Raw genomic sequence first — 111871 nt, forward strand, 5'->3', positions numbered from 1 at the left:
GTCGACCTGCCCTTCCCGCTGCCCCTGTACGGAAAGACGTACGGCCAGGCCTGGATCGGCACCAACGGCACCGTCAGCTTCGGCGGCAACAACACCGGTGACATCAACGGGGACATCCCGAGCACGGCCACGCCCAACGCGGCCCTGTACCCGTTCTGGGACGACCTCGTCGTCGGCGCCCCGGGCAGCGGCTCCGGCGTCTTCACCGGAGTCACCGGCACCGCCCCGCACCGCAGCTACGTGATCGAGTGGCGCCAGGTGTCCCACTGGTCGGCGCAGGCCGACAAGTTCTCCTTCTCGGCCGCGATCGGCGAGGACGGCACCGTCTCCTACTCCTACAAGGGGACCGGCGGCACCGGCATCAAGGGCGGCTCCACGGCCACGATCGGCGTGGAGAACGCGGCCGGCACCGACGCCTTCAAGTACTCCTTCAACACCGCGGTCATCACGGACGGCCTCTCCATCGCCTTCCGGACAACCAAGAGCGGCGTGGTGGCGGGCCGGGTGCTCGACGCCAACGACGGCAACGGCGTCGCGGGCGCCACAGTGACCGTCGGCACGGGTGACACGGCGGTGTCGGCGACCACGGCCGCGGACGGCGGATACGTCGTCCAGAGCCCGTCGGGCGCGCGGACCGTCTCGCTGGCGGCCCCGCAGTACGAGTCCGCCACGGCGACGGTGGACGTCAAGGCCGCCGACGTCACGGCGGTGACGCAGTCCCTGCGCACCGGAAAGGTGACGGCGTCCAAGCCGTCCCTGGAGGTCGTCCTCCCGGCGAACCAGCAGCGGACCCGGACCCTGGACCTGACCAACCCGGGCCTCGGCACGGAGTTCACGGTGTCCGAGGACGCGAGCTGGCTGACCGCCACACCGGCGACCGGCACCCTCGCGACCGGCGCGAAGGTCCCGCTCACCCTTTCGGTGGACACCACCGGACTGACCCCGGGCGCGGTCCTCACCGCCGACCTGAAGATCACCTCGGCGAGCGGCCGGACCCCGGTGCTCTCCGTCCCGGTCAAGGTCGTCGTCCCGCGCTACCAGGTCGGCCTGGACGCGGGATCCGGCTACACCACCACGGACGGCCTGGGCGACGCCTGGTCCCCGGACCGCAAGTACACGCCCGGCTCCTACGGCTACCAGGGCAACAGCACCGTGGAGGCCACCGGCCGCACCATCGCCGGCACGGACGAGCAGCGGCTGTTCCGCAACGCCCGTGAGGGCATGTACGAGTACCGCTTCGACAACGTGCCGAACGGTACCTACACGGTGGAGCTCGGCTTCGCGGAGCTCTCCTCCACCAAGCCCAACAAGCGCGTCTTCGACGTCCTGGCCGAGGGCACGCAGGTCCTCCCCTCCCTCGACATCTCCCTGGAGGCGGGCACCTACAAGGCCCTGACCCGTACGTACACGGTCACGGTCACGGACGGGGTCCTCAACGTCCGCTTCGTCACGCACAGCGGATTCGGCAAGCCCCTGCTGAACACCCTGCGGGTGACCGACCGCCCGGACAAGGGCTAGTCCGGCCGGTAGGACACGGGGGCGGGGTGCCTGCGGGCGCCCCGCCCCTTCCCGCTGCGGGGGCTCGGGGCTCGGGGCTCGGGGCACGGGGGCGCGAGGGCGCGAGGCGCGGGCGCACGGGGGCATTCGGGTGGCGGGAGCGCGGACTTCGCGGCGGTCTGCCGCCAGGCCACCGCCCGGCTCGTTAACGTGGGCGAACATGACCTCCCTGTGCGACCAGGCCACCGCCGTCCGGGCCCTCGTGGAGTCCGCCGACCCCGGGGCGGTATGGGCCGTCGGCGGACCCGGGGGACTCCAGGCGGGTTCGGACGGCGGGCACCCCGCCGGCGCCGCCTTCGACGTGGACGGCCTCAGCGGCGTCCTCGCGCTCTGGCCGGTCATCGGCAGCCTCGTCGAGGAGGGCGCGCTGCGGCTGCACACCCCGCTCGCCGCCTACGGGGACGCGGCCGCCGAGGGCGTCCCCGTAGGGACCACCGCCCACCACCTCCTCACGCATCCGGGCGGGACCGCCGCCCTCACCCACCTCACCCGCCTCGCCGAGCAGTTGTCCGGCAGCCCGCTCGCCGACCTCGCGGCCACCCGCGTGTGGCACCCCCTGGGCATGACCGGCACCCGCTTCGCCGACGGCACCCTCCGCGCGCCCCTCGCCGACCTCGTCCGCTTCTTGCGCCACCTCTTGGATCCGGTGGACCCGGTGGACCCGGGGGGCATCAGCCGGGCCTGGACCACCGAGTCCCTCCGGCTCCGCACCGGCGAACTCACCCCCGCCCGGGGCCTGCTCTGGGACCCGGCACCGCACGGAGTCTGGACCCACCACGCCCCGCAGGACGGCGGCGCGGCCCTCTGGGTCTCCCCCCGCCACCACCGCTGGGCGGTCCTGCTGCCGACCGCCGGGCGAGGCGCGCCGCGCACCGCCTTCCGCGAAGCGGCCTTCGCACCAACTACCGCTGAATGACGGTCTGTTGTGTGAGATCCTGAAGGCCGTCCCCAGGAGGTCGCGGCCGTATGAAGAAGACCCGACGGCGCGACCGGGACGTACCCGGGCCGTCCTCCCCGTGGGACGAGATCGCCCCGGGCCTGTGGATGGGCGGCCACTACTGGACCGATCCGGCCGGTGAGCCGTGGCCCGTCGTCGTGGCGGACGAGTTCGACCTCGTAGTCAGCCTCTTCACCCGGACCGGCCACGGCCCGGGACCACGCGCCGAGCACGTCGTGGCGGAGATCCCGGACGACGGGCTCACCGCCGACCAGTTGCACACCGTCCAGCGTCTCGCCCGGACCGCGGGACTGGCCCTCGACTCGGGCCTCACCACACTGGTCCGCTGCCACTCGGGCTACAACAGATCCGGCCTCGTCGTCGCCCAGTGCCTCGTCGACCGGGGACTGACACCCGACGAGGCCATCGCCCGGGTGCGCCGCGGCCGCTCCCCGTGGGCCCTGAACAACGAGGCCTTCACCTCCTACCTCACCGCCGGGCTGGACATCGCGGCGCTGCTGGTCGGGCTCGACCCCTGACGTGGTCCTCGGGGCGCGGAGTGCGCAGGTGGGACGTACGGTGATGCCGTTGTCGCCGAGCGTTGTCGCACCCGCCACGGAGGTACACGGATGCGTACGGTCCAAGGGGCCGCCCTCGACGGGCTCCGAGCCCGGGTACGGGCCCTCGCCGCCCGGCGCCGCCCCGAGCGGGCCGGTCGGTCACCCCGCGGTGAGGCGCCGCTCGCGGACCGCGGGCCCGCCGTGCCGGGGCTGGGCGCGGAAGCCCCCGGCAGGCGCACGTTCGTAAAGGATTCGTCGCGGTACGCGGCCTCCGCTCCCGCCCCGGCCCCGGCCGCGGAAACCACCGCCCGGGCGGCCCTGGCCGGCTTCGGGGTCCTGCTGCGCGGCCTGGCCCGGCCCCGCCCCGGCGACGTGCGCACCTCCGCCGCCGCGCTGCGGGCCCTGCGCGCCCGCCAGGGGGACGCGCCCGCCCTGGTCCGCACCCGCTCCGGGCGGACCGTCCTCGTCCTCCTCGATCCGCAGGACCTGCGCCGCTTCTACGACGAACCCGTCAGCGTCCTCGCGGCGGCCACGCCTGACAAGTGCCCGGGCCCGAACCCCGGGGAAGCCGCCGACCCGGCCGACTCCGCCGACTCCGGCTGTTCCCGCGGCGAGCCCGGTGCGGAGCGACGCGAGGTCAGCGCCGAGGTGCTGGCCGCCGGCCGGCCCGTGCACCCGTCCCACGGGCCCTTCCTCGCGGCCCTCGCCGAGGAGGCCCGGCACCTGACCGGCTCCGCCACCGGCGCCGGCACCGTCCTCCTCGACCTCGCCCGTGCCCGGTACGCCGTGCAGCGCGCCGCCCGGCGGATCGTGCTCGGCGACGCGGCAGCCGCCGACGAGCAGCTGAGCGGATGGCTCACCCAACTGCGCGCCGAGGGCCGGGGCGTGCGCGCCGGCCGGGTGCGCGCCGCCCGCTCCGTGCACGACAGGGCACGCGCCCGCATCGCGGAGTACGCCGCCCGGGCCGACGGCGACACCCTCGTCGGGCGGGCCGGCCGCCACGCCGACCCGACCGGAACCCTCGACCCCGTCGGTCAGGCCCAGCGCTGGCTGCTGGCCATGGACGCCGTCCCGGACACGCTGCTGCGCACCCTGCTCCTGCTCGGGGCCCACCCCGCCGAGCAGGACCTGGCCGTGGCCGAGGCCGCCGCCGGGGTCGCCGCCGGGCCGGACCGGGGCGAGCTGCCCCGGCTGCGGGCCTGCGTCCGGGAGTCCCTGCGGCTGTACCCGGTGGTGCCCGACCTGATCCGCGTCACCCGTACCGAGACCGAGTGGCGGGGCGTGCGCTACCCGGCCGGCACCTCGGTTCTGGTGCCCGCCGCGTTCCATCAGCGCGACCCCGAACGGGTACCGGCCGCGCACGTGTTCGTTCCCGGCCGGTGGAAGAACCCGGGCGCGGACCAGGACATCCGGATGGCGCCCTTCAGCCACGGCGGCGGCCGCTGCCCGGGGGACCAGCTCGGCCTGATGGCCACCGCCGCGCTCTGTGCCGAGGTGCTGCGCGGCCACCGGGTCACGGGCACCCGGCCGGTGCTGGACCCGGTGGGACCGCTGCCGACGACGCTCGACCCGTACGGCATCCGGCTCACGCTCACCCGCCGCTGAGGGCGCCCCCGCCCGACCCGGAACCCGTCCGGGCCCGAAGCGGTCCGAGCGGGTCCGGCCCTGTCCGGCCCCGTCCGGCCTTGTTCGTCCCCGCCCGACCCCGTCCGTCCCCGAGCCCCTGCCGAACCCCACGAGGATCACATGCCCGACGCCGCGACCTCCGCGTCCACCGCCCCGGACATCGACCTGCTCGACGCCCCGTGCCGCGCCCTCGCCGAGGCGGCCGACGCGGTCGGTGAGGCCGCCCGCTACGCCTCCGGCCTGGCCTTCGGCGCCCGACTGCCCGCGGCCGCCCTCGCGCGGGGCGGCCGTACCCGGCTCGGCTGGCGCACCCTGCTGCGTACGCTCACCGACCCGTCGGGCCTCGGCTGGGCCCCGCGCGGCCGGGGTGTGGCCCGGGCCGGGCGGCTCGCCGGAATCCTGGCGGGCCGGGAGAGCCTCGCGATCAGCATCGCCGTCTGCGGGCTCAAGGCCCGGATCCGGGCCGCGAGCGCGGGCCGTCCCGAACTGTTCGACGATCCCGGCGCGGCTGCGGTCCTGGGCGCCGTCGGCGCGGGCCGCCAGGGCGAGGCCGTCCGGCTGTTCCGCGCCATCATGCGCGAGCGCGGCGCCGAGCACGCCTTCGCGCTGCTGGCCCCGTCCTTCGCCGACATCCTCGCCTGGCACGCGCTGACCGACGCGAACCCGTTCAACGACCACGCCGGCTGGCAGGTCGCCACCGGCCGGGCGGAGACCGCCGAACCGGCTCTCGGGCTGGGCGCCGCCTTCTGGGCCTTCTGCGACCGGGGTCCGGGGCTGCCCGAAGGGGCGGCCACGACGGGTGCCGGGACGGGTGCCACGACGGGTGCCGGAACGGGGGACGCGCCCACCCGCGGCCCGGCCCGCCGGCGGGTCACGGACCGGCCGCCCCGGCCGGCGCCGCGGCCGCCGGCCGGCGGTCTGAGCGGCCACGCCGCCGCCCTGCGCACGCACGCGGTCCGGCTGCGGATCGCGGCCATGGCGCCGGGGTGGCACGGCCGGGAGACCGAGGCACTGCGAGCCGAGGTCACCAGGCTCGCGGCGCGCTGCGCCACGGCGGCGGGCGGGCTGGCGCTGGCCGCCGCCCAGCTACAGGACCAGTGACAGCAGCAGCACGAGGCCCAGACCGACCACCGAGATGATGGTCTCCATCACCGACCAGGTCTTCAGGGTCTGACCGACGGTCATCCCGAAGTACTCCTTGACCAGCCAGAAGCCGGCGTCGTTGACATGGCTGAAGAACAGCGAGCCGGCCCCGATGGCCAGGACCAGCAGTGCGGTCCCGGTGGTGGACATGTCCGCCGCCAGCGGGGCCACCAGCCCGGCCGCCGAAATGGTGGCCACCGTCGCCGAGCCGGTGGCCAGCCGGATCGCCACGGCGATCAGCCAGGCCAGCAACAGGGTCGGTACGGCCCAGTCCTTGGAGACGTCCAGGATCATCTGGCCCACGCCGACGTCGATCAGCGTCTGCTTGAAGCCACCGCCCGCGCCCACGATCAGCAGGATGCCCGCGATCGGGGCCAAGGACCTGTCCACGGTGGCGGAGATCCGCGCCCGGGTGAAGCCGGCCGCCCGGCCGAGCGTGAACATGCCCACCAGGACGGCCGCGAGCAGCGCGATCATCGGGGATCCCGCGACGTCGGTCACGCGCTGCAGGGGGCTCGCGGGGTCGTCGACCACGATGTCGACGAGGGCCTTGACGAGCATCAGCGCCACCGGGAGCAGCACGGTGAACACCGTGGCCCCGAACCGGGGGCGGTGCGCCGGCTCGGCCGAGGGGCGCGCCGCGGTCATGTGCTCCGGCGCCGGGATGTCCACCCACCGCGCCGCGTAGCGGGAGAACAGCGGCCCGGCGATGATCACGGTCGGGACCGCCACGAGCACCCCGAGCCCGAGGGTGACCCCGAGGTCCGCGTGGAGCGCGTCGATGGCGACGAGGGGTCCGGGGTGCGGCGGGACCAGGCCGTGCATCACCGACAGGCCGGCCAGCGCCGGGATGCCGATCCGCATCAGGGAGTAGTTCCCCCGCTTGGCGACCAGCAGGACCACCGGGATCAGCAGCACGATGCCGACCTCGAAGAAGAGCGGCAGTCCGATCACCGAGGCGATCAGCACCATCGCCCACGGCATGGCCCGGCCCTTGGCCCGGGCGAGGATCGTGTCCACGATCTCGTCCGCGCCGCCCGAGTCCGCGAGCAGCTTGCCGAGGATCGCGCCGAGCGCGATCAGTACTCCGACACCCGCGACCGTGGCGCCGAGTCCGGCGGTGAAGCTGGCGATCGTCTTGGCCAAGGGTGCGCCCGCGAAGACCCCGAGGGCCAGCGAGCCGACCGTCAGGGCCAGGAAGGCGTGCAGTTTGAAGCGGGTGATGAGCAGGACGATGACGGCTATGCCCGCGAGGACGGCTATCCCCAGCTGGGTGTTCCCGGCCGAGGTGATCGGTCCGGGGGCGGCCGCTGCCAGAGTCTCGACGCTGAGACCGGTCACGGTGGGGATTCCTCAGTTCTCTTGTATGGGGAGTCGGCGCAGCGCGGCCAGCGCCCGCTCGGTGATGTCTTCCGGGGACCCGGACACGTCGACGACGACGCCCAGTTCGTCGTCCTGGAGCGGCTCCAGCGCGGCGAACTGCGAGTCCAGCAGGGTGGTGGGCATGAAGTGGCCCTTGCGTTCCGCCATGCGCCTCTCGATCAGCGGGCGCTCACCGGCGAGGTGGACGAAGACGGCCCCGGGGGCCGCGGCGCGCAGCCGGTCGCGGTAGGCGCGCTTGAGGCTGGAGGCGGCGATCACGCCGCCTCGCAGGCCGGCGCGGTTGCGGATCCAGTCGCCGATGGCGTCGAGCCACGGCCACCGGTCCGCGTCGTCCAGCGGGATGCCGGCCGACATCTTGGCGACGTTGGCCGCCGGGTGGAAGGCGTCGCCCTCCGCGTACGGAATGCCGAGGGCCTCGGCGAGCAGTTGCCCCACGGTCGTCTTGCCCGTACCGGCCACGCCCATCACCACAATGACGCGCTGGGTGCTCACGCCTACCTCGCTGTCCTCGTCGACATCGGTTCGTGTGGCACCACTGAAGCGCATTAAGTAGTACTTATTCAAGCGTCAGGTCGGAAACATCACATCTTTTGCCGCCGGAAGCGTCACCGTACGCTTACGCCATGACCACCGAAGGCAGTCCCGGCCGGGGGCACGGGCTCCATACCCACGTGCTGGACACCCTCGGCCTCGCGATCACGGCGGGGGAGTACCTTCCGGGCAGCGTCCTGCGCACCGACGAGATCGCCGAACGCTTCGACGCCTCCCGCACCGTCGTACGGGAGGTCGTCCGCGTCCTGGAGTCGATGCACCTGGTCGAGTCCCGCCGCCGGGTCGGAGTCACCGTGCGCCCCACCGACGAGTGGAACGTCTACGACCCGCGCGTGATCCGCTGGCGCCTGGCCGGCACCGACCGGCCCCGGCAGCTGCGGTCCCTCACCGTGCTGCGCTCCGCGATCGAGCCGGTCGCGGCCGGACTCGCCGCGACGCTGGCCACACCGGAGCAGTGCGCCGAACTCACCGAGGCGGCCCTCGGCATGGTCCGCACCTCGCGCGGCCACCAGCTGGAGGGATACCTGCGGCACGACATCGCCTTCCACCGCGTCGTGCTGAACGCCTCCGGGAACGAGATGTTCGCCCGGCTCGGGGACGTCGTCGCCGAGGTCCTGACCGGCCGCACCGAACATGCGGTGATGTTCCACGATCCCGACCCCGCCGCCGTCACCCTGCACGTCCAGGTCGCCGAGGCGGTCCGCGAGGGCGACGCGGCGCGCGCCGAGGCACTGACCCGCCGGATCGCGGTGGGCGCGCTGGAGGAACTGGACGTACTCGCGCCCTGAGCGCCGTGCCGCGGTCCGCACGAGGCGGCCGCGGCACGGATTCGCCACGGCCGCTTCCGGGGGCCGGGCGGCCGGGCCTCAGACGTCGAGCGCGGCGATCTCGAGCGCGCCGAGGCGTTCCGGTTCCGCCACGATGTCGATCTCGGTGATCAGGCCGTCCTCGATGGTGAAGCCCAGTACCAGGAACAGGCGTCCCAGCGGGGCCATCGCCAGACCGACCACTCCGTCGACCAGGGCCGGGGCCGTGGACCGGGCCCGCTGCACGGCGGCCATCGCGCCCGTGGCGACGGTGACGGCGCCGCGGACGAGGAGCGGGGCGGGGGTGGGGACGACGGCCTTGTCGGCGCGGAGCACCACGTCGGGGTGGAGCAGGGCGACGAGCGCGTCGAAGTCCCCGCCGCGGGTGGCGGCGAGGAAGGCGTCCACGACGCGGCGCTGGCGGGTCAGATCGGTCTCCGGCACCACCGGGGCCCCCTTGACCCGGCGGCGGGCGCGGCTGGCGAGCTGACGGGTCGCCGCCGGGGACTTCTCGATCAGCGGGGCGATTTCGTCGAACGGCACGGAGAACAGGTCGTGCAGGACGAACGCGAGCCGCTCGGCCGGGGCCAGCTGGTCGAGCACGACCAGCAGCGCCAGCCCGACCGAGTCGGCCAGCAGCGCTTCCTGCTCGGGATCGACGGAATCGACGGGATCGACGGTCCCGGTACGGCTGAGAGCGGAGTCGGAGGGATACGCCTCCATGGAGTCCTCGCGCCGCGACTCGCGCGAGCGCAGCATGTTCAGGCAGACCCGCGACACGACCGTGGTCAGCCAGCCGCCGAGGTTCTCGACATCGCTGACATCGGACCGGTCGAGGCGCAGCCAGGTCTCCTGGACGGCGTCATCGGCCTCGGCGAGCGAGCCGAGCATGCGGTAGGACACCGCTCTCAGATGAGAGCGGTGCTCTTCAAAGCGTTCCGTCAGCCGTGCTTTCTCGTCCACCGGTCCCCCGTATCGATTGCGCACACCGGATCACCAAAATAGATCACGTGCAAAAGGCCCTGGTGAGGGGGGAGTTGACACCGTCCCCGGCCGGGACCGACCGGGCCGGCCGACTGCTGGATAATGGCCCCCGAACAGCAGGAGCGAGTGGAGACGCCGGATACACAGAGTGGACCGGCAGGAGAGGGAGCCCCCGATGGACGTGCAGCACTTCGAGCGGATCACCGCATTCATCGAGGCGCGGCTCACCCCGCTGTTCGACGAGGCGACGGGCAGCGAACACGGCTTCGCCATGGACGACACCTCCCGCGCCCTGCGCGCGCTGCGCAACTCCGTCCTGGAGGCCTCCGCCATCAAGGGCCTCATCGAGAAGCGGGAATCCGCCGAGCCGGCCATGCGCCGCGTCATCGACCAGTCGGTGGAGCACAACTGGGACGTACTGCGCGGCATCGCCCGCCAGTGGGAGGACCACGCCGACTTCCGCCACGAGTTCAAGCACCACGCGTGGGAGCTCGACCACCACCACGCGGAGGCCTGAGTTCATCGCGGTGGTTCGAGGACTTCCCGCGCGGTGACGGCCGCGCGCAGGAGCCCGGCCGTGGCGGCCTGCTCCGCGGGCGACGGCGACAGGACCCCGTTCTCGGTCATCAGGGCGTGGAACTGCTGCCGCTCGTACGGAACCCCGGGCGGCAGCGCCGCGATGTGCCAGTGCAGGTGGGCGTTGCCCTGTCGGCTCCCCAGCGAGTACAGGTAGGTCCGCTCGCTGTCGAAGACGTCCTCGACGGCGAGCGCGACCTCCCGTACGACGAGCATCAGCCGCGTGTAGGCCGCGGGGTCCAGATCGCGCACGGCGTGCTCGACGTGCGCCTTGGGGGCCACCAGGACCTTTCCGGGGAGCGTGGGCCAGCGGTCGAGGAAGGCCACGTGGTGCTCGTCCTCGAAGACGGTCTCGTGCGCGTAGTCGGGATCCCCGGCGAGGAAGGTGCAGACGAAGCACGGTCCGCTGCGCGTCCGTTCGACGTAGGCCTCGAGGTCCATCGGTTCACGGTCCATCGGCATGCGCATCGGTGTCGGCATCGGTCCATCCTCCCACCGGTGCTCCGCCCGTCACAGGGCGGACGCGTGGCCCTCCGGGTGGCCGGTCACCAGCAGGCCGCCGTCCGGGGTGCGCCGGGCGCGGGCGCCGGTGCGGAAGTAGCCGTCGGGGGTGAAGGAGCGCGCGTTGCGGTCGGGCGCCCGGTAGTAGCCCCGCAGGGTGCGGGGACCGCGGGCGAGGAGCTCGCCCGATTCCCCGTCGGGCACGTCCTGGCCGTCGGCGTCCACCACGCGCAGTTCGTCGTCCGGCGAGAGCGGGCGGCCCTGCGTGGTGAGTACGGTCTCGTCCGGATCGGCGGGCCGGGTGAGGGTCAGCACCCCCTCGGCCGTGCCGAAGACCTGCTGGAGGCGGCCCAACCCGGGACCCACCCGTTCGGCGGTCGCCCGGTCCAAGGGCCCGCCGCCGATCTGCACGAGACGAAGACTGCTCGGGGCGGCCCGGACCGGGGCAAGCAGGTCGAGCCAGAGCCGGGCGGCCGCGGGCTCCAGCGATGTGACGGTGACGCGCTCACGTTCGACGGCCGAGAGACACGCGGTGGCATCCGGGTCCTCGGCCAGGACGACGGTGCCGCCGACCGAGAGGGTGCCGACGATGCCGGGGCAGCCGAAGGTGAAGTCGGACCCGGCGGGCAGGGCGGCGAGGTACACGTCGTTCCCGCTGAGCGCCACCAGCTCGGCGGCGGCCCGGACCTGGTAGGCGTAGTCGTCGTGGGTACGCGGAACGAGCGCGGGCTCCGCGCCGGCACCGCCGGAGAGCAGGAAGAACGCCACCTGGTCCGCGCTCCGCGCGAGCGGCCGCTCGGGCGGGGAGTCGAGGGAGCCCAGGGGGTAGTACTGGCAGCCCGCCGCGTCGACGCTGAAGCCGCCGTACGGGGACGACTCGCCCGGTGCCTCGAAGGTGAACACCCGCCGCAGGAAGGGCCCTTGGGCGGCGATGTCCGCGGCCATCGCCGTGAGGTCGAAACCCTGGTGGGCCGGCGGACCGACGTAGCCGACGGCCTGGCCGACCCGCACGAGGTGGGACACCTGCGACGCGCGGTGCGTCATCGGGCAGAACACGGGGACCGCGCCGGCGCGCATCAGCGCGAACACGGTGATGACGAACTCGGGCACGTTCGGGAGCTGGACGACGACCCGCTGCCCGGGCCGCAGGCCGCGCAGCCGGAACCCGGCGGCCATCCGGTCCACGCGCCGGTTCAGGAGCGCGTACGTGACGCGGGTACCGCCGTGCACGAGCGCGGTCCGCGGCCCGTACTGCAGGGCCCAGTCGCGCAGCAGGCCGTCCAGCGTGTTGCCGCGCCAGTACCCGGCCGCCCGGTACCGGTCGGCGACCTCGGCGGGCCACGGCGTGCAGCAGTCGAGCATGGATGTCATTCGTTTCCCCGGGGAGCGACCGTGCCGTCCTGACCCTGGCCAGCCAAGCCGTCAACAGCCCGGCGGACAAGGCGCTTTACCGACCAGGGTCGCGCCCCGCCCTCGGCGGAACGTCCAATCGGAGCCGGACGGCCGGCCCAGGGGGTGTCCTGCCGATCAGGCGGTGCCCGCCGACTTGCGGGGGGTGGTCTGCTGGACCGCCCAGCCGTTGCCGTCGGGGTCGGAGAAGTAGACGAAGGAGCCCCACGGCAGGTCCTGGATCTCCGTCACCTCCACCCCCCGGCCGCGCAGGTCCTCGTACGCCTCCTCGATGTCGGTGACGACGACCTGCATGTTGTCCAGCGACCCCGGGGTCATCCGGGTCAGCCCCTTGCCGATCGCGATCGAGCAGGCCGAGCCCGGCGGGGTCAGCTGGACGAAGCGGATGTCCTCGCTGACGGTCACGTCGTGGTCGGCGTTGAAGCCGAGCTTCTCGTAGAAGGCCTTGGCCCGGTCCACATCGGTGACGGGGACGGCGACGAGTTCCAGTTTGATGTCCATCACAGGATCATGCGCCCGGCACCGGTGCCTCGCCGCCCGACACGGCGAACTGGGTGCGGTACAGCTCCTCGTACCGCCCGCCCGCCGCCAGCAGCCCGGTGTGCGTGCCCCGTTCCACGATCCGGCCGTCCTCGACCACCAGAATCAGGTCCGCCGCCTGCACGGTCGACAGCCGGTGCGCGATCACCACCGCCGTCCGGCCCGCCAGGGCCTCGCCCAGGGCCTCCTGCACCGCGGCCTCCGAGGTGGAGTCCAGATGCGCCGTGGCCTCGTCGAGGATCACCACCCGCTGCCGGGCCAGCAGCAGCCGCGCGATGGTCAGCCGCTGCCGTTCCCCGCCCGAGAGCCGGTAGCCGCGCTCCCCGACCACCGTGTCCAGGCCGTCCGGCAGCGAGGCGACGAGCCCGTCCAGCCGCGAGCGCCGCAGTGCCTCCCAGATCTCCTCCTCGGAGGCGTCCGGGCGGGCCAGCAGCAGGTTGGCGCGCACCGATTCATGGAAGAGGTGCCCGTCCTGGGTGACCATGCCGAGCGTCTCGCGGATCGAGTCGGCCGTGAGGTCCCGTACGTCGATCCCGCCGAGCCGGACGGCGCCCGCGTCGGCGTCGTACAGCCGCGGCAGCAGCTGAGCGATGGTCGACTTGCCGGCGCCGGACGAGCCGACCAGGGCGATCATCTGGCCCGCCTCGGCCCGGAACGACACCTCGTGCAGGACCTGCGTACCGCCCCGGGCATCCAGGGCGGCGACCTCCTCCAGGGAGGCGAGCGAGACCTTGTCGGCGGCCGGGTAGCCGAAGGAGACCCGGTCGAACTCCACGGCCACCGGCCCCGGCGGCACCCGGCGGGCGTCCGGCTTCTGCGCGATGAGCGGCTTCAGGTCGAGGATCTCGAAGACCCGCTCGAAGCTCACCATCGCGCTCATCACCTCGACGCGGGCGCCGGCGAGTGCGGTCAGCGGGGCGTACAGCCGGGTCAGGAGGAGGGCGAGGGCCACGACGGAACCGGCGTCCAGGGAACCCCGCAGGGCGTAGAAGCCGCCGAGGCCGTAGACGAGCGCGAGGGCCAGCGCCGAGACCAGGGTGAGGGCCGTGATGAAGGCCGACTGGGCCATCGCCGTACGGATCCCGATGTCCCGCACCCGCGCTGCCCGGGCCGCGAACTCCGCGGACTCGTCGGCGGGCCGCCCGAAGAGCTTGACCAGCGTCGCGCCGGGGGCGGAGAACCGCTCGGTCATCTGGGTGCCCATCGCGGCGTTCAGCGCGGAGGCCTCCCGTTGCATCGCCGCCATCCGCGCCCCCATCCGGCGGGCCGGCAGCACGAACACCGGCAGCAGCGCCAGCGCCAGCAGGGTGATCTGCCAGGAGATGCCGAGCATGACGGTGAGGGTCAGCACCAGGGTGACGGTATTGGCGGCCACCCCCGACAGGGTGTTGCTGAAGGCCCGCTGGGCGCCGATCACATCGTTGTTGAGACGGCTGACCAGAGCCCCCGTCCGGGTCCGGGTGAAGAAGGCGACCGGCATCCGCTGCACGTGGTCGAAGACCGCCGTCCGCAGGTCCAGGATCAGCCCCTCGCCGAGGGTGGCGGAGAGTCTGCGGGTCAGCAGTCCGAGCCCGGCCTCCGCGACCGCGATCAGCGCGATGAGCAGGGCCAGCCGGGTGACCGCGGAGCTGTCGCGGCCGTCCACGATGGCCGTGACGACCCGGCTGGCGAGTACCGGGGTGGCCACCGCGAGCAGGGCGGTCACCACGCTCAGCAGAAGGAAGAGGATGAGCCCGCGGCGGTGCGGGCGGGCGAAGGCGGCGACGCGGCGCAGACCGGCCCGGGAGAGCGGGCGACGGTCCTGCTGGGCGTTGATCGCGCTGTGCAGCGACGTCCAGGCGGTGACTTCCATGTCCATGGCCCGAACGCTAGGACCTCAACCAAACTCCAGGTCAAGCATTCGGCCCGGGATCGCCCGCGCGGGGCGCCAACTCCCGCCCGGACGAGCGATTGTGACGACCCTCGTACGTTGTCGGCGCCCGGTGGCATCATCGGTCCATGACGCAGGGATCCGAGTCCGTACGCTTCGGCAAACGAACCACCGACACCGTCCTGCACCGCTTCGAGCAGTGGGCCCGGGACACCCCCGGGGCCCGCGCGCTCATCGCCGGCCCGGACAGCCTCACCTACGGGGAACTGGACGCGCGCGCCGACCGGTTGGCGCACCGTCTGCTCGGCTCCGGTCTGCCGCCCGGCGCGCTCGTCGCCGTGGGCACCGCCCGGCAGAGCGAACTCGTCGTCGCCCTCCTCGCCGTCCTCAAGGCCGGCGGGTCCTACACCGTCGTCGACGTGGAGAGCCCGCGCTCCGGCCGCCGGCAACTCGCCGCGGCAGAGCCCCTCGTCCTGCTCACCGACGCGGCCCAGCACGCCGCCCTCGACAACGGCGGCGGCCCTCGGGTGCTCCGGCTCGACGCGGAGGCCGCGGCGATCGGCGGGCCGCGCGCCGAACAGCCCGCGGACCGGCTTGGCGGGGCGGCCGCCCCGCCGCCCGGCCGCACCGCCGCGGTCCTGTTCACCGGGTCGGCCGAGCCGCGCGCGGTCCCCGTGAGCCACGCGCTGCTGCTCGCCGCCCACGAGGCATGGGCCGAGGTGGCCCGGCCGACCCCGCAGGACCGGCACCTGTTCACGGGCGGTCCGGACGTCACCGCCTTCGCCGCGGGCTGGACCCGGGCCCTGTGCTCGGGCGGCGCCCTCGTGCTCCCCCCGCGTTCCGCCTGGCAGCCCGGGGACATCCGCACGGCCGTCGGGACCGAGCGCGTCACCGTGCTGCACACCGACCCGGCCCGGGCGGCCCGGCTGCTGATCGAAGACGCCGAACAGGCAACCCTCACCCCCGCCGCCCATCTCGGCGCCGACCCGGCCTACCGGTCCCTGCGGCTGCTCGCCGTCTCGGGCGACCGGCTCTACCTCGACGAGCAGGCGACCCTGCAGATGCGGCTGCGCCCCGGCGCGCGCGTGCTCAACGTCTACGGCCCCGCGGAGTGCGCCGGCATCGGCACCTGGTTCGAACTGCCGCAGCTGCCGCACCCGTTGGACGACCCGGAACAGATCTCCCTGCTCGGCACCGCGTTCCCCGGCTTCCGGGCCGAGGTACACGGCGGGGAGATCCGCCTCGTCCCGCCGGACGGCGCCGACGCGGTCCCGACCGGCGACCTCGGCCTGCTCCGCGAGGACGGGCTGCTGGAGTACGGCGGCCGGATCCGGGACCGGATCACCCTGCCCGGCGGCCGTGTGCTCGACCCGTACCCCGTCGAATCCGCCATCCGCAGCCACGAGGGCATCGGCGCGGTCATCCTGAAGGGGGTCGACGGCCCCCGCGGCCCGCGGCGGCTCGTCGCGTACGCGGCCCCGCCACCCGGCGGACCGACCCGGCCCGGCAGGGCGGGGCTGCCGGACATCGAGGAGCTGCGCGACCACCTGGCGGGCAAGGTGCTCCGGGAGGAGTCCCCGCGCACCGTGATCCGGCTGCGCACCCTGCCCCGCACCACGGCGGGCCAGGAGGACCGGGACGCCCTGCCGCTGCCCATCCTGCCCGCGGCGGCGAAGCCTGCCGGAAGCAAGTCCGGCAAGTACGGGGCCGCCGCCGCGGGCCAGGGCGAGACCTCGGCCGGCTGCGCGGCCGGCTGCGGGGGAGTCGGACTGGGCTTCGTCGCCATGATCCTTACGAACCTCCTCTGGCCCGGATCGACCGACCTCACCGGGGTGCCGCAGCCCTGGGCCTTCCTCTTCTCCCTGCTGTACCTGTTCGAGTGCGCCGCCTTCGGCATCGGGGTGGTGTTCCTCTTCGGCGGCCGCGCCCGGATGCTGCGCCAACGCCGCGGCCCCTCCCTCACCGTGGCCGCCCATCTGGCCGTGTCCTACCTGCTGTTGTCCTGGTGGCCGCAGGACAACCTCTACCGGCTGGCCGCCAAACAGGACTGGCCGCGCCAGGCCGCGCTCGTCTACGCCTTCAACATCCCGCTGATGATCGCGGGAGTCGTCGTCGCGGCTTACGTCGTCAGCAAGCCGGCCGACCCCTTCGACTTCCACGACCCCACCGACGACTGGCCCGACCGCTGACCGGCCCGCCTGGGCCCGTGGACCCGTCGCCGTCGACCACCGGGTTGGTCCGATCGGTCAGATCTGCCGGTGGTTCGTGCCGGGAGGTTCCGGGCGCCGCCCAAGCCGAGGTTATGAATGAAATCGCATGACGGTTTCGTCATCTGACCATCCATGGGCATCGACCTCAGGAGCCACACGATGCGCCCCATCAGAGCGGTCTGTCTCGGCACGGCCACCGCGCTCGTCACCCTTCTCGCCTGCACCCCTGTCGCGGCCGCCGCCGCGGCGGACCCCGGTCCCGCCCACGGCAAGGGCAAAGAGCGGGTCATCACACTCACCGGCCGACTCGCGGAGCAGACGCGCTTCCCCGTCAACCCCGGCGGCGCCGCCGCCCAGGGCGACCGGACCGTCTTCCGCTCGAACCTCTTCGACGAGGCCGGCAACCAGGTCGGCGAGACCGGCGGCACCTGCACCACCACCCGCGTCGACAACGGCGGGGCGGAGGAGTGCGTCGTGACCTACACCCTCCCGGGCGGTCAGCTCTCCGTACAGGGGATGGTCTTCGGCAATCTCGTCCCGGGCCCTCCCCCCTCGTTCGACAACGGAATCACCGGCGGCACCGGGGAATTCGACCGGGCCCGCGGCTCGGTCCACGCCGACACGATCGCTCCGGGCACGAGGCGCTTCACGATCCACCTCAAGCACTGACCGACCCCGCCCCCACCGGGTGAGAAGGCCGGCCGGCCACGATCGGCGACCAGCCACCCGGACATGAAGATCACGACCTGCGGTCGGAGGACCGCGCCGGGCCGAACATCGCCCCGACCGCCAAGGCCTCGGCCCGCACCAGCGCCTCGGCCGCGTCCAGCACCTCCCGGCTGCGCGCGGCCACCAGCACACCCAGCCAGGGCGCCGGTTCGAAGGCCGCGGTCGGGATCGCGGGGACGAACACCGCCCCGAGCTCCGCGCAGTCCCGGGCCAGATCCGCGCACCACTCGTCCAGCTGGGCCTCGGGCAGCCGCGCGCCCAGCTCCACCCGGTCGGCGATCCGTACGAGGTGCCCCGCGCCCCGCAGTGCGTCCAGCCGGGCCGCCACCATGAAGGCGATGGACGGCCCGGTCAGCCGCAGGTTCGTCTCGGTCGGCGCGAGCCGCCCCGCCCCGTCGGCGACGAAGTCCACGTCGAACCAGCCCCGGTAGCCGGATTCCGCCAGCTCCCGGCCCACCGCCGCGCCGAAGGCGCCGAGGGATTTCTCCGCCCACGAGGGCACCACCCCGGGACCCACCGTGGCACCCCGGTAGCAGCCGTCCGCCACGTCCATCACCGCCCCGCCCACCTCGTGCGCGTGGCCCGCCTCGTCGACGAAGCCGTCGTACGTCAGGTCCCGCGGACCCTCGTCGGCTCCGGACGCCGGACCGCCGACGTACTCCTCCACCAGCAGCGGCCCGCGCGGCAGCCGCCGCAGCAGGGCCCGCGCCCCGCCCGCGGCACGGACCCGCTCGGGGGTGACCACCGTGGTGCCCGAACCCCCGACACCGTGCTCCGATTTCAGAACGGTGCTCTCGCCCGCCCTGGTCCTGGCCGCCAGCATCCGGGCCGCCGCCCACCGCCCGTCGGCCCGCCACTGCCGGGGGAGCACGATCCCGGGATGCCCGCCGTCCGCCAGGATCCGCCCGAAGAGGGCGTGCGCCGCGGACTTCGATTCGTAGCGCAGTTCCCCGGGCCGCCACGGCCGGCCCGCCAGCCGCCCGAACGGCCGGGTGCGCCCCCACGGTACGAGGGGCAGCCCGGCCCCGGTGAGCAGCGCGGCCAGCGCCGGCCGGGCCCGTACGGCATCGGCGAGGCCCGGATCCGCGTCCAGCAGGCCGTCGTACACCTCGACCCCGGTCCAGCCCAGCTGGCGGCAGACCAGCTCGGTCCAGCCCCGCGGCACCGGCCGCGGCAGCACCAGCACCGCCGGGTGGGGGCTGTAGAAGGCGGCGAGGCACGCGTAGTGGTGCGCGGGCCGCTGCTCCGGGTCCAGGGTGGCGTCGGCGAACTGCGCGTTGAACTCGCCGACATTGCCCAGGTGCACGGCCCGCCCGCCGCCGGTCCAGGCCCGCGCCCAGCCGGCGAGCGGGACGGGAGCCGCCTCGAACCGGACCAGGGCCGGACCGCCGGATTCCACGCCCGGTGCGGCATCGGCCACCGCGACCGCCCCCATCGCCCGGTAGAACCCGGCCGCGTACGGATCGGAGTCGATCACCAGCCGGCGCACCCCCAGGTCCACGGCCCGCCGCAGCGCGTCCCGGTACAGCAGCCGGCCCACGCCCTGTCCGATGGCGGACGGCTCCACGAAGAGCAGCCCGAGCGCGGCCACCGGGGGAGTCCCCTCCAGCGAGGCGACCCCGAGCACCTCTCCCCGTGCGTTCTCGGCCACGACGAGACGGCGGGCCGTCACGTCGGCGGCCCGGATCCGCAGTTCCGGCGCACACGCGGCCAGGAAGGCGGCGTCGTACCCCCAGTGCGCCTTGGACCGCATCACCAGCCCGGTCAGGTCCTCCGCCTCGGCCGGCCGCGCGACCCTGACCTTTACCATCTGCTGACCTCCCCATGGTCCGGGTCAAGGCCGTGCGATAGATTCGGCCTCCCCACGGCACATACTTTCCCACCCACGCGGAGACAGGCTTCTCAATGAGCGACATCATCAACGGACTTGGCCGCACCAGCGCCTACGGCGCCCTCGGCCTGGTGCTGCTGATCCTCGGCATCGTCCTCGTGGACGTGCTGACGCCCGGGAAGCTCCCCAAGCAGATCTGGGAGGAGCGCAACCGCAACGCGGCCCTCTTCCTCAGCTCCGCGCTCCTCGGCATCGGCGGCATCGTCTTCACCTCGATCTGGACGACGTACGCGGACTTCGGCAAGGGCCTGCTGTCCACTGCGGCCTTCGGCGTGCTCGGCCTGATCCTCATGGCGGTGGCCTTCCTCGTGCTCGACCTGGTGACGCCCGGCAAGCTCGGCGCCATCGTCGTCGACCCGGAGCCCCACCCGGCGGTCTGGGTCTCGGCCGCCTGCAACCTCGCCGTGGCCGCCATAGTCGCCGCCTCGATCGCCTGACGCGGAGCACCCGTACACGACGAGAGCGCCGCTCCCCCGAGGGAACGGCGCTCTCGCCTTGTCCGGGTCCCGCTCAGGCGAGGCCCAGCGCGAACACCGCGAACCCCGCCGCCAGCAGCCCGGCCACGGTCCGGCGCAGCGCGCCCGCCCGGCGTCCCTCCCGCGGCGGCGCCTCGAACCGCCGCGCGTAGCGGGCGATCGCGACGAACAGCGCCGCGAACACCGGCATCCACGCCAGCCGAGCCGCGATCCAGCCCAGGTTGTCCGGCGCCGTCGTGAGCCCGGCCAGTTCACCCACGAACGACCCGGGCACGGCCGCGGCCAGCATCGCCGTCTGGTGCCAGCACAGGATCGTCATCGCGGACAGGTTGATCACGACCACCGGGGCCCACAGGGCGGGCCGCGCCAGCAGCTTCGCCAGCCGGTCGCGCAGCAGGATCGCCGCGCCCGACTGCGCCGAGGCCAGCGCCAGTACCAGCAGCGACGGCGGGTGCGAGTTGGTGCGCGCCGCACCCGGTACGCCCACCATCGACGCCGGATAGTGGAAGACCGCCAGCAGCGCGGCGAACAGCAGCGTCCCGCCCGCCAGCAGCAGCCAGGCCCCGCGCCGCCCGATCCGCCGCTCGCCCCAGGAGACGCCCAGCTGGTACGCGAACAGCCAGCCCGGGAGGATGTTCACCAGGGCGAGCCACGACGGCACGGAGTCGGCGAACGGCCCGTAGCGCAGGAAGTCCACCACGGCGACCGAGCCGAGCAGCGGGGCGGCCGCCCAGCCGCCGAGGCGCCGCGCCGCCCGCACGCAGTACGGGGTCAGCGCGGTCACCACCACGTACACCCCGACGAACCACAGCGGTTGGACCACCAGCGTCGCCCCGGTCCGCAGCGACGCCTCCGGCACCCCGGCCGCGTACAGCACGGGCGCGGCCAGCGCCCACACTGCGGTCACCCCGAGCACCGGCCGCCCCAGCCGGACCACGCGGCCCTTCAGCCAGGCGCCCGTCGACCCGGTGCGGCGCCCGAAGGAGAGCGCCGAGGCGTACCCGCCGACGAGGAAGAAGATCCCCAGCATCTGGAGCACCCAGCTCGCCGGGGCCAGGCCGCCGAACGCGGACAGCGGGCTGGCGTTGTGCAGGCCGCCGTCGGAGTCGAGGGTGAAGCCGCCGAGCAGCCAGTGGCCGGTGGGTACGGCCAGCAGTGCCAGGGCGCGCAGGCCGTCGATCGCCCGGTCGCGGTGGGCGGGGGTCCGGCCGTCGATCCGGGCGGCCGCCGTCCGCAGCGGGGCCAGGGTGGCGGAGGCACTCATCGGAGCGTTCCCTTCGCGATGGCGGCGAAGGCCGCCAGGGACTGGGTGCCGGGCATGAAGTACCCGGCGTGGCCCTGTACGTCGGCCGCCGGCACCCGGCGGGCGCCGAAGGCCGCGGAGGTGGGGTCGGCGCCGTGGCCGATCCCGGCGAACTCGACGTTCGGGACGTCGGCGATCCAGTCGGAGGGGCCCCGGGCCGCCCATACGCGGGCCCCGGTGCCGAGGGCGGCCGCGGTGTCGGCGCGCATTCCGGGGGAGCCGAAGGCCACGAGGTCGGCGGCGTCGGTGTGCCGGGCCGCGAGCCCGCACACCACCGAGCCGTAGCTGTGGCAGAACAGCACCGGGTCGGGCGCGCCGACCGCGTCGAGTCCCGCCGTGAAACGGGCCAGCCGGGCCGCCCCGGCCCGGGCGAGGCGGCCGTCGGCCGCGTCCAGGCCGACGCCGACCGGGGTGGTGTAGCCGATCCACGCGACGACGGCGGTGGACCCGCCGGATCCGGTCCCGGTCCCGGTCCCGGTCCCGGTCTCGGACCCCGTCGCCTCGCGCAGGGCCCGGGCCATCCCGGCCGGGCCGGTGGAGGGTTTGCGCGGAGCGTCGTAGGTGGCGGCGTCGTTGTCCGAGCCCGGCACGATCACCGAGACGTGCTCCGCGTGCTCCAGGTCCCCGAACACCTCGGCCACCTGGCCCCGGCCACGCGGGTCGAAGGCCAGGATCTGCCGGTCCGGGGCGGCGAGGGAGGCGTACCGGGCCTCGCCCGTGGCGGCCACGGCGATCCGGTTGGCCTCGTACCGCAGGGGGAGCGGCGCCCCCTCCAGGTTGCCCACGACCAGCGGGTGCGACCGCAGCAGCTCCCGGCGCGCGGCGTCGTCCAGCCCGGCGAAGAAGGCGGCCACCTCGCGCGGCGCGGCGGTCGCCGGATCGGGCAGGGCCCGGCCGGACACCGTGTCGGCCCGCCAGGCGGCGGTGCCCGGCGGCGGTCCGGTGACCGCCGTCTGGCTGTCGCCCGAGGCCCACCCGGCGGTCCCCCCGACGAGGGTCACCGCCAGTGCGGCCGTGACCAGCGTCCTTCCGAAGCGGCGCATGCCCCTTCTCCTCTCCTCGTGACGAGGGGGAAGGTAGGCAGGGGGTGTCCGCGGCCACGTCCGACCGTGGAGCCAAGTCGGATGTCATACCCCGGTAGGGGGTGGAGGAGGCGACGCCCTCGGCCGGCCCGCCGACGTGTGTCCCCCTGACCGGCCCGGCGTTGCTCCATGGGTGCGATCCGCGTCAGCCGTCTGCCGGAGCCCGTCAGTGTGTCGGCGTCGAGGAAGCCCACGCCCCGACTAGTCATGGTGATAGTCCGACTAATTGCGGCAAAGGGAGTACAGACGATGCCCCACCGGGAACATCAGCGTGCGGCCGAGCCGGGACATCGCCCGCGCCGGGCGGGCGCCGCCGGCCTCGCCTGCGCCCTGGCCGCCGGATCCCTCGTCCTCCTCGGCACCGGGGACGTCAGCGCACGGGCGGTGACCTGCTTCGGCGTACCCGCCACCCTTGTCGTCACCACGCCCGACGCGACCACCGAAGGGACCCCGGGCAACGACGTGATCGTCGGCACGCCCGGCCCGGACACGATCCACGGCCAGGGCGGCGACGACCTGATCTGCGGGCTGGCGGGCGACGACATCCTCATCGGGGGACTCGGCAACGACCAGCTCGACGGCTCCGCGGGCGCCGACCAACTGCGCGGCGACAGCTTCAGCCCGACCGGCAACGCCACGGGCGGCGGCAACGACCGCCTCCTCGGAGGCGACGGGGACGACCAGTTCACCGGCGACAGCTACGCCCCCGCGGGCACCGCCGAGGGCGGTGGCAACGACCAGCTGATCGGCGGCCCCGGCAACGACCGGCTGACGGGGGACAGCAGAGGACTGAGCGCGGTGGGCGGCGGGGTCGACCGGATCGACGGCGGCCCCGGCGACGACGCCCTGCTCGGTGACTCCGGCGCGTTCGCCGGCAACGCCACGGGCGCCGGGAGCGACGTACTGCTCGGCGGGCCCGGGGCCGAGACCATCACCGGGGACAGCGAGGCCGCGCAGCACGCGATCGGCAGCGGCGGCAACGACCTGCTGGACCTGGGCGCCGACGGCGGGGTCTCGGCGATCGGCGACCACACCGTCACCAACCCGGCGGGGGGCCGCGCGATCGGCGCCGGGAACGACCGGATCATCGGCGGCGCCTCCGACGAGTTCCTCGTCGGCGACAGCGGCCCGGCCGACGCGCGCGGCACCGCCGCGGGCAACGACACCATCAGCGGCGGCGCCGGGAACGACCGCGTCTTCGGCGACAACGTCGACCTCACCGGCACGGCGAGCGCGGGAACGGCGGGAGGCGCCGACTTCCTCGACGGCGGCGAGGGCATCGACACCCTCAAGGCGGGCCCCGCCGGCGACTTCCTCACCGGGGGCCCGGACGGCCCGGACGCCTGCGACGGCGAAGGCGGAACCGACTTCGCCACCGGCTGCGAAACCCTGGCCGGCCTGCCCTAGGTCGTCTCTTTCGGATCTTGCCGGGCCCGCGACGCCCGGCACCGCACCTGGCCGCGTTGTCGGGGCGCCCGAGTACGTCCAGTACACGGTGCGCTCCTCCGCCTTGCCAGGCACGGCACCGGACGCCGCGGGCTCGGCCGACAAGATCCGAAGGAGACGACCTAGGAGGTACGGGCTGGTGACCGGTCCGCCCGAGGACCGGCGGGCTCAGCCGGAGTCGCCCGGCCGCACCAGCCCCGCCTCGTACGCGAAGATCACGGCCTGGGCCCGGTCCCGCAGGTCGAGCTTGGCCAGCACCCGCCCGATGTGGGTCTTCACCGTCTGCTCCGCCAGCACCAGGTGCCCCGCGATCTCCTGGTTCGACAGCCCGCGCGCGATCAGCTCCAACACCTCGGTCTCGCGCGGGGTGAGCCCCTTCAGCCGCAGCGCCGGGTCCTTGCGGGGCGCCGGGCGCTGCTGCACGAAGTCCGCGATCAGCCGTCGGGTCACCGAGGGCGCCAGCAGCGCCTCGCCCGACGCGACCACCCGGACCGCCGCGATCAGATCGGCCGGCGGGGCGTCCTTGAGCAGGAACCCGGAGGCTCCCGCGCGCAGCGCCTCGTACACGTAGTCGTCGATGTCGAACGTGGTCAGCATCAGCACCTTCGGCCGGTGCACCACCCCGGGCGGGGGATCGAGGATCTCCCGGGCGGCCGTGAGCCCGTCCATCTCTGGCATCCGCACGTCCATCAGCACCACATCGGGGTGCGTGGAGCGGGAGACCTGCACCCCCTGCCGCCCGTCGGGGGCCTCGCCCACCACGTCGATGTCGGCCTGCGCCGACAGCAGGGCGGCGAACCCGGCCCGCACCATGGCCTGGTCGTCGACGATGATCACGCGAATGGTCAACTGAGGTCCTCGGTCGGATCGTTCAAGGGCAGCCGGGCGGCGACCCGGAAGCCGCCGTCGGGCAGCGGGCCCGTGTCGAGCGTCCCGCCGGTCAACCGTACGCGCTCGCGCATCCCCACCAGACCGTGCCCCGTGCCCGAACTCTCCAACTGCACCACGGCGTCCCGCGCCGGACCGTTGACCACGAGCACCAGGACCTCGTCCTCGTCCACCGTCACCGAGACCCGGGTGGGGGCGCCGGGCGCGTGCCGCACCACATTGGCCAGGGCCTCCTGGACGATCCGGTACGCCGACAGGTCCACCGCCGGCGGCGCCGCCCCGGCCGCCCCGGCCGCCAGCGACAGCTCCACCGGCTGCCCGGCCCGTACGGTCGCCTCCACCAGCTGCTGCAGCCGGTCGATCCCGGGCTGCGGGGCCCGCTCGCCGTCGGCGCCGTCCGCCCCGCCCGTGCCGTCGCCGCGCAGCACGGTCAGCAGCCGCCGCATCTCGCCCAGCGACTCCCGTGCGCTCGCCGCGATCGCCGCGAACTCCTCCCGCACGGGCTCCGACATGCCCGGCACCCGGTACGGCGCCGAATCGGCCTGCACGGTGATCACCGACATGTGGTGGGCCACCACGTCGTGCAACTCGCGTGCGATCCGGGCCCGTTCCTCCAGCAGGGTCCGGCGGGACCGCTCCGCCTCGCTGATGCTCTCCTGCTCGGCGACCCGCTGCTGCGCGTCGCCGACCCCGCGCAGCGCGCCCGTCAGGACCAGCATGACGCCGCTGAGCACGAAGAGCAGGGCGGCGGTGTTCGTCACGCCCGCGGGCGGAGAGAAGCCCAGCACCGTACCGACGACGCCGGTCACCAGCCATACCCCGACCAGGGTCCGCACGGACTCGCGCAGCCCCAGGCAGGCCATCAGCACCAGGTAGCCGACGATGGTCATCGGCGGCCACGGCCAGGAGTGCCCGGCCACGGTGTCGGCGCCGATCAGCAGCACCGCGGCGACGGTGTCGGCGGTCAGGACGAGCACCCAGGCGTGCAGGGGCCGGGTCAGCGCGAGGAGCAGCGGCACGGTCTGCGCCACCGCCAGCGCGCCCGCCCAGCCGCCGCCCACCCCGTAGTCGTCGGACAGCACCGCGATCGTCACCGGAAGCAGGGTGACGATGAAGATGCCGACGACGACGAACGGCAGCGCCCGCTGCCACCGCCTGGGCGCCTGCGCGAACAAGGGCTGCGCCGCCCCGGCGGGGGTGCGCAGCACGACGGCGAGCCGGGCCAGTGCGCCGGGCATCCGGGCACCGGCCGCCGAGGAGGGGCGGATGCGTTCGCGGGGTTCGTCGCTCATGATCGGACCAGCCTATGCGCCGCAGGGCCGGGAGGACCCGGAGGCGGGGTGGGGCCGACAACCGTGACCGCTCACCGTTGCGGTCGCCGACCGTGCCATCGACTGCGACGACCTCGCACGTCTGCTTGACCTCCTCGGTCTGTGGCCAAGTGCTGACTTGGCCACACGGGGAACGGTCTGCAGACGGGCGAATTCCAGCTGGGCGAGGAACGGGCTGACAACGGGGCATGGATGGCAGAATTGCCACTGCCGTGAGACGGCGCAGTTCAGGGGCTTCACGCGTTATTTTGGGTGGCTCGGTCGGTAGTCGGGGCCACCCAGGACGGGCGCTCAGCGCCTCGTCTCGTACCTGGTGAGGATCACGCCGCAGGGCAGCGTCCGCGTCTCCACCAGGTTGAGGTTCACCCAGTTGTCCAGCGCGGTGAAGAACGGCGTGCCGCCGCCCACCAGGACCGGCGCGGTGGCCAGCAGGTACTCGTCGATCAGCCCGGCCCGCATGGCCGCCCCGGCGAGCGTCGCGCCGCCGATGTCCATCGGGCCGCCGTCCTCGGCCTTGAGCCGGGTGATCTCGGCGACCGCGTCGCCCGTGACCAGGCGGGTGTTCCAGTCGACCGTGTCGACCGTCGAGGAGAACACCACCTTCGACATGTCCCGCCAGCGGCGCGCGAACTCGATCTCCGCCGGGGTGGCGTTGGGCCGTTGGTCGCCGGTCGGCCAGTAGGAGCTCATCGTCTGCCACAGCTTGCGCCCGTACAGCGAGAGGTCGGTCGCCTGCAACTGGTCGGACCAAAACTGGAACAGCTCGTCGCTCGGCACGCTCCAGCCGATGTCGTCGCCGGGCGCGGCGATGTAGCCGTCCAGGGTCAGGTTCATGCCGTAGATCAGTTTCCGCATGGCGCCAGCCTTCCATGAGTCGGTCTCACGTCTGCAGACCGGCGCGGCACGGGAAACTCATCGGTGGCTCAGCCGCAGACTCACCGGGCAACAGAGAACCAGCAGGTCAGAGAAGTCGGCTCGCACTATCGGCCAACATGGACGAAAGAATATGCCAGTGGCAATATGCAACCTGACCTGCCGGTGGGAAATTTTCGTCCCTTCTCAACCTTTTGAACACTTTTGCGCGCACAAACCTCCGGGTGGGGCTTGAGTTTTTCGGCCTGTCCGGAATGCCGTTTAACCTATCCCGCCAACGCTGGCCACGGGCGGCTCCTTTTGCTATAAATCCCCTGCAAGTCCAGACAGGCACTGGCCGGTGAACGAAAGGGAGAGATGCCTGTGAGTGGATTTAGGCAAATCGCCGCCGTGGGCTCCGCTGTTGCCCTCATTGCGTGCTTGGGTGTTGGTTCGGCGCAGGCGTCTGCGCCGGTTTCGCCCGATCGACAGTTCGGCGGCTGTGGTCAATCCTTCGATCCCTGGATCTGGGGCGGCGAGGCCCACTGGGTCAACTCCTGCAAGAACGGGAAGATCACGGTTCAGGGCTGGGTGAAAGACACGGATGGCCTGGACAATGAATGTGTCTATGTCGTCGCCAAATTCGCTGCCGATATAACTGAAGTTTCCAGGGACGCGTGCGGCGGCGGAAATAAGGTTGCTTTCAAGTGGACACATGCAGGTTCGATCGCCGACGTTGAACTCCGCAAGACTCGCTAGCGGTAAATCCGTGAAAGGTTCAGGGGAGGGGAGAGCGTGCTCGGTACTGCAACACCGGCAGCCAAGCGGAGGGGCTCGGCGGCAGTGGTTGCCACCTGCCTTGTCCTGACGGGCTTCTCCGGTGTAGCGCAGGCGGCGGAATCCGGTAGAACGGGCGTCAAAGGCGAGCAGATTATTGCCTGTGACGACACGGGGCTCTGGACCGCTGTCAAGTTGCGCGGAAAGAACGCGAAGGGGCAGGATCAGACGGCTCCGCTCGCGAACCTCGATGAAGCCGGCTGTGTCAGCTTCAACGGCCTGTGGTGGAAAGGCAAGGTTACGCTCACGTGGTTGCGGGACGGTGGAAAGCGTGGAGAATCCACCTGCTACACGACGGCTGATCCGGATGGTGGAAACTGGCAGACCTGCATATATGAACCTCGCAGGTCTGTGCGGGATTCCGGCTGACGCGGCAAAGAGCTGTAGGTCTGGGTGCTCCGGAGAGTCATGTCTCTGCCTGTAGCCGGACTCCATGAGGCCCGAGCAGGTCCCGGAAGACATCCGGGGCCTGCTTTTGATTTGACATCCATTTCACGAGGCAGACTTTCCGCTCCACTTGCCCCGTTGGTCGGGATCCTTGCACCCCCTTTCTGAAGCCTGCATTTTCAGCTCATCCAGGACCAGGCGGTGAAGCCTCGCCCGCACCCTGGTTTTCGACCACTTGTCGAAGCGTCGGCGCCCTGTCGATCCGACGGCGCAAATGAGGCGTACGGCGTTTGCAGCCACGCCCACCGGGCCGGTGCCGAGGTGCGGGTCCGGTGGTCCCCGGGCAGCGGGCTCGTCCGGGACGGTGGAGCCCACCGTCCCGGGTGGTGCGGGGGCCAGTAGCGGGCCGGTCATTCATTGGGAGCCGGTGCGGGAGCCGGAGCCGGAGCCGGAGCCGGGGCCGGTGCCGGGGCGGGTGCCGGGGCCGGCTTTGGCTTGGTCGGCTCGGGCTTGTACTCGCAGTAGACCTTGCCCTTGTAGAACTTGCACCCCGGCATGTTCTTCACGTCCCTGGGCTTGCCGTTGTGCTTGCCCTTCTTCTTTTTCTTGTGGTGGTCGCTGTGGCCGCCACGGTCGCCCTTGGTGAGGTCGATATGACTCGCGGTCATCGTGGCGGACTCAGTAACCGACGAGGGCGGTGACGCAGCGAAGGCGCTGCTGGGCACCAGCACACCGGCACCGATGAACGCGGCCGAAACGGCAACCAGGGCAAAACGCTGTTTCCGGGAAGAGCGCGGCATGGGAACGCCACCACCGTCACCGTGCTGACCGCCCGGGCCTGGCTCGAGGAGCCGAGTGCCTGCCGGCGAAGTCGCGGTCGTGGGCGCCGGTGAGCGGGGCCCGCTCGAGGGCCGCGGCGTGGGCGGTGGCGAAGGAATAAGGCCTCAGGCCAAGTCCGTTCGGGGGTGGGTTGAACTTGCCGCAGGTGAGGTGCTGGGGCAGATCGGCATTGGCTGCCCGGCCAGGGACGCGATGCGCAAACGCAGCCGGAGGCCCGATCTTGTGTCACCGTTCGCAGTGGACTTCTTCGCGTACCCGCTCAGATCGGTCAACGGCGCACCCGATAGCACAGGTGAAGCACCCGGTTACCCTGAATCACCACGTCAGGATCCTCCAACAGGTGCTGCGCGTGGACCGACCCGAAGTAGCGCTTGCCGGACCCGAACACGACGGGTACGACGTCCATGCGCACCTCGTCGATCAGGCCCGCGGCAAGCACCTGGCCACCGACGTCGCCGGCCGCGACCTCGACGATGCGGTCACCCGCAAGCTCCTGCGCCTTGGCCACCGCGGCCTCGACGCCGTTGACGAAGTGAAACGGCGCCTCGGGGTCCCATCCCTCGGGCTCCGGCCGGTGCGTCACGACGACCACGTGGTCGATCCCACCCGGCGGCTTCCCGTCCCAGCCGTCCGTCAGGTCGAAGACGTGGCGGCCGACGATCGTGACCCCGATCTGGTCCCAGTACGGCCGGGTGTGGTCGTAGGACGTCTGCGACACCTTCAGCTCGCCGCTCTCGTCCAACGGGACGTCACCGCTCGACAACCATTCGAACAGCGGTCCAGGCTGGTCATTCTCGTCCGCGACGAAGCCGTCCACCGACACCGAGCTGTACATGACCACCTTGCCCACAGGGCTCTCCTCTGCTTTGAGGTGCCCCAAATTAGCGTGTCGTGAGCGGCCGGCCGTCCAGCGCGTGGCCGGGACATTCGTGCAGGAACCGCCGCCCGACTTCGACGTACCGGGTAGGCGTGAGCCCGGTTAACACCCGGAACTCGGGGCCGAAGTGGGCCTGGCCGAAGTGGCCTGTGCCACCGGCGAGGTCGCCCCGGCCGGCCGGTCCCGCGGGGTTGATCGCGAACACGGTGGCGCCGAAGCAATAGGTGTGGGCGAGCCGCTTGAGTGCTGCTGACACCGGCTGCCACACTCAGGTTGCCGATCGCCGATCGCCGATCGCCGATCGCCACCGCCCCGCAGGCCGCCGCGATGACGCTGCTCGTACGGCGGACCGGCCCCAGGCCGGCGGTCTCGCAGCTCGGCAATGGCGGGCCGGCCCCAAACCCGCTCAACAGTCACCGGCCGGTCACAAGTAGGCTGCGGTTAAAACGAGGGTGGAAGATCTTGAACTTCGACATGCCTGGCCCGGAAGCCGCCTGGCTGGAGGCGCCCATCTCAGCCTGCCCGAACCCGAACCCTGCGTGGCAGACGAGTATGTGGTGGTACGTCGCAGGCCTGTTCCGCGAAGTCGCCTGCCTTGCGCCCCCGCTGGAGGCCCTGGCGCACCGTTTGAGGCTGTCGATCGAGCACGGCTGGGAAGAGCTCTCCGAGGTCGATGTGGCGATGGTCCAGATCAGGGGGATCCACTTCGCTCTCTACCGGCTGAACACCAGCCCTTTGAAGGACACCATCGTGTCCGTCCTCAAGGACACCGAGGACGACGAAGCCGCGATCAACACCCTTCTCACCGCCCTGGGTATCGGCCCCGACGCAGTGACCTACCGGGGAAATGCAAGAAGCGGCGAGGCTCGGTGACTGCCTGCAGGACATCCGATTTCACGCAGCCTTGGGATCGGTACTGCTGTGGGCACAGCAGTACTGTTCTGGAGGTGTCCGCGTAGCGGCGGACCGGCGACTGCGCATCAGGTGGGCGAAGAACCTCTCGACGATCCACCGCTTGGGCAGCACGACGAAGCCGCGCATGTCGTCGCTGCGCTTCACGATCGCGAGGACCAGCGCGAGCGTGGCGAGGCAGCGCTCGATGAGACTGCCGGTGTATCCGCCGTCGGCCCAGATCAGCTCCAGCCGGTGATGTGCGTGGGTGACCTGTTCGAGAAGTACCCGGGCGGCAGTGCGGTCGCCGGTGTCCGCGGTGGTGACCATCACGCCGAGCACGAGGCCGAGTGTGTCGACCACGGCGTGCCGTTCGCGGCCGTTGATCAGCTTGCCGCCGTCGAATCCGCGGCTGTCCGCGCCCACGACGGCGTCCGCCTTCACCGACTGGGAGTCGATCACACCCGCGGTCGGCTCCGGGTCCCGGCACGCCTTCTTGCGGACCTTCCCGCGGAGCCGGTCGTGGAAATCGGCGGTCAGACCGTGTTCGCGTCAACGTCGGAAGAAGGCGTAGACCAGCTCCCACAGCGGGAAGTCGGCCGGTATGGCCCGCCATTTGGTTCCGTTGTCGACCAGGTAGTGGACCGCGTCCAACATCGTCCGGTGGCAGTACGCCTCCAGACGTCCACCGCGGCCCTCCAGCCAGCCCGGCACCGGCATCAGTGGACGGACCACGGCCCACTGCGTGCCCGTCATGTCGGTGGGGTAGCGCCGCTGGCGCGTCCCGTTGTCCGCGGCGTTCCCGAACCGGTGCGCGAGACAGTCACACGCGGGGTGAACGGACTGGACCCGCCCTGCACGAAGGCGTAGAACTTCGACAAGAGGGCCTCCTGGAAAACTCGTTGGCGTAGACAATTACCGAGCTACCAAGAGGCCCTGTTCTCATGCCCGAAACCCACCGCGATCACCCGAACGGGATCCCTGTTCGACCAACACCCCACAAGATTGGAACGACAGCAGCCACTTACGCGTCGGGGTGTTCCGGCAGGGCGAGCCAGTCCGACCAGGAGATCTCTCGGCCGAGGAAGCGTGGCTGCTCGAACGGCCAGTCGGCGGCGATCCACTGCGGCACCAGCTCGTCGAGGGCCTGCTCGACCTTGCTGTCCACCAGCTCGTCCACCACCCACCAGGAGATCTCGCCGTCCGCACCGGCCCTCTCCGGTGGGTCGATGTAGACGCAGCCGAGCAGAGCTGTCTCCTCTGCGTCGAACAGCGCGTAGTTGAAAGACTGGTGTGCGGCGATCTCCTTCTCGTGCCGCAACAGGTCGGCCTGGTCGGCCTCGTAGGTCATGGTGGCTGCGGGCCAGCCCCAGGCTGGGCCGTAGATGGTCCACAGCCGCTCGCGCGAACCCATCACAGCCGGATAGTCGAGCGGGGTGTCCGTCTCCCGGATTGGCCGCAGGTGATGACCACTGCCCGGCAGCGGTATCAGGACGGGATGGACGAAGTTATCGGGGAGCCAGCTCATAGCGCCCGACCGTAGCAGCGCGCGGCCGCCCGCTCCCCTGGAGTTTCCCCGTATGGTATGTAGGCCAGATGGAGAAACGGTTGTAGCCGGATTCTGGGAACGCCGGCGGGCGGCTGCTGTGGGAAGTGTTGACGAGAAGCAGGAACAGGGTTCTGCGCGTGTCGCGCGACGGCAGCCAGAGACGGTGGCTCGGTGGTCAAGTCCCCAGCCCTGAAATGATCTAGGGCCTGTCGCGAAAGTGGATCAAGGTCATGGACGACTACCGCCGGTGCGTCGTAGTCATCTGACGGATGGCCAGTGGGAGCGGTTGGAGCCGTTGCGGCCGGTAGGCAAGAAGCCGGGCCCCACCTGGAATCGGGTCTTCGAGCAGTTGCAGGCCGAGGTCGATACGAAGGGCCGCACCTGGCAAGCCGTGAGGCTTCTGATCTTGCCGGACACCCATTCCTTCCATGGCATCCCGGCTACGCTTGCCATGGTCACGGCCAAGATCGAACGAGGGGGTACACCCATGCCGTACGAGACCGGCGCGAAGGTGAAGCTGACCAGGGATGTGCAGCTGACCGCAAATGACACGGCGGCCAGGATCGGTTTCCCCGGTCCGCTGTGCCTGGCCGAGGGCTTGGAGGGCATCGTCACGGGCTTGGCGAAGGAAGCCGGCGGCCTGGCCCAGGACGGGCTCGCGGAATTCGAACGGCGGGTCCGCGGCGTCCAGTTCGATGGCCACACGGCCGGCCTGATCGACAGTCTCCGTCAGCAGATCATCCGGCACGGAGGGCTCGACGCCGGAGTCAGCGCTCAGATCAGATACCGGGTGCGCTTCGAGAACGGGTTCGTTCTGGGCGGTCTTGAGGAAGGCTGGCTGACCGAAGCCTGAGTACCTGCCACAGCTCCCCCGCCGGTCGGCGGGGGCGTCGCGGTCTCTGTAGCCGGTTCTCACCAGCCTCGCCCGAAATGGTGGACGGGGGCCGGCGAAGAAGCTTCACCGGCCACCGTGCCGGTGCGGTCCTCCTCAGCCCGGGTATGCGATCGAGCCCAGCGGCGGGCAGGGGATGAGCATGGTGCCGGCGCCGGGGCGTTCGACGAATGCCCGGGCCTCGGCGGCCCGCAGGCGCTGGGAATCCAACTCGTCGGCGTGCCAGGCGTCGCGCCTAGCGCGGTCGTAGTCCCACGAGTCGTCGATGAGGCTGAGGCTGGTATTGCCGGAGCTGCGCTGGAACTCCGACTTCAAGGCGGCCTGTTGGAGTGCGGTCTGGGTCGCCGCGAGATCGATGCGGGTGATCAGGACGCCGGGGGTGTTCGGTTCCCGGGTCGGCATGGGGGCCTGCGGAAGCGGGGACACCCCGGTATCGAGACGGCCTATGTTGTCGACGGCCGCTGTCTGGGCGTCCTGCACCATGAGCTGTGTTTCCTGGTGCAGCCAGAAGAACTCGTCGAGGTCCGCCTGGGTGATGCGCATCCGCTGGTACAGGGCCCTGAAGCGGGGATCGTCGTGCAGCGGACGTAGGGGGGCGACGTGGAGCGCCACGCAGTCGTTGTAACCGGCTGCCACCGCGGCGTCGAGATGGAAGATTCCCTGGTTCGCCTCTCCGCGTAGGACGGCCATGACGCCGAGGCTCGAGTGGCCGGCGGCGACGAGCCACGTGCCGTCGGGGCCGAGCGCCGTGGCGCGCGCGACGACGTCGTGGAAGCCCGCGGTGCCCGCCGCGGCGGGACCATTGGTCATGGCCTCCACCAGCAGTTCGTGAACACGGACGGCCAGCGAGTTGACGGTGTCGACCATGGATCTCCTCGGACCTCGGTGGTGAAGAGCGTAAAGGGTGTTGAGTCTCTGGCAACCCCCGCGGACAAGACGGGCGGACGGGGTGAGCGGTTCCAACTGGACCACCGGGTGTCGTAGTCGGCCCCTGGGCGTTCTGGTCGGCCCGAGTGAGCGGCGTAGGCGGCGGGGCATGTCAGAGCCGGCCGGCACCATGCCCGCATGGATCTCGTACACCCGCTCGATGGCCTGGATGCCCGACCCTGGCCTGCCCTTTCCCACGCGTACGGCAGCGCGGAGGATGTGCCCGATCTGCTGCGGGCCCTGACGGGCGCTGACGTGGATGCGGCGGATGAGGCGTTGTCCGAGCTGTACGGGAGCGTTCTGCACCAGGGGACGGTCTACCCCGCCAGTGCGGAGGCGGTGCCGTTCCTGGCCGGGATTGCGGCGGCCGGCCACTGCACGGCAGACGTCCTGGCGCTGCTCGGCGGCATGGCGGAGAGCGAGGACGCGTACGGCGTTGCACCGGGCGCGGTCCGGGCGGCTGTGGCGGACCGGCTCCCGCTGCTACTGCCCCTGTTGGCCTCCCCGGATCCGGAGGTCCGCCGGACCGCGGCCTGGGCGGTGTCCCACACCGGCGCGCCCGCGGTTGCGCTCCCGGCCCTCCGCGCGCGCTGGGACGAAGAACCCGAGCCCTCCGCGCGCGCGGAGGTCCTGGCCGGGATCGCACGGCTCGACCCGCAGGGCGGAGCGGCGGCGGCCGCCACCGTTCTGGATCCGTCCCAGCCGACCGAGGTGCGCATGGCCGCCGTCTTCGCCTCCCTCGACGCGGGTGCTCCGTGGACCGGGCCCCTGCACACGACGATGCTGTCCCTTCTGCCCGCCGACCCCCTGCGCTCCGATCTCGGCCTCGAACGCGGCGAGCCGCTGGCCGCCGTCGTCGAGGCACTCCTGGGCCGGGGTCGGCGGATGGCGCGCGAGGCGGCGTTCGCGCTGGTCGACGCAGCCCTGTACGACGGTCGGGCCGAGGTGCGGGCCGAAGGCCTCTGGGCGGCAGACCGCGCCTGCATGCTCTCCCGCAGTGCCCCGCGGCGACTCGTGCCGAGCCTTCGAACGGCGGCCGTCGACGAGGAGTCGGTGGTCACGATGTCGTGCCTCCTGGGCCGGCTGGGCAGCGTTGCCGCACCGGCAGTGAACGTCCTCGCCCCCCTCGCCGGACGGAACGCGGACCACGACGACGACCACGCGGACCGGGCCCTGGCCGCGCTCGCACTGGTTGCGCCCGCGCAGTCGGCGCCGCTCCTGGCCGCCGGGCTCGGGCGGCGCCCGCGGGCCCTCGCTGCCGCCGCCGGGTTCCGGAGCCCGGAGGGCCTCGCCTTCCCCTACAGCGGCGAACTCCTTGACGCCTTCCGGCAGCACCTCGCCCGGCCCGAGGCCTTGAGCGGCAGCGAACCCTGGCAGCTGACGAACCTGTTGGCGGGGTGGGGCGCCGAGGCAGCGCCGGCGTTGCCCGAGCTGTGCGCGGCACTCCCGCACTTTCCCGGCCAGGCCGCCCGGGCGATCGCCTCCGTCGCCGCCGACTGCGCCCCGGCAGACCGCGTCCGGGCCGTCACCTCGTTGCGGGCGGTGGCGGCCGAGCAGGGAGTCCTCTCCGTGGCGAAGGCCCTGTACGACCTCGACGGCGAGATCGCGCCCCTGCTGCACCGGCTCGAGCAGGACCTCCGGCGCGGCGCCGGCGAGCTCAGGGAGGCCGCCAGGGCGGCCGGTGCGCTCGGTCCCCGGGCAGCGGCGCTTGCGCCTGCCCTGCGAGAGGCGCTCAGCGGCACGGACGGCGACACCACCCCCGCGCTGGACACGACCACGGCTCTCGCCGAGGCCCTGTGGCGTGTCACGGGGGACACGGACGGGGTCGTTGCCGTTCTGGACTCGGTCTTCGCGCGCGCCGAACAGAACCCATGGTCCCGGTGGTCCGTGGTGCGGGCCGCCCGCGCGGCGGTCCTCCTCGGCCCCGCGGGACGGCCCCTCGCCGCCCGCCTGGAAGCCGCCCTCGACGATCCGGCCCGGGCACCGGCCGCGGTGCTGGCCCTCACGGCCATGGGCGAACCCGCCTCGCTGGACCGCACCGCGCTCGCCGAGGCCGCCCTGCGCTCAGCCGAATCGGACGCCGATCCGGCGGGTGCCTGCGACGCCCTGGAAGCACTCGGCCCCGACGCACTGACTGGCGGCCAAACACGCCGACTTGCCGCCCTCGCCGACGGCGACGCCCGAGTGGTCCGCTCAGGAGTCGAAGATCGCATCATCCGCCAGGACGAAACCCTCCGAAATCGCGTCCGGGCACTCCTCACCGCCTGCCCGGACCCGCAACACCCTGACCCGTCGGGCAACGTCGGCCGCCTCGACATCCGAACCAGGCGGCGGCGCCCCGCACCATTCGTCCCAGGGCGATCAGGGCTCTGACCGGGGGTTCCGTGGCGGGTACCCGCTCCTGCGTGCTCTACTCGCGGCATGGCCACCTCGAACTTGGACTACTGCGGCTCTGGATTTTGGGTCCGCGACGAGCAGGCCGAAGTGTGGCTGTATCTACTGGCGCAGGAGGCGAAGGCGGTCCCTGACGCTCCGGAGTGGTTGGCCGGTGCCTGCGACGACTGGGAGATGCAGGCCACGACCGGCTTCGTGGGGTTCGTCTCGTCCTGTCTGGACGAGCACCTCGGGACGGAACCCGCTCGGGTGGCGCTCGCGCTGCACCTCTCGGAGCGCGTCCTGCAGCAACTTCTCGCATGGACCCCCGCCATCCCGAAGGACCTCGTCAACTCCTACGGAACAGGAGGCCATGACGAAGGCTTCGACGCGGACCTGCCCGTCGAACCCATGCTGGCGTGCGGTCGCGCGTTCATAGGCCTTCTGCGTAAAGAGCTCCCGCCAGGACACGACAACTGGGCCTGCTGACCGCGGCCGCAGGGCCGTTTCCCGGTGAGCGGCGGCTCTGCCGGCGCCGAGCCGAGCACCGAGGTCGTCCATCAGGGCCAGGTATCGCGCTCGGTCACAGGGGTGCGAAGGCAGAACGAAAGGGGGCTCATCTCAGGAGGTCCGGTGCGGCCCGTCCGGTCCGTGACCTCTCGTTCGGCCCGGTCCCTTCTCTGCCCAGTGACCACCTTCCGCCGAGGTGGCTGAGGCGGTCGGTAAACCCGTGGCGCGTGCGTACCGTCCCGGGCCAGGATGCGGCTATGCGTGATATCCGGAGCGATCCCGAGTTGCAGGAGCTGGTTCGACGGTTCGTCAGGCCTGATCGGCGATACCTTCGGTTGGGCGGGAGTCTCCACCGGATGAACGCGGTCCAGCGCTCCACGTTCGTGCGGGATCTGGCGCAGGCTGCCTACGAGATCACTCCCGCGGAGCTCGGCATCCTCTTCGAGGGCGGCTGGCGCGAGCGCAAGACCGCCGCCTGGCTGGTCGCCGTGGCCCACAGGACCGAGTTCCGCGACCTCATCGGCCGGCTCCTGCTCGCCAGCGGGGGTCCGTACGCGGGCGCGGCGTACTGCGTCGCCCTCGCGAGGTTCGGCACTGCAGCGGATGCCGAACTGCTCAGCGCCTACCTTGATCACTACTTGTCGCGTCCCGACCTCGACTACGACCAGCCGACCGTCCTCGGGACACTCCTGTACCTCGATGAGATGCTCGGCTCCGACTACGCAACACGGTTCCTTTCCCCGGGCGGTCCGTGGGACCGATGGCTCGAAGTCCGGGCTGTGGCGGCCCTCGACCCGCGCAACTGCGAGCAGGCCGTGAAGCAACTCTGCGCGTTCGTCGACGAGTCGGTCGAGGTCTTCGCCTCGCCGGACTGCGGGAGCTGATCATGACCGAGCGCGACATCATCCTCAACGAACTCGCCCAGGGCCTGCGCCCGATGTCACAGGGGATCGACTGGTTCGACGCCCAGGGCCCGGAGGACCAGGACGAGGTTCTCCTGTTCCTCCGCCATCACTGCATGCAGGCCCGCGCGGTCACCGAAGACGGACCGGAGAGCATCCGCCGTGCCGGGCTGCGCCCGACGCACACGCCTGCGGTCCTGATCACCCGCGGCCCGATCGAGCAGCAACTGAGGAAGATCGCAGGCCTCACCCCCGTCGACGAACGTCGCAAGGCGTTCCGGCTGCTGGTCGCGGTACTCGCGGTCGCTGACGAACGGCGCCGCGAACGCTTCTGCTCCGGCGGATGCGGTCACTGGTGGCACAGGCTGTCCGTCACCGACGGGTGATGACGAGTCCCCGCTGTGCTACCGGCGGCTGCGGGCCCGTTCGACGGACGCCCGCAGTGCCTCCATGAGGTCCACGGCGCCGGTGGCTCTCGGCGCGGGCTCGGCCTTTCGACTGTCTGGTCGGCCCGTTTGCAGCAGAGGACCGCTGGCTCGAACCTCCCAGCCGACGGGCGCTCCCCGCCAGGCGGCTTCGCCCTCCTGCGGCTGAGCACGTCGTCAACCTTCGTTCCGTTGTCCTTCCTGGCTGGAGGGCAACTGCTCGCGGATGAAAACCGGATCTGAAAGATCCAGGAGAGGGGCGGCAGCGTCCGCACGCATGCTTTGCCGGAGCTGCCACAGAGCGGCCGCATAGCGGGCGTACGCCTGCTTGTAGGCATCGGTTTCGAGAGTCTCGCCCGAGCCGACGAGGTCACGGATGACGACCAAGCGCCTGAGGGCTGCCTCCGCCATGCCGGCTACGCCCGGCGAAACGGTGACGAGCAGACGTTCCCGCTGAGCGAATACCCCTGCTTCCCACAGCGCATCACGGCAGAGACTTCCCCGATCCGCGTTACTTGCACTGCTGCGCGCAATACGGCGGAGCTCCTCGTGAGATGCGTTGCATGCGAGCACGAACGCCACGTGCGTGTCCTGCTTCTGGACGACGTCACGTGTCTGACGGTCGCGCCGAGTACGAAGATGCTCTACCCACGACGTTCCAGCCAGCGTCGTGAAAGCACCCAGCGCAGTGCCTGCGAGTGTTGCCCACTCCATCTGCTCCCCCAACCCTCGAGTTCTCTGCCCTCCTAGACTTCCCGCTTTGGAGCTGCATGCTTGGTGGCGGTCGGTCCTTCCTCTGATCGCTGTGCCAGGCCTCAGGTACGGCCCTGGTGGGCGGCCTCGTGGAACGATCCTCACCTCTCCCTGACGCCGCAGCCGGCCGCGCCGCCCGCACCCGCGTCCCAGCTGCGGGTCTCCCCGACTTCGGCCGATGTCAGGCGCGGCCCGAATATGCCATCGACCTCGGACCGGTCGGCTTACGAGGGCGGGCCGGCCGCCCACGCGCCAAGGCACTCCGGGCGGGGCGCGCGTATGGATGGCGTCTGCGCCGCTGAACACGGGCGGAAGCGGCCTGGTGCGCTGTGCGACGGCGGCGTGCCCGCCGAGACAGTGGCCATGGGACTCGGGACCACCCGTTCCAATCCATGGCCCTGGTTCTGCCGCTCGCCGCGCAGCACAGGCAAGGCGCTCGGTTTCGGCCAGAGACGGGGCCCGCGCGGATCCGGACCGACCAGACCGCAGGGGTCGCCCCTGGTCGGATGGCGGCCCTCTACGAGGAAATCGCCACGGCCCAGGGCTGGAAACTCACTCTCGCCATGCAGCGCACCAAGACGGCGACCGCCCGCCGCCGCGTCCTGAGCCTCATCGGGTACGCGATCGTCGCCGCCCTCGGATTCGACGTGATCATCAGCCCGATCCTCGGCGTCCACCCCGAGGCTCGAACTTCTGGCCGTTGTGGGGCGGGTTCGCCCTGATGTGCCTGGCGGTTGCTCTGTTCGCCGCGCCCCTGCAGAGCCTGATCAGCCCGATCGGGACCCTGCTCACGGTCGTCGTCATGGTCTTCTTCGGCAACCCGTCCACCGGCGGTGTGAACGGCACCGCTTACCTGCCGCCGTTCTGGCGAGCATCTACGTCGTCGGCGCCGCGCTGCGCACTGTCCTCACCTACGGTCGACTGCTGTGGCGGTGCGGCGCCGGGACGTGGCGCTCCCCGATCAGCCCTGAGGAAGAGGCATCGCCACCATCCCACCCGCATGGCTCCCGGACCCGTCAGAGCGTCACAGTCAGTCCCAGCGCGGAAAGTCGGGGCTTGTCGGCTGCGCGTGAGCGTGAAGGATCCGGCCGCGCCGGGGCCGGCGGGCGAGGTGGTCCGTCAGGGCGTCGCGTACGCGGGTCCGGGCGAGGGGTGCCCGTTTCCTGGTGCGCCGAGCACGGCGGCGGGGTGGGGTCGGTGTCGGAGCGGCGCCCCGGTGGGGGGCAGGGAGGTGGTCGACTAGGCTGGTTGCCTGTCGATCATGGGGATGCGGGCATGGGTGGCGCGGCGGCGTTGGAGAAATTGGTGCCAGTGCTGCTGGCGTTCGGCGGCGGGGTACTGCTCGCCCGCCGGAAGATCGTTCCGGCCGAGGCGTCGAAGGTCTTCTCCGACTACGCCTTCCTCTTCGCCGTCCCCTGCTACCTCTTCGGCAACATCTACGCCAGCGACCTCGGAGCCCTGTTCAACTGGCGGGCGATCGGCGGCTATGCCGGGGCCGCGGCCCTCGCCGTGGTGGCGGTCGCCGCTGCGGCGATCGCCCACGGCCTGCGCGAGCCCCGCGACGTGGCGCTGCGGGTGATGGCGGGAGTCCAGGTGAACACCGCCTACTTCGCCGTCCCCGTCTTCATCACCGTGTTCGGGACGGCGGCGCCGATCTTCCCGATCCTGCTGTTCCAGGTCTGCGTACTGTCCCTGGTCGTCATCGCCCTCATGGAACTGGGCCGCGCGGGCCCGGCCGCCGGCGGTCCGGGCCGCCGCCTCTCCCGTGCCGTCGGAGCCTCGCTCGCGACCCCGCTGGTCCTCGCCTGCAACGCGGGGATCCTGCTCAACCTGCTCTCGGTACGGGTCCCGGCCGTCGTGCTGGACGGCGCCGCGTTCGTCGGGGACAGCGCCTCACCGGTGGCGCTGTTCGCCCTCGGCCTCCACCTGGGCGGCCTCGGTCTCGACCTGCGGGGCACCACCCGCGAGGAACTCGCCCTCATAGGCTTCAAGTGCCTGGCGTTCCCGCTGCTGACCTGGGCGGTGTGCGGGCTGCTCGTCGGTGTGCGGGGCGAGTGGCTCGCGTACCTCGTCCTGATCGCGGCGATGCCGACCCCGCAGAACCTGTTCATCTTCGCCCAGCGCTACGACGTAGGCGTCGACCTCTCCGCGTCGATCGTGATCAAGAGTTCGCTGGTGTCCCTCCTGCTGCTGCCCCTGTGGCTGCAGACCGTGGCGGCGTAGCCCAGCATCCTCACACAGCACCGAGGCGGCGGAATTGATGGGTGGCCAGGGGGAAGAGTGACGAGAGGATGTCCGACCGCAGCTCTCCGGTGAGGGCGGACGCGAGGAATTGCGTGCACGATACGGAGTGGTGTTCCCATCGGGGGCCTCTCACCTCGTTCACCATGACGGTCCATTCGTTCGGCTCAACGCCCGGAAGGACGAGCCAGTACAGGCATTCCCCGTTGTCCGTGGTCGCCCAGGGGATGACCACGGCCCCCTCGGTCTCCAGTTCTGCCGGCTTCTTCTCGACTGTCCACAGGTCTTCCAGGTCGTCGAACTGGTACTCGGCCCACTTGAGGAGGTCGTAGTGCCGGTTGGGGCAGTCGGGCTCCAGGACGTAGAGGTAGTCGTCCCAGTGGCTTCCCCCGTAGAGGCCGATGAGCTCTTTGTAGTCGTCGGGGAGTCCGACCGCGAGGATGCCTTCGACCTCGCCCCAATCCTTGTGGCGGGGCCGGCTCGGCGCCGGGGCGATCTCGAGGAGACGGGGAAGCGCGTTGGCCATGACTACCGGGTCTCCGTCGAGACGGGGTCGAGGAAGAAGACGCACTGGGCCGCGTTGAATTTGCCCACCTCGGCGACGAAGCGGAACTTGTCGCCCGCGCCGACGGTGTCGGGGATCTTCTTGCCGGTCAGCTTCAGGTCCGAGATGTTGACGTCCTCGTACTTGAAGGCCGGGCCGACCCCCGTGTTCGGTCCCTTGTCGCCCGGGCCCAGGAGGAGGTCGTAGCGGGTGTGCTGGTCACCGTGGGGCGCCATGTTCACGATCGACCCGTCGAACGAGATCGTCCGACCCGCGTGCCTGGTCGCGAAGTCCAGGTTCGCGCCGTCGCACGTGTCCCCCTTCAACAGCGCCGCGAACTCCGGGTCGTTCTGAGGAGTGATCACCTCAGCGGCGGCCGACACGGCAGCCGTCGGAGTCGACGCAGCGGAAGGCTTGTCGCTCGCAACGGCCGTCGACTTGTCCGACCGGTCCTTCTTCCCGCCCCCGTCCTCGAGTGCGGCGCCGGTACCGATGACGACGGCCAGGATCACGAGGACGGCGGCCGCCGTGCCGATCAGGAGCCTCGGCTGCGGCTTCTTCGGCCGACGGAATTCGAGGGTGGAGCGCAGCATGCCCTGGGCTTCCCGGTCCACGAGTTCCCAGCCGTCCTTCTGCATCTTCGAGATCACCAAGCCGTCGGTGCCGCGAACCGCCTGCACGGTCTTGTACTCGTACCTGATCTCGTCAGCCATGCGGTTCCGCGTCCCCCCCAATGGACTCTTCCCAACAGATGCCTCGCGAGCATAGGGGACTCCGCGAGGAACTCAGATGCCGGACGGGGCCGAACCGCCCGAGTTCAGCAGGGTGAAACCGAGATGGGTCACGGTATGGAGGGCCGCCTTCCGCTCCCGGGTGAGGGAGGTCAGCCCGGCGCCGCGCAGCGTGGTGGCGTGCTCGCTCGCGCTGGCCGGTGAAATGCCCGCCCGCTCGGCAAGCTGCGAAGTGGTGCACGCAGGATGGTCGGCTATCACGCACAGCACGACCGCCCTGGTACGGCCGAGGAGCGCGGACAGAGCCGGTGGCACAGGAGAGTCGACCTGGCGCGAATCGGCCGGGGGAGCCCACAGGCCGGCCGCCTCCACGGGGCTGTTCAGCGCCGGATACACCATGACGACCGTGTCGGACCGGGGGCCGGCGAACAACTGGGGGACCGGACCGCAGAACACCGATGGAGCCAGAACGAGTGGACGGCCCGCCAGGTGGAAGTCGGCTTCCGGGTGGTCCAGCGGCCGGTAGCCCGGGATCTCCAGTACGGGCGGCTTCCACACGGCCATCGGGCGCAGGCTGTCCAGCAACGCCCCCACCCCGCCCTCCACCATGAGCCGCCCCCGCCGGGCCACTTCCCCGTCCAGGTGCCGATGGATCCGTCCCCAGTACGGCGCCACCGCGACGCGGTGGCAGTCCTGCAGCGAGGAGACGAGCCTCCGCACGGCCCGCGGGTCGGCACTCATCGCTTCGGTCAGCCACGGCGCCCGCCACCCGTCCCTGGACGGAAGCACGGCGAACTCCGCGCGCAGCCGACGGCCCGGCGTACCGTTCAGCCGCTGCACCCCCTCGTCCATACAGCCTGCCGCGCCCACCAGGGTGAACAGATCCACCAGACCACCGGCGGGTCGGCTGAGGAACCGCGCCGTGTCCGGCCCGTCACTGGTGACCAGCGGGCCCGTGCGCATCCGCCAGCCGCCGAACAGCGCCTTGCGATCACGCCGCTGCAGGTTCCACAAGCTCAACTGCGTCTCCGCGAGCGGACCCAGAACAGTGACCCTGACCAGTGCCAGATCCTCCGCAGCGAAGTGAAACCGCAGCACGCCTACCTCCTCGCCCGCCCCTGCAGGAGATGCTCCCCACCGCCCTCGATTCGGGACAGACCGAAACGAGTCGACTCCTCTTCCGGCCCGGGTGGATCCTGCTCGGCAAGGGAGCCGGCCCAGGGCACCCCTGACCTTCCCGCATCCCGCACGCCCCGCCGTGCCTCGCCGGAGGCGCCTTCTCGGGCAGCAGCGAAGGACAGGATCCGGGCCATACCAGCGGAGGCGACATGTTGGCCGAGGAGTACGGGTACGCGGTATCGCCCAGACCGGCGGCACAGGTGCGGGGAGTGGCGCGCAAGGCGCAGAACGTTCTGGAGCCGGGATACGCGAGCAGGATCGCCCAGGGCTTGGCGGGCGGGATCCTGGTGACGGTGGTACTGGCCGCGATCTTCCACATGCCCTTCGTGGTGGCGGGGGGAATCGGTCTGATCGGTTTCATCGGCCTGTGGCCCACCGAGCTGGCGGCCCGCAGGAAGGACGCACTGAAGACGCTCGATCAGGAACCGTGGCAGGTGTGGCCGTGCCGGCTGGACGGGGAGGCCAGCCCGGACCACAAGGCGATGGTCGGGGCCCGGGTCCAGCTGCTGGCACCGGACCGCACCCCCGTCGCCGCGTTCCGCGGGTCGATGTCCCCCGAGGACTGGATGTCGGTGCGCGACGGGCGGGGCGTCGTCTGGTTCTGCGGGGACCTGCGGGTCGGTGGTTGGCTCGCGCTGCCCGCCCGGCCTGCGGCCTCCCTGTTCCGGGCCGTCCCGGCGCCGGACATCCTCGGCGCCGGGGCGCCGACGACCGGCACGCTGGTCGGGCTGGAGGAGACCGCCATAGCGGTGGCCACCAGCGAAACCGTGTGGGCGTGGATCAGTGAGGCGTAGCCGCTCGAAGGCCGGGGAGCCCCGGGGCGGAGGCCCCGGGCCCCCCACCGTTCCTCGGCCGGGACCGCCGTCGGCCGGGACGCCCCGTCAGCAGAAGGATCTTCCGCACCTCCTCGGAGGGAACCGGCCTCAGCCGATGGCCGCCAGGACGCGGTCCGGGGTGAGGGGGATTTCACGGATCCGGCAGCCGGTCGCGTGGTGGAAGGCGTTGCCGATGGCCGCCGCCGTGCCGACGATGCCGATCTCGCCGATGCCCTTGCCGCCCGTCGGGTTGAGGTGCTTGTCGTGCTCGTCCAGCCAGTGCACCTCGATGTCGGGCACGTCGGCGTGGGTGGGGACGTGGTAGGAGGCGAGGTCGTTCTCGGTGAAGTCGCCGAAAGCCGGGTCCATGGTGCTGTGTTCGGTGAGGGCCATGCCCAGGCCCATGACCATGCCTCCGACGAACTGGGAGCGGGCGGTGAGCGGGTTCAGGATGCGGCCCGCGGCGAAGACGCCCAGGAGCCTGCGGACCCGGACCTCGCCCGTGACGGTGTCGGCCTGCACCTCCGCGAAGTGGGCGCCGAACGCGTGCCTGGCGTACGGGGACTTCTGCTTGGCGGAGGCCGTCGTATCGGCGGGGACGGACACTCCGGTCTCCGGGATCGGGCCGGAGCGGCGGGCGAGCAGGGCGACCAGGCTCGTGCAGGCGTCGTGGACCGCCCAGCCCCAGGAGGCCGTACCGGCCGAGCCGCCGGCCACCGAGCCCTGCGGCAGCGCGGAGTGCCCGATCTCCACCGTCACCCGGTCCAGGGCGACCCGCAGCGCGTCGGCGGCGACCTGCGCCAGGACGGTGCGGGCGCCGGTGCCGAGGTCGGTGGCGTTGATCTGTACGAGGTACGTACCGTCGGGGAGGGCGTGCGCCCGCGCCGAGGAGGGGGCGACGTACACCGGGTAGGTGGCGGATGCGACCCCGGTGCCGATCAGCAGCGGGCCGTCCCGGCGCGGTGTGCGGTGCGCGGCCCAGCCGAACCGGGCGGCCCCCTCGCGCAGGCATTCCACCAGATGGCGGCTGCTGAACGGGTGGCCGCTGTCGGGTTCCGCGTCGGGTTCGTTGCGGACGCGCAGCTCGACCGGGTCGATGCCGAGGGCGCAGGCCAGCTCGTCCATGGCCGACTCCAGGGCGTACATGCCGGGACTCTCGCCGGGTGCCCGCATCCAGGAGGGGGTGGGCACGTCGAGGGGCACCACGCGGTGGGTGGTGAGGAGGGCGGGCGCGGCGTACATGACGCGGGCGGGGACGGCGGCCTGTTCGACGAACTCCCGGACGCGGGAGGTGTGGGTGGTGACCTCGTGGGCGAGGGCGGTGAGCGTGCCGTCCGTACGGGCGCCCAGGCGCACGCGGTGCAGGGTGGGCGCGCGGTGGCCGACGACGGCCGCGAGGTGGCGCCTGGGCAGGGCGATGGTGACGGGGCGGCCGGTCTGCCGTGCGGCCATCACGGCGAGGACGACGTGCGGGCGGGGAGTGCCCTTGCAGCCGAAGGCGCCGCCGACGTGTTCGGAGACCACCGTGACGCGGTCCGGGGGCAGCCCGAAGAGGGAGGCCAGGGTGGAGCGTACGAGTCCGGACCCCTGGCTGGAGTCGTACACGGTGAGGGTGCCCCCGCCCCCGTCGCCGCCCCCGTCGCCATCGGTGTCGGCGTCCCAGCGGGCGGTGGCGGCGTGCGGCTCCATGGGGTGGTTGTGCAGCGGCGGTACGGCGTACGCGCAGTCCACGCGTACCGGCGCGGCGGCGAACGCGGCGGCCGCGTCGCCCTTCTCGCGGTGGGCCGGATAGCCGCCGTTGACCACCTCGGGGGTGTAGGCGGCCGGGTGGCCGGTGTGCAGCACGGCGTCGTGGGGCTCGGCGTCGTAGCGGACGCGGACGGCCGCGGCCGCGGCCCGGGCGGCCTCCGGGGTCTCGGCTACCGCCAGGGCCACGTACCAGCCGCGGTGGGGCACGTCGGGGTCCTGCAGCACGCGGAGGGTGGGGTCGTCGCAGGGGCCCAGCCGGGGCGCGTCGTAGGGCGTGAGGACGGAGAGGACGCCGGGCAGCGCGAGCGCGCCTGCGGTGTCGACGGCGGTGACGCGTCCGCGGGCCACGGTGGCGGGCACCGGCCATGCGTACGCCCGGTCCGGCAGGGCGTGCTCGGCCGCGTAGCGGGCCCTGCCCGTGACCTTCTCCGGCCCCTCCCGGCGGGTGGCGGGGCTGCCGAGGGAGGGTGCCGGTGCGGCGGGGCTGGAGTCCATGGCGGATCCTCGCGATCGGGGCGGGGCGAAGGGGCGAAGGGAGGTCTCAGGAGCGGGAGCCGCGGGAGAGGGGGCTCCCGGAGAGGGAGTTGAGCACGTCGCAGGCGAGGTTGCGGGCGAGGAGGACCTTGAAGGCGTTGTCGCGCAGCGGCTCCGCCGAGTCGAGCTCGGCCTCGACGGCCTCCCGTACGGCGCTCTCGGTGGGGGCGGCGCCCAGCAGCCGTTCCTCGGCGGCCGTGGCGCGCCAGGGGCGGTGGGCGAGCCCGCCGAAGGCGAGCGCGACATGGCGGACGCGTCCCCCGGAGACGTCGAGCACGGCGGCGACGGAGGTGAGCGCGAAAGCGTACGAGGCGCGGTCGCGGGCCTTGCGGTAGTGGGACGGGAGGCCGGCGCGGTCCGGCGGGAGCGTGACCGCCGTGACGATCTCGCCGGGCTCCACGACGGTGTCCCGTTCGGGGTGGTCGCCCGGCAGCCGGTGGAAAGCGGTCGCGGGCACCGTACGGGCGCCGTCGGGGCCCTGGAGTTCCACGGCCGCGTCGAGCGCGACGAGTGCCACGGCCATGTCGGACGGGTGGGTGGCGATGCAGTGCGGGGAGTGGCCGAGGACGGCGTGGTCCCGGTGGACTCCGTCGCGGGCACCGCAGCCGGTGCCGGGCTCCCGCTTGTTGCAGGGCTTGGCCACGTCCTGGAAGTAGGGGCAGCGGGTGCGCTGGAGCAGGTTGCCGCCGGTGGTGGCGACATTGCGCAGCTGGGCCGAGGCGCCGGCCAGGAGCGCCTGGGACAGCGCGGGGTAGCGGGTGCGGACGAGGGGGTGGCGCGCGAGGTCGCTGCCCCGCACCCCGGAGCCGATCCGCAGGCCGCCGTCCGCGGTCTCCTCGACGGAGCCGAGCGGCAGGCCGGCCAGGTCGATGAGGGTGTCGGGGGTTTCGACCCCGAGCTTCATGAGGTCCACGAGGTTGGTGCCGCCGCCGAGGTAGCGGGAGCCGGGCCGCGCGCCGTGGGCGGCGACGGCCTCGGCGAGGCCGGTGGCGCGCACGTACGCGAACGGCTTCACGCGACCACCCGCCCGTCACCGGGAGCCTGGGCCGGGGCGGCGGCCTGCACGACCGCGGCCGCGTCCTGTACGGCGTCCACGATGCGGGGGTACGCGCCGCAGCGGCACAGGTTGCCGCTCATCGCCTCGGCGATCCCGGAGCGGCTGAGGTCCGCGGCCCCGGGGTCGGCGGCCGCCTCGGCGAGCAGGCCGGCCGCGGAACAGAGCTGGCCGGGCGTGCAGTAGCCGCACTGGAAGGCGTCACGTTCCATGAAGGCCTCCTGCAACGGGTGCAGGCCGTCCGCTCCGTCGCCGCCCAGCCCTTCCACGGTGGTGACCCGGGCGCCGTCGTGGGCGACGGCGAGCAGCAGGCAGCTGTTGGCGCGCCGGCCGCCGACCAGGACGGTGCAGGCGCCGCACTGACCGTGGTCGCAGCCCTTCTTGGCGCCGGTCAGCCCGAGGTGCTCCCGCAGCAGGTCCAGGAGGGTGACCCGGTGGTCCACGTCGAGCTCGTGGCGCCGGCCGTTCACATGCAGCCCGACGACGGAGCGGGTCTCCCGCACTGGATGCACCACTGTTGCCCCTTTGCCCAGGAATATCGGTAGACCTCCCTCGGATAACCGGCCGGGGCGGATCTCACACCTCCCGTGTGGGACAAGCGGGTGCGTGGCGGTGGACCGGGACGTGCTGCCGGTCGTCCGGCAGCGGGGGCGATCGAGAGGACCGCGCATCCGTGGTCCAAGCGGCTGACCACCGCGCTCGAGACGCACCTGGTGTGCCGATCGCCATGGTCGAACCCTACAAATTCGTGATCATGAATCGATTGATCAACCCGCTCATGAGTCTTGCCCTGGCTTGACACAGTGGAGACATAGCCAGTCCAACCGGCTGTTAGATCACTACAAGGGGGAACCGTCATGGGTACGGGCATCAACGGAGTTGTCGTCACCGGCCTGGGGGCCACCACCCCGCTCGGTGGCGACGCGGAAGCCACCTGGCAGGCGATGCTGCGCGGCGAGAACGGCATCCGCGCCATCGAGGAGGAGTGGGCCGCTTCCCTCCCCGTACGCATCGCCGGGCGGGTGCGGCAGGAGCCGGCCGAGATGCTCGACCGGGTGCAGGCGCGGCGGCTGGATCGCTGCGAACAGCTCGCGCTGGTGGCCGCCCGCGAGGCGTGGGCGGACGCGGGGCGGCCCGAGGTGGACCCGGAACGGCTCGCCGTGGTCGTCGGCACCGGGACCGGCGGGGCACTGACCCTGCTCGGGCAGGACGACATCCTGGAGTCCTCCGGCGTACGCAAGGTCTCCCCGCACACCGTTCCGATGCTGATGGCCAACGGCCCGGCGGCCTGGGTGTCCATCGAGCTCGGCGCGCGCGGCGGCGCGCACACGCCGGTCAGCGCCTGTGCCTCCGGCGGGGAAGCCCTGTCGCTCGCCCTGGACCTGATCCGGCTCGGACGGGCCGACGTGGTGGTGGCCGGCGGCACGGAGGCCTGTGTGCACCCGCTGCCACTGGCCGGGTTCGCGCAGGCCAAGGCCCACTCGACGCGCAACGACGAACCGGCGGCGGCCTCCCGCCCCTTCGACACCGGCCGCGACGGCTTCGTCATCGGCGAGGGCGCGGGGCTGGTGGTCCTGGAGCGGGCGGAGTTCGCGGCCGCGCGCGGGGCGCGGGTGTACGCGCGGCTGGCGGGGGCGGGGGTGACCTCGGACGCCCACCACATCACCGCCGCCCATGCGCCGGGACAGGTACGCGCGATACGCACCGCGCTGGCCTCGGCCGGGCTCGCCCCCGCCGACGTCGCGCTCGTGCTCGCGCATGCGACGTCGACGCAGGCGGGCGACCTGGTGGAGGCGCGGTCGATCGCCGAGGCGGTGGGCACGCACGCCGCGGTGACGGCGACCAAGTCCATGACGGGGCACCTGTTCGGGGCGGCGGGCGCGTTGGGGGCCATCGCGGCCGTGCGGGCGGTGTACGACGGGGTGGTCCCGGCGACCCGCAACCTGGAGTCCCCGGACCCGGAGATCGGCCTGGACGTGGTCGTGGGCGGCCCCCGCCGGATGCCGGTGCCCGCCGCACTGGCGAACGCCTTCGGCTTCGGCGGCCACAACTCCGCCCTCCTCTTCACCTCCGCCTGACCGTATCCCCGCCCGGCGCCCGTCGTACCGCCGCGGGGTGGGCCGGTCAGTTCCGGTTCGCCTCCAGGGTGTCCTTGGCCACGAGAACGCCGTCGGACCAGCACAGCCGGTAGAGGTCCACCTGGTCCAGCAGGTCGCGACCGGAGCGGTAGAACCGGCAGTCGGCACCCGGCGGCCGGGGTGCGGAACGGGCGTGGTCGGGCGGATACGGGAAGGCGCGGGCCGGGAGCAGATGGCCGAGCTCGGCGCGGGGTCGTCCCGGCTCCAGGGCGTCGAACCGGGACGGCGGGAGTACGCCCGTCGTCAGCTGCCAGGCCAGATAGGCGGCGGCCGGGACGAAGAACGCCGCGGCGGCGGCGGGCGCCGCGCATGCGGCAATGGTGCGGCGCCGCGCGGTGCGCCGCACCGCGGCGAGGCGTTCGGCGGATTCCGAGGCGGCGCCGTGGTCGTCGCGCCTTCCGCTCCGGGTGGCGGCCGCCTGCCGCAGGGGGCGGGCGGGGGCCTGGTGGGGGAGGACGGCGGTGACACGGAAACCGCCCTCGTGCGGCCCCGTGTGCAGGGCGCCGCCGAGGACCAGCACCCGTTCCCGAAGCCCTGTCAGTCCCCGGCCTCCGGTCGTGGGAGCCCGTTCGGCCCGCTCGTCCCGCGCGGCGGCGTTCACGACGCTCACGCGGGTGTGGTCGGCCGCGTGGTCGATCCCCACCCGGACGGCGCGTCCCGGGGCGTGTTTCACGGCGTTGGTGAGGGCTTCCTGCACCACGCGGTACATCCCGCGTTCGACCAGCGGTGGCAGGACGGGCACCGCTCCACGCCGTTCCCAGCTCACCGGCACTCCGGAAGCGGCCGCCCGGCCGAGAAGGTCGGCGACCGTGTCCTTGACGGACGGCCCGCCCGCGCCCTCCCGTGTCTCCGTTCCTTCCCGCCGCGGTTCGTGCAGGACGGCGACGGTCTGCCGCAGCTGCTCGACGGCGTCGGCGATCGTGCCGCGCAGCTCGGCGAGGTCGGCGCGGTCACCGTCGGTGAGATCCGGGGAGAGTTCCAGGGCGCCGGCGCGCAGGGCGACCAGGCTCAGGACATGCCCGAGGGAGTCGTGCATGTCGGCCGCGATGTCCGCGCGTTCGGTCAGCCGCGCCCGCTCCGCGACGAGGTGCTGGCGCTCCTCCAGGCTCTGGGCCAGCCTCCATCCGTCCCGCACCAGTTCACGCCGACCGCGCCAGTGGCGTCCCGCCAGCCACGGCAGCAGGAGCGCGGCGGGCAGCACCGTCAGGGTGTAGAACCACCACACGGCCGGCACCTGCAGCACGGCGCAGACCGCGACGTCGACACCCATGCACGCCGCGAGCACCACCAGCGGTCCCCGGGCCCGTGCGACCCGCACACCGAGCAGACAGCTCAGCGCAGCCAGCGACAGGACATGGGCGTTGGCCGGGGTCGCGGAATCGGCCAGGCCCAGCGCGCACAACCCGTTGACGACGAGCACCGCCACCGCCGGCCGGCTGCGGGACAGCGGTACGGTCACCGCCAGCACGGCCAGGGGGTGCAGCAGGTCCACCACCGGCGAGGAGGCCCCGCCCGCGTCCCGGAACCCGTATCCGGTGACGGCGGCGAGCACGGCCCACAGCGCCCCGTCGGCGAGAAGGAGCCCGGCCGGGGGAATGCGAGGGTGCCGCATGGTGCGTGGAGTCCTTTCGGTCGGGTGCCGGGACGTGCTTGCATCGATTGTCCGGGACGTGCACCTGGCGCCCGCCGGTGCCCGGTACCGCGCCGACGCGCCGTCAGGCGTCCCTGCGGCGCAGCACGTACAGGCCGGTCAGGTGCGCCGCCGCGGTCCACGCGGCCACGATGAGGACGGCGGTCGCCGAGGAGTACGGGGCATCGCCGCCGACGCGCATGAAACGGTCGCCGGCTCCGTACGGCAGGGCGTCGTTCACGGCCGCGAGCGCGTCGCCACCGAGCCCCAGGAGCACGCTCGGCAGCGCCCACAGCAGTGCGGCGAGGGCCGACAGCGCGCCGGCCGGGTGCCGCGCGGAGAAGGCCACACCGACGGTGAGTACGGCCACGAGCGCCTGGTAGACCCCGATCGCGAGGATCTGGCCGATGGTCGTGGCGGCGTCGAACGAGGCCCGCCCGTCGAATGCCACCCAGGCGACGACCGTGCCCACCACGGCGGACAGGGCACCGGTGAGGAATACGACGATGCCCGTGACCAGCGCCTTCGCCGCCTGGACCCGGTGCCGCCGTGGCACCCACAGCAGGGAGGCCCGCATGGTCCCCGTCGAGTACTCGGAGGTCACCGCGACCGTGGCGAGGACGACGGCGGCGAACTGGGTGACGACGACGGAGGCGGCCGCCGCGTTCCCGACGGGCTGGACCGCCTGTTCGTTGATGCGGGCGATCGAGGCGTAGTAGAACGTGAACACGGCCGTGACCGCGAGCCCCGCCAGAAGGCAGAGGGCGGGGGCCCGGACGGACCGGAGCTTCGTCCACTCGCATGCCAGGGCCCCGGCGAAACCACCGGATGTGCTCCGTCCCGGAACCCCGTGTTCCTCCCGTGGCAGCGCAGGGGTCCGCTTCCCGGACGATGTCGCGGTGATCACTGCCGTCCCCTCTCCTCGGTGGCGTCGGACGCGTACTCGACGCTCCGCGCGGTCAGGTCCATGTACGCCTGCTCCAGCGACACCCTCACGTCGCTCAGCGCGTGCAGCCGCACGCCGCAGTGGTGGGAGAGGTCACCGACCTCGGCGGCGCTCATGCCGTGCACGGCGAGCTCCCCCGACGCGGATGTCCCCACGCTGACGCCGTCGGCCGCCGTCAGACAACCGACCAGCGTGGACCGCCCTTCCGGGTCGGGCACCGAGGCCCGTGCCGAGGCAGGCGATGCGGCGGCCAGGAACTCCGCCAGGGAGGAGTCGCTCAGCAGCCGCCCCCGCCCGATCACGACGAGGTGATCGGCCGTCACCTGCATCTCGCTCATCAGATGGCTGGAGAGGAACACGGTGCGCCCCTCCGCCGCCCGGTCCCGCACCAGCCTGCGGATCCACCGCACACCGTCCGGGTCGAGGCCGTTCACCGGCTCGTCCAGGATCAGCACCGGGGGGTCGCCGAGCAGGGCGCCCGCCACTCCGAGCCGCCCGCTCATGCCCAGCGAGTACGTTCCGGCCGGTCTGCGGGCCGCTTTGGCCAGGCCCACCACCTCCAGCACCTCGTCCACCCGGCGTGCCGGAATGGCGTTGGCCCGGGCCTGGGCGAGCAGGTGCGCGCGACCGGAGCGGGCCGGTTTCCTGCTCAAGGCGGACGACCCCAGAGAACTCCTCAACGGGGTAAGGGCGGTCGGCGCCGGCGGTGTCTACCTCTCCCCCCGCGTCGCCGGCCGGGTCATCGCCGGAATGCGCGCCCACCGCACGGCACACCCCCACCGCTCGCTGGACCGGCTCACGCAACGGGAGCGCGACGTCCTGGCAGGGCTCGCCGCAGGGCTGTCCAACGCGGAGATAGCGAGCCGGCTGCACCTCGTCGAGGGCACCGTGAAGGCACACGTCAGCGCCGTCCTGGCGAAACTGGGTGCCCGTAACCGAGTGGAGGCGGCCGTCGCCGCCCACGAGGCCGGCCTGACACCGCCGCGCAGCGGCTGAGCAGGGCCCTCCGCGCTTGTTGAGCGCTGTGCCCCGGCGGTCGTCCGCCGGGGCACAGGTGCGTCAGCGCCGGGAACCGGTGTCAGGGAGTGCAGTTCAGGGTGCCGGCGCGCAGTGCGTGGCCACCGTCGTTGGTGTCGTCGGACCACACGACCGGCTTGTGGCCGGCGGTGCAGGCGGACTGGGGGGCGATCGCGAAGCCCTCGTTGTTGTAGTTGGGCATGCCGGTGGGCCGGTCGTGGACGGCGGTGGCGGTGAACTTGCCCTGGGCGTCGATGTCGAGGGTCGAGGTCCGGCCCTGGCAGGTGTCGTCGCAGGCCGCCCACAGGTGGCCGGTGGCGGCCTCGAACTCCAGGTCCATCACGCCGGTGAAGCCGGCGGCGATGGCGGCGACGCGGGTGTAACCGCCGCCGGACAGGTTCAGGGCGTAGGCGTAGACGGTTCCGTTGGCCTCGACTCCGGCGAAGAACAGCCCGCTGCCGTGGCCGGGGTAGGAGGCCGGGTCGTAGACGGCGCCGGTGTGCTCGTCGCGGAAGCCGTGCGCAGTCAGGAACGAGTCGGGTACCCACGAGATGGCCTCGGGCCCGGCATTGGCCGGCAGGGAGGGCAGGTCGGAGGTGAGGTTCCACTCGGCGGTCGCGTTCAGGGAGGAGGCGCCGGAGGAGGTGTCGTAGCGGAGGATCTTCGGCAGGCTCGTGGAGCCGTTGCCGTTGTCGCGTTCGGTGGCGACGAACAGGCCGTCGGGGGTGACGACCACACCCTCGGCGTCGGGGTCGCCGCTGCCGTTCGCGTAGTGCAGGGTCTTGCCCGTCGCCCAGCCGCCGGCCGGGTCGGGGCGCCATGCCGAGCCGTTGGGTACGAGCCGGTAGAGCTTGCCGGGCCCGTTGTCGACCGCCCAGAGCACGCCGGCGCTCTCGAAGGACAGGCCGCTGAGGTTCTCCCCGAACACGTTGGAGGCGTCCGCAACGGTGACCGCGGAGTCGCCGGGCCAGGGCCCGGGGGTGGGCTGGCCGCCACCGGAGGTGCCGCAGGCGTTGGCCGCGCCCTTGGTCGCGGCGGTCGTGGTGGTGAACGCGCCGCTGCCGTCCGGGCAGCGGCCGTAGGTGGTGGCCGCGTGGGCGGTCCAGGTGGCGGAGTCGACCAGGGTGGAGCCGTCCGCCGTGAACAGCCGCGCGGAGTCGGAGCTGCCCAGGCCGAACGACGACTCGACGTCCAGCGCGAGGAAGGCCCCCGGGGCCAGCGAGGTGTTCTTGGCGATCGTGTAGGCGTGGGAGTTGTCGTTGTCCTTGACGACCCACTTGGAGATGTCGACCGCGGTGGTCCCGGTGTTGACGAGCTCGATCCAGTCACCCGGGCTGCCGCCGCTCGACTCGACCTCGTTGATCCGCACCGTCGGCTGCACCTGCGCCGAGGCCGGCGCACCGGACAGGCCGACGGCCAGGGCGGTCAGGGTGACGGCGATGATGTGGGCTTCTCTACGCCAGTTCGTACGCAACGGCCGGTCCTCGTCTCATCCGGTGGGCAGGCGAGCGCGCCCGCGCTCCCGGCGAAGCGTGGGGCACCGCGGCAGCCACGGGCTGAACACGCCGCGAACACCGCGGGTAGGTCGTAGAACGGGCTCACCCCGGACGGTTTTGGCCGTCGAGGCCCCACGGCAGGCCGAGCGAGCCGGTGGACCGCCCGGTGTTCCAGGAGGTGAACGACCCGGGCCGGAAACCGCCCCCTGGCGCGTCCTCGTCCTCGAGCGTACCTACGTCAGGGTCATGACCGCGTGGATGAGCGGCTACCACGCCTGGCAGACCGAAACCCTGCGCTACCGCACCGCGCCACAGGTCGTGCCGGCAGCCGGCCCCGGCTGCCTCGACCGGATCCTGTACACCCGACACCCCGACCAGCCCGTCCCGAAGCCGCACTGACCAGCCCGCTCGGCTGACGGCCGTCGTCGACCAGGCGTTCGGCGACGAGGAAGGGCGGCGACAGGGGCCACTACCTTGCCGGGGCGTCGTCGTTGTCCGCGTGAGGGACGCGGCCGGCCGGCCGCGGCACTGTTGTCCGGCGGGGAAGGGCGTGGAGCGTTGGTGTCGGGGTCGGGTGGGCGGAGCGTGCTGGTGACGGGGGCGACGGGAGGTTTCGGCCGGGTGATCGTGTTCCGTCTGGCGGGCGCGGGCTGGGACGTGATCGCCGGTGCGCGCGATACGGACAAGGCCCGCAGCCTGGTGGCGGACGCCGCCGAGCGGGGACTGGCCCTGCGCACGGTTCAGCTGGACGTCGCGTCCGAGGCATCCTGCCGTCAGGCGCTGCTGGAGTGCGCCGAGATGACGGGTGGCGGCCCGTGGGCGCTGGTCAACAACGCCGGCATCCCGCAGGCGGGCGCGGTCGCCGACGTGGACGACGAACAGGCCCGTCGCCTGCTGGAGGTGAATCTGCTGGGGCCGGCCAGGCTGTGCCGACTCGTCCTGCCCGCCATGGCCGCCCGTGGCGGCGGCCGGATCGTCAACATCTCCTCCGGCCTGGGCCGGGTCCCCTGGCCCATGGGCGCCTGGTACAGCGCGGGCAAGCACGCCCTCTCGGCCCTCACCCACTGCCTTCGCGTAGAGGCCGCCCACCTCGGCGTCCGCGTCAGCCTGGTGGAACCCGGCGCGTTCGCCACGCCCATGCTCAGCCGTGCCCTGACCGACCTCGACACCCTCCGCGACCCCGCGAACCCCGGATATGACAACACCACACGCCTCTTCACCGCCGTGGACCGCCGGGTCCCCGGCCCCGAACCGGTGGCACGCACCGTCGAGGCATGTCTGACGGCCCGCCGGCCCCGCCCCCGCTACGTCGTCGGCCGCGACGCCCGCCTCCTCGTCCCCCTCCACACCCTGCTGCCACTGACCCTCACCGACCGCCTCAAGCACACCGTCACCGGACTGCCCCGCACCCCCGCACCCGCCACACCACCCGAAGGGTCCGGGCGGCGCGTGAAGGAGACGGCGTGAACCCCTACAGCCGCATCACCCACGCCGCGGTCCACCTGCCCGCGCGACGCCAGCACGTCACCGAGATCGAACGACTTCTCCGCCGGCACAGCCCCGCCCTCAACCTCCCCGCCGGCCTCCTCCAGCGCACCTTCGGCCTCCACGAACGCGCCGTCGCCGACCCCGGCGATCTGCCCTCCGACCTCGCCGCCCGTGCCGCCGCCCGCCTCCTGCGCACCGCCCGCCTGGTCCCGGCCGACATCGACCTGCTGCTGTTCGCCGCCGTCAGCGCGGACGTCCGCGAACCCGCCAACGCCCACATCGTCGCGGCGAAGACGGGCGTGACCTGCCAGGCCTTCGACATCGGCGACGCCTGCAACGGCGTCATCGACGCCCTCCAGGTCGCCGACGCCCTCATCCGCACCGGCCGGCACCGCCGCGTCCTGATCACCTGCGGGGAGACCCTCACCCGCCTCTCCCGCTGGCACCTCACCCGCGACCAGCTGCGCACCGGACTGACCTCCCTGACCGGCGCCGACCTGGGTGCCGCCCTCCTCGTGGAGGCCTCACCCGTGCCGGGCATCACCGGCTCGGTATTCCTCGCCAACTCCGCGGGATGGCCAGCCGCCACCCTCTACGACCCCCACCACGCCCCCGACCACCCCCAGGGTCTTCACGTCGACTCCGAGGCCCTGCTGGGCTCCTTCGTCGACCTCGACGTCCAGGCGGCCCAGTGGCTCAAGGAACAACACGTCGACGTCCGCGAGCTCGACCTCGTCTGCGTCCACCAGCCTTCCGTGCCCTTCATGGACACCTTCCGCACCCGCATGGGCATCGACACCGCGCAGATCGTCCCCACCTTCCCGCACACCGGGAACGCCGCCGCCGCGACCCTGCCCCTCCAACTCGCCCACGCCGTCGGCCACAACCGGCTGGCCCCGGGCGACCAGGTCGCGCTCTTCGGACTCGCCAGCGGCGCCAGCGGCGCGGTGATACTGCTCCGCTGGTGACACCGACCGGCGCGCCGTTGACGCCCGCGCCCGCCCCGCCGGGAGCCGGGTCCGCATCCGGTGCACCCGTCCTCCGGGCCGAAGTCGGCCGCCGCCGCGCGGGTCTGCCAGGCAGACTGTTCCCGAGTGATCGAGATCGAGGGGGAGCGGTGCAGCGGAAGGTCTGGTTGTGGGCGGGGACGGCCTGGTTGGCGCTCGTGTTATCAGGCGGTGCGTTCACTCTCTACCTGGACGAATCCGAGGATCCTGGTTCGGGGCCGGCCCACTGGGAGCGGGCTCCCGTTCCGAGCGGCACGCCTTCGAGCTGTCCCGACCCGACCGCTGTGGCCAGGGGCGTCCCACACTCCTGCGCCTACTGGGAACGCGGTTGAGCGGCCACGATGTCACCGGGTGACGGGTCCCCGAGCAGGCAGTTGCAGGGCGAAGCGGCGGACGGCATCCGTGAAGGCGTCCGGATCGTCGAAGTTCGCGAGGTGTCTCGCCCGCGGGATCAGTTCGATGCGGGCGTGCGGATGGGCCCGGACGAAGGCCCTCTCGCCGGACCGGAAGACGGGGTCCTTCTCGCCGTTCAGGATGAGCACGGGAGCCGATACGCGGCGCATCGCATCCGCGTCGAAGCGGCCCAGTACCTCGCCCCAGGCGGCCGGCAGGGTGTGGAAGGCGTAGCCGGCGCGGATCGTGGCGTCCACCACCTCGGGAGAGTAGAGCCGACGCAGGAACCTGTCGTTCCAGCGGGTCAACCGGTCCGCCGGTATGCGGGGGACGAGCCCGGCGATCAACCGGTACGGCATGGCCCACGGACCACGCGTCGCGGCGCTGGCCCCCGCGAGAACCAGCCCCCGCAGCTGTTCCGGGCAGCGTCGCGCGAATTCCAGCGAGGCGTATCCGCCGAGCGAGTGCCCGACGACCAGAGCGGGTTCGCCGCCGAGTGAGTCCACCGCGGAAGAGATGATCTCCGTCGCCGCGTCCAGACTCCAGGGCTGCGCAGAGCGCGCGCCGTGGCCCGGCAGGTCGACGGCGGTCACCCGGAAGTCTTCCTGGAGCGCGGTGAGCTGTGCGCTCCATTGACCCGCGCTGAATCGTGTGCCGTGTACGAAGACGATCGGTGGTGCATCCGCAGCCGTCATGGGTCCCCCAGATCCGCGTTCTCTCCGGACCGACTCTACTGGCGGGCATCCCGCGCCGCCGAGACGTGGAAGGTGCTTGCCAGGAGGACGTTCGGACTGTCCAACTGCGTTGGGGCGCGGGAGGAGTGTGCGTCCGTCGGATCGATGACGGCGAGCGGAAGCGGCCGACGCCGCTGTCCGACGTGGCAGTTCGGGCCCACCGCCTTCACCACGTGCGCGCGGTCACCCGCCCGTACGCACCCCTGGCGGCATCGGCTCGTTGACCCGGCATGGAACTGCCGACCATCGCGGCGCCGGGCGTCGGTGAACGGGCCGACGCCGTGGCCGATGCCGCCTGCCACCTCTACGACACCATCGCCCCCTGGGGGACCGGCGCGCCCGGCGGATGGAGCCGGGCGGCCGCCGAGGACGCCGCCGAGGCGATCGAGACCACCGCGCACGCCCTCGCGTCCGTCGGCCCGGGCGCCGAGGTGGTCCTCGCGCCCGTCCACGCGGCCCTCGCCGACCTGCGCCGCCGGCTCGGCCTCGCGCCCGCCGACGCGCTGGGCGGCGACGGGATTCCGGCGACCCCGCGTACGGTCGGCAACCCGCGCCGCACCCGCTGGGCGCGGGTGCTCACCGCCGCGCCTTCGCCCCGGCAACCGCCTTCTCGTACAACTTCCTGATGTCCGCGCCGAAGTAGGAGCTGTACGAGGTGTCGGCCTTGTCCCCGCCGGTCTTCCAGCCGCCGATGACCCCCACCACGTCACCGGTCCCGGTGCGCGCGTCGTAGCCGGTCAGGAACGGACCGCCGCTGGTCCCACCGGGATAGCCGGTGCAGTCGATCCGCAGGAACGATCCCGGGATCCGGGCGTCGGCACTGGTGAACTTCGTCGTCCGGTTGACGCACACGCGCGGCCGGGCGGCGGAGGCCGGGTAGCCGATCAACGTGACCCGCGCGTGCGCGTAACCGGCGCCGGTCTTCAGCCGGTTCCCGCCGACCACGGCCTCCACCGGGAAGCCGCGGGCGTCCGGACCCACCTGGGCGAAGGCCACGTCGAGGGCGGCCGCGCGGTCGATGCCCTGGGAGCGGTAGCGCGGGTCGATCCAGATCTTGGAGCGCCCGGCCGCGTCCCGCAGGACCGGGAACATGCCGTACGGCTGCGGCTTCGCCCGCGTGTACTGCGGTACGAAGGCCACCTGCTGGGTGTCGGAGCCGAGGAGGCAGTGCGCCGCGGTGAGCACCAGGTCGCGGCCGGGGGAGGAGACCACGCTCGCGGTGCAGAAGTAGGTCCCGCCGCTCTTGACGAGGAACATCCGGCCGGCGACCGGGATGCCGTCGAAGTTCTGCCCGATGCCGGGGGTGAGGGCCGGCAGTCGCGGAACGGCCGGGCGTGCCGGAGCCGGTAGCGGAGCCGGGGCCGGGGCCGATGGCGCACGGGTCGGCGTGGCAACGGCAGTGGGTGTGGGGGTGGGAGCGGGCGTCGGTGTGGCGGCCGGGGTCGCGGACGGCACCGGGAGCCCCGTCACGACGGGGGTCGGTGTGGCGGCCGGGATCGCCTCGGCCGGGTCGGCCGAGGCGGCGGGTTCGGCAGGGTCGCCTTCGACGGGTTCGGCCGGCTCCGGCGGTTCGGGCAGCTCGGGCGGCGCGGGATCCACGAGTCCGGGCGGCACGGGCGGCAACGGGGCGGCGGAGGCCATCCGTTCGGCGGTCCAGAAGGACTGCGCCTCACGCGCCGACCAGCGGCCGACGGCCACCGGAGCGGCGGCGCTCCCGGCCCCGGCCACGGCCACGGGCAGCGGCCCTCCCGGTACCAGCAGGGCGGCCGCCACCACGGCCATCGTCAACGTACGTCGCATGCCGGACACTCCCTAAAGGGCCTGGGGGAAACGGAAGAGCCGGTCCGGGTCGTAGACACGCCGGACCTCCTGCAGCCGAGCGAGGTTCGGGCCGTAGTAGGCCTCGCGCCAGCCCGTGAGCTTCGGGTCGGTGTAGTTCTGGTACGCGCGGCCGCTCGCCCAGGGGCGCAGGTCCTGCCAGAGCCCGTCGAGCCAGCCCTGGTGCCGGGCCTCCTCGGCGGCCGTCGCGGATTCGGGCCAGTACGCGAGGTACTGGGCGAGGAAGGCGCTGTCGCGGTGTACGAAGGCGGTGGCGCCGGCCGGGACGCGGTTCACCGCACCGCCGCAGACCCCGTCGAACTGGACCACGCCCAGGCCGCCCCGGGGCACGCTCGTCCCGTACCGCCGTACTGCGTCCAGGACCGCGCCGATCGCCGCGTCCGGCAGCCCGCCGCCCGCCCAGAAGTCCGACCGTGCGGCGTAGGAGTCCCGGCCGAGCCGTCCCTGCGGGTCCCGGCCCGGCAGGGTGCCCGGCAGCCGGCACTGCGCGGGGCTCAGCTCCAGGCAGCCGGACATGGCCCGGACGGTTTCCTCGTGGCTGCGTACGGTGGTCCAGCTGTCCCGAGGTGCCCCGCCGACCAGGTCGGACAGCCGGGTCAACTGCCGCTCCAGCTCCTGGCGCCCGTCGAGGCACACGACCCGCATCGCAGGTGGCGCTCCGTCCCCGGCGCCCACCCCGACGGTGAATTCCACCTGGCTCCAGAACGGGTCCGGCAGCCCGGACAGCCAGCGCTGCCAGCCGCGCAGCACGGCCGCGGAGTCGGCGCCGGACCAGTGGAGTTCGGCGTAGGCGCACGCGCCGACCGGGTGCGTGCGGAAGCGGAACTCGGTGACCACGCCGAAGTTGCCGCCGCCACCACCGCGCAGCGCCCAGAAGAGCTCCGGATCCCGGTCGGCGGAGACCTCGCGGACGATCCCGTCGGGAGTGACCACCCGGGCTCCGGTGAGCCGGTCCGCGGTGGTCCCGTACGCCCGCGAGGCCAGGCCCAGGCCGCCGCCGAGGGTGAGTCCGGCGATCCCGACGGAGGGGCACAGCCCGGTCGGGACGGACCGGCCGTGCGGGGCGAGGACCGCGTGCACGTCACCGAGTCGGGCTCCGGCGCCGATCCGTACGCCGCCGCCCTCGCCGCCCTCGCCGCCGTCGACCGACACCGCGGCCATGGCCCCGGTGTCGACCACCAGCCCGGCGGATCGCGTGGACCAGCCGGCGTAGCTGTGCCCGCCGCCGCGCGGGACCACGGGCGCGGCCGAGCGGCGGGCGAAGTCCAGGCAGACGGCCACGTCCCCGGCGTGCGCGGGATAGGCCACCGCGGCCGGGGCGACGGCGTCGTACCGGGGCTGGAACAGCCGGCGGGCCTCCGGGTAGTCCCGGTCCCCGGGGAGCACCACGCGCCCGTCGATCCCGCGCGCCAGCGCCCCGTAGTCCGGGGTCCGGGCCCCCGCCCCGACGGTGGCGAGGACGGCCGCGGCCGCGCTGCCGAGGACCTGGCGGCGATTGAGGCTCATACCTCCTTCCTGCCACCGCCCGGGCCGATAGCGGCGCAGGCGGGTCCCACACGCACCGGGGTGCCCCCTGAACGGCGCACAGCCGAAACGGTTCCGCTCGTCCTACGGTCGCACCGCGACCCGCGCCCTCCGACCCGCGAACGGCCGCCGTACGCTACCCCCATGGCCCTGGTGGATCTCAGCGCGCACACCGACGCGTTCAACGCCGACCCGTACCCCTTCTACGCCGCGCTGCGCACCGCCGGCCCCGTCCACCGGCTGGTGCTCGGCGGCGAACGCACCTGGCTGGTCGTCGGCCACGAGGAGGCCCGGCAGGCCCTCACCCATCCGGGACTGTCGAAGGACTGGCTCGGCTCCGAGCTGTTCGCGAGCACCCTGCCCGTCCAGGCCGTCGCCACCAGCATGCTGGACACGGATCCGCCCCGTCACACCCGGCTGCGCCGCCTGGTGGCCCGGGAGTTCACCGCCCGCCGCGTGGAGTCCCTGCGCCCGCGCGTCCAGCAGATCACCGACGGGCTGCTCGATGCGATGGCGGCCCGGCCCGACCGCCGGGCCGACCTGATCGCGTCCTTCGCCGTACCGCTGCCGATGACCGTCATCTGCGAACTCCTCGGCGTCCCCGGCCTGGACCGGGAGCGCTTCCGCTCCTGGTCGGGCGAGATAGTCGCCCCGCCGGACGGCGTCGGCGCGGACCCCCGGGCCGTGGCGGAGATGACCGCGTACCTCTTCGAACTCGTCGCCGCCAAGGCCGCGGACCCCGGAGAGGACCTGCTCAGCGCGCTGATCCGCACCCGCGACGAGGACGGCGGCCGGCTTTCCCCGGACGAGCTGATCGGGATGGCCTTCCTGCTCCTGGTCGCGGGCCACGAGACCACCGTCAACCTGATCGGCAACGGCGTACGCGCCCTGCTCGCGCACCCCGGCCAGCTCGCCGAGCTGCGCGCCGACCCGGACGGGCTGATCGACGGGGCGGTGGAGGAGATGCTCCGCTACGACGGCCCGGTCCAGCACGCCACGTACCGCTTCGCCGCCACGGACCTGGAGCTGGGCGGCGTCACCATCACGGCCGGCTCCTCCGTCCTCGTGGCGCTCGCCGCGGCGGACCGCGATCCGGCCCGCTTCGCGCAGCCCGGGCCGGACGTCTTCGACATCCGCCGCACCGGCCCGGGCCACCTCGCCTTCGGTCACGGCATCCACTTCTGCCTCGGCGCCCCGCTCGCCCGGATGGAGGGACGCATCGCGCTCCGGGCCCTGCTGGAGCGTTTCCCGGACCTCGCCGGCGACCCGGAGGCGGGCCCGCCCGACTGGTTCCCGGGCACCTTGATGCGGGGCGTGACACGGCTGCCGCTGCGCTGGTGAGCGCCGGGTGGACCGGAAGTCCTAGGCGGCGCGCCGTGCCAGGTCCTTCGCGAGGACGACGCTGTCGTAGTTGGTGACGTCCCACCGCCACGCGCCGATGGGCGCGTAGCCGCGGCGCCGGTACCAGCCGACGAGTTCGGCGGCCTGCGCCGAGGTGTCGATGACGACGTGGTCCGAGCCGAGGGCGGCGATCCGCGCCTCCGCGAGTGCCAGCAGCCGGCGGCCGAGCCCGCTGCCCCGCCGGGCGGGGTCCACCGCCAGTTGCCAGAACGATCCGGCCCCTTCGGGCGCCGGGTAGCCGCTGGGCGTGGAGTGCGGGGCGGAGACGGTGACCGTGCCGACCGGCACCCCGTCCCACGTCGCGACCCAGCACTCGCCCTTGCCCAGCCGGTGGCGGGTGTCCTCGGGCGACTGGTACGAGGCGAAGAAGACCCGCCCGGCGGCGGCGTGGTCCGCGTAGGCCCGGTGGAGCAGGGCGGTCAGCTCCTCCACGGAGTCGCCGTCCCGGAACCGCCGCAGGACGAAGCCTCCCGCCCCCGGCGCCGTTTCCGCCCCTGCTCCCGATGCCACCACGTCGTCGATGTCCACGGCGGCAGTCAACAGCACCGGCGGAGCCTGTCCGAGGGCGGGTCCTCGGGGGCCTACGCCTTGCGCGCCAGCAGGAAGCCCTGCGGGGACGTCTCACCGGGGCCCGCCTCGCGGACCACCCGGGCCACCTCGGTCAGTCCGGCCCCGGCCAGCAGGCCGGCGATCAGCTCGGGCGGGGTCCGGTACACGTGGAGGTCGACCGGGTGCCCGTACGCGTGCTCCAGCCGGATCCGCTCGTCGCCGGCCTTGAAGGCGATCAGGAGATGGCCGCCCGGCGCCAGCACCCGGGTGAACTCCGCGAACAGCGCGGGAAGTCCGGAGGGCGGGGTGTGCACGGTGGAGTACCAGGCCAGCACCCCGCCGAGGACCCCGTCGGCCACGTCCAGGGCGGCCATCGACGCCACCTCGAAGCGCAGCCCCGGATACGTCCGGCGGGCCACCGCCACCATCGCCGGGGACAGGTCGACACCGAAGGCCCGTACGCCCAGACCGTCCAGATACGCCGTCACCCGGCCCGGGCCGCAGCCCAGGTCGGCCACCGCCCGGCCGCCGCCGCCCGCGTCGTCGCGCACGTACTCGGCGAAGGCCGCCAACATGGCCCGGTCCAGCGGCTTTCCGGCCAGTTCGGCGCTGAGCAGCCGCGCGTAGTCGACGGCGACGGCGTCGTAGGACGCCCGTACGGAGCTGAGGTACGAGGTCTCTGTCATGCCCCTGAACAGTAGCCTCCAGAGCCCCTCCGGGGGGAAACCGACCGAGTGCTCCCGCTCACCCCCCGACCAGCGGATTGGGCAGTTCCGCCCACTGATCGCCCGGAACCCCGGGACTCAGCCGCATCAGGGTGAGCGCCTTGGTGGGCAGCGGCCCGGTCAGGAGCGCCTCGGTGTCCGCGGTGGCCGGCAGTGCGGACACCTCCGCGAGTGCCTCGGCGAAGGCCCCGGCCGAGCCCGCCGTGGCCCCGAGCGCCCCCGTCAGCAAGGACCCGAACAGCTTGCGCCGCAGCACGGTCACGTCGTCGGTCACCAGCCTGCCCGACAGGGGCGGCACCGGCAGGCCGTGCCGCGCCAGCCGGGCCGGGCTGATCCGGATGTCGGCGAGGTCGCGGTAGACCAGCCGCAGCGGGGCGCCGGTGGGGGAGAGGACGACGAGGAGGTTCTGGCCGTGCGCCTCCAGAGCCACCCCGAGCTCCAGCACCCGCAGGCACACCGAGAGCGCGAGCCGGGCGAACTCGGCGCGCCAGGCCGCCGAACGCGCCGGGCCGAAGGACGCGAGGGCCGCCACCGGCAGCACCCGCTCACCGGCGGCGGCGTCCGCGTACACCTCCGGCGGCTCGCGCAGCACGGCCGCCAGATCCGGACTGTGCGCGGTCGTGGCGCCCAGCGTGCGGGTGATGTGCAGCCGGCCGTCGAGGCGCGCGGCCAGGCCCTGGGCGAAGGCCGAGACGGCCGCCGCCGTCTCGATGGAGTAGACGGAGATGTCCCGCACGGACGAGGTCAGCCGGGCGCTCAGCGCGGTCTTCACGTGCGCCCCGCCGTCGGCGGGGGCCAGCGTGCGCAGGGCCATCAGCGGATGCGCCGCGAAACCGGGCAGCACCCGCTCGTGCTTGAGGACGTGCGCCGCCTGCCACGGGTGCACCGGGACCAGGACCCGCCCCGCGTCCCGCAGCTCCGCCGGCCAGTCGCCGGTGACCAGGCATTCCTCGGCCCGTACGGCGACCAGCCCGAGCTCCACCACCGGCCGGTGCTCGGGCGCGTACGCCAGCTGCTCGGCCACCGAGAAGCCGGGCCGGGAACGGCAGTTCGGGTGGAAGGGATGCCCGTCGACCACCCGCTGTTCCCATTCCCAGGTGGCCCGCGGGGCGGAGTCGTCCCCGGTGGCCGGCTGACCGGCCCGGGAGAGCGCGAGGGAGGCCGTGCAGCCGTCCAGCTCGGCGGCGAACTGCTCCCCGTGCGGCACCCCGAGGGCCGTCACCAGCCGCGCGGCCTGCCGGTAGGGCCGGCCGTCGAGCAGCAGCTCGCTCACGTAGGGCCCGGTCGCGTACGGATCCGGCAGCGGGCCCTCCAGCCGGGCGCCCCCGGCCAGCAGCAGCGCCAGGCCGTCGGACCCGTGCTCGCGGCCGACGACCCAGGGCAGGGGCTCGAAGGCCAGGGCCCGCCACAGCCGGGTCAGCACGGCCGCCCGGGCACCGCCGAGCGCGGCGGCGTACGAGGGTCCGAGCGACGGGCGTACGCCGGCCAGCTCGGCGGCGACGGCCTCTTCGGCCGGGGAGGGGGAAAGGTGCATGCTGAGGCTCCGGCATCGGAATATCGCTTTACGGGATGATCAAGTAATGATTGCGGATACCGAAGATCACGACTGGTGGTTACGCCCTGCGAACCTCCGGCGCACCGGATGGACCGAATGGAATCAGTGGACCTCAACGCCGCCGCCGACGCGTACGCCGCCGCCCCGCTCCTGAACTGCCTGCTCAGAGAGGCGGCCGACCCCGCAGAGGGGAACGACGCGGCCGCGGGAACAGATGTGCGCGTCCACCGGCTGCGCGGCAGCGGACGGCTGCTCCGGGTGCGCGGCGGGCGCCGGCCCGAACGCCCCGAACTGCGCACGGCGGACGGCTGGCACCCGCTCACCCACACCGAACTGGCCAAACTCGTCTCCGACGAACTGGGCCGGTTCACCGGTGTCCCCAACGACGAGCTCCCCGTCGAGATCACCGACAGCCGCGACGCGATCGCCGCGCTGCTGGCCGCCCGGGCCACCGCCGAACCCCCGGCGGACCCGTACCTCCTCTCCGAGCAGTCCCTGGTGATGGGCCACCCCCATCACCCCGCCCCCAAGGCCCGCGGCGGGGCGCCGGCCGGGAGCTGGCTCCCGTACGCGCCCGAGGCCTACGCCCGTTTCCCGCTGGTCTTCCTCGGGCTGCGCGAGGACCAGACCACCGAGGAGGGCGGCCCGGCGGCCTCCGCAGCGATCGACGCCCTCGCCGACGCCCTCGACGGGCCGCGCGCGCCCGCCGGATACCGGCTGCTGCCCGCCCACCCCTGGCAGCTCGACCTGGTCGGCGAGAGGCCCGCGGTGCGCGAGGCCTTCGCCGACGGGCGGCTGCTGCGGCTCGGCACGACGCGGCGGCCGGCCTGGCCTACCGCCTCGATCCGGACCCTGTACGTACCGGACGCGGCGGCCGACCTCTTCGTGAAGTTCAGCCTCGACGTCCGGATCACCAACGACGTGCGCCGGCTGTGGCGCCACGACCTGCTGAAGCTGCGCCGTACCGACGCGGCCGTCGAGGCCGGTTTCGCAGCCCTGCGCCGGACCGGGGCGGCCGCGGCCTGGCTGCCCGACCGCGGCTACCGCACCGCCGCCTTCGCCTTCGAGGAGCTCGCCGTCCTGGTCCGCGACGGCCTGCACGCGCACACCGTGCCCGGGGCCACGCCGCTGCTGGCCGCCGCGCTCGCCGAGGGCTACCCCGGGAGCCCGCCGGCCGGGACCACCGACCCGGTCCGGTGGTGGCGGGCGTATCTGCGCCAGGTCGTGCCGCCGGTGCTGGAACTGTTCGCCCGGCACGGCATCGTGCTGGAGGCCCACCTCCAGAACACCCTGGTCGCCGTCGACGCGGACGGCCTGCCGGTGCAGGCCCTCTTCCGGGACGCGGAGGGGGTCAAGCTGCCGGCGGACCTGTCGCGGGCGGACGCCTGGCAGCGCCTGGTCTACTGCCTGGTCGTCAACAACCTGACGGAGATCGCGGGAGCCCTGTCCGGACGGTACCCGGACGTCTCGCCGCTCCTGTGGCCGGCCGCACGGGAGGAGTTCCTGCGCTACGACGCCACCCGCGGACTCCCCGAGATCGCGGACCTGCTCGCCTCCGCGACCCTGCCCGGCAAGACCAACCTGCTGCTGCGCTGGACCCGGGCGGACGGCGCGGACGCCCGCTACCTCCCCCTGCCGAACCCGCTGCGCTGCTAGTGCTGTGACCGCATAGGTTCACCGGGTTGGACGGCGCGGGTTGCTGGTGGGGGCGGTCGGCCGTGGCGGAGGCCGCTGACGCCGCCAACGGCACGTGGGTGACAATGAGGCCGTGGAGCCAACCAGTCGGATCATCGTTGCTTTGGATTTTGACAACCGCCGAGCGGCTGACGAAGTCGTCGACCGGCTTGGTGAGGAGTGTCGTTTCTACAAGGTCGGGATGGAGCTGCTCACGGCGGCCGGACCGGACCTGATTGAGCACCTCATAGCCAAGGGCAAGGACGTCTTCCTGGACCTGAAGCTCTTCGAGATCCCGAACTCTGTGGCCGGCGCCGTCCGCGCCGCCGGCGCTCTGGGTGTCTCTATGGTGACCGTCCACAGTATGGGCGGCACCGGCATCCTGGCCGCCGCTGTCGCCGCGGCCCGCGACTTTCCACACCTTCGCGTGCTGGCCCTGACCGTCGTCACCAGCATGACGAGCTCCGATCTCGCCGACATCGGCATCACCGGCTCAACCTCGACCGAGGAGCAGGTGCTGCGGCTGGCCCGGCTGGCGGAAGGCGCCGGTTGCCACGGCGTGATCGCATCGCCGCAGGAAGCCGGGCCACTGCGGGCTGCGCTGGGAGCCGGCACCCTGATCGTCACGCCGGGAGTCGCGCTTCCTGGCGAGGCTCCAGGTGAGCACGCCCGACCCGGCACACCGCGTGCTGCCGTTGCCGCTGGTGCGTCACATGTTGTCGTGGGCCGGACGGTCACCCGTGCCGCGGACCCGGCGGCCGCATTCCGGCTCGTCCGCGCCAGCCTGGAGCTGTGAGCGGAAACGATCACCGGACTGGATGGTCAGGCCGCTGCCGGCGAGAGCGGCCGGCCGCTCCATCGGATGCCCTTCTCGCTGCGGATGCAGGCGCGTTCTTTGCGTTGGGCGGCAGGACGTCGGGGTGGCGGGCGTTGGCGTTGCGCCAGCGTGGATAGGCGTGCAGTGTGCGGGTCTGGACGGTGTGGTTCGGGTGGTTCGAGTTCGCCAGGGTGAACTGCCGCAGCGGCCCGAAGTGCGCCTCGATCGGATTCGCCCAGGAGGCGTTCGTCGGGGTGAAGCACAGCTCGGTCTTGTTCTTCCGCGCCCACTTGCGGATCTTGATGCCCTTGTGTGCCGAGAGGTTGTCCATGGTCACGTAGATCGGGGCGCCGTCGGGGCGTGCTGCCCGCATGGATTTCAGCGCGGCCGGGGACTGGGCGGCGCCCTTGTGGCGGCGGTTGACGCCCCACAGGGTGTCGTCGCCGACCGAGTAGCAGCCGTGGAAACAGGTGACGCCGTGGGTGCGGTGGTCGGTCGCCGGGACCCGGTCGGGGCGGCCCGCCTTCGCCCAGCAGGACCCGCCGGTGGGGCGGATGCCGAGCGGTCCGAACTCGTCGAAGGCGAAGACCCGGTCGGGGAAGTGGTCCAGGACGTGCTCGATCCGGTCGAGCTTGGCGCGGTCGGGGTCGGTGGACTCCTTCCAGGTCTTGGTGCGCTGGAAGGTGATCCTGCGGCGGGTGAGCAGGCAGCGCAGGGCCTCGCGGCCGATGCGGATCACCCGGCCGTGGGTGCGTCGCAGGTAGGCGACGAGTTTGCGGAGCGACCAGCGGGTGAAGGGCTGGCCGAGCTCGGTCGGGCGGGTGGTGGCCGTCTGGATGACGAAGTCCTCGTCATCAGTGCTGAGCTGGCGGGGACGGCCTCCCGCCCACTGAGGGTCCAGGCGGGCCAGGCCGATCTCGTTGAACCGGTGGATCACGTCGCGGACTGTGTCCTCGTCGGCCTGCACCAGTTGGGCGATCACCGGTGCTCGGTTGCCGCCGGCTGAGGCCAGCAGCATCATGGCGCGCCGGTAGCGCACCGTACTGGTACTGCCCCGGCGCACGATCCGCTGTAACTGCTGGCCTTCCAGATCTGTCAGTCTCCGGACCCTGACCGGCTCCGCCACCACGCCTCCCCGCACCTTGGATGTCCGCCCACATCCAACCGGTCCGGACCGTGCCACCGCCAACCCGGTGAACCTATGCGGCCTAGGGGTGGCGGGAGGCGGATTCCGGTCGCCGACGATCACGTCTTGTGGGACGTGGGACGTGGGACCTGGGACGTCAGTCGGTGTCGGTGGCGGCCAGCACGGCCAAGCGCCGGTGCCCTGGTGCGAGGGCAGCCAGACCGATGTCCCATGCCACTTGCTCGAACCACTCCGTATCGGCTTCGAAGACGTGCCAGGTGCAGTCCCGCACACGCGCTTCGACCTCGTCGGCCGCGGCACCTTCCGGACATCCGGCCAGTGCGGCCATGGACTGCCAGGCCGCCAGGCGGCCGTAGGCTCCGTACGAGCCGGAGGTGTAGGCCCCTCCCGTGGATGCTGCGGCGAAGAGCAGCTGCCATGCATGAGCCGGAGGACGGACAGCGACCGACAGAGGGGCCTTGTCCCCGCTCCGTCCAGACACCGCAGCCCCAGTGCCAGGAGTGTGTTCGGGACCGATCCGACGTCCAGCGGCTCTGAAAGGTCGAAAACCCGCGCCTCGATGTGCCCGTTGGACCCTTCGGCCCAGTTCGCCACGGCCGTGGCCATTGCGGTGGCAGTGGCCTGTCCTGTCGTCTCCTCCACCGACGGGACACGGCCGTCGCCGATCACAGCCGGTTCGGGACTCTCCGAGGGGCCGTACGGCATGGAGTGACTGGTGCCATGGGTGCCGTAGCTCGGCAGGTCCGCACATCCCTCCACGTCGGACAGCGTCAGCGGCAGCCAGCTCAGGGGGTGATGCCGCCGATGCGGCGACGTCGCCCAGCCCGCGATCCCCGGCGTAGCCGCGACGTTCACGCCCCTGAGCACGAGTTCGTGGACCAGACAGGCCCGAAGCTCCTCCGAAGCGTGGCCGGTGAATGCGGCGCTCAGGTCCGCCGCCTTGTGGCCGGAGGCCAGCAACGAGGCCGTGTAGCGATCCAGTTCTTTGCCGGCGACCTCGGCCGAGGAGACCAGTCGCAGCGCCTGGGAGGCGTTCTCGGGACCAGGGGTGGTGGTCAGCAGCCGAAGCAGGTGCTCGAAGACGCTTCGGTACTGCCACAGTTGCCCCTCGGAGCCGTACTTCTCGGCGAGGGCGATGCCGAGGTCCGTGGGGAAGGCGGCGTCCCCCAGTGCGAACCGCTCGTCGGCCGCCGCCCACACGTCGGTGACGTTCTTCAGGTTCGGCAGCTCCGACACGATCTTCTGTATCTGCTCGTTCACGCCCCTGAGCCTACGCATCAGCCGACTCCGACTCCGTCTCCTCTCCTGGACGTCGCTGCCCATGGTCACCGCGTCGCACGGGCGGATTCCGTAGGTGAAGAACGGCAGACAGGCCAACCACTTTTCGGACTTGGCCGAATAGGGCGGCAACTACACTTCCGCACCATGACCTGCGGGGGATACCAGGGGCCCAGTGCCTGGGACATGGAGAAGGCCTATCGGCGAGCGCAGGGCGAGTTCATCCCCCCGGACGAGGGGGATTCATGCAGCAGCACGGCGTGCTGCTGCCTGTTGCCCGCAATCGCGTTCGCCCTTTTCATGGTGATCGTCACCGTAGTCGCCGTGGCCGAATTCCAAGTGGGGCGTCGGTGACGACAACCCAGCCCGGACCAGGTGACATGTTCTCGGCGGACGACTTCACCAACCGGCCGAGCCACGGCATCATTGCTTCATGGCGACCTTCGATCAGCAAGGCCAGCACGTCAACGGACCCCAGTACAACGCCGAGACCATCAACATCGACCGGATCGACCGCGAGATCCTGGCCCGGGAGCTGGCCATGGCCCTGAGCAGGGTTCAGGAACTCGGACTGGACGAACCCACGCGGCAACAGGTGTCCGGAGAACTGGAAGCGGCAGGCGCGGACATTCAGGCGGGCCGCACGAGCCTCGCCCAGGAACGCCTGGCCCGCGTGCGCGCCATGGGCGGAGCCCTGGCCGAGGTGGCCGGAGCCTTCCTCCGAGGCACGGGCGTCCTGGGTGTCTGACGGGTCGTACGGGCCGCACGATCCCGCGCCCTACTTCGACCAGCAGGGCCAGCATGTGTACGGACCTCAGTACAACGCCGAGGGCATCCACTTCAACCAGGCGGATCCGCAAGCGGTGGCGGACGCGATTGCGTGGAATCGCCAGAGATGGGTGAATGAACAGGACGAACGCAGGCGCCGATACTACGAAGACAAGAGCAAGGCCGACCGCAGGAATGTGCAAGCGGCTGTAGTGCTCGTCGCAGGCTCGATTCTCTTGTACTTTGCGACCAAGCTGGTAATCGCCGTAATGAGCAGATAGGCCCATTCCGGATCGCCTTGAGGCTGGAACTCGTCCCTCGATCACGTAACTCGCTAAGCTCTCCCTGTCCTGGAGGGGGTGGCTGAAGCAGTGATGACTCGTGAGTCGGCCGTTGCGATGGTGCAGAAGATCGTGGATGGGGACTGCGCCGATGACGCCGAGATCGACGGCGCGCTGGAGGCGCTGGACAGGGGCCTTGGCTGTCCGAGTGGCTATGTCAGCGACTTGATCTACTCGCCCGACGGGCCGGAGAGTACAGCGGCTGAGGTGGTCGAACTGGCCCTGGCCCACCGACCGTTCGCGCTGTGAGAATGACAACCGCTCGGGCGTTCTTCAGCTGGGATTCGTCCGGTTGATCATGTGACTGTCGCCCGCCTCGGTCGTCGGATCGGACATGGGGCGGGGAGATCTCACGGATGCCGAGTGGGAACGGCTGCGGCCGTTCCTGCCGGCCGGCAACAGGCGTTGTGGCCGGTGGCGGGACCACCGGCAGGTGATCGACGGGATTCTGCACCGGGTACGGACCGGAGTGCACTGGCGTGACCTGCACGAGCGGTTCGGTCCGTGGAAGACGGTCCACGAACGCCATCGGCTGTGGTCGGCCGACGGGACCTGGGAGCGTCTGCTCCAGCGGGTCCAGACGGAAGCGGACGCGGCCGGGGACATCGACGGGGACATCACCGTCGACTCCACCATCGTCCGGGCCCACCAGCACGCGGCCGGCGCCCGTACCGATCCGCCACCAGCCCTTGATCCAAAGGGGGGGGCTGGGCCGGGAGAACACCGGGACGAGACGCCGTGGCAGAGCCTTGTCGCCCGCCTGGCGGAGGTGGTGCGGGAGGCGAGGGCCTCGGCCGCTCGCGCGGCGGCCTCACCACCAAGGTCCGTCTGAGCACAGACGGCCGCTGCCGCCCACCGTCCCTCATCGTCACGCCAGGGCAGCGGGCGGACTGCACGCAGTTCGAGCCGGTGCCGGAAAAGCTCCGTGTCCTGCGGATCGGGCCGGGCAGGCCCCGCAAGGAGCCCGACAGCCTGGCCGCCGACAGGCGTACAGCAACGGGCCGTGCCGCGACTACCTGCGCAGACGCGGCATTCGGCACACGATCCCGGAGAAGACGGACAGTCGGGCCGCCCGCCGGCGCAAAGGCTCACGTGGAGGGCGGCCGCCGGGCTTCGACGAGGAGCGGTTGAAGAATCGGAACACCGTAGAACGGGCCATCAACAAGCTCAAGCACGCCAGAGCGGTCGCAACCCGATACGACAAACGCGGATACGTCTACCTCGGCACCGTCACCGCAGCCGCCCTCCTCATCTGGCTCGGCCGGTGGTCGGTCAGTGACCGGCAGGCGGCTCGAAGCAGCCGCCCTCGGGGTACGGGCCGTTGGTCTTCACCTGGTAGTTGGTCTTCTGCACGAAGGCGGTGACGCAGGCGTCGTCATGGACACGGACACCGACCAACGCGCCCTCGGGCGTGACGTAGTGGTCCGTCTCGAAACGGGAGCCCATGTCCCGTACGGTGAGCGTTCCGCCGAGCCACTCACCCTTCGGCCCGAACCGTTCCTCCTGGAACCCGAGGTCGAGCAGGGCCGCGCGCACGCTCGTCGGATCCCACGTCCCGCTCTCCCAGAGCCGCTTGAGGACGGGCTCGATGCGGTCGGCATCCTTCTGCGCGTCCTGCGCGCTCGCGGGCGACATGTCACCCGGGATGCGGAAGCCGTTGTTCTCGCGATAGTGCGAACCCGCCCCCTCCGACGCCGTATCCGCCGGGCCGGGGTGATCGCGGTCCCAGTTGTGCTGGGCGATCACCAGCAGCGCGCCCGCCAGGGAGGCGGCGAACAACTGCGACATCGCCGTCCAGCGCGCACGGAACACGAGCGCGATGACCGCGACCACGAGCACGGTCACCAGGAAGTCCTGGATCCGCGCCATGTACGCGAGGTCCGCCGCCTCGATCCGGTCCTGGTCTCCCTGAGCGGCCCAGACCTCCATGCCGTGCCCGAGCATGAAGTCCAGCGCGAGCCATCCCGCCCCGAGCAGCAACAGGGGAATACCGACGGCCAGGTCTGCGGCGAGGGGCGTCCGGCGTGACCAGGGTCGCCGGCCATGCCGGGGTCGGGGCTCGGTCAGGGAATCAGTCATGGCCGCATCATGCCGAGCCTGCGGCGGGGAGGCATGAGTACGCGTACTCACCCGCCGCCCCCTTGTGATCACCCTGTGAAATGGGCGCGGTGCTCGTGGAGGAAGGCGTCGAGGGTGCGGGGCGGGCGGCCCAGGACGTCGCTGACGGTGGTGGTGGGGGTTTCGGGACGGGTCACGGCGAGTTGCTGGATCTCCGTCACGTGGTCGGCGAGCCAGGCGGGCATGCGGGCGTGGTGGAGGAGGTTGTCGCGCAGTTCGTCCGGGGTGAGGCCGACGTAGCGGATCCGCCGGCCGGTCAGGGCGGTCAGCCGTGAGGCGAGTTCGGGGTAGGAGACGGCTTCGGGTCCGGTCAGCGTGTAGGTGCCGCCGGCGATGTCCGGCCTGGTGAGGGCGGCTGCGGCGACGTCGCCGATGTCGCGGCAGTCGATGAGGTTGCAGGGCGCGTCGCCCGTGGTGCCGAGGACGACGCCCTGGGCGACGCCCGGAGCCAGGCGCAGCAGGTTCTGCATGAACGCGTAGGGGCGCAGGACGGTGCGGGTCAGGCCACTGGCGCGCAGGTGCTCCTCGACGGCGTGGTGGCCGCGGGAGACGGCGACCGGGGAGTCGGGCTCGGCGGCGGGTGCGGAGATCTTGACGATGTGTCCGATGCCGGCGTGGGCGGCGACGTCGATGACGCGGGTTTCGAGCTCGACCTGTGCGGGGCCGTTGGCCATGGCGAGGAAGAGCTGGTCGGCGCCCTTGAACGCGGTGTGCAGCGAGTGGGGGTCGGTGGCGTCGGCGTACCGGACCTCGACGGGCGGCTGGTGCCCGCCGGTCGTACCGGGGACCGGCGTGTTCGGGGTGCGGGTCAGTGCGCGGACGGGTGTGCCGACGGCGAGGAGGCTGTGGAGCAGGGCGTTCCCGGTCGCTCCGGTGGCTCCCATGACAACGATCATTGCGTGCTCATTCCTTTTTGACGTACCGGCTGCGGGTGCGGCCGGGGTGGGTCATGCCGATGGCGCTGTGGTGGAGCCGCGCCAGCGCAGGGTGACGATGGTGGCGGCGAGGGCCGCGGAGACGGGCAGGTCCACGCGCAGGCGCTCCAGCCACGGGGTGGCGGGGACCGGGGTGTGGGCGGGCAGCCACTGGGCGGCGAACCACCCCAGCAGGGCTGCCGCGACGGCGGCGATGACGACGAGTACGGCGGCCAGGACACCGCGCGGCGTGGTGAGGGTCCACCGTCGGGGCCGTCCGCCGTGCCGCAGCCAGGTGCCCACCAGGAACGCCACCACGGCGGAGGTGCCGGCGATGGAGGTGCAGGCGGCCACGGCCAGGTCCCGCTGCCCGGTGAGGACCCCGGCCGCACCGGCCGTCAGCGCGGGCGCGGCGTAGGAGGTCAGCACCTCGCGCCACAGCGTGAACGGCCGGGACGGTCGGGGTGGCTGCGGCGGCCGGGACGGCCGGGGGGCTGTTCGGTGCGGGCTGGTGGTGTGCTCGGGGGCGGTCATGCCGGCCTCTTTCTCGCTCGGGTGAGGGAAGTGAAGGGGTGCGGTGGTGGGTCGTCGGCCTGCTCCGGCAGGGTAATTAGGTGGCTAATTATTACGGCGTGAAAAGGGCCCCGTCCCGTGGGGCGGAGCCGAAACGGCCGTGGTCGGGGTCAGTCCGCCGCGAGGGCCGCACTGCCGCGCACGACGCGGGCGAGCAGGTCCAGGAACACCGCGCGCTCCTCGACGGAAAGGTCGCCCACCATCGCCTCCAGTCGCCCGAAATGCTCGGACGCCATGTCGCGCAGGCGCTGCGCCCCCCGGGCGGTCAGGACGGCCACCGTGCCCCGGCCGTCCTCCGTGGACGGGCGGCGGGCGATCAGGCCCTCGCGTTCCAGGCCGTCCAGCAGGCCGGTGATCGTGGCCCTGGAGACGCCGAGGTCGACCGCGAGGCGCGAGGGGGACTTCTCCCCGCCGTGGTCCTCCAGGTCGGCGAGCAGGCGGTAGCGCCCCGTCGAGAGGCCGAACCGGGCGAAGTGCGCCTCGGCCGCCCGGCCGACCCGCGCGCCCGCCGAGATCAGCCGCACCGCGACCAGCACCGCCTGCGGGTCGACCTCCAGGCCGTAGTGCTCGACCTGGCGCCTGGCCTGGTCCAGCGTGGGTGCCTCGCCGTCGATGCCGTCCCTCGTCATGAAAGTAATATGGCGGCTAATCATTCGCCGTGTCAAGGGGGCGGAACGCCAGGGGATCGGCCGTGCGTGGGGGCGGAATCGGCCAATCGGGACCGCGCGACCGCTCCGCCCTCACCGACAGGTATAGACCAATGCTACGTTGGTCGAGCAGACCGCGCAGTCCTTGACCACCCGTCAGAGGAGAAGCCATGCCCTCCCCTTCGCGGGGCGGCGGCCAGGCCGCCATGCCCAAGTACCAGCGGATCGCCGCAGCGCTGCGCCGCGATCTCGACCGCGCCGCACACACCCCCGGCGGCAGACTGCCGTCCGAACGCAGCCTCGCCGCCCGCTACCAGGTCAACCGGCAGACCATCAGGGCCGCGCTCCAGTGCCTGCGCGAGGACGGGCTCGTCGTCACCGGCCGCCGCGGCACCCGCCCCGCCGTCCCCGTCCTCGCCGCCGTCTCCGTCGTCCCGGCCCCGGCGCCCTCCGCAGGCCCCTCCGTAGGCCCCTCCGCGGGGCCCGCGCCGGCCCGGAGCTGGGTCACCCTCGTCACCGTCCCGCCCTCGCTCGGCACGCTCCTCGCCATGGCCGGCGGAGACCGCACCCTGGTCCATCACCACCGCGAACGCGGCCCGGCCGGTGAGACCGTCCGCGACGCCGTCACCTACATCAGCCCCGGAGCCGTCGCGCGGAGTCCGGAGCTGGCCGCCCTCCGGAACCGGGCGGCGGCGACGGTGACCGACCGCGCGCAGGACCTGACCCCCCTGCATCGCTGGCTCGACCGTGCCGCCGCGGCCGGCCGGGTCGCAGAGACCCTCACCATGACCCGCATCACCCACCCGCAGGCCGCCGCCCCGGCTTCCGCCCCGCCCTCCGCCCAGGTCTGCGGCCTGACCGTCCGCCGCACCCTGCACGACAGCTCCGGCCGGCTGCTGGCCGTCACCGACCTGGCCTTCCCCACCTGGGACCGCCTCACCTTCCACCGGGACCGCCGCGACCGCGCGACCACCGGTTTCCGCATCACGTAACCGCCGGAACCGCACTGTGGCCTCGGCCACACCCCGTGCGGCGGCGCACCGGGCCCGGCGGCCGGTCCGGCCGCCGGGTCGCCGCCCCAACTCCTCGCCGGGGGCGGGCGTACCCGGCCACGGTCGTCCGCGACCGCCCGCCCCGGCCCGCGGCGCCGCCTACGGGGCCCGCGTACCCCGTAAGTGAGGAGGGTCACCCCGGTGTTTGCGCAGGTGAATGCCGGGCATCGGCGCTGCTGGAGCGGAACCATGTCCTCCGGCCCATCGCGGCGGAGGACACGGCGCACACGGGCAGATCCCGTCCCGCTCCACGGCCCGCCGCTCCGCCGGTGCGCGCCGTACTTGGTACGACCCGTGAGGTGTATGTGTCCACGCTCCAGGCCGAGCACGTCTACAAGGTGTTCGGGAGGCGCCCCGCCGACAGCGCTGCCGCCGTCCGCGCGCTCGAAAGCGGCGCAGACCGCGACGAGTTGCGTGCCGACGGGACCACCGCTGCCGTGATCGACGCCTCCTTCGACGTCCGTCCCGGCCAGATCTTCGTCGTCATGGGTCTGTCGGGATCGGGCAAGTCCACTCTGCTGCGCATGCTGAACGGCCTGCTGGAACCCACCGCGGGACGCATCCTCTTCGGTGGCCAGGACCTCACCGCGCTGAGCGCCGGTGAGCTGCGCCACGTACGGTCCACGAAGATCTCCATGGTCTTCCAGCACTTCGCACTGTTCCCGCACCGCAACGTGCTGGAGAACGCCGGCTACGGGCTCGAGGTGCAGGGCGTGCCCCGCCCCGAGCGCGAGCGGCGCGCCGCCGAGGCCCTGGCCCTGTGCGGCCTGGAAGGCTGGGAGAAGTCCTGGCCCGACGAGCTCTCGGGCGGCATGCAGCAGCGGGTCGGCCTCGCCCGGGCCCTGGCCACCGACGCCGAGCTCCTGCTGATGGACGAGTCCTTCAGCGCGCTGGACCCGCTGATCCGTCGCGACATGCAGGACCAGCTGCTGGAGCTCCAGCGGACCCTGAAGAAGACCATCGTCTTCATCACCCACGACCTCAACGAGGCGATGCGCCTCGGCGACGGCATCGCCGTCATGCGCGACGGCCGCATCGTCCAGCAGGGCACCGCCGAGGACATCCTCACCCGCCCCGCCGACGACTACGTCGCCTCCTTCATCCAGGACGTGGACCGCTCCCGGGTCCTGACGGCCGACGCCGTCATGGACGATCCGGAACCGGCCGCCGACGCCTGCGACTGCCCCACCGTCACCGCCGGGACCCCGCTCGCCGAGCTGTGCGCGGTCAGCGCCCGCGTCCCGCACGCGGTCGCCGTCACCGGCGCGGACGGCGCCGTCATCGGCTCCGTGCCCCAGGACCGCCTCATCGCCTTCATCGGCGACGAGCAGCGGCCCCCGATGTACTGCGCGGAGGTGGCCGCCTGATGCCCCGCCTGCACCTCGGCGCCTGGGTCGACCACGGGGTCGACTTCCTCCAGAGCCACCTCTCCTGGCTGTTCGAGGCCATCAGCGTGCTCGTCACCGGCCTCTACGACGGCATCGACGCCGTCCTCTCCGCCCCCGCACCGCTGCTCTTCGCGGGCATCCTCGCCGTCGCCGCCTGGTGGCTGCGCGGTCTGCTGGCGGGCCTGCTCGCCTTCGCGGGCTTCGCGCTGGTCGACTCCCTCGGCCTGTGGGACGACGCCATGTCCACCCTGTCCCTGGTCCTGGTCGCCACCCTCGTCACCCTGGCGTTCGCGATCCCGCTCGGCATCTGGGCGTCCAGATCCGACCGGGTCAGCGCCCTGCTGCGGCCGGTCCTGGACTTCATGCAGACCATGCCGGCCATGGTCTACCTGATCCCCGGCATCATCTTCTTCGGGGTGGGCGTGGTGCCCGGCATCATCGCGACCATCATCTTCTCGCTGCCTCCGGGCGTGCGGATGACCGAGCTCGGCATCCGCCAGGTCGACGGGGAACTGGTCGAGGCCGCCGAGGCCTTCGGCACCAGCCCGCGCGACACGCTCGTACGCGTCCAGCTCCCGCTGGCCCTGCCCACCGTCATGGCGGGCGTCAACCAGGTCATCATGCTGGGCCTGTCCATGGTCGTCATCGCCGGCATGGTCGGCGGCGGCGGACTCGGCGGCGCCGTCTACAAGGCCATCGGCAACGTCGACATCGGCCTCGGTTTCGAGGCGGGCGTCTCCATCGTCATCCTCGCCATGTACCTGGACCGGATGACCGGCGCGCTCGGCCGCCACGTCTCCCCGATCGGCCGCCGTACGCTCGCCAAGGCGCGGGCCGCCGCCACCGGCGCGGCCAAGGTGTGGAACCACCGCCCCCAGCCGGCGTACGCGATCAGCGGCGCCGTGGTCCTGGCGCTCGTAGCGGGCGGCCTGAACACCTTCGGCGGCTCCGCCGCCGAGGACGGCCCGGCCGGCGCCGCGAACATCGGCAAGGGCCGCACCCTCTCCGTCGGCTACATCCCGTGGGACGAGGGCATCGCCTCCACCTTCCTGTGGAAGGAGCTCCTGGAGCGCCGAGGCTTCAAGGTCGACGCCCGCCAGCTGGAGGCCGGGGCTCTCTACACCGGACTGGCCGGCGGCCAGCTCGACTTCCAGACCGACGCCTGGCTGCCCGTCACCCACGCCCAGTACTGGGAGAAGTACGGGAACAGGCTGGAGGACCTCGGCTCCTGGTACGGCCCCACCTCGCTGGAGCTGTCCGTGCCCTCCTACGTGAAGGACGTCCGTTCGCTCGCCGATCTCAAGGGCAAGGCGGACCGGTTCAAGGGCCGGATCATCGGCATCGAGCCGAGCGCCGGCGAGATGTCGATCCTCAAGGACAAGGTCCTGAAGGACTACGGCCTCGACGGCGAGTACCAGGTCGTCGACGGCTCCACGCCCGGCATGCTCGCCGAGCTGAAGCGGGCCTACGAGAAGAAGGAGCCCGTCGCCGTCGTGCTGTGGTCCCCGCACTGGGCGTACTCCTCCTACGAGCTGACCAAGCTCGAGGACCCGCAGGGCGCCTGGGGCAAGGGCGACGGCATCCACACCCTGGCCCGCAAGGGCTTCGCGGAGGACGAGCCGGAGGTCGCCGCATGGCTGAAGTCCTTCAAGCTCACCGAGGAGCAGCTGACCGGCCTGGAAGCGAAGATCCAGCGGACGGGGAAGGGCAAGGAACAGCAGGCGGTCCGCGCCTGGCTGCAGGACCACCCCGAGATCGACCGGCTCGCGTAGTACCGCGGTCGGCCTCGCGGCCGACGGCCGTCCCATAGCGAAGGCGCCGCCGCACGCAGGACCGTACGACGGTACGGGCCCTGCGCGCGGCGGCGCCCTTCGTGCGTCCGGGGCGGCTCAGCCGACCAGCACCCGGTCCGGGCTCCGCCGCGCGTCCGGGTCGGAGTCCTGCGTGCGGGTGCGCGGGCGCACCGGCCACCACATGGACCGGCCCAGGAGGGTCGCCAGCGCGGGCACCAGCACGATCGACAGGACGAAGGCGGAGAGCATGATCCCGAGGGCCGTCGCGAAACCGATCTGCTGGGTGGAGGGGGCGGGGGTGACGGCCAGGCTCCCGAAGGAGGCGGCCAGCACCAGGCCCGCCGTGGCGATGGCGGGTGCCGTGTGCCGTACGGCGCGCCCCACCGCGGCGCGGGCCGGACCGGGCCGGGCCATCTCCTCCCGGATCCGGTCGCTCATCAGGATGTTGTAGTCGGTGCCCAGCGCGACCACGAACAGGAACAGCACGAGCGGCAGGGTGAAGTCCACCCCGGGCCGGTCCAGCGCGTGCTGGAACACCAGGGTCGAGGCGCCGAGGGTGGCGGCGAAGCCGAGCCCGACCGAGGCCAGCAGGATCACCGGTGCCAGCAGGCTGCGCAGCAGGGCGAGCAGGATCAGCGCGATGAGTGCCGCCGCCACCGGGAAGACCACCCGCAGGTCCTTGTCCACCGCCGTCGCGATGTCGGCGAAGACCGCCGCGGTGCCGCCCACATGGACCTCCGTACCCGCGGGGGTCCGAGCCGCGGCCGTGGCCCTGACCGGGCCCGTCACCAGGTCGCGCGCCTCCTGCCGCTGCGGGTCGGAGGTGAGGAACAGGTCGATCCGCGCCGCCCGCCGGTCCGCGCTGAGCACGGTGTCCGCGACCTGGCCGACCCCGCCGACCCCGGCGAGCGCCTGGGACAGTCCGGCGAGGCGTTCGACGGTCAGGGCGGCGCCGTCGGATGCGGTGACGAAGACACTGGTCGGGTCCGACACCCCGGCCGGCAGGGCGCGGGCCACCTCGGCCGCGGTGGCCACGGCGGCGGTCCGCTCGCCGCCCCCACCGCCCTGCCCGTAGTCCATGCGCATCCCCACGACCCCGGCGGCCAGCGTGCCGAGCAGCGCCACCGAGGCCAGGACCAGTACGAACGGGCGGCGCGCCACCCGGTCGCCCATCCGTGCGGCGGACCCCGGGCGGGGCTCGCGCTTCAGGGCCCGCGAAGGCCAGAACATCTTGCGGCCCGTGACCGCCAGCAGGGCCGGCATCAGGGTCAGGCTGCCCAGCAGCATCACCAGCACGGACAGGGCGATCGCCGGTCCGAGGACCCGGAACTGGCCGAAGGAGGCGACCCCGAGCGTGGCGAAGGCGGCGACGATGGTCAGGGCCGCTGAGGTGATGGCCGTACCCACCCGTCCGGCGACGAGGGCGGCCGCCTCACGCCCGGACTGCTCGGGGTGTTCGCGCAGTTGCTCCCGGAAGCGGAAGAGGAGGAACAGGAAGTAGTCGATGCCGATGCCCATCAGCACCACACTGATCAGGCTCGGTGTGGATTCGGACAGTCCGATCCCGGTCAGCAGCGCGGCGCCGACCACCGCCCCCGCCGCGGCGCCTCCGATGACGCTGACCGCGAGCAGCGGCAGCAGGGCCGCCAGGGCGCTGCGGAAGACGAGTACGTGCAACAGGACGATGACCGCGAGCATGGCGATGCCGACGACCGTCGAGCGGGTCTTCTCCGCGTCCGTCGTGTCCACCCGGTCGGCTATCCCGCCGGTGAAGCCCGTGCGCAGGCCGTCCTCCGCCAGAGCGTCCCGCGCCGAGTCCCGGAAGGCCCGGTAGGTTTCCTGCACCCCCGGATCGGCGGGGTTCCCCGTCAGTTCGACGGACAGCAGCCGGAAGGAGCGGTCGGGCGCCGTCATGGCCGGGCTGACCCGGGGGACCTGCGAATGGTCCTGTGCGAGCGGCATCGTCTCCTCGGTCCTGGGCATGGCGACGCGCTTCTCGGACAGCCGCGCGGCCTGCGCGTCGATGTGCTGCTCGTCGGCGGCGGTCAGCGGCGCCCGGTCCGAGCGGGCCACCAGCACGGTCAGGAGGTTGGCGTCCGGCTTCGCCCCGAACCGCTCCTCGGCGATCTTCAGAGCGGCCGCCGAGTCGTACTGCGCGGGCAGGAACCCGGCGTTGCCGGTCTGGACGGCGCGGAAGACGAACGCCTGTCCCAGGACGGCCGCCGCCAATCCCAGGACCACCCACAGGGCGATCACCTTCCACGGACTTCGCGTCGAGAATCCGGTCAGGGCGCGGATCACAATTCCTCCGGTCTGTGCGGTGCCGGCCAGGAGTTCCCGGCCTGACCCCAGACCATCAGGAGCGAGCGGGCGAAACGTCGGGTCGGGGGAGGATCCGTACCCCGGGACCAGGGTCCGGCCGTCCGTGCCGACCAGGACTCCGGTCCTGGTTCGGGCCCCGACCCCGGTCGGGTGGCACGGGCGGCGGCCGGTGCCAGAATGGATCACCGGGGGACAGCAGGAGCGGCATGGGGGTGGGCATGGGTACGGGTACGCGCACGAGCACGGCTTCGGTTTCGGGCACGGATACGGCCACGGATACGGCCGCGGGTGTGGACAGGGGCGGCGAGCGGGGGCCGTGGACGCGCAACGACGCGCTCGTGGCGATAGCCGCCGGCGCCACCGACCTCGTCGGCTTCTCCCTGGGATCCCTGACCGAGGGCGGATCCCTCAGCGTGACCGCTGCGGCCCTGCTGGTCGTCTCGGCGATGACCCTGCTCGCCCGGCGCGTCCACCCGCTGCCGGTCCTCGCCGCCGTACTGGCCCTGGGCGCCCTGGTGAACATGGCGGCCCCGCTGTCCCCGCACTTCACCCTCAGCCTCACGATCGCCCTCTACTCGGTGGCCAGGGTGAGCCGCCCCGCGGTGGTCGCGGTGACGGTGGTCGCGACGGTCCCGCTCGTCTCCGCGGGCCAGCACGGCTGGCCGCTGCCCTACGGGTGGTGGGGCCTGGCCGGAAACGCGGTGGCCGCCCTCATCACCGTCACCGCGGCCGTCGTGGTCAACCACCGCCAACGGGAGGCCGAGGCCCAGCGGACGCTGCTCGCCGACCGGGCGGTGGCCGAGGAGCGCCGCCGGATCGCGCGCGAACTGCACGACATCGTCGCCCACCACATCACCACCATGCAGCTGATGGCCGGCGGGGCACGGGCCAACCTGGCGTACGACCCCGAGGTGTCCCGGGAGGCGCTGGTCACCCTGGAGGACTCCGGGCGGATGGCGCTGCGCGAGATGCGCCAACTCCTCGACGTGCTGCGCGCCGGGGAGGAACCGGAACAGACCCCGCCGGCGCCGCAGCCCGGGGCGGACGATCTCGGCCGGATCATCACCGAGTCCCGGCTGGCCGGAACGGAGACCGAGTTCACCGTGGACGGGCCGGTCCGCCCGCTCCCGCCGACCGTGGGCCTCACCGTCTTCCGGATCGTCCAGGAGGCCCTGACCAACACCCGCAAGCACGCGGGCCGGGCGCGGGCCCACGTACGGCTCACGTACCGCGGGGACGAGGTCGGCGTGGAGGTGCGCGACGACGGAGCGGGAGCGCAGGCACCGCCCGCACGCCTCACGGCGCGCTCCGGGTACGGTCTGATCGGTATGCACGAGCGGGTGGCCCTGCAGGGCGGAACCCTGGAGGCCGCCGCCCTCGCGGGCGGCGGATTCCGGGTGGCGGCCCGGATCCCTCTCCCGGTCCGAGACACCGCCTGAAGAGAGGAACCGCACGGATGATCCGTGTACTCATCGCCGACGACCAGCCGCTGGTCCGGCGCGGCCTGGCCCTGATCCTGGGCCCCGACCCGGAGTTCGAGGTCGTGGGCGAGGCCGAGGACGGGGCCCGGGCCGTGGCCCTCGCGAACGGGCTACGGCCCGACGTGGTCGTCATGGACATCCGCATGCCGGTCATGGACGGGGTCAAGGCCACCGAGGAACTGGCGCGCAGGCTCCCCGGGACCCGCGTCCTGGCCCTCAGCACCTTCGACATGGACGAGTACGTGGTCGCCGCCCTGCGCGCCGGCGCGTACGGCTTCCTGCCCAAGGACATCTCCCCGGAGGAGCTGATCGCCGCGGTCCGCATCGTCCACACCGGCGAGGCGGCCGTCGCGCCGCGGCTGCTGAGCCGGCTCCTCTCCGCCTACGTACGGACCCCTGCGCGGCCGCGGTCGTGGGCGGCCGAGACCCCCCTCGAACTCACCCCGCGCGAGCTGGAGATCTGGCGGCTCATGGCCACCGGCCGGGGCAACGCCGAGATCGCCGCGGACCTGGACATCAGCGTCTCCACGGTCAAGAACCACATCACCGGCATCTTCGGCAAGCTGGGCGTCCGCGATCGCGCCCAAGCGGTGATCGCGGCATACGAATCGGGCCTGGTGGAAGCCGGCAGCGGGAGCGGTTGATCACCAAGTGCCCCCCAAGAGGACCGGATTCCTTCTGCCGACCGCACCTCTGACCTGCCGGAACACTGGACGATCCGCCGGTGCGGATACGGGCCCGTCCGTGGCACAGTGCGATCAGCCCAACCGCACGACCAGGGAGCCTCCATGCGCGATCCGCACGCCACGCCGCTCACGGCCGCCCCCGAGTGCCTGCCGGCCCCCCGCCCGCTGCCCTGCTGCCCGGTGTGCGCGGACGCGCCGGAACGCATCTCCTGGCGCCAGCGCCCGGGGCGGCCGGTGACCCTGGTCTTCGACCCCTGCGGCCACCGCTGGTCGTCCCCGGCCCCACCGGTCCTGGCGGTCACCCCACCGCTCCCGTCGTCCTGACGGTCGTGGCAAGTCGGTTGCAAGTGCCGTGCAACCGGGCTCCCAAGACTGGTCCTCATGAACGCGAACAACCCCTCCGGTACCACCGTCCACCCCTACACCCGCGAAATGGCGATGATCCACCAGGTGTTCCGCCGCGAGTCGCGGCTCGTGGCCGAACTCGTCCAGGAGGTCCGCCCCGCCGACACCGCCCGCTCCCGGATCCTCGCCGAACACTGGCGGCTGTACTCCGTCGGCCTGCACACCCATCACACCGGCGAGGACGAGATGCTCTGGCCGGTCCTGCTGCCCCACCTGGACCTCGATGCCGAGCAGGTCCTGGCGATGGAGGCGCAGCACCACGCACTCGCCGAAGGGATCGCCGAGGTCCAGCGGCCGATGGACCGCTGGGAGGCGCAGGCCCGGACCGAAGACCGCGACGAACTCGCCGAGGCGCTGCGCACGCACCACCGGCAGCTGTGCGCCCACCTCGACGAGGAGGAGCGGGAGGTCATGCCGCTGGTCGCACTCCACGTGACCGCAGAGCAGTGGCACGCGCTGGGGGAGCGGGGCCTCGCCGAGACGCCGCGGAACCGCCTGATGATCGCCCTGGGCGCCATCCTGGAGGACAGCTCGCCCGAGGAGCGGCAGGAGTTCCTCGGCCGGCTGCCCCTCCCGGCCCGGGTGCTGTGGAAGCTCGTCGGCCGGCGCCAGTACCGCCGCGAGACCGACCGGATCCGCAGCCGGCACACGACCGCCTGACGTGCCGTCCCGCTCCGGCCGCCCGCCCCTGGGGCCCGGCCCCGAATCCCCGCCCGCCCCGCCCCACTCCGTACCGATCGAGGAACTCCCACCGATGCGCATCGGATTCTCCGTCCCCCAGTTCGGTCCGTTCGCCGACCCCGACCGCACCGTCGCGATGTGCGCGGCGCTGGAGGCACTCGGCTGTCACAGCCTCTGGGCGGCCGACCGGCTCCTGGCCCCCCTCGACCCGCCCGACGGCTATCCCGGCAGGCAGCAGATGCCCGCCCGGTACGGCACCCACCTCGACCCGCTCCTCGCCCTGGCCCTGGCGGCCACCGCCACCGAACGCGTGCGGTTGGGCAGCAGCACCCTCAACGCCCTGTGGCAGCCGCCCCTCGTACTCGCCCGGGCGCTGACGACCCTCGACCTGATCAGCCACGGGCGCCTGGACGTGGGCATCGGGCTGGGCTGGATGCGTGAGGAGTACCAGGCCGCAGGGGTGCCCTGGAAGGGCCGCGGCGCCCGGCTGGAGGAGACCCTCGACGTCCTCGATGCCGTGTGGTGCTCCGATCCGGTCACCCACACCGGCCCCTTGTGGACCATCCCCGAGTCGACCGTCCTCCCCAAACCCCTCCAGAGCCCGAGGCCGCCGATCCTGTTGGGCGGCTTCACCCCGTACGCCCTGGAGCGGGTCGGCAGGCGCGCCGACGGCTGGCTCGCGGCCTCGATGCCCCTGCCCTTCCTCCACGCGCTCTGGGCGGTGGCCGCCGAGGCTGCCGAACGGGCGGGCCGGGACCCGGCGGCGCTGCGCCGGGTGTTCCGCGTCAACCCCGAGGTCACCACGGCCGAGGCCGACCCCGCGGAGACCCACCGCCGCGGGACCGTGCGCCAGATCTGCGACCACCTCAAGCAGATGTGCGCGTCGGGGAGCGACGAGGTGCTCGTGGACCTCCAGCTGACGACGGACTCGCCCGAGGAGTTCCTGGACCTCGCGGCGGCGTTCACGGCCGAACTGTCCCAGCCGGCCTGACCGGCCGAGCCGTCCCCGCCCCGGCCGCCCCGCGGTGGCGCGCCCGAGGACCACCCCCAGGCGGGCGCCGGCGGCAGTCCGGCCAGCCCGGACCCGCGCCGCGTCCGCCCAGTGGGGGGAATCCCACGCGGCGGCCACCCGGGCGGCCTCGAGGTAGTGGCCGCGGGCCTGTTCGGGCCGTTCCAGGAACCGGGCCAGTTCGCCCAGGGTCTGGGCGACGGGCGGCCGCTACCTCCGCCTGAAAGCACTGACCGAGGCGGGCGGCCGCGGCCCCTGGACCAGCGCCGCCGAGATCACCCTCACCGGCCGGCCCGCCCCTTAGGCCGTCTCTTCCGGATCTTGGCGGGCCCGCGACGCCCGGCACCGCACCTGGCCGCGTTGTCGGGGCGCCCGAGTGCGTCCAGTACACGGGCGCTCCTCCGCCTTGCCACGCACGGCACCGGACGCCGCGGGCTCGGCCGACAAGATCCGAAAGAGACGGCCTAACCCTCCACCTCGCCGAGCACGGCCCGGCACTCCCGCCGGGCCGGCTCGCTCAGCAGTCCGCGCAACCGGGTGAACAGGGCCAGGAGTTCGGCTCCCCACGCCTCGCGGAACGCGGGGTCGATCCGCGCGAGGTCGAGCTCGTTGGCCGCGGACAGCTCGGCGAGGTCCCGCCGGAGCGCCGGGGCGGGGGAGTGGACACGGCCGGTGAACCGGTCCCGGAAGGACGCCTCCTCGAGGGCGAGCGTCGGGTACGAAGCCGCGCGGTCGCAGGCGGCGTACAGGTACACGATCTCTTCGGCCTCGTCGCCGATCACGGCGGCGAGTTCGGCCCGCCGGGCGAGCGGCAGCAGGGCGGTGGGGAAACCGTCCGTACCGTAGAACGCGTGGCACAGGCCCGCCCGTCGGAGCGCGGGCCGAGCCCCCCAGGACCCGAGGAGTCCCTGTACGCGCTCGAGGTGCGCGAGGAGGGTCCCGCCGGGGTGGGCGATCTCCTGCGCGCCGAGCGTCCGCAGCCATGCGACGGCGTGATCCGACACCGGCGTGTCCCTCCGGTCGAAGTGGTCGGGCCGGGTGGGTCGGCACCCGGCCCCGCCCGCCCCTGGGTTCCGGACCCCGTGGCGCGGGCGGGGCCGGGTTGCCGCCCGGGCCCTGCATCGATCTTGATCCCATCCAAAACCCAAGTCAATCCTCCGATTTGCTCCCTGTCTCCAAGCGATAACTTGGGGCTCATGACCCTCGATGATCTTCGTGTGTTCGTGGCCGTCTGCCGGGCCGGCAGCCTCAGCGCCGTGGCCCGCGACCTCGGCTGCACCCAGTCGGCCGTCAGCCAGCACGTCCGCCGCCTGGAGAAGCGGACCGGCACGAGCCTGCTGGAGCGCCACGCCCGCGGCGTCGTACCCACCGAGGCCGGCCGCATCCTCCAGGCGGCCGCCGCCGACGGCATCGCCGGACTCGACGGCGCCCTGCGCCGCGTGGACGAGCTCGTCCGGGGCGGCGGCGGCACCGTCCGCGTCACCACGGGCGCGACGACGGTCCGGCACTTCATGTCCGAGGCCGTCGTCACCTTCCGCCGCCGCCATCCCGAGGTGAGCCTGGAGTTCCAGACCGAGAACTCCAGCCGCAGCTGTTTCGACGCACTCGCCGCCGATGACCTCGACCTCGCCTGGATCACCATCGGCGGACCGGTCCGCGGCATCGAGCTGCGCCCCGTCATGGAACTGCCCTGGGTGCTCGCCGTCGGCGCGGACGATCCCCTCGCCGCCCGCGCCCGCATCGACCCCGCCGACCTCGCCGGCATCCGCCACATCAGGCTGCCCGAGAACTCCGCCTCCCGCGCCCACCTCGACGCCGCCTTCGCCGAATCCGGCATCCGAGTCAGCTCCGACACCAGCGTGGCCGACTGGGACACCGCCCTGCTCCTCGCCGAACTAGGCCTCGGACACGCCGTCGTGCCCGCGCTGCCGGGCTGGCGGATCCCCGGCTCCGACGGCCCGCTGCGCCTCGTGCCGATCCCCGCCCTGCCGCCGCTCGCGGTCGGCTGGGCCGTCCGCCGCTGGGCCGCCCTCGCCCCGCCCGCCCTGGTCTTCGCCGACGAGGTCGCCCGCAGCTGCCGGGCGCGCGCCGCCGGGCAGCAGTGAAGCCACCACCAGTCCTCCGGCCGTCAGCGCGGCCAGCGCCACCAGCGACGAGCCGTGCGGCCCGGCGCTCGCGGCGACCGCGATCCCGAGGGCCGGGCCGACGTTCATGGCCGTCTGCTTGAGCCCCCCGACGACCCCGGCGTATCCGGCCGGGGCCTCGCCGACCACGGCACCGGTGGCCGTGACCATGACGGTGGTGAACCCGGCCCCGAGCACCCCGAAGGCCACCGCGGACGCGGAGCCCAGCCCGGCGATCCCGGCGACGACCAGCCCCGTACCGGCCAACGCGGTCCGGCGCGCACCGAACCGGCGCAGCGCCAGGCCCGCCACCGGCGCCCCCGCCACCATCAGTGCGGTCAGCGGCAGCACCCGCACGCCGGTCGCGAGCGGATCCAGCCCTTCGACGTCCTGGAGCTGGAACGTGGCCGTGAACAGCGCCCCGAACATGCCCGCGGAGACGAGCAGCAACAGCCCGATCGAGGCCGTCACCGCCGTGGACCGGGCCACGGCGCGCGGGACGAACGGCTGCGCGGCCCGCCGCTCACGGCGTACGAACAGGGCCGCGAGCCCGGCGGCGGCCCCGAAGCCGATGACGGTCGGCGCGGCGGTCCACCCGTACCCGGGCACGCCGACCAGCGCGTGCACGAACACCGCGAGGGCGGTGGCGAGCAGGGCGGCTCCGGTGAGCGCCGGCCGCCCGCGCTCCGTCCGCGGCGGCGCGGGGGCCCGTACGGCGAGCGTCAGCGCGGCGATCACCAGGGCCACCGGCACATTGACCACGAACACCGCCCGCCAGTCCCACCGCGCGACCAGCACGCCCCCGAGCAGCGGACCGGCCGCCGCGGCCAGTCCGATCGCGCTGGTCCGCACGGCGACCGGGGTGGCGAGCCGGTCGGGCGGGTACGCGAGCCGCAGCAGCGCCAGCGTCGCGGGCTGCAGCAGTGCGCCGAACACGCCCTGCGCGGCGCGCAGGGCGATCGCCCAGCCGACGCCGGGCGCGAACACGATGCCGGCCGAGGCCGCGGCGAAGCCGAGGACGCCGACGAGGAACAGCCGGGGATGCCCGTACCGGTCGCCGAGGCGCCCGGCCACGACCAGGAACGCGGCCACGGCCAGCAGATAGGCGGTGCTGGTCCACTGGACCTGCGCCACACTCGCCCCCAGGTCGCGCCGGAGGCTCGGCTGGGCCACGGTCAGCACGGTGCCGTCCAGCGCGACGAGCATGGCCCCCGCCACGCTGACGAGGAGTGATATCCGCCGCCTCACAGCGGTTCCGGACCGAGGTGCGCGTCGACGGCGGCGCCGACGAGCCGTTCGACGCCGTCGGCGGGCGCGCCGCCGAGGGCCAGCTGCAGGCTGCCCCAGCGCCACAACTGCGCCACGCCGTGCAGGTTGGCCCACAACGCGGCGGCGGTGACGGAGGGTTCGGCCGCCCCGCACCGGCGGACGAGCGTCACGAGGAGATCGAACATCGGGAGCGTGGACTCCCGCAGCCGGGGCCCCTCGGCGGGCCCCTGGCCCGTACTGTCCAGCAGGTCGTGCCGGAACATCAGCGCGAACATCCCCGCGTGCTCCAGCGCGTAGCCGACGTACGCGCACCCGATCGTCCGCACCCGCTCCCGCGGGGACGGCTCCGGCGTGCCGACCGACGCCGCGATGCGCGCCCCGAGGTCCTCGAACCCGCGCCGGGCGATCGCCGACAGCAGCGACTGGTGGGTGGGGAAGTACCGGCGCGGCGCCCCGTGCGAGACGCCCGCCCGGCGGGCGATCTCCCGCAGCCCGAGTGCGTCGGCGCCCTCGCTCAGGACGAGCTCCACCCCTGCGTCGATCAGCCGCTCCCGGAGCGGTCTCTCCTGGTCCATAGACACTGTCTACCATGCCGAGTAGACAGTGTCTACCCACCCTGGCGCGACACGGACGCCGTCCCCGGAGGCCCTGTCCCGTGGCGCGGGGCATGATGGAGTGGCCGGGGAGGTAGGTCCCGTTCGATCCCGCGGCCCGGTGGAGGAGGTGCACGTGCCATGACGGAGCACGACGGCGGTCCGTCGGCGCGGAAGCTGGAGGAGGGCCGGCTGCTCAAGGAGCTGGAGGCCATCCACCGCACGCGCCACGAGACCCTGTTGCACGGGTCCGACGACGCCCTGGTCACCCACACGAAGCGGATGAACGAGCTGGAGCACGAGTACGTACGCCGCCACCCGCAGCGGGCCCAGACGGCGGGCCGCACCCGCTCGGGAGCCCGCGCCCGCGGCACCGGCGACTGAGAACCCGGCCGGGCTCTGCGACCAGGGCTGTCGGACGGTCAGGAGACGGGGTCGAGGAAGGCGCCGAAGGCGGTCGGCAGGCGCTTCCACGCCTCCCGCCCGGCGGCGAACTCGGCTTCGGTCAGCAGACAGGCGTCGAGGAGCTCCGCCAGCCCTTCACGGTCGAGGCCGGGCGAGGTGAAGACCAGGTGCTGGCAGCGGTCACCGTGCTCGGGATGCCAGCCCAGTGCGGCGGCCGCCCTGCGCACGGGCGGCACCATCTCCCACGCGGCGTCCGGCAGCGAGGCCAGCCAGGGGCCGCTGCTCTCCACGCGGAGCGCGCCGCCCGCGGCGTCCCAGGCCAGCAGGGTGTCGGGGCGGTCGGCGAGCCAGAAGCGGCCGCGGCTGCGGGCCGCGGCGGCCACGAGGCCCTCCAGGGCCTCGTAGAGCCGCCCCGGGTGGAAGGGGCGGTGGCGGTGCCAGACGAGGGTGGCCACCCCGGCCTCGTCCGCCTCCTGCGGCAGCAGCGCGCACGCCGGATGCTGGGCGGCGGCGGCCGCCGCGGTGTCGAATCCGGCGAAGGCCGCGCGCGCCAGCTCGCCGGACCCCGTACGCACCTGACGGGCGGTCGGGTGCAGCTGGGCCAGCAGGGCGCGGTCCTCCTCGTCCGCGTCCGCGCCGTCGACGAGCGCGAGGACGGGGGCGTACTCCAGCTGCCGGGCCCAGGTGTCCCCGACGGTCCGCCGGTCGGTGGGGGCCGCGGCGAGCCCCGCTTCGGCCAGGTCGTCCCCGTTGGCGAGGTACGGCAGGACGAGGGCGGGGTCGACGGCGGTGATCACATTGGTGAGGTCCAGGGCTTCGCCGCCGTGCGCGGCCACGACCTCGGCCATGGTGCGCGGTTCGACGGAGTCCCACAGTTCGACGACGGCGAGCCCGGTCGATCCGTCCGCGGCGAGGCGCCACAGCTCCGGGAGCAGGTCCTCGCGCAGCGCGCAGCACGCGCAGTCGTTCACGAGCGGGGTCTCGCCCCGGGACAGCTCGCCCGAGGCGTCCCGTACGACGCGCCGTACGGTCCCCCCGGCCGCCGTGGCCAGGTCGTGGTGCAGGGCGACGCTGCCCGGTACGGCGGCCAGCAGCTCCCGCACCGCGCTGCGGCGGGCGTCGCCGTGCAGCCCGCCGACGATGACGACGGGCAAGGTCACGGCTTGCTCCCGTAGCGGCGCTGGAAGCGCTCGACCCGGCCGGCGGTGTCCAGGACGCGGGCGGTGCCGGTGTGGAAGGGATGGCTCTGCGAGGAGATTTCGACGTCGATGACGGGGTAGGTGCGGCCGTCCTCCCACTCGACCGTCCTGTCGCCGGTGGCGGTCGACCGGGTGAGGAAGGCGAAGTCGGCGGCCTTGTCGCGGAAGACGACGGGGCCGTAGGCGGGGTGGATTCCAGGCTTCACGGTGCGCTCCTTCGGGGGGAGGGGTGGGGCGGGGCGGGGTCAGCGCTCTTCGCGGAAGTCGACGTGCCGGCGGACGACCGGGTCGAACTTGCGCAGCACCATGCGGTCGGGGTCGTTGCGCCGGTTCTTGCGGGTGACGTAGGTGTGGCCGGTGCCCGCGGTGGAGCGGAGCTTGATGATCGGGCGTAGTTCGTTGCGTGCCATGAAGGCAGTATACGGAAATGAATCCCATTTTCAATAAGGGCTCGGGTGGGAGCCTTCTTTGCTTCGAATGAGACAATCTTGTATCGTTCGAGGCGAAGGAGGCTCACTCATGGTGAACGAAGAAGAACTGCTGGACGGCGCCGCCCGCGTCCTCGCCGGCGATCACAGCGCCTCGATGGTGCAGATCGCCGCCGGCATCGGCACCAGCCGCGCCACACTGAGCCGCCGCTACGCCACCCGCGAGGCCCTGCTCAAGGCCGTCGCCGTCCGCGCGATCGAGGTCGTCGACGGGTGCCTGGCCCCGCTCGACCTGACCCCGAGCGCCGACGCGGCCGCCTTCGACGCCGCCATCGAGGAACTGGTCATCGCCCTGATGCCCGCCGCCCACCTCTACGGCTTCACCTCGCGCGACGCCACCGTCCTCGCGGACCCGGAGTTCCGGGCCGGCGTGGACCGGCAGGACCAGCGGGCCGTGGCCTTCATCGCCCTCGGCCAGCGGCTGGGCCGGCTGCGCGCGGACCTGCCGCCGTACTGGATCTGGTACTCCCTCTGGGGCCTGCTCGACGCGGCCGCCGAGGGCGTGCGCGACGGCCACTTCGCCCCGCGCCAGATCGGCCACCTCGTGCTGACCTCCTTCCTCAGCGGGACCCGGCCGCTCGCGCCGCCCCCCGCCGGCGCTCCCGCGCCCTGAAACTCCTCACCGCCGTGCGCGCCGTGCGCACCTCTGAACGGAACCCCATGCACACCCCCGCGCAGGCCCCCCGTCGGTGGATCGTCCTGGCGATCCTCTCCGGCAGTCTCCTGCTCATCTCCATGGACACCACGATCCTCAACGTGGCCTTCCCCTCGCTCGTCGGCGACCTCCAGCCGGGCGCCGTACAGCAGCTGTGGATCATCGACGTGTACGCGCTCGCCCTGTCCGGACTGCTGGTGACCGCCGGGGCGCTCGGTGACCGCTGGGGACGCAAGCGGCTGCTCATGGCGGGCTTCGGCATCTTCTCGCTCGCCTCGCTCATCGCCGTGTTCTCCACCGAGGCCTGGCACGTCATAGCGGCCCGCGCCCTGCTCGGCATCGGCGGCGCGGCCATCATGCCCGCCACCGTGTCGATCCTGCGCACCGTATTCACCGACGCCAAGGAGCGCGCCTTCGCGCTCGCCGTCTGGGCGGCCGTCTTCGGCGGCGGCATGGCCTTCGGGCCGGTCGTCGGCGGACTCCTGGTCCAGGACTACGGCTGGCACTCCGCCTTCCTCCTCAACCTCCCCGTCGCCGCCGTCATCGTCGCGGCCGGCCTGCGCTACCTGCCCGAATCCCGCTCCCCGCGCAGCAGCGGCACGTGGGACTGGTGGGGCGTCGGCCAGTCCGTCGTCGGCATGCTCGCCCTCGCGGGCGGAATCAAGCAGCTCGGCAAGAGCGGAATCGCCGACCCGCTGCCCTGGGCCCTGCTCCTGATCGCCGCCGTCGCGCTCACCGTCTTCGTACGCCGCCAGCTGCGCCTGGACCACCCGCTGCTGCAGGTACGGCTGTTCGCCGAGCCCGCCTTCAGCGTCGCGGCCACCGCGATCTTCCTGCCCATGGTGGGCATGGGCGCGATCCTGTTCCTCGTCACCCAGTGGTTCCAGTACGGCGAGGGCTACACCCCGCTGGAGGCCGGCCTGCGCCTGCTGCCGGCCCCGCTCGCGCTGATCGCCGCCTCGATGGTGGCCCCCTCGCTGATGCACCGCTTCGCCATCCGCCACGTGCTCGGCACCGGCCTGGTCGTCCTGGCCGCCGGCATGGCACTGCCCTGGACCTTCCAGCAGTTCACCGACCTCGGCTACCCGGCCTTCGCCGCCGCCCTGACCGTGATGGGCCTGGGCGCCGGCCTCGCCACCACCGTGGCCTCGGTGACCCTGGTCTCCGCCGCGCCCGCCGCCGAGGTCTCCAGCGCCGCCGCCATCGAGGAGACCTGCTACGAACTCGGCTCGGCCATGGGCATCGCCGTCCTCGGCTCCACCGCGGCAGCGCTCTACCGGGGCAACCTGCCCGCCCTGGAACTGGACGCCCCCAGCGCCGCCGCCGTACAGGGCTCCGTCGGCGAGGCCGCGCACACCGCCGAACGCATCGGCGGCGCCGTCGGCCAGGCCCTGCTCGACACCGCCTCGCACGCCTACACCCTGGCGATCACTCCGGCCTTCCTGCTGGCCGCCGTTCTCGCGGTCGCCGCGGCGGCCACGACCTGGACGCTCATTCCGCGGGACCTGCAGCCCACCGAGAACCACTGACCCGGGCGGGCCGCAGCGCGGGCGCGGCGGGCGCCGGGCCCAGCGTGGTGGTGCCGGGCGCCGCCCGGTGCCCCAGGCCCGTGCGGTACGCGTCCATCGCCGCCTCGACCCGGCCCGTCCGCCGCAGCAGATCGCCCAGCAGCCGGCACAGATCCGCGAGATCGCCCGACGCCCCACTGCGCTCCAGCAGCGCCAGCGCCTGTACGTAGTGCTCCTCGGCCGACTCCGGCTCACCGCGCTCCTCGGCCATCAGGCCGAGGAGCCGGTGCGCTCCGCCCGCGTGCACGGCGCCGTGACTGTCCCCCAGCTCCAGCAGCGCCGCGAGCAGCCCTGCGGCCTCCTCGTACCGCCCGAGCTGGCGCAGCACGTCGGCCAGCTCGACCTCCACCTGCGCCGTGTAAAGCCCGGCGCGACGGGCCGACAGCATGTCCCTGGCGATGCGCAACTCGCGCTCCGCCGAGGTCAGTTCACCGTTCTGCGCCTGTACGTAGCCGCGCATCCAGTGGCAGTGCGCCAGATCGGTCCGCAGTCGCAGCTGCCCGTAGATCTCCTGGGCCTTCGCCAGTGAGGCGTCGGCGTCGGCCACCCGCCCCCCGGCGAGGAAGGTCCGGGCCACCTGCCGGTGCATGCCCGCCACCAGTGCCGGATCGCTGACCTGCGGAGCCAGTGCGAGTGCGAGCTCGGCGGCGCGGGCGGCCCGGGCGTGGGCGCCCATGTCGAGGTACGGCCCGATGATCGCGGCGTTGAGCAGCACCAGCGCCTCGGGATCGGCCAGCCCGCTCGCACCCAACTCGTCGATGGTGGATTCGAGCAGGTAGCAGGCGTAGCGCAGCTCACCGGCGAGCAGGTGCGCGACGGCCCGGCCGCGGATCGGCCGGGCCCGGCGGGGGAGCGGTTCGTCCGCGAGGAGACGCTCCGCCGCCTCGAAGTGGCCGATCGCGTCCGGCAGTTCACCGGACTCCAGCGCGCAGTCGCCGAGCCCGAGCCGGGCCTCCGCCTGCTCGGGGACCAGCCCCAGCTCCTCGGCCTCGGCGAGCAGCCGCCGGTAGCGCGCGGCGGCCTCGTCGGCCGCGCCCGTGGCGAGCGTCTGCTGGGCGTCGGTGAGGGCGAGCCGCAGCTCGGTGGCCAGATGGGCGGGGCGGCCGGTGGCGAGCTCCTCGTACGAGGTGCCCAGGCGGGCGGCGAGGAAGCGCAGCGCGGTCTCGGAGGGCCGGACCTTGCCCGACTCCAGTGTGGAGATATAGGCCGAGGTGTAGGAGGGCTCCGCCAACTGGCGCTGCGTCAGGCCGAGTTCACCGCGCATGCGCTGCACCCTGCGGCCGATCCGGGCCGGTTCGTCCATCAATTCCCCCTGGTCGCTCGAACTCCCCAGTATTCAGCGGGAGCAGGCATTGCGCACCTCCCGTGCGCCACCTAGTTTAAGCAACCGATTCACCGCGCTTAACAAACCACTTAACTTCCGTTCCCGGGGGAGTACTTCATGGATCCAGTCAGAGGATCGGGCAGGCGTCCCGGCGGGCGTCTGGCCGTGCGCCCGGCGTTGCGCGCGGCCGTCGCGACGCTCTGCGTGACCGCCGCGCTGGTGGCCGCCGGCCCGACCGGACCCGCCGACGCGGCCGCCGCCCCGGCCGGTCCGCGGATCGAGGTCGAGATACCCGGTCCGGAGCACGGCGGTGACGCCGGATCGGGCCACGCCCGCGTACCGGCCGCCGGCAGCCCCGCCAAGGCCTCGGGTCGGCTGTCCCCGGCCGAGCGGTCGGCCGACGGCCAGGTCACCAAGATGATCGACAACGGCTCCAGCGCCGACCGCCTCGACGTCGTGGTCATCGGTGACGGGTACACCGCCGCCGAACTGGCCCGGTTCCACACCGACGCCGAGCAGAAATGGGCCGAGGTGACCGCCGTCGAGCCGTACACCACGTACCGGAACCTCTTCAACGTCTGGACGGTCGACGCCGTCTCGCACGACTCCGGAGTCTCCGGCGACCCCGACCCGGCCACCGTCCGCGACACCGCCCTCGGCTCGTACTTCTGGTGCGAGAACATCGAACGGCTGCTCTGCGTGGACCAGCCCAAGGTGGACACGTACGTGGCGAAGGCGCCCGCCGCCGACCTCGTCATCGTCCTGGCCAACAGCGCCAAGTACGGCGGAGCGGGCTACAACGAGCCCAGCGCCACCCTCGGCTACGAGGGGATATCGACTGCCTCCGCCGGCCACCCGAAGTCCGGCCAGGTCGCCATCCACGAAACCGGCCACTCCCTCGGCAAGCTCGCCGACGAGTACTTCTACCCGGGAGTCCCGGACTACGAGAAGTACACCGGCCCCGAGCCCGGCGAATCCAACAGCTCGGTCCTGCCGGCCGACCGCATGGCCGCGCAGCGGGCCAAGTGGTACCGCTGGCTCGGCGAGGAATCACCCGACGGCGGCACGGTCGGCGGGTACGAGGGCGGCAACTACTTCGTGACCGGGCTGTACCGGCCCACCGACAACTCCCTCATGCGGGTCCTGGGCAAGCCCTTCAACCTGCCCGGCGTCGAGTCGATGATCGCCGGCTTCTACCAGCACGCGCGGATCGTCACCCCGCTCACCCCGACCGACCGCACCCTGCGGCTGCGCCACAAGGCGAAGGCCGCCGTACCGAAGCTGGCCGGCGCGGACGGCCGACAGCTGGTGGTCCGCTGGTACCTCGACGGCCGGGAGCTGAGGCGCTTCGAGGGCCGCACCGAGGTGTCGGTGGCGGAACTGTGGCTCTTCGACCTCCGCACCCACCGCCTGACGGTCACGGCCGAGGACCGCACCCCGTCGGTGCGCGACCCGAAGGTGGTGCGCACCCTGCGCTCCTCGGTCGACTGGGACGTCCGGCTCTGATCCCCCTGCGACGACCCCAGGAACTGCGGCCCAGCTCGGCCCGGACGCCCGCACCCCGCGGGGACCCGGCGAAACACACCTCGCCGGGACCGTGCCGCCGTTAAGGTGATGCGGCTGAACACGGGGGGCGTGAACGGCTGGTGACCGTCCGTCAGGGGGTGGTCCGGCATGCGAGGGGGAGTCGTGGCGGCCGTCTTTGTCGACCGGACCGAGCACATCGAAGCGTCCGACGCGTTCCTGCGGGCGGTGGCCGGCGGCGCGGGCGGTGTGCTCGTCGTCCGGGGCGAGCAGGGCATGGGCAAGTCCGCGCTGCTCCGGGAGGTGACACGGAACGGACGGGCACCGCGGGGCGGCCCCGAATGCCACTTCGTCCAGGCTCGCTGCATCGACCGGATCGGCACGAACAACGCCTACGGGCCGGTGATCGACATCCTGGCCGCGCTCCGGCCGCCGCCCCGCCGGTCCCTGCTCCGCCGCCTCGGCCGGTCCACCCGGCAGGCTGCGCCCGAACTCGTCTCTCTGGTGCCGGCGTTGGGGCCGCTGCTGAAGGCCGCCACGCAGATCGTGCAAACCACGATCGACTCTCCCTCCGCCCAGCCGGACAGCATGGCGCCGCTGATGCAGGGCGTCGCCCGCACGGTGGCCGCGGCGCTGGAAGAGGCGGCGACCGTGTGCGGCCCGACCGTCATCGTCCTGGACGACATCCAGTGGCTGGATCCCAGCAGCCTGCTGGTCCTCGAGCACCTCGTGGAGCGGCTCCACCGGGAGGAGCTCGCTTTCGGCCTGCTCCTCGGCCAGCGCACCGATCCGGGAGCGGACTCCGGGGTCGTCTGCGACGTGCTCGCCCAGTGGGAGCTCCACGGGTGGTGCAGCACGCGCACGCTCACGGGTCTGCCCCAGGAAGCGGTCGCCGACCTCGTGCGGCAGCACCACGCGGGCCCGGTGGCCCCCTCGCTCCCAGCCCGGCTGAGCGAACTGACCAAGGGCCATCCGGTGTTCGTCACCCAGTGCCTGGGCATGCTCAGCGCGGACGGCGACATCCGGGGCCCCCTTCCGGATGCGGTGGGGCCCCTGATCCGCCGCCGCCTGGACGGGCTGGACCCGGAGATCCTGGAGCTGCTCGTCACCGGGGCGACGCAGGGGGAGACCTTCGACTCCGCCGTCGTGGCCGGCGCGAGCGGGCAGGCCCCCGGCGTGGTGGCTGGGCGGCTGCACCGGCTGAGCCGTCGGCAGGGCCTGATCCGGGCGGTGCCACCGCACCCCTGGGCCCAGGACCCGTCAGCCGACCACTACCGCTTCGAGAACGCCCTGCTGCACATGGCCGTGCTTGACGAGCAGAGTGCCGGGCAGGCTCGGGAAACACACGCAAGGATCGCCGCCGCACTGTCCGGAGAGGGGACCGATCGCGATGACCTGCCCATACCCGTACAGCTGGAAATCGCCCGCCACCACCACCTCGCCCAGCGGTGGGACGACGCCGCACGGGCACAGTTCACGCTCGCCCGAAAGCTGGCGGTGAGCGGTATGTCGTTCTCCGAAGCGGAGGCCCTGAGCCGCCAGGCCGTCGAGAGCATCCGCCGGCTGCCCCCGACAGCCGCCGACCGTGACCTTCGGCTCGCCCGCGCCATCGAGCTGCTGCTCTCCCTCACCGAAGCCCGCTGGCAGTGTCGGCCCGGCACGGCGCAGGCCCGGGATCTGGAGGGGCAGGCACGCGAGGCGGAGGAAGCGGCCCGCCGCAGCGGCGATGCGGTGCTGACGGCCCGGACGGTCCTGCTCCACGGCAGGGTCCTCCTCCACACCCGGGGCCTGTGGCCCTCCCTCGACAAGCTCCGCGAGGCCGTGGAGCTCGCCCGGGAGTGCGCCGACCCGGCCGTCCTGTTCGCCGCCCTGTCCTCGTACGGCGGCCAGCTCACCAAGCAGGATCTGGCCGCCGGCCTGCAGGTGCAGCTCCAGGCAGAGAGGCTGTTCGAGGACAATCCCGATCTCCGCGAAGGCGACGACCCCGTACGACAGGTCCGCAACCAGAGCCGCGAGCTGCAGCTCGGGGTCAACCTCTTCGACGCGGGCTACCTCGACCAGGCCCGGAACCGGTTGACCCGGTGCGTCGAACAGCTGCGCAGCGACCCGCTGAACGCCAACCTGCCGAACGCCCTCAACTATCTGGCCCAGCTGTACGTCGCCATGGGCCTGGAGGGCGATGCCGTCACGGCCCTGTGCGAGGCACGCGACTTCGACGAGGCGCAGGGCGGGCCGAGCGGCTGGCACGCCTACAACACCGCCCTCCTCGCCCTGCTCCTCAGCCGGGACTCCCGTGGCCCCGAGGAGAGGTCGCGCAGCCGGGTACTGGCCGAGGAGGCCTGGCGCGAAACGGAACAGACCTGGCTGGTCGACCTGGTACCCATCGTCCGCAACCTGTACGCGGAGGTCGTGGTGGCCCTGGCGGACGGCGACGCGGCCGAGCTGGACCTGGCGGGGCGGCTCACCGACGAGACGCTCCGTGAGACGTCCCAGACCGGGATGGTCCGCAGCGAGGTGGCCGCCCTCTCTCTGCGCAGCCGCATTCACCTGCGGCAAGGGGACGCGGCAGCGGCCTCCCGGCTCGCCCGGCAGGCGATCACGGTCCTGGAGGAGGTCGGCGACCTGCCGGCGCTGCGCACCGAGGAGGTCCTCCACCACGCGGCGGTCGTCCTGCGGGCGACGGACGGCGCCGCCGAGGCGGACGAGTTGGCCCGGCAGGCCCGAGAGGTGGTGGCCCGCAAGGCGGACCTGATCCACAGCCCGACGGACCGGCACCGGTTCCTGCGGGACGTACCGCTCAACCGGGAGATCCTTGACGGCGGACGGACGGACCCCCCGACCGGCTGACCCGGTCCAGCACGGCACCGCCCCCCGCCGCAGGACGCGCAGGAGTTCAGAGCGGCAGCTGTTCGACCACGCTCGTGCCGCTGCCCTCCTGGGACTCCCAGGTCCACGTCTCCTCCAGGCGCAGGCGACCGTCGGGGAGCTCCGTCAGGAGCGAGGTGCAGTGCCCGGACGCCGTCGTGCCGTCGAGGCGGAGCTGGACGTAGCGGAAGTCGATGGTGCGGCCGGCCCGGGTGCCGACGAGGTAGCCCATGGCCACGTCGCCGCCCCGGTATTCGGCCCAGACCCGGTCGTCCTGCTCGTGGTACTCGAACCGGGTCTGCCGGCCGACCTGGCCGGGGGACTGGTCGGCCACGGGGGCGAAGACGAGGCCGTCGAGCGAGCGTGCCACGGGTGACTCCTGGGGGAAGGCGATCCGGGGCAGCAGCTTAGGCGATCCATGATCCCCGCCGTCCGGGCCGGTACCGGCACCGGCCGGTGTCCGCGGCGAGGGGGCTCGCGGCGGACACCGGCCGGTGAGGGTGCGCGGGGGGAGGCGCACGGACTACATGGGGTCCATGCCCCGGTCGTCCATACGGCCCTCCTGCTCGCTCTGCTCCTGGAGGCGGCGCGCCTTCTCCTTCAGCCGGCGGCGCTCCTCCGGGTCGGTGGACCGCTCGGCCGCGTCGTTCAGCTCCTTGGCCTTGGTGCGCATCTGCTGGGACCGGCCGCGGGACTCACCTGAAACGCTCATGATCGCTCCTTGGATCTGTGGGGGAGAGCGGGCGGATTCAGCGAACCAGTCCTGCCGTGCGCCCGCATCTCGAAGCGTCACCGAGTGTGAGTCGCACCCCTACGGCGACGACGGAGAGGGGGCGGTCAGTCCGTGTCCGACCCGAGGGCGGTGGTGAGGGTGAACAGGGCCCCGTCCGGGTCGCGCAGCGTCACCCACCGCTCCACGGCGTTCGACGCGATGTCCGAGACGGCCCGCCCGCCCAGCGAGACGGCGGCCTCCATCGCCGGACGGAGTTTCGGCACCCGGAAGTGGACGTGCCAGCGCGGCCGGGTGTGCGGGGAGTACGAGGCGATCTCCACGGGGCCGCTGTTCAGGCGGGCGACGGGTTCGCCGTCCTGTCGCAGCACGACCTGGTCCTCCTCGTACGAGACCTCGCAGCAGCCGGCGCGGCCGGTGGCCCACTCCAGCACCGCGCCGTAGAACATCGCCGCGTCCAGCGCGTTCCTTGTGCGCAGTTCCAGCCAGGCGGGTGACGGTCCCCTGCCCACCCGCCAGTCCGCCTCCACGTTGCCCTCCCAGATCCCGAAGACGGCGCCGTCCGGGTCGGCGACGAGCGCGGCGCGGCCGCCGGACTCGAAGGAGACCGGGCCGACCGCGATCGTGCCCGTCCGCTCCCGGATCCGGTCCACCGCCACGTCGGCGTCGTCGACGGCGAAATACGGGGTCCAGGCCGCCGCCACCCCCAGGTCCGCGGCCAGCGCCCCGATGCCCGCGACCGGTACCCGGCCCTGGAAGGCCACCGAGAACGCCTCGCCGAGCCGGGTCGGGCGGAACCTCCAGCCCACTACCGCACCGTAGAAGTGCTGGGCCGTACCGAGGTCGCGGGTCATCAGGCTCACCCAGCACGGGGCCCCGAAGACTTCCTTCGTCGAAATCTCCACCGTTCGCTCCGTCCCTGGTGCACCACCGCTGCCCCTCCCATTCTGGTGCTTTTCATGACGATCTTCGCGATCCACGGCGACGAAAACACACAGAAGGTGTCCAAGAATCACGCTCCGTGGCGATCCCCTCCGGTGGCGCGCGGCGATAGCCTCGGTCCCGGACGCGCCCGCAGCCCCGGAAGGCAGGTCTCCCATGGCCGCATCCCAGATTCCCGTGATCGATCTCGGGCCGTGGCGGTCCGGCGGACCCGCGGCCCGCGCCCGCACGGCCGCCCGCGTCGACGACGCGCTGCGCGCGGCCGGCTTCCTGCTGGTGGCCGGGCACGGCGTGGACCCCGCGCTCCCCGCGCGGATCCGGGAGGCGGCGGGCCGGTTCTTCCGGCTGCCCGCGAGCACGAAGGCCCCGTACGCCGTGCCGGTCGGCGGCCGCGGCTGGCTCGGCCCCGGGGCGGAGGCCAACAGCTACGCGGAGGGGGCGGCCTCGCCGCCCGACCTCAAGGAGTCCTGGTCCTTCGCGGCCGAGGACCCCACCGGGATCCCCTCCGTGGACGCCGAATGGTTCGCGCCCAACATGTGGCCCGCCGAAGTACCGGAGCTGCGGCCCCTGGTGACGCAGTACCTGCGCCTGATGCGGTCCCTCTCCGACGAACTGCTGGAGCTCCTCGCGGTCGCGCTGGGTCTCGCCGAGGACCACTTCACCCGCCACACCTCCCACCCCACCTGGGGGTTCAACCTCAACTGGTACCCGGGCACCGACATCGTCGGCCCGCCCCTGCCCGGCCAGTTCCGCATCGGGGCCCACACGGACTTCGGCACCGTCACCGTCCTCGACCGGCAGCCGGGCGCGGGCGGCCTCCAGATCCACACCGACGCCGACGGCTGGCAGGACGCGCCCTACGACCCCGCGGCGCTCACCGTCAACATCGGCGACCTGATGGCCCGCTGGACCGGCGACCGCTGGCGCGCGGGCCGCCACCGCGTACTGCCCCCGCCCGCCCACACCCCGGCCGAGGAACTGATCTCCCTCGTCTACTTCTACGAGTGCGACCCGCACACCCGGGTGGAGTCGCTGCCCGCCCCGGTCGGCCGGATCACGCACGAATCCGTCGACTCGCACACCTACCTGAGAGGCAAGCTCGACGCCATCACCGTGGCTACGACTCAGGAGTGACCCGGCGCCCCGAGCCTCCCCCCGGGGGCTGACGGCGGATCCGCCTCAGAGTCTGACGATCAACCAGAACCACGCGCATAGCGTGAAGTCCATGAAGAACCGCAGAACCACCGCTGCCCTGACCCTGGCCGCGATCCTCCTGCCCCTGCCGCTCGCCACCGCCGGCACCTCGGTCGCCGCGGACACCTCCGTGGCCGCCGGGCCGGCGGGGACCGACAACCGCCGCACGACGGTGGAACTCCCGCGGCCCACCGGCCGTTTCGCCGTCGGCCGGGAAGACCTGCACCTGGTGGACCGCAGCCGCACCGACCCCTGGGCCGGATCCGGGCCGCGCGAGCTGATGGTCACCATGCGCTACCCGGCGCGCCACGACAGCGGCCGGGCAACCCGCTACCTCACCCCCGAGGAGGCCCGGCTGCTGCTGGTCGACCGAGGGCTGGACCAGGCGATCCCGGTCGAGACCCTGACCGGCACACGGACCCACGGCCGGACGGGCGCCCGCCCGGTCGCCGGCCGGTACCCGCTGATCGTCCTGTCCCCGGGCTTCACCGTCCACCGGGCCACCCTCACCGCGCTCGCCGAGGACCTGGCCTCCCGCGGCTACGTCGTCGCCTCCGTGGACCACGCGTACGAGAGCGTGGGGACCGCCTTCCCCGGCGGGCGCGTGCTCACGTGCCTGGCCTGCGAGAAGGTCCAGGACGAGGCCGGCTACCGGACCGTCGGCGAAACCCGCGCCCGGGACGTGTCCTTCCTCCTGGACCGCCTCACCGCACGCAACCCCGCCTGGCGCCACGCCGGCCTCATCGACCAGGGCCGCATCGCGATGGCCGGCCACTCCATCGGCGGCTCCTCGACCGCCGCCGCGATGGCGGGCGACGGAAGGATCCGGGCCGGGATCAACCTGGACGGCGGCTTCTCCACGCCGGTCCCCGCGGCCGGACTCGGCGGACGCCCCTTCATGCTGCTCGGCGCGCAGCAGCGCGGCCCCGGCGGCAACGCCAGCTGGGACCGCGACTGGCCGCTGCTCGACGGCTGGAAGCGCTGGATCACCTTCGCCGGCTCCGGCCACTTCACCTTCACCGACTTCCCGGCGATCGGCGAACAGCTGGGACTGCCCGACGAGGAGGCCCCGCTGCCCGGCGGCCGCTCCGTCGAACTGACCCGCCGCTACGTCGGAGCCTTCTTCGACCAGCACCTGACGGGCCGCCCGCAGCCCGTGCTCGACGGCCCGACCGCGGACGCGCCGGAGGTCGCCTTCCACACCCCCTGACCCGGGCGCGGACCCGGATCGCGGGGCAGGGTCAGACCACCGTCACCGGGTGGCGGACCACCGCGTCGAAGAGGTAGCCCTGCGTGTTGTGGACCGACCGGTCGGGCTGCGTCCGCCCGGTCGCGTCGGTCGCCCGCGCCAGCAGCGAGGTCGCACCCGTGGCCCGCGGGGTCCACGGCAGCGACCAGCGCACCCAGCCACCCCGGCGCGGGGTGTCGTGCAGCCGGGCCCGCCGCCAGCGGACGCCGCCGTCCGTGCTGACGTCGATCCGGGTGACCGGTGCCGCCGCCGACCAGGAACGGCCGGTCAGCAGCCGGGTCCGGTGCACGGGAACGGTGGCCCCCAGCTCCAGCTCGAAGGCGCTCTTGAGGGTCTGCCGGGTCAGCGGGGCACTTCCCTGCGCCGGGTGCTCGGGCCCGAACAGCCGGTACAGGTCGGTGTTCCAGGGCGAGTACAGGGGCTCCCCGCTCACCTCGATGTCCCCGACCCACTTGATCGACGAGATCCCGACCCAGTCCGGAACCACGAGGCGGACCGGCCCGCCGTGGTCGGGCGGCAGCGGCCGCCCGTTCATCTCGTAGGCCAGCAGTACGTCGTCCAGCGCCTTGCCGACGGGCAGCGGGCGCCGCACCCGGCCCAGGTTCACCCCGTTCGCCACCACCTCGTCGTCCAGCCCGCGCGGCAGGACGTCCACGGCGCCCGGGGTCACGCCCGCCAGGCGCAGCACGTCCGACAGCCGCGCCCCGCGCCAGCGCGCGACGCCGATCGCACCCAGGGTCCAGGCGGTGCCGGTGACCGGCTGGCCCTGCTGCGTGGTGTAGAAGCTCCGGCCGTTGCCCGCGCACTCGATGAACAGCGTCCGCTCCACCGGCCGAAGCGCGCGCAGCCGCTCGTACGACAGCTCCAGCGGGCCGCCCGCCAGCCCGTCGCCCCACACCTTCAGCCGCCATCCGGCGGCATCGATCCGCGGGGTGGAGGTGTGGTTGCGCACGAAGAACCGGTCGACCGGGGTGAGCGGACCCGTGCCGCGCAGCGCCGCGAAGTTCGTCTCCGCGTTCGTCCCGCGCAGGGTGAACAGCTCGGGCGGCAGCGGCTTGACGGTGCGCGGCACCGGGTCGGCCGGCGGCAGGCCCGGCGCGGCCGAGGCCGTGCCGCCGCCCGCGGCCGCACCCAGCGATCCGGCGGCGGCCCCCACCGCGAACAGCTTCAGCAGATCACGGCGGTCCACCCCGGCGGAGCGGGCCCGGCCGAGCGCCCACTGCCGCAGGCGCGTGCGGTCGTACCGGCTCTCGTCCGACAGATCGAAGGGCATGGCAGGAGCACTCCTTGGTCGCGGTTCCCACGGACCGTAGGGGCCCGGGGCGGGCCGCGGGAACCTTCCCGCGGTGATGTCCACGAACCCGCAACACTGCCGCAACGGCCGATTACCGCTGGTCGGCGGAGATTCGGCAGGATGTGGGCATGACCGAGATCCTTACCCCCCGACTCCTCCTCCGCCGCTGGAGCGACGACGACCTCGTCCCCCTTTCGGAGATCAACGCCGACCCGGAGGTGATGCGCTGGATCGGCGAGGGCGAGACCCTCGACCTGGACGAGACGGCCGAGGAGATCGAGCGCTGGGAGGAGGAGTGGGACGAGGAGGGCTTCGGGCTCTTCGCCGTCGAGCTCCTCGGCTCCGGCGAGCTCATCGGCGCCGTCGGCCTCTCGGTCCTCGAGAACCTGCCGGACGCCCGCGCGGACGTCCAGATCAGCTGGCGTCTCGGCCGCCAGTACTGGGGCCAGGGCTATGCCTCCGAGGCCGCCCACGCCACCTTGGAGTTCGCGCTCCAGGACCGCGGCCTGGACCGGGTCGTCGCGATCAACCGGATGAGCAACACCGATTCCGAGAACGTGATCCGCAAGCTGGGCATGGTGATGGAACGCGACACCGTCGACCCCCGCTACGGGACCTCCGTGCGGGTCCACGGCATCGACCTCACCGAGTACGAGGCCTGATCCGCGCCCCTGCTCCGCGGCCCTGATCCGCGCGGCCGCATCAACCGATCGGCCGACCCCCGGGTCCTCCGGACCGTCCGCACGCTCCGTCCGCCGGTCGGACCCGCCGGGGCCTGCGGCGCGGCGAGCATGGACCGGGGGAGCGGGAGGGCGTACCCGGCCCTCCCCGCCCCGGAGCCGAGAGGGACACCATGAACGCGCACGACCGACTCCTGCTCGACGGGGCCCGCCGCGGCGACGCGGCGGCGGTGGGCGCGGCGCTCGCCGCGGGCGCCGCCGTGGAGGCCCGCGACGAGGAGCTGCGCACGCCGCTGCTGCTCGCCGCGCTCGGCGACCACGTGGCCGCGGCGGAACTGCTGGTCGCCGCCGGAGCCGACCCGAACGCCCCGGACTCCCGGGAGGACAGCCCCTGGCTGGTCACCGGCGTCACCGGGAGCGTGCGGATGATGCGCCTGCTGCTGCCCGCCGGACCGGACCTGACGCAGCGCAACCGCTTCGGCGGGATCTCCCTCATCCCGGCCGCCGAGCGCGGGCACACCGCGTACGTGCGCGCCGTGCTCGACGCGACGGACATCGACGTCGACCACGTCAACCGGCTCGGCTGGACCGCTCTGCTGGAGGCGGTGATCCTCGGCGACGGCGGCGCGCGCCACGAGGAGGTCGTCGCGGTCCTGCTCGCGGCGGGCGCCGACCCGCTGCTGGCCGACCACGAGGGGGTGACCCCGTACGAGCACGCCGTCCGCCGGGGTTTCGACGGCATGGCGCGGACCCTGAAGGCGGCGGCCGACGCGGTGCAAGCCGGGTCCGGCCGATGAACCGCCGCACGCGCACCCGTACCCGTACCCGCGGTGCCCTCGCGGCGCTCGCCGCGGCCCTGCTGCTCGGTGCCTGCTCCCGGCCCGCGGCGCCCGCGCCGCCGGGCCCGGCGCCCTCCGCAGCCTCCCCGCTGCCCGTCTCCGCCCCCACCCCGCAGGGGCTGCTGCTGACCGCCGACTTCGGGGCCGACACCGTGACCTTCGTGGACCCCGAGCGCGGCGCGGTCGCCTCGGTCACCGCGGGCAGGGCCCCGTACGGACTGGCCGTGGGTACGGACGGCCGGGCGTGGGTCGCCACCGCCGAGGGCGTGGCCGTCGTCGACACGCGCACCCGCGTACGGCTGGCCCTGATCCCGCACCGCACCGCCACCGGTCCGGCCACCGACGGCGAGTACCGTGGCGGCGGCACGGGCATCGCGCTCTCGCCCGACGGCGCGCACGCCTACGTCGGGGTCAACGTGCCCGGCGCCGCCGGGGTCCTGGAGGTCCTCGACACGGCGAGGAGCGAGGTCACCGCCGTCGTACCGGTGGGTCGGCGCCCCTTCGACGTGGACGTGTCGCCGGACGGCGCCGAGGTCTACGTCACCGGCCACGACTCCTTCGACGTCACCGTCGTCGCGGCCGGCTCATGGAGCCCCCGCCGGATCGAGGTCGCCCCCTACGGCACCGAGGGCGGGCTCGGGTCCTGGCTCAAGCCGCACTACGCCGTCGTACGCCCCTCCGACGGGAACCTGCTGCTCCCCTTCGAGGGCGAGCGGCTCGCCGTGGTCGACCCGCGGACCGGGCGGACCCGGATCGAAGCGATGACCGCCGACACCCACCAGCACGGGGCCGCCGCCACGGCCGACGGCCGGCTCCTGGTGGTCGGCACGGGCGCCGTGCGCCCGGGCGACGGCAGGGGCCCCTCACTGACGGTCCGTTCCCCGGACGGCGCCGAGCGGGTGTACCCGCTCCGGGGACCGCACGAGGACGTGGCCGTCTCCCGCGACGGCCGGACCGCCTACGTCACGGGCGGCTACACACGGGACGGCTACTGGAACGGCATCACGGTCGTCGACCTCGACACCGGAGCCACCCGCCGACTCGCCGCGGGCGCCCGGCCCCTGGGGGGTGTCTTGCCGGTCAGGCCGGGCTCGCGGGGTCTGGCACCGCGCCTCGCCGCGTTGTCCTCGGTCGGCGACGCTCCGCGTCGCCTCCCTCGTCCGCCTTGCGATCCTTCCCCTCGGCCCTGGCGGGCCTGGGGAGGCCCCATGGCACCAGACCCGCTCCCTGATCCGGCCCGATCGACAAGACACCCCCTGGGCATCGCGGTCCTCTGAGCCGTTCTCCGAGCCGTCCCCCGCGCAGGCGTCTCAGCCCGGCGCCACGGCCCCGCCGCCCGCGCGGATCGCCGCGAGGGCGGCGGCGTGCAGCGCGGCCGGGTCGCCCCGGTGGGCCCGGGGGCTGCCCGTGAGCGTGTACCACTCGTCGGCGTCCTCGTACTGGACATCGAACCGGACCAGGCCCCCGGACGCCTCGGTGCTGCGCAGGATCAGGGGACCGGTGATCACGCCGACCTCGTCGGTCATGGCGCCGCCCGGCCCGGCGAGCACCTCGTCCTGCCACCGGTGCGGCCGCGTCATGAGGCGCAGGTGTCCAGCATCGTGGTGAGCATCTTCTTCTCCGGTTCGGTGACGGTCAGTCCGTACGTGGATTTCACGGTCGTCCAGGCCCGCCCGTACTGGCACCAGCTCGCCTTGTCCGGCGGCTGCCACAGGTCGGGGCTCTGGTCGCCCTTGGAACGGTTCGAGGCCGCGGTCACGGCCAGCAGCTGAGGATGGGTCAGGTCGTTGGCGAAGGCCTTGCGCCGCGCGGAGTCCCAGCCGGCCGCGCCGGAGCGCCAGCCCTCGGCGAGCGGCACCATGTGGTCGATGTCCATCTTCCCCGCGTCCGTGACGACCGCCCCGTCGTAGAGGCTCTTCCAGTTGCCGGCCACGGCCCTGCACTCGGCGTCCTGGGTGACCTCGGTGCCGTCGCGCTTGAGGACCACCTCGCGGGTGTCGCACTTGTTGCCCTGCTGCGCCCAGTGCGTGAACTTGTCCCGGCTGTAGCCGGCCATCGTGCCGACCGGGGCCACCACGAGCGCCGCCAACTGGGTCCGCGCCACGGCCGCGCTGACCATACCGGGCAGTACGTCCCCACCGGCCGGTTTGGCGTCGCCGCCCGGTGCGTCCGGCGACTTCGGCGCCGCCGCGGACGGCGAGCCCGCGGGCGCGGACGCCTTCGGGTCCCCGCCGCCCGGCGCGGCGGGACCGGAGCACCCGGTGGCGGCGGCCAGCAGCAGCACCAGCACCGCACCCGGCACACGTATCTGACGTCCCATAACCCCACCCCGAGCCGGTACCGCTCCGCACGCTGTCCCGCGAACACTACCCAGAACCGGACAATCAACCTACCGAGGGCCCTCCGGCGGGCGTTGTCAGTGGCTCTCGCTAGTCTCCCGGCATACCGCAGCTCAGGGGGGTCGGCTCCCCCCTGTCAGGGCTGCGCGGAACCGGACAGGACAGGCGGAGGGGCACGGTCTGATGGCATGGCTGGCGGCGGGCGAGGGGTACGAGATCGCCCTGGTGGAGGGACGGGTGGCGGCGAGGTCCGCCACCGGGCGGACGGCGGGACGGCAGTTGAAGACACTGCCCAAGGCCCTGAAGGACCATCCCGAGGTGGACCGGCTGCGCAGGCTGGCCGAATGGCTCGACCGGCACGAGGCGGCCTGCGCCGCACAGGTCGACGGCTGGATGGTCTCCTCGCTGCCGGTGCCGACCGAACTGCTCGCCCGGGTCTGGCCGGACGAGGCCTGGCAGAGCGCCCTGCGCGATGTGGCCGTGGTCGGCGACGACCCCGACGAGGTGGGCTTCCTGCGGGACGCCACCGCCTCCGGTGAGCTGAAGGTGGTCAACCTCGACGGCGAGACCGTCCGGCTCTCCCCCCGTACGGTGACCCTGCCGCACCCCGTGCTGCTGCCCGACCTCGACGACGTACGGGACTTCGCGGCCGAGCTGGGCATCGTGCAGCGGGTCGAGCAGATCCACCGGGCCACCTGGCTCAAGCCCGCCGAGGTCGCCGCCACCGCCACCGAGGTCCGCGACTACGCGGGCGGCGCCTTCCCCACCCGCTTCAGCCTCGCCGCCCGGGCCACGAGCCTCGGCTACCGGGTCTCCGGCGGCTACGCCACCTGCAGGGTCCGGGACTCCGGGACCGGCACCGAGGCCGCCGTGTGGATCGGCGAACCCTATTACGACGACGAGACGACGACCGGCGCGCTGAGCTGGCACGACGAGGACGGCCGGGCGGTACGCCTGACCGAGGTCGGACCGGTGGCCTGGTCCGAAGGCATGCGGATGGCCGCGGCGCTGTACGCCGGGCGCAAGATCGAGGAGGGCGGGGACGCGTGAGCACCAACCAGGAAGACACCAGGATGAACAAGGCCGAACTGCTGCTCAAGGCCGGTGCCGTACTGCCGCGGGACACCACCGGCGCCGGCCCCGACGTCGTGGAACTGACCGCGCGCGCCTACCGCCACCCGGGCCTCGCCGACGACCGCGTCGTGGTCCGGCTCGCTCCCGGCGAACTGGGCGCGGCCGAGGACCTCGCCGCCGGCTTCCTCGGACTCGTACGCGAGGAGGGCGAGCCGCCCGTCGTCGGGCTGAGCAAGCGCCAGGCGCTCGGCTTCCCCGAATGGGTCCTCGTGCACCACCCCGAGGACGGCCACCACGCCCTCGCCGTCGTGCCCGAAC

107 protein-coding genes and 6 pseudogenes (2 of these 113 only partly in view) are annotated in these 111871 nt (G+C 72.9%); 56 read left to right on the forward strand and 57 right to left on the reverse strand.

Translation table 11 applies throughout. The annotated features are described in order from the left end of the window. The 5 genes from JYK04_RS38745 to JYK04_RS38765 all read left to right on the forward strand — a co-directional run. A protein-coding gene (locus JYK04_RS38745; RefSeq protein ID WP_229876646.1) for a S8 family serine peptidase crosses the window boundary here: on the forward strand, positions 1-1518 show its end. It extends 2091 nt beyond the left edge of the window; only the last 1518 of its 3609 coding nucleotides appear in the window; its start codon lies off the left edge, out of view; the stop codon is at positions 1516-1518. Between the two features lie 199 nt (positions 1519-1717). Next, positions 1718-2473 carry a serine hydrolase domain-containing protein gene (locus tag JYK04_RS38750; RefSeq protein ID WP_189744546.1) on the forward strand — a complete coding sequence of 252 codons (756 nt, stop codon included), beginning with the start codon at positions 1718-1720 and terminating at the stop codon, positions 2471-2473. A 50-nt stretch (positions 2474-2523) separates the two neighbouring features. Beyond that, entirely contained in the window at positions 2524-3033 is a 510-nt protein-coding gene (locus tag JYK04_RS38755) for a protein-tyrosine phosphatase family protein (protein ID WP_189744548.1), read from the forward strand. A 90-nt stretch (positions 3034-3123) separates the two neighbouring features. Next, positions 3124-4659, forward strand: a complete 1536-nt coding sequence (locus JYK04_RS38760) for a cytochrome P450 (RefSeq protein ID WP_189744554.1) — start codon at positions 3124-3126, stop codon at positions 4657-4659. 141 nt (positions 4660-4800) lie between these two features. Then, positions 4801-5781 (forward strand): hypothetical protein, encoded by a 981-nt coding sequence (locus tag JYK04_RS38765; protein ID WP_189744556.1) that lies wholly within the window; start codon positions 4801-4803, stop codon positions 5779-5781. Here the strand turns inward: JYK04_RS38765 and JYK04_RS38770 are convergent. Beyond that, positions 5767-7164, reverse strand: a complete 1398-nt coding sequence (locus JYK04_RS38770; protein ID WP_189744558.1) for a GntT/GntP/DsdX family permease — start codon at positions 7162-7164, stop codon at positions 5767-5769. The two genes, JYK04_RS38765 and JYK04_RS38770, sit on opposite strands and share 15 nt — an antisense overlap. A 12-nt stretch (positions 7165-7176) precedes the next feature. Beyond that, positions 7177-7698, reverse strand: coding sequence for a gluconokinase (locus tag JYK04_RS38775; protein ID WP_189744560.1), 522 nt, complete (start codon positions 7696-7698; stop codon positions 7177-7179). A 131-nt stretch (positions 7699-7829) separates the two neighbouring features. Here JYK04_RS38775 and JYK04_RS38780 point away from each other — a divergent pair, with 131 nt between their 5' ends. Next, on the forward strand, positions 7830-8546 hold the full coding sequence (locus tag JYK04_RS38780; protein WP_189744561.1) for a FadR/GntR family transcriptional regulator: 717 nt from the start codon (positions 7830-7832) through the stop codon (positions 8544-8546). A gap of 78 nt (positions 8547-8624) precedes the next feature. Here the strand turns inward: JYK04_RS38780 and JYK04_RS38785 are convergent, their stop codons facing one another. Further along, on the reverse strand, positions 8625-9527 hold the full coding sequence (locus JYK04_RS38785) for a sigma-70 family RNA polymerase sigma factor (protein ID WP_189744563.1): 903 nt from the start codon (positions 9525-9527) through the stop codon (positions 8625-8627). A 196-nt stretch (positions 9528-9723) separates the two neighbouring features. Here JYK04_RS38785 and JYK04_RS38790 point away from each other — a divergent pair, with 196 nt between their 5' ends. After that, entirely contained in the window at positions 9724-10065 is a 342-nt protein-coding gene (locus JYK04_RS38790) for a hypothetical protein (protein ID WP_189744565.1), read from the forward strand. 2 nt (positions 10066-10067) lie between these two features. Here JYK04_RS38790 and JYK04_RS38795 read toward each other — a convergent pair whose 3' ends face one another. The 4 genes from JYK04_RS38795 to JYK04_RS38810 all read right to left on the reverse strand — a co-directional run bounded on the left by JYK04_RS38795 (position 10068) and on the right by JYK04_RS38810 (position 14433). Beyond that, positions 10068-10604: an HIT family protein gene (locus JYK04_RS38795; protein WP_229876648.1), complete on the reverse strand. Its 537-nt coding sequence runs from the start codon at positions 10602-10604 to the stop codon at positions 10068-10070. Positions 10605-10634: 30 nt separating this feature from the next. Continuing rightward, positions 10635-11996, reverse strand: a complete 1362-nt coding sequence (locus JYK04_RS38800) for a (2,3-dihydroxybenzoyl)adenylate synthase (protein WP_229876650.1) — start codon at positions 11994-11996, stop codon at positions 10635-10637. Between the two features lie 156 nt (positions 11997-12152). Then, positions 12153-12536, reverse strand: coding sequence for a VOC family protein (locus JYK04_RS38805; RefSeq protein ID WP_189744567.1), 384 nt, complete (start codon positions 12534-12536; stop codon positions 12153-12155). A 7-nt stretch (positions 12537-12543) separates the two neighbouring features. Then, positions 12544-14433, reverse strand: a complete 1890-nt coding sequence (locus JYK04_RS38810; protein ID WP_189744569.1) for an ABC transporter ATP-binding protein — start codon at positions 14431-14433, stop codon at positions 12544-12546. Between the two features lie 140 nt (positions 14434-14573). Here JYK04_RS38810 and JYK04_RS38815 point away from each other — a divergent pair, with 140 nt between their 5' ends. Then, positions 14574-16634 (forward strand): AMP-binding protein, encoded by a 2061-nt coding sequence (locus tag JYK04_RS38815; RefSeq protein WP_189744571.1) that lies wholly within the window; start codon positions 14574-14576, stop codon positions 16632-16634. Positions 16635-16814: 180 nt separating this feature from the next. Beyond that, on the forward strand, positions 16815-17324 hold the full coding sequence (locus JYK04_RS38820; RefSeq protein WP_229876652.1) for an allene oxide cyclase barrel-like domain-containing protein: 510 nt from the start codon (positions 16815-16817) through the stop codon (positions 17322-17324). A gap of 70 nt (positions 17325-17394) precedes the next feature. Here JYK04_RS38820 and JYK04_RS38825 read toward each other — a convergent pair whose 3' ends face one another. Further along, positions 17395-19194 (reverse strand): GNAT family N-acetyltransferase, encoded by a 1800-nt coding sequence (locus JYK04_RS38825; protein WP_202185971.1) that lies wholly within the window; start codon positions 19192-19194, stop codon positions 17395-17397. Between the two features lie 95 nt (positions 19195-19289). Between JYK04_RS38825 and JYK04_RS38830 the strand changes: the two genes are divergently transcribed. Beyond that, entirely contained in the window at positions 19290-19712 is a 423-nt protein-coding gene (locus JYK04_RS38830; RefSeq protein WP_030717969.1) for a DUF350 domain-containing protein, read from the forward strand. Positions 19713-19785: 73 nt separating this feature from the next. Here the strand turns inward: JYK04_RS38830 and JYK04_RS38835 are convergent, their stop codons facing one another. Both JYK04_RS38835 and JYK04_RS38840 read right to left on the reverse strand, forming a co-directional pair. Then, positions 19786-21015, reverse strand: coding sequence for an acyltransferase family protein (locus tag JYK04_RS38835; protein ID WP_189744575.1), 1230 nt, complete (start codon positions 21013-21015; stop codon positions 19786-19788). Next, positions 21012-22097 (reverse strand): alpha/beta hydrolase, encoded by a 1086-nt coding sequence (locus JYK04_RS38840; protein ID WP_189744577.1) that lies wholly within the window; start codon positions 22095-22097, stop codon positions 21012-21014. The genes JYK04_RS38835 and JYK04_RS38840 overlap by 4 nt, the downstream gene beginning before the upstream one ends. Before the next feature lie 288 nt (positions 22098-22385). On the opposite strand from JYK04_RS38840, the gene JYK04_RS38845 reads away from it, so the two are divergent. Then, positions 22386-23543, forward strand: a complete 1158-nt coding sequence (locus JYK04_RS38845; RefSeq protein WP_189744578.1) for a calcium-binding protein — start codon at positions 22386-22388, stop codon at positions 23541-23543. Between the two features lie 207 nt (positions 23544-23750). On the opposite strand, the gene JYK04_RS38850 is transcribed toward JYK04_RS38845, so the two are convergent. From JYK04_RS38850 to JYK04_RS38860, 3 genes are all read right to left on the reverse strand, one after another. Next, a complete protein-coding gene (locus JYK04_RS38850) occupies positions 23751-24431 on the reverse strand; it encodes a response regulator (RefSeq protein ID WP_030384870.1) in 681 nt (226 codons plus the stop codon). Then, entirely contained in the window at positions 24428-25762 is a 1335-nt protein-coding gene (locus JYK04_RS38855; protein ID WP_189744580.1) for a sensor histidine kinase, read from the reverse strand. Before JYK04_RS38855 ends, JYK04_RS38850 begins: the two co-directional genes overlap by 4 nt. Before the next feature lie 330 nt (positions 25763-26092). After that, the gene (locus tag JYK04_RS38860; protein ID WP_189744582.1) at positions 26093-26656 is read right to left on the reverse strand and encodes a dihydrofolate reductase family protein; all 564 of its coding nucleotides are present in this window, start codon (positions 26654-26656) and stop codon (positions 26093-26095) included. A gap of 381 nt (positions 26657-27037) precedes the next feature. Here JYK04_RS38860 and JYK04_RS38865 point away from each other — a divergent pair, with 381 nt between their 5' ends. Continuing rightward, a complete protein-coding gene (locus JYK04_RS38865) occupies positions 27038-27412 on the forward strand; it encodes a hypothetical protein (protein ID WP_189744584.1) in 375 nt (124 codons plus the stop codon). Positions 27413-27448: 36 nt separating this feature from the next. After that, positions 27449-27859 (forward strand): hypothetical protein, encoded by a 411-nt coding sequence (locus JYK04_RS38870; protein ID WP_189744586.1) that lies wholly within the window; start codon positions 27449-27451, stop codon positions 27857-27859. A gap of 428 nt (positions 27860-28287) precedes the next feature. Here JYK04_RS38870 and JYK04_RS38875 read toward each other — a convergent pair whose 3' ends face one another. The 3 genes from JYK04_RS38875 to JYK04_RS38885 form a co-directional block, all read right to left on the reverse strand. Then, on the reverse strand, positions 28288-28545 hold the full coding sequence (locus JYK04_RS38875) for a hypothetical protein (protein ID WP_189744588.1): 258 nt from the start codon (positions 28543-28545) through the stop codon (positions 28288-28290). A 440-nt stretch (positions 28546-28985) separates the two neighbouring features. After that, positions 28986-29567 carry a dihydrofolate reductase family protein gene (locus JYK04_RS38880; RefSeq protein ID WP_189744590.1) on the reverse strand — a complete coding sequence of 194 codons (582 nt, stop codon included), beginning with the start codon at positions 29565-29567 and terminating at the stop codon, positions 28986-28988. A 31-nt stretch (positions 29568-29598) separates the two neighbouring features. Next, positions 29599-29850 carry a hypothetical protein gene (locus tag JYK04_RS38885; protein ID WP_202185972.1) on the reverse strand — a complete coding sequence of 84 codons (252 nt, stop codon included), beginning with the start codon at positions 29848-29850 and terminating at the stop codon, positions 29599-29601. A 206-nt stretch (positions 29851-30056) separates the two neighbouring features. Here JYK04_RS38885 and JYK04_RS38890 point away from each other — a divergent pair, with 206 nt between their 5' ends. Beyond that, the gene (locus JYK04_RS38890; RefSeq protein WP_189744592.1) at positions 30057-30467 is read left to right on the forward strand and encodes a hypothetical protein; all 411 of its coding nucleotides are present in this window, start codon (positions 30057-30059) and stop codon (positions 30465-30467) included. Between the two features lie 21 nt (positions 30468-30488). Here the strand turns inward: JYK04_RS38890 and JYK04_RS38895 are convergent, their stop codons facing one another. From JYK04_RS38895 to JYK04_RS38905, 3 genes are all read right to left on the reverse strand, one after another. Further along, a complete protein-coding gene (locus JYK04_RS38895; RefSeq protein ID WP_425282280.1) occupies positions 30489-31025 on the reverse strand; it encodes a transposase in 537 nt (178 codons plus the stop codon). 12 nt (positions 31026-31037) lie between these two features. After that, positions 31038-31241 carry a transposase gene (locus JYK04_RS38900; protein WP_229876656.1) on the reverse strand — a complete coding sequence of 68 codons (204 nt, stop codon included), beginning with the start codon at positions 31239-31241 and terminating at the stop codon, positions 31038-31040. 268 nt (positions 31242-31509) lie between these two features. Next, complete coding sequence (locus JYK04_RS38905) at positions 31510-32013, reverse strand: GNAT family N-acetyltransferase (RefSeq protein ID WP_202185973.1); 504 nt, start codon at positions 32011-32013, stop codon at positions 31510-31512. Between the two features lie 268 nt (positions 32014-32281). On the opposite strand from JYK04_RS38905, the gene JYK04_RS38910 reads away from it, so the two are divergent. After that, positions 32282-32887 (forward strand): hypothetical protein, encoded by a 606-nt coding sequence (locus JYK04_RS38910; protein WP_189744634.1) that lies wholly within the window; start codon positions 32282-32284, stop codon positions 32885-32887. A gap of 135 nt (positions 32888-33022) precedes the next feature. Here JYK04_RS38910 and JYK04_RS38915 read toward each other — a convergent pair whose 3' ends face one another. Next, on the reverse strand, positions 33023-33793 hold the full coding sequence (locus JYK04_RS38915; RefSeq protein WP_189744636.1) for a hypothetical protein: 771 nt from the start codon (positions 33791-33793) through the stop codon (positions 33023-33025). A 198-nt stretch (positions 33794-33991) separates the two neighbouring features. Between JYK04_RS38915 and JYK04_RS38920 the strand changes: the two genes are divergently transcribed. The 4 genes from JYK04_RS38920 to JYK04_RS38935 all read left to right on the forward strand — a co-directional run bounded on the left by JYK04_RS38920 (position 33992) and on the right by JYK04_RS38935 (position 38024). After that, the gene (locus tag JYK04_RS38920; protein WP_189744638.1) at positions 33992-36226 is read left to right on the forward strand and encodes a HEAT repeat domain-containing protein; all 2235 of its coding nucleotides are present in this window, start codon (positions 33992-33994) and stop codon (positions 36224-36226) included. Positions 36227-36274: 48 nt separating this feature from the next. Further along, on the forward strand, positions 36275-36715 hold the full coding sequence (locus JYK04_RS38925) for a hypothetical protein (RefSeq protein WP_189744640.1): 441 nt from the start codon (positions 36275-36277) through the stop codon (positions 36713-36715). Between the two features lie 278 nt (positions 36716-36993). Beyond that, a complete protein-coding gene (locus JYK04_RS38930) occupies positions 36994-37620 on the forward strand; it encodes a DUF6000 family protein (RefSeq protein ID WP_189744642.1) in 627 nt (208 codons plus the stop codon). 2 nt (positions 37621-37622) lie between these two features. Next, entirely contained in the window at positions 37623-38024 is a 402-nt protein-coding gene (locus JYK04_RS38935) for a DUF5958 family protein (RefSeq protein ID WP_189744644.1), read from the forward strand. Between the two features lie 216 nt (positions 38025-38240). On the opposite strand, the gene JYK04_RS38940 is transcribed toward JYK04_RS38935, so the two are convergent. Next, positions 38241-38645: a hypothetical protein gene (locus tag JYK04_RS38940; RefSeq protein WP_189744646.1), complete on the reverse strand. Its 405-nt coding sequence runs from the start codon at positions 38643-38645 to the stop codon at positions 38241-38243. 677 nt (positions 38646-39322) lie between these two features. On the opposite strand from JYK04_RS38940, the gene JYK04_RS38945 reads away from it, so the two are divergent. Together JYK04_RS38945 and JYK04_RS38950 are read left to right on the forward strand one after the other, a co-directional pair. After that, positions 39323-39538: a hypothetical protein gene (locus tag JYK04_RS38945; RefSeq protein WP_189744648.1), complete on the forward strand. Its 216-nt coding sequence runs from the start codon at positions 39323-39325 to the stop codon at positions 39536-39538. Positions 39539-40091: 553 nt separating this feature from the next. After that, positions 40092-41039, forward strand: coding sequence for an AEC family transporter (locus JYK04_RS38950; protein ID WP_189744649.1), 948 nt, complete (start codon positions 40092-40094; stop codon positions 41037-41039). Between the two features lie 10 nt (positions 41040-41049). On the opposite strand, the gene JYK04_RS38955 is transcribed toward JYK04_RS38950, so the two are convergent. The 3 genes from JYK04_RS38955 to JYK04_RS38965 all read right to left on the reverse strand — a co-directional run bounded on the left by JYK04_RS38955 (position 41050) and on the right by JYK04_RS38965 (position 43430). After that, on the reverse strand, positions 41050-41583 hold the full coding sequence (locus JYK04_RS38955; RefSeq protein WP_189744651.1) for an SMI1/KNR4 family protein: 534 nt from the start codon (positions 41581-41583) through the stop codon (positions 41050-41052). A 2-nt stretch (positions 41584-41585) separates the two neighbouring features. Further along, entirely contained in the window at positions 41586-42314 is a 729-nt protein-coding gene (locus JYK04_RS38960; protein WP_189744653.1) for a DUF4839 domain-containing protein, read from the reverse strand. 72 nt (positions 42315-42386) lie between these two features. Beyond that, the gene (locus tag JYK04_RS38965; RefSeq protein WP_189744655.1) at positions 42387-43430 is read right to left on the reverse strand and encodes a winged helix-turn-helix domain-containing protein; all 1044 of its coding nucleotides are present in this window, start codon (positions 43428-43430) and stop codon (positions 42387-42389) included. Between the two features lie 230 nt (positions 43431-43660). Here JYK04_RS38965 and JYK04_RS38970 point away from each other — a divergent pair, with 230 nt between their 5' ends. Further along, the gene (locus JYK04_RS38970; protein WP_189744657.1) at positions 43661-44305 is read left to right on the forward strand and encodes a hypothetical protein; all 645 of its coding nucleotides are present in this window, start codon (positions 43661-43663) and stop codon (positions 44303-44305) included. A gap of 129 nt (positions 44306-44434) precedes the next feature. On the opposite strand, the gene JYK04_RS38975 is transcribed toward JYK04_RS38970, so the two are convergent. Genes JYK04_RS38975 through JYK04_RS38985 form a run of 3 tightly spaced genes read right to left on the reverse strand, consistent with a single transcriptional unit; the run spans position 44435 to position 48178 of the window. Beyond that, a complete protein-coding gene (locus JYK04_RS38975; protein ID WP_189744659.1) occupies positions 44435-46570 on the reverse strand; it encodes a xanthine dehydrogenase family protein molybdopterin-binding subunit in 2136 nt (711 codons plus the stop codon). A gap of 46 nt (positions 46571-46616) precedes the next feature. Further along, positions 46617-47624 carry an FAD binding domain-containing protein gene (locus tag JYK04_RS38980; RefSeq protein ID WP_189744660.1) on the reverse strand — a complete coding sequence of 336 codons (1008 nt, stop codon included), beginning with the start codon at positions 47622-47624 and terminating at the stop codon, positions 46617-46619. Then, a complete protein-coding gene (locus JYK04_RS38985; RefSeq protein ID WP_229876668.1) occupies positions 47621-48178 on the reverse strand; it encodes a (2Fe-2S)-binding protein in 558 nt (185 codons plus the stop codon). Before JYK04_RS38985 ends, JYK04_RS38980 begins: the two co-directional genes overlap by 4 nt. 342 nt (positions 48179-48520) lie before the next feature. On the opposite strand from JYK04_RS38985, the gene JYK04_RS38990 reads away from it, so the two are divergent. Further along, positions 48521-49741 carry a beta-ketoacyl-[acyl-carrier-protein] synthase family protein gene (locus tag JYK04_RS38990; protein ID WP_189744662.1) on the forward strand — a complete coding sequence of 407 codons (1221 nt, stop codon included), beginning with the start codon at positions 48521-48523 and terminating at the stop codon, positions 49739-49741. 46 nt (positions 49742-49787) lie between these two features. Here JYK04_RS38990 and JYK04_RS38995 read toward each other — a convergent pair whose 3' ends face one another. The 3 genes from JYK04_RS38995 to JYK04_RS39005 all read right to left on the reverse strand — a co-directional run bounded on the left by JYK04_RS38995 (position 49788) and on the right by JYK04_RS39005 (position 52952). Next, entirely contained in the window at positions 49788-51413 is a 1626-nt protein-coding gene (locus tag JYK04_RS38995; RefSeq protein ID WP_189744664.1) for a sensor histidine kinase, read from the reverse strand. 103 nt (positions 51414-51516) lie between these two features. Beyond that, positions 51517-52338, reverse strand: a complete 822-nt coding sequence (locus JYK04_RS39000) for an ABC transporter permease (RefSeq protein WP_189744665.1) — start codon at positions 52336-52338, stop codon at positions 51517-51519. Next, positions 52335-52952, reverse strand: coding sequence for an AAA family ATPase (locus JYK04_RS39005; RefSeq protein WP_308431111.1), 618 nt, complete (start codon positions 52950-52952; stop codon positions 52335-52337). Before JYK04_RS39005 ends, JYK04_RS39000 begins: the two co-directional genes overlap by 4 nt. Before the next feature lie 61 nt (positions 52953-53013). On the opposite strand from JYK04_RS39005, the pseudogene JYK04_RS39010 reads away from it, so the two are divergent. Further along, a pseudogene (locus tag JYK04_RS39010) lies at positions 53014-53373 on the forward strand (LuxR C-terminal-related transcriptional regulator); the annotation flags it as partial. 82 nt (positions 53374-53455) lie between these two features. Here the strand turns inward: JYK04_RS39010 and JYK04_RS39015 are convergent. Continuing rightward, the gene (locus JYK04_RS39015; protein ID WP_229876669.1) at positions 53456-54868 is read right to left on the reverse strand and encodes a lamin tail domain-containing protein; all 1413 of its coding nucleotides are present in this window, start codon (positions 54866-54868) and stop codon (positions 53456-53458) included. Between the two features lie 268 nt (positions 54869-55136). On the opposite strand from JYK04_RS39015, the gene JYK04_RS39020 reads away from it, so the two are divergent. From JYK04_RS39020 to JYK04_RS39030, 3 genes are all read left to right on the forward strand, one after another. After that, positions 55137-55289, forward strand: a complete 153-nt coding sequence (locus JYK04_RS39020) for a hypothetical protein (RefSeq protein ID WP_189744667.1) — start codon at positions 55137-55139, stop codon at positions 55287-55289. Positions 55290-55481: 192 nt separating this feature from the next. After that, on the forward strand, positions 55482-56357 hold the full coding sequence (locus tag JYK04_RS39025) for an SDR family oxidoreductase (protein ID WP_268254170.1): 876 nt from the start codon (positions 55482-55484) through the stop codon (positions 56355-56357). Beyond that, positions 56354-57346: a 3-oxoacyl-ACP synthase III family protein gene (locus tag JYK04_RS39030; protein WP_189744671.1), complete on the forward strand. Its 993-nt coding sequence runs from the start codon at positions 56354-56356 to the stop codon at positions 57344-57346. The genes JYK04_RS39025 and JYK04_RS39030 overlap by 4 nt, the downstream gene beginning before the upstream one ends. A gap of 383 nt (positions 57347-57729) precedes the next feature. On the opposite strand, the gene JYK04_RS39035 is transcribed toward JYK04_RS39030, so the two are convergent. Next, positions 57730-58473 (reverse strand): alpha/beta fold hydrolase, encoded by a 744-nt coding sequence (locus JYK04_RS39035; protein WP_189744673.1) that lies wholly within the window; start codon positions 58471-58473, stop codon positions 57730-57732. A gap of 269 nt (positions 58474-58742) precedes the next feature. On the opposite strand from JYK04_RS39035, the gene JYK04_RS39040 reads away from it, so the two are divergent. Then, entirely contained in the window at positions 58743-59138 is a 396-nt protein-coding gene (locus JYK04_RS39040) for a hypothetical protein (RefSeq protein WP_189744675.1), read from the forward strand. Here the strand turns inward: JYK04_RS39040 and JYK04_RS39045 are convergent. Both JYK04_RS39045 and JYK04_RS39050 read right to left on the reverse strand, forming a co-directional pair. Continuing rightward, on the reverse strand, positions 59089-60312 hold the full coding sequence (locus tag JYK04_RS39045; protein ID WP_189744677.1) for a trypsin-like serine peptidase: 1224 nt from the start codon (positions 60310-60312) through the stop codon (positions 59089-59091). The two genes, JYK04_RS39040 and JYK04_RS39045, sit on opposite strands and share 50 nt — an antisense overlap. A 12-nt stretch (positions 60313-60324) precedes the next feature. Next, complete coding sequence (locus tag JYK04_RS39050) at positions 60325-61857, reverse strand: FAD-binding oxidoreductase (protein WP_189744679.1); 1533 nt, start codon at positions 61855-61857, stop codon at positions 60325-60327. A 162-nt stretch (positions 61858-62019) separates the two neighbouring features. On the opposite strand from JYK04_RS39050, the gene JYK04_RS39055 reads away from it, so the two are divergent. Further along, a complete protein-coding gene (locus JYK04_RS39055) occupies positions 62020-63216 on the forward strand; it encodes a cytochrome P450 family protein (RefSeq protein ID WP_189744681.1) in 1197 nt (398 codons plus the stop codon). Between the two features lie 21 nt (positions 63217-63237). Here JYK04_RS39055 and JYK04_RS39060 read toward each other — a convergent pair whose 3' ends face one another. The 3 genes from JYK04_RS39060 to JYK04_RS39070 are packed head-to-tail and all read right to left on the reverse strand — an operon-like array spanning position 63238 to position 66084. Then, entirely contained in the window at positions 63238-63822 is a 585-nt protein-coding gene (locus JYK04_RS39060; RefSeq protein WP_189744683.1) for a GNAT family N-acetyltransferase, read from the reverse strand. A 35-nt stretch (positions 63823-63857) separates the two neighbouring features. Beyond that, positions 63858-64511, reverse strand: coding sequence for a class I SAM-dependent DNA methyltransferase (locus JYK04_RS39065; protein ID WP_189744685.1), 654 nt, complete (start codon positions 64509-64511; stop codon positions 63858-63860). A 58-nt stretch (positions 64512-64569) separates the two neighbouring features. After that, positions 64570-66084 carry an IucA/IucC family protein gene (locus JYK04_RS39070; RefSeq protein ID WP_189744687.1) on the reverse strand — a complete coding sequence of 505 codons (1515 nt, stop codon included), beginning with the start codon at positions 66082-66084 and terminating at the stop codon, positions 64570-64572. A 108-nt stretch (positions 66085-66192) separates the two neighbouring features. On the opposite strand from JYK04_RS39070, the gene JYK04_RS39075 reads away from it, so the two are divergent. Continuing rightward, a complete protein-coding gene (locus JYK04_RS39075; RefSeq protein WP_189744689.1) occupies positions 66193-67761 on the forward strand; it encodes an IucA/IucC family protein in 1569 nt (522 codons plus the stop codon). A gap of 112 nt (positions 67762-67873) precedes the next feature. Then, positions 67874-68575 carry an orotidine-5'-phosphate decarboxylase gene (gene pyrF, locus JYK04_RS39080; RefSeq protein ID WP_189744691.1) on the forward strand — a complete coding sequence of 234 codons (702 nt, stop codon included), beginning with the start codon at positions 67874-67876 and terminating at the stop codon, positions 68573-68575. A 26-nt stretch (positions 68576-68601) separates the two neighbouring features. On the opposite strand, the pseudogene JYK04_RS39085 reads toward pyrF, so the two are convergent. Together JYK04_RS39085 and JYK04_RS41705 are read right to left on the reverse strand one after the other, a co-directional pair. Beyond that, a pseudogene (locus JYK04_RS39085) lies at positions 68602-69722 on the reverse strand (IS630 family transposase). A gap of 157 nt (positions 69723-69879) precedes the next feature. Beyond that, positions 69880-71066, reverse strand: a pseudogene (locus JYK04_RS41705) (DUF6183 family protein). Between the two features lie 388 nt (positions 71067-71454). Here JYK04_RS41705 and JYK04_RS39095 point away from each other — a divergent pair. The 4 genes and pseudogenes from JYK04_RS39095 to JYK04_RS39110 form a co-directional block, all read left to right on the forward strand. After that, complete coding sequence (locus JYK04_RS39095) at positions 71455-71769, forward strand: hypothetical protein (RefSeq protein ID WP_189744692.1); 315 nt, start codon at positions 71455-71457, stop codon at positions 71767-71769. Beyond that, positions 71762-72070, forward strand: coding sequence for a hypothetical protein (locus JYK04_RS39100; protein ID WP_189744693.1), 309 nt, complete (start codon positions 71762-71764; stop codon positions 72068-72070). The genes JYK04_RS39095 and JYK04_RS39100 overlap by 8 nt, the downstream gene beginning before the upstream one ends. Positions 72071-72148: 78 nt before the next feature. Beyond that, on the forward strand, positions 72149-72379 hold the full coding sequence (locus tag JYK04_RS39105) for an e9imm peptide (RefSeq protein WP_373297494.1): 231 nt from the start codon (positions 72149-72151) through the stop codon (positions 72377-72379). An 85-nt stretch (positions 72380-72464) separates the two neighbouring features. After that, positions 72465-73389 (forward strand): annotated as a pseudogene (locus JYK04_RS39110) (IS5 family transposase); the annotation flags it as partial. Between the two features lie 13 nt (positions 73390-73402). Here JYK04_RS39110 and JYK04_RS41710 read toward each other — a convergent pair. The 4 genes from JYK04_RS41710 to JYK04_RS39130 all read right to left on the reverse strand — a co-directional run bounded on the left by JYK04_RS41710 (position 73403) and on the right by JYK04_RS39130 (position 76364). Next, positions 73403-74209, reverse strand: coding sequence for a DUF6234 family protein (locus JYK04_RS41710; protein WP_229876670.1), 807 nt, complete (start codon positions 74207-74209; stop codon positions 73403-73405). Positions 74210-74277: 68 nt separating this feature from the next. Then, complete coding sequence (locus JYK04_RS39120) at positions 74278-75144, reverse strand: SDR family oxidoreductase (RefSeq protein WP_189744694.1); 867 nt, start codon at positions 75142-75144, stop codon at positions 74278-74280. Positions 75145-75195: 51 nt separating this feature from the next. Next, a complete protein-coding gene (locus tag JYK04_RS39125) occupies positions 75196-75696 on the reverse strand; it encodes a hypothetical protein (protein WP_189744695.1) in 501 nt (166 codons plus the stop codon). A gap of 149 nt (positions 75697-75845) precedes the next feature. Next, entirely contained in the window at positions 75846-76364 is a 519-nt protein-coding gene (locus JYK04_RS39130) for a MarR family winged helix-turn-helix transcriptional regulator (RefSeq protein ID WP_189744697.1), read from the reverse strand. Positions 76365-76552: 188 nt separating this feature from the next. Here JYK04_RS39130 and JYK04_RS39135 point away from each other — a divergent pair, with 188 nt between their 5' ends. From JYK04_RS39135 to JYK04_RS39145, 3 genes are all read left to right on the forward strand, one after another. Beyond that, positions 76553-77374 carry a GntR family transcriptional regulator gene (locus JYK04_RS39135; protein ID WP_189744699.1) on the forward strand — a complete coding sequence of 274 codons (822 nt, stop codon included), beginning with the start codon at positions 76553-76555 and terminating at the stop codon, positions 77372-77374. Positions 77375-77739: 365 nt separating this feature from the next. Further along, positions 77740-78801, forward strand: coding sequence for a quaternary amine ABC transporter ATP-binding protein (locus tag JYK04_RS39140; protein ID WP_189744701.1), 1062 nt, complete (start codon positions 77740-77742; stop codon positions 78799-78801). After that, the gene (locus JYK04_RS39145) at positions 78801-80594 is read left to right on the forward strand and encodes an ABC transporter permease/substrate binding protein (RefSeq protein ID WP_189744703.1); all 1794 of its coding nucleotides are present in this window, start codon (positions 78801-78803) and stop codon (positions 80592-80594) included. Before JYK04_RS39140 ends, JYK04_RS39145 begins: the two co-directional genes overlap by 1 nt. Positions 80595-80711: 117 nt before the next feature. Here the strand turns inward: JYK04_RS39145 and JYK04_RS39150 are convergent, their stop codons facing one another. Continuing rightward, the gene (locus JYK04_RS39150; RefSeq protein ID WP_189744705.1) at positions 80712-82916 is read right to left on the reverse strand and encodes an MMPL family transporter; all 2205 of its coding nucleotides are present in this window, start codon (positions 82914-82916) and stop codon (positions 80712-80714) included. A gap of 311 nt (positions 82917-83227) precedes the next feature. On the opposite strand from JYK04_RS39150, the gene JYK04_RS39155 reads away from it, so the two are divergent. From JYK04_RS39155 to JYK04_RS39175, 5 genes are all read left to right on the forward strand, one after another. Next, the gene (locus tag JYK04_RS39155) at positions 83228-84376 is read left to right on the forward strand and encodes a sensor histidine kinase (protein WP_229876672.1); all 1149 of its coding nucleotides are present in this window, start codon (positions 83228-83230) and stop codon (positions 84374-84376) included. Between the two features lie 17 nt (positions 84377-84393). After that, entirely contained in the window at positions 84394-85062 is a 669-nt protein-coding gene (locus JYK04_RS39160) for a response regulator (RefSeq protein WP_189744709.1), read from the forward strand. Positions 85063-85206: 144 nt separating this feature from the next. Next, a complete protein-coding gene (locus JYK04_RS39165; protein ID WP_189744711.1) occupies positions 85207-85428 on the forward strand; it encodes a hypothetical protein in 222 nt (73 codons plus the stop codon). A gap of 57 nt (positions 85429-85485) precedes the next feature. Further along, positions 85486-86169 (forward strand): hemerythrin domain-containing protein, encoded by a 684-nt coding sequence (locus JYK04_RS39170; protein WP_189744713.1) that lies wholly within the window; start codon positions 85486-85488, stop codon positions 86167-86169. A 94-nt stretch (positions 86170-86263) separates the two neighbouring features. After that, entirely contained in the window at positions 86264-87181 is a 918-nt protein-coding gene (locus JYK04_RS39175) for a TIGR03619 family F420-dependent LLM class oxidoreductase (RefSeq protein ID WP_189744715.1), read from the forward strand. Positions 87182-87663: 482 nt separating this feature from the next. Here the strand turns inward: JYK04_RS39175 and JYK04_RS39180 are convergent, their stop codons facing one another. Then, on the reverse strand, positions 87664-88203 hold the full coding sequence (locus JYK04_RS39180) for a DUF6817 domain-containing protein (RefSeq protein ID WP_189744717.1): 540 nt from the start codon (positions 88201-88203) through the stop codon (positions 87664-87666). Between the two features lie 192 nt (positions 88204-88395). On the opposite strand from JYK04_RS39180, the gene JYK04_RS39185 reads away from it, so the two are divergent. Further along, entirely contained in the window at positions 88396-89304 is a 909-nt protein-coding gene (locus JYK04_RS39185) for a LysR family transcriptional regulator (RefSeq protein WP_189744719.1), read from the forward strand. Positions 89305-89448: 144 nt separating this feature from the next. Here JYK04_RS39185 and JYK04_RS39190 read toward each other — a convergent pair. Continuing rightward, positions 89449-90528, reverse strand: a pseudogene (locus JYK04_RS39190) (MFS transporter); the annotation flags it as partial. Between the two features lie 38 nt (positions 90529-90566). Further along, positions 90567-91166: a TetR/AcrR family transcriptional regulator gene (locus tag JYK04_RS39195; RefSeq protein ID WP_189744721.1), complete on the reverse strand. Its 600-nt coding sequence runs from the start codon at positions 91164-91166 to the stop codon at positions 90567-90569. A gap of 159 nt (positions 91167-91325) precedes the next feature. Between JYK04_RS39195 and JYK04_RS39200 the strand changes: the two genes are divergently transcribed. Further along, a complete protein-coding gene (locus tag JYK04_RS39200) occupies positions 91326-91568 on the forward strand; it encodes a DUF6158 family protein (protein WP_189744723.1) in 243 nt (80 codons plus the stop codon). 38 nt (positions 91569-91606) lie between these two features. Here JYK04_RS39200 and JYK04_RS39205 read toward each other — a convergent pair whose 3' ends face one another. Genes JYK04_RS39205 through rpmG form a run of 3 tightly spaced genes read right to left on the reverse strand, consistent with a single transcriptional unit; the run spans position 91607 to position 93198 of the window. After that, positions 91607-92749, reverse strand: a complete 1143-nt coding sequence (locus JYK04_RS39205; RefSeq protein ID WP_189744725.1) for a CobW family GTP-binding protein — start codon at positions 92747-92749, stop codon at positions 91607-91609. After that, positions 92746-92994, reverse strand: a complete 249-nt coding sequence (locus tag JYK04_RS39210) for a type B 50S ribosomal protein L31 (RefSeq protein ID WP_189744727.1) — start codon at positions 92992-92994, stop codon at positions 92746-92748. Before JYK04_RS39210 ends, JYK04_RS39205 begins: the two co-directional genes overlap by 4 nt. Positions 92995-93033: 39 nt before the next feature. Beyond that, entirely contained in the window at positions 93034-93198 is a 165-nt protein-coding gene (rpmG, locus tag JYK04_RS39215; RefSeq protein ID WP_189744729.1) for a 50S ribosomal protein L33, read from the reverse strand. 109 nt (positions 93199-93307) lie between these two features. Between rpmG and JYK04_RS39220 the strand changes: the two genes are divergently transcribed. Continuing rightward, entirely contained in the window at positions 93308-93889 is a 582-nt protein-coding gene (locus JYK04_RS39220; RefSeq protein ID WP_189744731.1) for a TetR/AcrR family transcriptional regulator, read from the forward strand. A 47-nt stretch (positions 93890-93936) separates the two neighbouring features. Next, positions 93937-95460, forward strand: a complete 1524-nt coding sequence (locus JYK04_RS39225; protein ID WP_189744733.1) for an MFS transporter — start codon at positions 93937-93939, stop codon at positions 95458-95460. On the opposite strand, the gene JYK04_RS39230 is transcribed toward JYK04_RS39225, so the two are convergent. Beyond that, positions 95423-96802, reverse strand: coding sequence for a helix-turn-helix domain-containing protein (locus tag JYK04_RS39230; protein WP_189744735.1), 1380 nt, complete (start codon positions 96800-96802; stop codon positions 95423-95425). The two genes, JYK04_RS39225 and JYK04_RS39230, sit on opposite strands and share 38 nt — an antisense overlap. 138 nt (positions 96803-96940) lie before the next feature. On the opposite strand from JYK04_RS39230, the gene JYK04_RS39235 reads away from it, so the two are divergent. Then, complete coding sequence (locus JYK04_RS39235; protein ID WP_189744737.1) at positions 96941-98329, forward strand: M64 family metallopeptidase; 1389 nt, start codon at positions 96941-96943, stop codon at positions 98327-98329. 183 nt (positions 98330-98512) lie between these two features. Further along, positions 98513-101194: an ATP-binding protein gene (locus JYK04_RS39240; protein WP_189744739.1), complete on the forward strand. Its 2682-nt coding sequence runs from the start codon at positions 98513-98515 to the stop codon at positions 101192-101194. A 46-nt stretch (positions 101195-101240) separates the two neighbouring features. Here JYK04_RS39240 and JYK04_RS39245 read toward each other — a convergent pair whose 3' ends face one another. The 3 genes from JYK04_RS39245 to JYK04_RS39255 form a co-directional block, all read right to left on the reverse strand. Continuing rightward, positions 101241-101582, reverse strand: coding sequence for an avidin-fold protein (locus tag JYK04_RS39245; RefSeq protein ID WP_189744741.1), 342 nt, complete (start codon positions 101580-101582; stop codon positions 101241-101243). A gap of 153 nt (positions 101583-101735) precedes the next feature. Then, entirely contained in the window at positions 101736-101924 is a 189-nt protein-coding gene (locus tag JYK04_RS39250; RefSeq protein ID WP_189744743.1) for a DUF6381 family protein, read from the reverse strand. A 125-nt stretch (positions 101925-102049) separates the two neighbouring features. After that, on the reverse strand, positions 102050-102796 hold the full coding sequence (locus tag JYK04_RS39255; protein ID WP_189745031.1) for a VOC family protein: 747 nt from the start codon (positions 102794-102796) through the stop codon (positions 102050-102052). Positions 102797-103040: 244 nt separating this feature from the next. Here JYK04_RS39255 and JYK04_RS39260 point away from each other — a divergent pair, with 244 nt between their 5' ends. Then, complete coding sequence (locus tag JYK04_RS39260; protein ID WP_189744745.1) at positions 103041-104018, forward strand: isopenicillin N synthase family dioxygenase; 978 nt, start codon at positions 103041-103043, stop codon at positions 104016-104018. Between the two features lie 91 nt (positions 104019-104109). Continuing rightward, positions 104110-105288, forward strand: a complete 1179-nt coding sequence (locus tag JYK04_RS39265; protein WP_189744747.1) for an alpha/beta hydrolase family protein — start codon at positions 104110-104112, stop codon at positions 105286-105288. Between the two features lie 31 nt (positions 105289-105319). Here the strand turns inward: JYK04_RS39265 and JYK04_RS39270 are convergent, their stop codons facing one another. Beyond that, on the reverse strand, positions 105320-106600 hold the full coding sequence (locus JYK04_RS39270) for a sulfite oxidase (RefSeq protein ID WP_189744749.1): 1281 nt from the start codon (positions 106598-106600) through the stop codon (positions 105320-105322). A 149-nt stretch (positions 106601-106749) separates the two neighbouring features. On the opposite strand from JYK04_RS39270, the gene JYK04_RS39275 reads away from it, so the two are divergent. The 3 genes and pseudogenes from JYK04_RS39275 to JYK04_RS39285 all read left to right on the forward strand — a co-directional run. Further along, complete coding sequence (locus JYK04_RS39275; RefSeq protein WP_189744751.1) at positions 106750-107283, forward strand: GNAT family N-acetyltransferase; 534 nt, start codon at positions 106750-106752, stop codon at positions 107281-107283. Positions 107284-107474: 191 nt separating this feature from the next. Continuing rightward, positions 107475-108098, forward strand: coding sequence for an ankyrin repeat domain-containing protein (locus tag JYK04_RS39280; protein WP_189744753.1), 624 nt, complete (start codon positions 107475-107477; stop codon positions 108096-108098). Then, a pseudogene (locus JYK04_RS39285) lies at positions 108095-109207 on the forward strand (hypothetical protein); the annotation flags it as partial. The gene JYK04_RS39280 and the pseudogene JYK04_RS39285, both read left to right, overlap by 4 nt. 243 nt (positions 109208-109450) lie before the next feature. Here JYK04_RS39285 and JYK04_RS39290 read toward each other — a convergent pair. Continuing rightward, positions 109451-109720 carry a hypothetical protein gene (locus tag JYK04_RS39290; protein ID WP_189744755.1) on the reverse strand — a complete coding sequence of 90 codons (270 nt, stop codon included), beginning with the start codon at positions 109718-109720 and terminating at the stop codon, positions 109451-109453. Then, complete coding sequence (locus tag JYK04_RS39295) at positions 109717-110460, reverse strand: HNH endonuclease family protein (RefSeq protein WP_229876676.1); 744 nt, start codon at positions 110458-110460, stop codon at positions 109717-109719. The genes JYK04_RS39290 and JYK04_RS39295 overlap by 4 nt, the downstream gene beginning before the upstream one ends. A 202-nt stretch (positions 110461-110662) precedes the next feature. On the opposite strand from JYK04_RS39295, the gene JYK04_RS39300 reads away from it, so the two are divergent. Both JYK04_RS39300 and JYK04_RS39305 read left to right on the forward strand, forming a co-directional pair. After that, positions 110663-111529: a DUF4132 domain-containing protein gene (locus JYK04_RS39300; RefSeq protein ID WP_189744757.1), complete on the forward strand. Its 867-nt coding sequence runs from the start codon at positions 110663-110665 to the stop codon at positions 111527-111529. 23 nt (positions 111530-111552) lie between these two features. Further along, a protein-coding gene (locus tag JYK04_RS39305) for a DNA-binding protein (RefSeq protein ID WP_189745035.1) crosses the window boundary here: on the forward strand, positions 111553-111871 show its 5' end (the start). The gene runs 4583 nt beyond the window's last position; only the first 319 of its 4902 coding nucleotides appear in the window; it begins with the start codon at positions 111553-111555; its stop codon lies off the right edge, out of view.

It is taken from the genome of Streptomyces nojiriensis (genome assembly GCF_017639205.1).
Classification (GTDB): Bacteria; Actinomycetota; Actinomycetes; order Streptomycetales; family Streptomycetaceae; genus Streptomyces; species Streptomyces nojiriensis.

Coding starts and splice junctions, on each gene's coding strand:
- JYK04_RS38750 (WP_189744546.1), top strand. CDS start 1,718: ATGACCTCCCTGTGCGACCAGGCCACCGCCGTCCGGGCCCTCGTGGAG.
- JYK04_RS38755 (WP_189744548.1), top strand. CDS start 2,524: ATGAAGAAGACCCGACGGCGCGACCGGGACGTACCCGGGCCGTCCTCC.
- JYK04_RS38760 (WP_189744554.1), top strand. CDS start 3,124: ATGCGTACGGTCCAAGGGGCCGCCCTCGACGGGCTCCGAGCCCGGGTA.
- JYK04_RS38765 (WP_189744556.1), top strand. CDS start 4,801: ATGCCCGACGCCGCGACCTCCGCGTCCACCGCCCCGGACATCGACCTG.
- JYK04_RS38780 (WP_189744561.1), top strand. CDS start 7,830: ATGACCACCGAAGGCAGTCCCGGCCGGGGGCACGGGCTCCATACCCAC.
- JYK04_RS38790 (WP_189744565.1), top strand. CDS start 9,724: ATGGACGTGCAGCACTTCGAGCGGATCACCGCATTCATCGAGGCGCGG.
- JYK04_RS38795 (WP_229876648.1), bottom strand. CDS start 10,604: ATGCCGACACCGATGCGCATGCCGATGGACCGTGAACCGATGGACCTC.
- JYK04_RS38800 (WP_229876650.1), bottom strand. CDS start 11,996: ATGACATCCATGCTCGACTGCTGCACGCCGTGGCCCGCCGAGGTCGCC.
- JYK04_RS38805 (WP_189744567.1), bottom strand. CDS start 12,536: ATGGACATCAAACTGGAACTCGTCGCCGTCCCCGTCACCGATGTGGAC.
- JYK04_RS38810 (WP_189744569.1), bottom strand. CDS start 14,433: ATGGACATGGAAGTCACCGCCTGGACGTCGCTGCACAGCGCGATCAAC.
- JYK04_RS38815 (WP_189744571.1), top strand. CDS start 14,574: ATGACGCAGGGATCCGAGTCCGTACGCTTCGGCAAACGAACCACCGAC.
- JYK04_RS38820 (WP_229876652.1), top strand. CDS start 16,815: ATGCGCCCCATCAGAGCGGTCTGTCTCGGCACGGCCACCGCGCTCGTC.
- JYK04_RS38825 (WP_202185971.1), bottom strand. CDS start 19,194: ATGGTAAAGGTCAGGGTCGCGCGGCCGGCCGAGGCGGAGGACCTGACC.
- JYK04_RS38830 (WP_030717969.1), top strand. CDS start 19,290: ATGAGCGACATCATCAACGGACTTGGCCGCACCAGCGCCTACGGCGCC.
- JYK04_RS38835 (WP_189744575.1), bottom strand. CDS start 21,015: ATGAGTGCCTCCGCCACCCTGGCCCCGCTGCGGACGGCGGCCGCCCGG.
- JYK04_RS38840 (WP_189744577.1), bottom strand. CDS start 22,097: ATGCGCCGCTTCGGAAGGACGCTGGTCACGGCCGCACTGGCGGTGACC.
- JYK04_RS38845 (WP_189744578.1), top strand. CDS start 22,386: ATGCCCCACCGGGAACATCAGCGTGCGGCCGAGCCGGGACATCGCCCG.
- JYK04_RS38855 (WP_189744580.1), bottom strand. CDS start 25,762: ATGAGCGACGAACCCCGCGAACGCATCCGCCCCTCCTCGGCGGCCGGT.
- JYK04_RS38860 (WP_189744582.1), bottom strand. CDS start 26,656: ATGCGGAAACTGATCTACGGCATGAACCTGACCCTGGACGGCTACATC.
- JYK04_RS38875 (WP_189744588.1), bottom strand. CDS start 28,545: ATGACCGCGAGTCATATCGACCTCACCAAGGGCGACCGTGGCGGCCAC.
- JYK04_RS38900 (WP_229876656.1), bottom strand. CDS start 31,241: ATGACGGGCACGCAGTGGGCCGTGGTCCGTCCACTGATGCCGGTGCCG.
- JYK04_RS38905 (WP_202185973.1), bottom strand. CDS start 32,013: ATGAGCTGGCTCCCCGATAACTTCGTCCATCCCGTCCTGATACCGCTG.
- JYK04_RS38915 (WP_189744636.1), bottom strand. CDS start 33,793: ATGGTCGACACCGTCAACTCGCTGGCCGTCCGTGTTCACGAACTGCTG.
- JYK04_RS38920 (WP_189744638.1), top strand. CDS start 33,992: ATGGATCTCGTACACCCGCTCGATGGCCTGGATGCCCGACCCTGGCCT.
- JYK04_RS38925 (WP_189744640.1), top strand. CDS start 36,275: ATGGCCACCTCGAACTTGGACTACTGCGGCTCTGGATTTTGGGTCCGC.
- JYK04_RS38930 (WP_189744642.1), top strand. CDS start 36,994: ATGCGTGATATCCGGAGCGATCCCGAGTTGCAGGAGCTGGTTCGACGG.
- JYK04_RS38935 (WP_189744644.1), top strand. CDS start 37,623: ATGACCGAGCGCGACATCATCCTCAACGAACTCGCCCAGGGCCTGCGC.
- JYK04_RS38945 (WP_189744648.1), top strand. CDS start 39,323: ATGGCGGCCCTCTACGAGGAAATCGCCACGGCCCAGGGCTGGAAACTC.
- JYK04_RS38950 (WP_189744649.1), top strand. CDS start 40,092: ATGGGTGGCGCGGCGGCGTTGGAGAAATTGGTGCCAGTGCTGCTGGCG.
- JYK04_RS38955 (WP_189744651.1), bottom strand. CDS start 41,583: ATGGCCAACGCGCTTCCCCGTCTCCTCGAGATCGCCCCGGCGCCGAGC.
- JYK04_RS38960 (WP_189744653.1), bottom strand. CDS start 42,314: ATGGCTGACGAGATCAGGTACGAGTACAAGACCGTGCAGGCGGTTCGC.
- JYK04_RS38970 (WP_189744657.1), top strand. CDS start 43,661: ATGTTGGCCGAGGAGTACGGGTACGCGGTATCGCCCAGACCGGCGGCA.
- JYK04_RS38975 (WP_189744659.1), bottom strand. CDS start 46,570: ATGGACTCCAGCCCCGCCGCACCGGCACCCTCCCTCGGCAGCCCCGCC.
- JYK04_RS38990 (WP_189744662.1), top strand. CDS start 48,521: ATGGGTACGGGCATCAACGGAGTTGTCGTCACCGGCCTGGGGGCCACC.
- JYK04_RS38995 (WP_189744664.1), bottom strand. CDS start 51,413: ATGCGGCACCCTCGCATTCCCCCGGCCGGGCTCCTTCTCGCCGACGGG.
- JYK04_RS39020 (WP_189744667.1), top strand. CDS start 55,137: ATGACCGCGTGGATGAGCGGCTACCACGCCTGGCAGACCGAAACCCTG.
- JYK04_RS39035 (WP_189744673.1), bottom strand. CDS start 58,473: ATGACGGCTGCGGATGCACCACCGATCGTCTTCGTACACGGCACACGA.
- JYK04_RS39040 (WP_189744675.1), top strand. CDS start 58,743: ATGGAACTGCCGACCATCGCGGCGCCGGGCGTCGGTGAACGGGCCGAC.
- JYK04_RS39045 (WP_189744677.1), bottom strand. CDS start 60,312: ATGCGACGTACGTTGACGATGGCCGTGGTGGCGGCCGCCCTGCTGGTA.
- JYK04_RS39050 (WP_189744679.1), bottom strand. CDS start 61,857: ATGAGCCTCAATCGCCGCCAGGTCCTCGGCAGCGCGGCCGCGGCCGTC.
- JYK04_RS39055 (WP_189744681.1), top strand. CDS start 62,020: ATGGCCCTGGTGGATCTCAGCGCGCACACCGACGCGTTCAACGCCGAC.
- JYK04_RS39065 (WP_189744685.1), bottom strand. CDS start 64,511: ATGACAGAGACCTCGTACCTCAGCTCCGTACGGGCGTCCTACGACGCC.
- JYK04_RS39070 (WP_189744687.1), bottom strand. CDS start 66,084: ATGCACCTTTCCCCCTCCCCGGCCGAAGAGGCCGTCGCCGCCGAGCTG.
- JYK04_RS39075 (WP_189744689.1), top strand. CDS start 66,193: ATGGACCGAATGGAATCAGTGGACCTCAACGCCGCCGCCGACGCGTAC.
- JYK04_RS39095 (WP_189744692.1), top strand. CDS start 71,455: ATGGCGACCTTCGATCAGCAAGGCCAGCACGTCAACGGACCCCAGTAC.
- JYK04_RS41710 (WP_229876670.1), bottom strand. CDS start 74,209: ATGACTGATTCCCTGACCGAGCCCCGACCCCGGCATGGCCGGCGACCC.
- JYK04_RS39120 (WP_189744694.1), bottom strand. CDS start 75,144: ATGATCGTTGTCATGGGAGCCACCGGAGCGACCGGGAACGCCCTGCTC.
- JYK04_RS39125 (WP_189744695.1), bottom strand. CDS start 75,696: ATGACCGCCCCCGAGCACACCACCAGCCCGCACCGAACAGCCCCCCGG.
- JYK04_RS39130 (WP_189744697.1), bottom strand. CDS start 76,364: ATGACGAGGGACGGCATCGACGGCGAGGCACCCACGCTGGACCAGGCC.
- JYK04_RS39135 (WP_189744699.1), top strand. CDS start 76,553: ATGCCCTCCCCTTCGCGGGGCGGCGGCCAGGCCGCCATGCCCAAGTAC.
- JYK04_RS39145 (WP_189744703.1), top strand. CDS start 78,801: ATGCCCCGCCTGCACCTCGGCGCCTGGGTCGACCACGGGGTCGACTTC.
- JYK04_RS39160 (WP_189744709.1), top strand. CDS start 84,394: ATGATCCGTGTACTCATCGCCGACGACCAGCCGCTGGTCCGGCGCGGC.
- JYK04_RS39165 (WP_189744711.1), top strand. CDS start 85,207: ATGCGCGATCCGCACGCCACGCCGCTCACGGCCGCCCCCGAGTGCCTG.
- JYK04_RS39170 (WP_189744713.1), top strand. CDS start 85,486: ATGAACGCGAACAACCCCTCCGGTACCACCGTCCACCCCTACACCCGC.
- JYK04_RS39175 (WP_189744715.1), top strand. CDS start 86,264: ATGCGCATCGGATTCTCCGTCCCCCAGTTCGGTCCGTTCGCCGACCCC.
- JYK04_RS39185 (WP_189744719.1), top strand. CDS start 88,396: ATGACCCTCGATGATCTTCGTGTGTTCGTGGCCGTCTGCCGGGCCGGC.
- JYK04_RS39195 (WP_189744721.1), bottom strand. CDS start 91,166: ATGGACCAGGAGAGACCGCTCCGGGAGCGGCTGATCGACGCAGGGGTG.
- JYK04_RS39200 (WP_189744723.1), top strand. CDS start 91,326: ATGACGGAGCACGACGGCGGTCCGTCGGCGCGGAAGCTGGAGGAGGGC.
- rpmG (WP_189744729.1), bottom strand. CDS start 93,198: ATGGCACGCAACGAACTACGCCCGATCATCAAGCTCCGCTCCACCGCG.
- JYK04_RS39220 (WP_189744731.1), top strand. CDS start 93,308: ATGGTGAACGAAGAAGAACTGCTGGACGGCGCCGCCCGCGTCCTCGCC.
- JYK04_RS39225 (WP_189744733.1), top strand. CDS start 93,937: ATGCACACCCCCGCGCAGGCCCCCCGTCGGTGGATCGTCCTGGCGATC.
- JYK04_RS39230 (WP_189744735.1), bottom strand. CDS start 96,802: ATGGACGAACCGGCCCGGATCGGCCGCAGGGTGCAGCGCATGCGCGGT.
- JYK04_RS39235 (WP_189744737.1), top strand. CDS start 96,941: ATGGATCCAGTCAGAGGATCGGGCAGGCGTCCCGGCGGGCGTCTGGCC.
- JYK04_RS39250 (WP_189744743.1), bottom strand. CDS start 101,924: ATGAGCGTTTCAGGTGAGTCCCGCGGCCGGTCCCAGCAGATGCGCACC.
- JYK04_RS39255 (WP_189745031.1), bottom strand. CDS start 102,796: ATGACCCGCGACCTCGGTACGGCCCAGCACTTCTACGGTGCGGTAGTG.
- JYK04_RS39260 (WP_189744745.1), top strand. CDS start 103,041: ATGGCCGCATCCCAGATTCCCGTGATCGATCTCGGGCCGTGGCGGTCC.
- JYK04_RS39265 (WP_189744747.1), top strand. CDS start 104,110: ATGAAGAACCGCAGAACCACCGCTGCCCTGACCCTGGCCGCGATCCTC.
- JYK04_RS39270 (WP_189744749.1), bottom strand. CDS start 106,600: ATGCCCTTCGATCTGTCGGACGAGAGCCGGTACGACCGCACGCGCCTG.
- JYK04_RS39275 (WP_189744751.1), top strand. CDS start 106,750: ATGACCGAGATCCTTACCCCCCGACTCCTCCTCCGCCGCTGGAGCGAC.
- JYK04_RS39280 (WP_189744753.1), top strand. CDS start 107,475: ATGAACGCGCACGACCGACTCCTGCTCGACGGGGCCCGCCGCGGCGAC.
- JYK04_RS39290 (WP_189744755.1), bottom strand. CDS start 109,720: ATGACGCGGCCGCACCGGTGGCAGGACGAGGTGCTCGCCGGGCCGGGC.
- JYK04_RS39295 (WP_229876676.1), bottom strand. CDS start 110,460: ATGGGACGTCAGATACGTGTGCCGGGTGCGGTGCTGGTGCTGCTGCTG.
- JYK04_RS39300 (WP_189744757.1), top strand. CDS start 110,663: ATGGCATGGCTGGCGGCGGGCGAGGGGTACGAGATCGCCCTGGTGGAG.